The organism is Burkholderia ubonensis subsp. mesacidophila (assembly GCF_002097715.1).
Lineage (GTDB): Bacteria > Pseudomonadota > Gammaproteobacteria > Burkholderiales > Burkholderiaceae > Burkholderia > Burkholderia mesacidophila.
In genome coordinates this window covers 1581838-1697180 of sequence record NZ_CP020737.1, presented here as the reverse complement: position 1 = coordinate 1697180, position 115343 = coordinate 1581838, and the positions used below count along the sequence as shown (strand labels likewise).

Genomic DNA, 115343 nt, shown 5'->3' with positions numbered 1-115343 from the left:
GGCCGGCGGCGGCGCCCCGATGGCGCCGCGCGAGCGGCACGACCGATGCGCCGCTGTCGCGCTCGAGCATCACGGCGTCGCGGGCGTCACCGTCCGCGATGCGCGCCTGCGTGAATTCCGCCTCGAGGTCCGCGGCGGCGAGCGGCCCGAATCCGGCCGCCGAAGTCGTCGCATTCATGACTGTGCTCCGGGTTGATAAGCGGGGTGCCAGCGCAGCGTCGCGCGCTCGAGCCACTTCGCGAGCACGTCGGCCAGCTTGCCGAGCACCGCGTACAGCAGGATGCCGACCACCACCACATCGGTCTGCAGGAATTCGCGCGCGTTCATCGTCATGTAGCCGATGCCCGACTGCGCGGAAATCGTTTCCGCGACGATCAGCATCACCCACATCAGCCCGAGCGCGAAGCGCACGCCGACGAGGATCGACGGCAGCGCGCCGGGCAGGATCACGTCGCGATAGAGCGCGAAGCCGCGCACGCCGTAGCTTTTCGCCATCTCGATCAGGTTCGCGTCGACCGAGCGGATCCCGTGATACGTGTTGATGTAGACCGGGAAGAACACGCCGAGCGCAACGAGGAACAGCTTCGCCGTCTCGTCGATGCCGAACCACAGGATCACGAGCGGGATCATCGCGAGCGCGGGGATGTTGCGGATCATCTGGATCGTCGAATCGAGCGCGATCTCGGCGGCTTTCGACAGGCCGGTCGCGAGCCCCAGCGCGAGGCCGACGCCGCCGCCGAGCGCGAAGCCGAGCAGCGCGCGCCAGGTGCTGACCTTCACGTTCGCCCACAGCTCGCCGGACACGACGAGCGACCACGCAGCGCGCACGACGGCGACCGGCTCCGGCAGCACGCGGGTCGACAGCCAGCCGATGCGCGCGCCAGCTTCCCAGACGATCAGGAGCGCGAGCGGCACGAGCCACGGCGCCGCGCCGCGCCACGCACGGGTGGCAATGGTGCCGCCCGCGGTCGACGGTTTCGTTGTCATCGCTGCCCTCCCCTCGCTCAGCTCTGGCTCGCCTTCGGCAGATAGTTGTTGCCGACGATCTCGCCGAACGGGCCGGACAGCGGGCCGGTCGCCTTCGACGCGCGCGGCCCCTTGATCAGCGGGAACACGAGCTCGGCGAAGCGATACGACTCCTCGAGGTGCGGATAGCCGGACAGGATGAAGGTGTCGACGCCGAGCTCGGCGTATTCGCGCATGCGCTCCGCGACCTGTTCCGGATTGCCGACGAGCGCGGTGCCCGCGCCGCCGCGCACGAGGCCGACGCCGGCCCACAGGTTCGGGTACGCCTCGAGCGCCTCGCGGCCGCCACGCTTGCCGCCGTGCAGCGCGGCCATGCGGCGCTGCCCTTCCGAATCCATGTTCGCGAATGCCTGCTGCGCACGCGCGATAGTCTCGTCGTCGAGGCGGCTGATCAGCCGCTCGGCGTCGCGCCACGCTTCGTCCTCGGTCTCGCGCACGATCACGTGCAGGCGAATGCCGAACTTGATCTCGCGGCCGCGTTCCGCCGCCCGTGCGCGCACGTCGGCGATCTTCTTCGCGACCGCTTCGGGCGGCTCGCCCCACGTCAGGTAGGTGTCGATGTGATCGGCGGCGATCGCGTGCGCGGCCGGCGACGACCCGCCGAACCACAGCGGCGGGTGCGGACGCTGCACCGGCGGATAGAGCGCCTTGCCGCCCTTCGACTGCAGGTGCTTGCCGATATAGTCGAAGCCGCCGTTGTCGTGCGACGCGCTCAGCAGGCCGCGCCAGATATGCAGGAAATCGTCGGTGATCGCATAGCGCGTATCGTGATCGGCGAACAGGCCGTCGCCTTCGAGTTCGGCGGCATCGCCGCCCGTCACGACGTTGATCAGCAGACGCCCGCCGGACAGACGGTCGAACGTCGCGGCCATGCGCGCGGCCAGCCCCGGCGACGCAATGCCGGGCCGCACCGCGACGAGGAACTTCAGGCGCTGCGTCGCCGAAATCAGGCTCGATGCAACGACCCACGCGTCCTCGCAGGAGCGACCGGTCGGCAGCAGCACGCCCTCGTAGCCGAGCGTGTCGGCCGCGACGGCGACCTGCTTGAAGTAGTCGTAATCCGCGGCGCGCGCGCCTTCGGCCGTGCCGAGATAGCGGCTGTCGCCATGCGTGGGGATAAACCAGAACACATTCATCTGCTGCTCCTGCGTGACTGTCCTTGCCAGAATTGAGATAAAACACGGCCCTGCTCGCGCCGCGGGTGGGCAGCGCATGCATTGCGTGCGTTCGAATCGGGATGGCTCGCCGGCCAGCCGCGCGGCGGGCGAGTACGCGGTTGCGCGGCGGGTTATGGGAAATCAGTCTAGGGACGGGGGGTGGGCTTTGGAACGATTTTTTTGAGCTTAGGTTTTCCGCTTTCGTGATTAGCATGACGCTGGAGCGAATATCGGCCCGGGCACCCCCTATAATGACGGACCATTTCGAACAATTCCGCGGGGACGGCCCCGGCCGTACGCGCCCGCGGTGCACTTACGATGCAGAAAGTCATCCTGCCGTTCCTGTCGGGCTTCCTGGCCGCCCTGTTCTTCCGCGAAGCGACGCTCGCGCTGCTGCATACCGCGGACCTGATCGCCGCGGCAGGTTTCTCGACCGCGCCGTTCGCGCCGCTCGGCATTCCTGAATTTGTCGCAAACGCGCTGATCAGTGCGTGCTGTGCCATTCCGATGGCGTGGCTGCTGCGCGTGTCGCCGGAGCGCGAGGCGCCGTGGATCGGCGCGCTGGTGTTCGGCGGGATCGTGCTGACCGCCGCCCGCGTGTTCGCGATCGATCCGCTGCGCGGCATCTGGCCGTCCGGCAACATGCTGCCGGTGCTCGCGGTCGGCTTCGCGGCGAATGCGCTGTGGGGCTGGGGCGCGCTCGTGTTCATGCGCGCGTTCATGTCGGACGCCGCGGGAGAGGATTGACGAGCCAAAGCACTCGTCCGCTTCAAGCCTGAAAACGAATCGGCCGCCTGCATGTGCAGGCGGCCGATTCGTTTCATCCAGTGGCCATGCGGACGACGCGCGTCAGTCCCGCAGATTCCGCAGCGGATGCGTGTCGGGCGTCCACGGGCTGTCGAACATCGCCAGCACGTCCGCGCGGCCGACGTCCGCAATCGACTTGAAGCGCCAGGCCGGCTGCTGGTCCTTGTCGACGATCAGTGCGCGCACGCCTTCGATCACGTCGCCGCGCGCGAAAGTCGAGCGCGTCAGGTCGAGGTCGCGCCGCAGGCAATCGGCCATCGTCGCGCCGCGCGCGCGCTCGACTACTTCCAGCGACACCGCCATCGACAGCGGCGACAACTGGCTGCGCATCGCATGCGCGGCCTTTTCGACCCAGCCGTCCACCGCCGCGCAATCCTGTTCGGCGTCGAGCGACGCGAGCGTCGCAACGAGATCGGGCTGCGCGAAATGACGGTCGACCCCGGCGCACGCGTCGGCAAGCGCCGACGTGTCGGGCGTCGGCACGACCTTGTGCGCGGCGGCGGCCGCGGCCACGCATTCGACCGCCTGCGCGCCGCTGTCGAAGCGTTCGTGACGCAATGCGTCGAGCAGCGCCGGCAGCGCCGCGTCGGGCACGTACACGTCGGCGAGCTGCGCGTACAGCGCGCCAGCCGCATCGAGCGTCGCGCCGGTCACCGCGAGATAGCGGCCGATCGCGCCGGGCGTGCGCGCGAGGAACCAGCTCATCCCGACGTCGGGGAACAGGCCGATGCGCGTCTCCGGCATCGCCATCTTCGTCGAATCGGTGACGACGCGCAGCCCGCCCGTGTGCCGCGCCGCCTGCGAAATGCCCATGCCGCCGCCCATCACGACGCCGTGCATCAGCGCGATGTACGGCTTCGGATAGGTGAAGATCGCGTGGTTGAGCGTGTATTCCTCGATGAAGAACGTGTCGACCGCGTCACGGTCGCCGCGCTGCCATGCGTCATGGAAGAAGCGCACGTCGCCGCCCGCGCAGAACGCGCGTGCGTGCGGGCTGTATACGACGACCGCGACGACCTCGGGATCGTCGCGCCATGCGTCCAGCGCCGCGTGCAGCGTGCGGATCATCCCGACCGACAGCGCGTTGAGCGCCTTCGGCCGGTTCAGCTCGAGAAAGCCGATGCGGTTCGCCACATAGGCGCGCACGTCGGGCTGGTCGGAAGCGACGGGAATGGAATCGGTCATGGAAGCAATCCGGCTGGTCGCAGGCGCGCTCAGTGCGCCTGCATCTTCGAGAACAGGTTCAGCACGACGACGCCCGCGACGATCAGCGACAGGCCGATCACCGCCGGCACGTCCGGCACCTGACGATACAGCAGCATCGCGACGAGCGTGATCAGCACGATGCCGGCGCCCGACCACACCGCATAGATGATGCCGACCGGCATCGTCCTGAGCGTGAGCGACAGGCAGTAGAACGCGGTGGCGTAGCCTGCCACGACGAGCAGGGACGGCCACAAGCGGGTGAAGCCGTCCGCCGCGCGCAGCGCGGACGTGCCGATCACCTCCGCGACGATCGCGATCGCGAGCCAGGCGTAACCGGGGAGCTGCATCGCTCAGCTCCTCGCCAGCGCGAGCGCCGCATAGTCCAGCCCCAGTTCCGCGCAGAGCGCCTCGACGACCAGTTCGTGGTCCGCGCGCTGCGGCAGCCCCGACACGGTTACCGAGCCGATCACGCCGGCGCCGTCGACCGTCAGCGGAAACGCGCCGCCGTGCGGCGAGTACTCGGTCACCGGTAGCCCGTGCTTGTCCGCGAGCGTCGTGCCGGCTTGCTGCATGCGCAGGCCGATCGCATACGAGCTGCGGCGGAAATGCGCGACGACGTTGCGCTTGCGGCGCACCCAGTCGGCATTGTCGGGCGTCGCGCCGGCCAGCGCGGCAAAGAACAGCGTCTGGCCGAACGTCGTGATGTCGATCGCGACCGCATGGCCGCGCGACGTGGCAAGCGCATGGAGGCGGCTGCCGAGCGCCCACGCGCGGGCAGCGTCAAAACGGGGGAAGACGAGCGCCTGTTCCTGCGCGCCGATCGACTGCAGATCGAGAGGAATATCCATGAATCCGTCAAAGCGAAAAGGAGGCGCAGCCAGGACCGCTTCCATCGCGCGCGGCGCTGCTGCCGGGGTGTCGACACAAACCGTTCGATTCTAGCGCACGGCCCGCCGTACCGGCCCCAGAAGCCACTTTAAGCCGATTGTCAGAAAGTGCTTGCACTTCTGAAACCGATTCCCGTATAATTTATTTCTTCGACGGACGCGGGGTGGAGCAGTCTGGCAGCTCGTCGGGCTCATAACCCGAAGGTCGTAGGTTCAAATCCTACCCCCGCAACCAAGCGTCCCGATTCATGCAGGAAGCCCGGCCAAAGCGCCGGGCTTTTTGTTTTCCGCGCGCGCTTTGCACCATGCCCGCGCGCCTGCCTCCGGTCGACTCGACCGTTCGAGAATGCCTCTCCCCGGTGATACACTCGCATCACCTCGTCCCTTCCACACGACATGAAATTCTGCTCCGTCTGCGGTCACGAAGTCATCGCGCGCATTCCCCCGGGCGACAACCGCGAACGCTTCGTCTGCGATCAATGCGGCACGATCCACTACCAGAATCCGCGCAACGTCGTCGGCACGGTCCCCGTGTGGGGCGACCAGGTGCTGCTGTGCCGCCGCGCGATCGAGCCGCGCTACGGCTTCTGGACGCTGCCGGCGGGCTTCATGGAAATGGGCGAGACAACGGCCGAGGCCGCCGCGCGCGAAACGCTCGAGGAAGCCGGTGCGCGCGTCGAGGTGCAGAGCCTCTTCACGCTGCTCAACGTGCCGCACGTGCACCAGGTGCACCTCTTCTACCTGGCGCGTCTCGTCGATCCCGGGTTCGAGGCCGGCGAGGAAAGCCTCGAGGTGAGGCTGTTCGACGAGTCCGACATTCCGTGGGACGAAATCGCGTTCCCGACGGTCAGCCAGACCCTGCGGTTCTTCTTTGCCGACCGTGCCGCCGGCGACTACGGCGTCCACACCGGCGACATCTTTCGCTCGCTGCGCAACGGCTGAGCGCCGCCCATGGTCCCCTGGCTCGGCCCAGACGATCCGTTTCCGCCCGTCGAGCGGGCGCTCGGTCCGGCAACCGGCGCACCGGGGCTGCTCGCCGCGAGCGCCGACCTGCTGCCGTCGCGCCTCATCGACGCCTACCGGCACGGCATCTTCCCGTGGTATTCGGACGGTCAGCCGGTGCTGTGGTGGAGCCCCGACCCGCGCATGATCCTCGCGCCGGCCGAGTTCAAGGTGTCGCCGTCGCTGAAGAAGACGCTGCGGCGCGTGCTGCGCGAACCGGCGTGGGAGGTGCGGGTCGACCACGATTTCGCCGGCGTGATGCGCGCCTGCGCGCAGGCGCCGCGACGCGGCCAGCGCGGCACCTGGATCACCGCGGAGATCATCGACGCGTACACGTCGCTGTACCGTGCCGGCAACGCGCACAGCATCGAGACCTGGCATGACGGACGGCGCGTCGGCGGGCTCTACGGCGTCGCGTTCGGGCGGATGTTCTTCGGCGAATCGATGTTCGCGGACGCTACCGACGCGTCGAAGATCGCGCTGGCGACGCTCGTCGCGCACCTTCGCGAGCACGGGCTGGAAATGATAGACTGCCAGCAGAATACGTCGCATCTAGCGTCGCTCGGCGGCCGCGAGATCGCACGCAAGGCCTTCGTCGCTCACGTGCGCCGCGCAGTGGCCGAACCGCCGATACCGTGGCAGTTCGACAAGCGCGTGCTCGCCACGCTGGCGGGCCGCGGCGAACCGGCGGCCCCCGCCGGAAACGAGCGCTAGCGCGGCACTCCCTCCTCGCCACGAGAGCTGCCCATGACTCACCCGACTGAGCTGCCGCTTTCACCGCTTTCAGCGCTGCAATTCTATGCAACGGCGCCCTACCCGTGCAGTTATCTGGACGGCCGCATCGCGCGCTCGCAGGTCGCGACGCCGAGCCACCTGATCAATTCCGATATCTACACCGAGCTCGTCAAGGCCGGCTTCCGGCGCTCGGGCGTCTTCACCTACCGGCCGTACTGCGACGGCTGCCGCGCGTGCGTGCCGGTGCGCGTGCCGGTCGCGGCGTTCACGCCGAGCCGCACGCAGCGGCGGATGTGGAAACGGCACCGCGCGCTCGTCGCGACGGTGTCGCCGCTGCATTACGACGAAGAGCATTACGCGCTCTACATGCGCTACCAGTCCGCGCGCCACGCGGGCGGCGGGATGGACCGCGACAGCCGCGACCAGTACGAGCAGTTCCTGCTGCAAAGCCGGATCAATTCGCGCCTCGTCGAATTCCGCGACCTCGATGCGGCGGGCGGCGAGCGCGGCCAACTGCGCATGGTCAGCATGATCGACATCCTCGGCGACGGGCTCTCGTCGGTGTACACGTTCTTCGAGCCGGACGACCCGCACACGAGCTACGGCACCTACAACATCCTCTGGCAGATCGAGCAGGCGAAAAGCCTCGGCCTGCCCTACGTGTATCTCGGCTACTGGATCCGCGAAAGCCCGAAGATGGCGTACAAGGCGAATTTCCATCCGCTCGAAGGGCTGATCGACGGGCGCTGGAAAGTGCTCGATCCGGAACGGCTCGACCTGCCGCCCGTCGACGCGGCGCTCGCGCGCGCGCCGCTCCCCGGCGGGCATTCCGGCTCGGTCTGACACGCGCGTACAGCGCGGCGCCACGCGCCACGCAATCCGGCCGTCACGGCGCGCGCCAGCCGAAGACCGCCCCGGGCGCGCAACTCCCGGTAAAATAGCCGGTTGTCATATTTTCGGCTGTCGCTCATTCCCGTGTTCAGTTCCCTCTATCCGCTGGCCCGCGCATCCTTGTTCAAGATGGATGCGGAAGATGCTCACCACCTCACGCTGCGCGCGCTCGGCGCGGCCGGCCGCACCGGCCTCGCCTGCGCGCTGTCGGCTCGCGTGCCCGACGCGCCGCGCACCGTGATGGGACTCACGTTCCGCAACCCGGTCGGCCTCGCGGCCGGCCTCGACAAGGACGGCGCGGCAATCGACGGCCTCGCGGCGCTCGGCTTCGGCTTCATCGAAGTCGGCACGGTCACGCCGCGCCCGCAGCCCGGCAACCCGCGCCCGCGCATGTTCCGGCTGCCGGAGGCCGACGCGCTGATCAACCGGATGGGCTTCAACAACCACGGCGTCGACCAGTTCGTGAAGAACGTCCAGGCGGCCCGCTACCGCGGCATCCTCGGGCTGAACATCGGCAAGAACGCCGACACGCCGATCGAGCGCGCCGCCGACGACTACCTGTACTGCCTCGAGCGCGTCTATCCGTTCGCGAGCTACGTGACGATCAACATCTCGTCGCCGAACACGAAGAACCTGCGCCAGCTGCAGGGCGCGGGCGAGCTCGACGCGCTGCTCGCGGCGCTCAAGGACAAGCAGCAGCGCCTCGCCGACCTGCACGGCAAGCTCGTGCCGCTCGCGCTGAAGATCGCGCCGGACCTCGACGACGAGCAGGTCAAGGAAATTGCCGACACGCTGCTGCGCCACAAGATCGAGGCGGTGATCGCAACCAACACGACGCTGTCGCGCGCCGCGGTGCAGGGCCTGCCGCACGCGGACGAGGCCGGCGGCCTGTCCGGGCGGCCGGTGTTCGAGGCGTCGAACGAGGTGATCCGCAAGCTGCACGCCGAAGTCGGCAGCGCGGTGCCGATCATCGGGGTCGGCGGCATCTTCTCCGGTGCGGACGCACAGGCGAAGCTCGCGGCCGGCGCGTCGCTCGTCCAGCTGTACACCGGTTTCATCTACCGCGGCCCGTCGCTCGTCGCCGAATGCGTGAAGGCGGTGGCCGGCGCGCGAGCGTCGTAATATAGGCATAAGCAAACTATATTTCGCCATTGATAGCGTTTTCGCTATCATCGATCCGAATCATTGACCCGGACCGGGTAAGGAAATACACGATGAAAATTGCGCTGCTGAAGAAACTGCTGGTCGCCGGCCTGATCGGCGCGTCGTTCACCGCCGCGACCGCGCACGCGGCCGACCTCCTCGACGAAGTGAAACAGCGCGGCACGCTGCGGGTCGGCCTCGAAGGCACGTTCCCGCCGTTCAACTCGAAGAGCCCGCAGGGCGAGCTGGTCGGTTTCGACGTCGACATCGCGAAGGCCATCGCGGCCAAGCTCGGCGTGAAGGCGGAATTCGTCACGACCGAATGGAGCGGCATCATCGCCGGCCTGCAGGCGGGCAAGTTCGACGTGATCGCCAACCAGGTCGGCATTACCGACAAGCGCAAGGAAACGCTCGACTTCTCGCCGGCGTACACGTACTCGTCCGCGCAGCTGATCCAGCGCAAGGACGACACCCGCCAGTTCAAGTCGCTCGAGGACCTGAAGGGCAAGAAGCTCGGCGTCGCGCTCGGCACGAACTACATGGACATGGCGAAGTCGGTGCCGGGCATCGACGTGAAGACGTATCCGGGCGCGCCCGAATACCTGCGCGATCTCGCGGCCGGCCGTCTCGACGCGGCGCTCAACGACCGCCTGATGCTCGCGTACCTGACGAAGAACGCGCAGCTGCCGCTGCGCCCGGGCTCGAACGTCGGGTCGGCGAACCCGTCGGGCATTCCGTTCAAGAAGGGCAACCCGAAGTTCCAGAAGGCGATCGGCGACGCGATGGCGCAGCTCGAAGCCGACGGCACCTTCACGAAGATCTCGGACAAGTGGTTCGGCATCGACGTGACGAAGCCGATCAAGTAAGCATTCAGGCAAGCTCGCCAGCATTGCCCGCCGCAAGACGGGTCGAAAGGGCGGCATCCTCAACGATGCCGCCCTTTGTTTTTTCGCCCGGTTTATGATTGCGCTTTCGCGCCTGCACCCGCTTAGCACTCCATGTCGACCACATCCCTGCTCGTCCAATCGCTGCCGGTACTTGCCCAAGGGGCCGTGCTGACCGTCAAGTTCGCCATCCTGTCGATGGTGTTCGGCCTGCTGGGCGCCGTCGTGCTGGCGATGATGGGCATCCGGCAAAGCGACGGCATCACCTCCGGCTTCGAACGCATCGTCGTGAACACGCTCGCGGCGCTCGCACGCGCCTATGTCAGCGTGATGCGCGGCACGCCGCTGCTCGTGCAGATCTTCGTGATCTACTACGGGCTGCCGAGCCTCGGCATCTCGCTCGATCCGACGCCCGCGGGCGTCATCGCGCTGTCCGCCAACGTCGCCGCCTACATGTCCGAAAGCATGCGCGGCGCGATCAACGGCATCCACCGCGGCCAGTGGCTCGCCGCGTACAGCCTCGGGCTGTCGTGGGGGCAGACGCTGCGCTACGTGATCGGCCCGCAGGCGCTGCGCATCGCCGTGCCGAGCCTGTCGAACAGCCTGATCAGCCTGATCAAGGACACATCGCTCGTGTCGGTGATCACCGTCACCGAGCTGCTGCGCAGCGCGCAGGAAGTGATCGCCGCGACCTACCAGCCGCTGCCGCTGTATCTGGCCGCCGCCGCCGTGTACTGGGTGCTGTGCCAGATCCTCGAATGGGTGCAGCGCTGGTACGAGAAGCGGCTCTCGCTGCCGGCGCGGCACTGACGCAACACACACATCACGCGCCGGACGGCAGCCGCCTCACTCCCCCGGATATCGCACGCCGAGCGCGGCGCGCGCCGCATCGGTCATCGCGATCATCCGCCGCGAATGGTCGTGCGTCATCACCGGGCTTTCGGTTTGTCCCGCGCGCAGCAGGTCGCAGAAATGCGCGGTCTCGTAGTTGAGGCCGCCGCCGTCGAACGGCGCATCGAGCTCGACCACCCGGCCGTCCGCATAGCAAATCGTCGCGCGCGCCGGATTCCACCATTTCTCGTGGATCGTCACATGCCCGCCCGCCGCGGCCAGCAGCGCGTCGCCGCGCCCCATCACGTCGAGCCCGCAGAAGAGCTGCGCGATGCCGCCGTTAGCGTGGCGGCTGTTGAGGCTCGCGAACACGTCGACGCCCGTCGCGCCGACCCGCCCCAGCGTCTGCACATCGAGCGGCGCGCCGAGCCAGTCGACCGCGAGAAACGTCTCGTAGATGCCGATGTCGAGCAGCGCGCCACCCGCCTGCTCGAGGCGATACACCGGATGGTCGCCGGGCACGCTCGATGACGCGCAGCCGGCCCGCACGAGCCGGATCTCGCCGATCGGGTCGTCGCGCAGATGCGCGCGCAGCTTCCGGTACAGCGGGAAGAACGGCGGCTTCATCGCCTCCATGAACAGCCGGCCGGCGTCACGCGCCGCGCGCAGCACGGCTTCGAGCTGCGCCGCATTGAGCGTCGCGGGCTTTTCGCACAGCACGGCCTTGCCGGCCGCAAGCGACGCCAGCGTGTACTGTGCGTGACTGTCATGAAGCGTCGCGATGTAGATCGCATCGACGTCGCTCGCGAGGAGCGCGTCGAGGCTGGCGGCGGGGGCGCCGCCATGGGTCGCGCAGAAGGCCGCTGCGGCGTCGGCGCGGCGCGCCCAGGCGCCTGCCAGCGCGGCGCCCGGTACGTGCGCGAGGCTCTGCGCGAAGCGGCGCGCGATGCTGCCTGCGCCGACGATGCCGAAGCGCACCGGGCGTGATTCGAGGTCGTTCATCCGGATCATCCGTGTCGGTCGTGTGACGATGGCCGACACCATGCCGGCCGGGCGTCATGATAAACGGCAAGCCGCCGGCCGGATGAACGGATTGCGCCGGGTCAGGCTCGCACGGGCACGTCGACGGAAAAGTCCCGCGAGATTTCGTCGGCGCTGAAGTCGATCAGCGCGAGCGACGCCGCTTCGGCCTCGCGCGGATCGCGGCGTTCGATCGCGTCGACCACGCGTGCGTGCGCCTTGAGCGCCACGTCGTGCGCGCCCTCCTTCAGCACGACGCGCGGATTCACGAGCCGCACCGCGCCGCGGACGATCGCCGCCATCTGCTGGAAGAACTGATTGCCGCTCGCGTGCACGATCCGCGTATGCAGCAGTTCGTCGGCCGCATCGTAGCCGGGGTCGCCCGGCAGCAGCGCCTTGAATGCGTCGAACGCCTCGCGAATGCCCGCGACCTCGGCCGCGCTCGCGCGCACGGCCGCCTGCGCGGTCGCGCGCGGCTCGATCAGCATCCTGAATTCGATGACGTCGCGCATGAACTGCGGATCGGGTTTCGCCCGAAACCGCCAGCTCACGACGTCCTCGTCGATCATGCGCCAGTCGCGCATGGGCCGAACGCGCGTACCGACTTTCGGACGGACGTCGAGCATGTCGCGCGCCAGCAACATCGACAATGCCTCACGCATGACCGTGCGGCTCACGTCGAATTCCTTCGACAGCACATCCTGCGGCGGCAAAATGCCGCCGTACTTGTCCTCGACAATGCCCGCGACAAGTCCATCCATCACTTTGGCGACCAGTGACCGGTCTTTGCCCTGCTCCATGACACCTCCCCGTGCGTCGATTTGCGAATACCTGCTCCGCAGTTCCGCCGGCCCTGGTTACGACTGTTCTTATGATCTATAAGTTGATGAGTTTCGAGGCCGTTACGCTATCTGGTAAACACCTGACAGGGTTATCCCTCTTACTTTCCGGGGGGATTTATAAGGCTTCAAAAAAAGCCCGGGAAGCGCTCTGCGCTTGCCGGGCCACGATTTTCAATAAGATTTGAACATGCAGTGCATTACGCACTGCTTTTCATTTCTTACAAACGTCCGGATAAACGATAGTCTCGACGCCGCTCTCCGTGCCGAGCAGGCACAGGTTCGCGCCGCGCGTCGCGAACAGGCCGACCGTCACGACGCCCGGCCATGCGTTGACCTCCGCTTCGAAGCCGCGCGGATCGGCGATCTGCAGGCCCTTCACGTCGATGATCTCGTTGCCGTTGTCGGTAAAGTACGGCGCGCCGTCCTTCGTCACGCGCAGCACCGGCACGCCGCCGGCCGCCGTCACGCGCCGGCCGATCGCGGTGCGCGCCATCGGCACCACTTCGATCGGCAGCGGGAATGCGCCGAGCACCGGCACGCGCTTGCTCGCGTCGGCGATGCACACGAACGTATCGGCCACCGACGCGACGATCTTCTCGCGCGTCAGCGCGCCGCCGCCACCCTTGATCATCGCGCCGCTCGCGTCGATCTCGTCCGCGCCGTCGACGTACACCTGCAGCGATTCGACGTCGTTCAGGTCGAACACCGTGATGCCGTGCGCCTTCAGGCGCTCGGTCGTCGCGACCGAGCTGGACACCGCGCCGCGATAGCGCGACTTGACCGCGGCCAGCGCGTCGATGAAGCAGTTGGCGGTCGAGCCGGTACCGACGCCGATCACCGCGCCTTCCGGCACGTTCTGGATCACGTAATCGGCCGCTGCCTGGCCGACGAGGCGTTTGAGTTCGTCTTGAGTCATGGGAGGGTGATGCTGAGCGATTGCGGAAAAGCGCCAGTTTACCGGAGTCGGGCGAGAGTCCGCGCGTTTCCGGCACGCGGCGCGCTCAAGGTGCGCCGGAGGCCGTCCCGTCTTCCGCCGGCGCCTGGCCCGGGAAATACTTGTCGAGCAGCGCCTGCGCGATCGCGTCGCTCTCCGCGTCCGGGTTGCCCGCGCAGTCGGACGGCCGGAAATGCATCTGGAACGCGGCGAACACGCGGCGCGTACGCGCGTCGAGCACGCCGTCCGTCGGCACGTCGTAGCCGTAGCGCGCGAGCTTGAGCTGCAGCCCGCCCACGTCGACGGCCGCATGCGGATCGCGGCCGGCCAGGCGCGCGGCAATCGTCGCGTCATCCGGCCACGCGCCGACGCCGGCCTGCGCGAGCGCGCGCCACGGGAACGCCGGGCCCGGGTCGATCTTGCGCTGCGGCGCGATGTCGCTGTGCCCGACGACGCGCGTCGGCGGGATCTGGTAGCGCGCGACGATGTCTTGCGACAGGCGGACCAGCGCGTCGACCTGCTCCGGCGGATACGGCTGCCACGTGCGGCCCTGCGGCGTGTCGGTCGGCCCGCCGTTGACGTTCTCGATGCCGATCGACGCCGCGTTCAGCTCCGTCGCGCCCTGCCATGCGCTGACGCCCGCGTGCCACGCGCGCTGCGCTTCCGGAACGAGCTGATAGACGACCGGCTTGCCCCATTCGATGCGCGGCTGCGCCGGCACGACGTAGTGCGCGCTGACCGCGTCGCCCGTCAGCGTGCGCAGCGATTGCGCTTCGCCGCTCTCGGTGTAGTGCATCACGAGAAAGCGGATGCGCGCATCGGCGCCCTGCGCGTGATGGCTCGTATCGGCGAAGTACGTGCCGCGCCCGACGAGCGACGGGGACGTGCACGCGGCCAGCAGGCAGAGGCCGGCGCAGATCGCGCCGCGAATGAAAAGTCTCATGGATCGGCATCCGGGGGAGCGGCGTGCGCCGGCCCCCTTCGGCCGGCGCTGCCCGCCATTCTAGCGAGTCCGCCGCGCGCGGTCGCGGTCCCGACCAGGGAACCGGCACGGGTCATCGACTTGTCATAGGCAGGCGTTCCCGCGACAATCGGCGTCCGCGACGCGCAGCGACGCGCTCCCGACAACGACAAAGCGACACGCGCGAGCGTCGCGACACTGAGAGAACCACGATGGAAAGAATCTGGCTGAAGTCCTACCCCGAGGGCGTTCCCGCGACCGTCGATCCCGATCGCTACCCGTCGCTCGCGCACCTGCTCGACGAGTCGTTCGCCACGTTCGCGGCGCGCAACGCGTATGCGTGCATGGGGCGCACGATGACCTACGCGGAGCTCGACGCGTACTCGCGCAACCTCGGCGCATGGCTTCAACAGCGCGGGCTGCGCAAAGGCGCGCGCGTTGCGGTGATGATGCCGAACGTGCTGCTGTATCCGATCGCGGTCGCCGCGGCGCTGCGCGCGGGCTATACGGTCGTCAACGTCAATCCGCTCTATACGCCGCGCGAACTCGAGCACCAGCTCCACGATTCGGGCGCGGAAGCGATCGTCGTGCTCGAGAACTTCGCGACGACGCTGCAGCAGGTGATCGCGCGAACCGACGTCCGGCACGTCGTCGTCGCGTCGCTGGGCGACCTGCTCGGCCCGGTCCGCGGCACAGTCGTCAACTTTGTCGTGCGCCGCGTGAAGAAGATGGTGCCGCCGTATCGGCTGCCCGGCGCGACGCCGTTTCGCACGGCGCTGCGGGACGGCGCACGGCAGCCGTTCCAGCCCGCCGCGCTGAATCACGACGACGTCGCGTTCCTGCAGTACACGGGCGGCACGACCGGCGTGTCGAAAGGCGCGACGCTCACGCACCGCAACGTGATCGCGAACATCCTGCAGAACGACGCGTGGAGCCAGCCGGCACTGCGCAAGGCGCCGCAGATCGACGCGCTGGTGACCGTCTGCGCGCTGCCGCTTTATCACATCCTTGCGCTGAACGCGTGCATGCTGATGGGCGCGCGCTGGGGTGCGATGAACCTGCTGATTCCGAATCCGCGCGACGTCGACGGGTTCGTCAAGGAGCTGTCGCGGCATCGCGTGAATTTCTTCCCGGGCGTGAACACGCTGTTCAACGCGCTGCTCAACCACCCCGGGTTCGCCGCGCTCGATTTTTCGGGACTGCGGATCACGCTCGGCGGCGGGATGGCCGTGCAGGAGGTCGTCAGCGCGCGCTGGATGAAGACGACCGGCTGCCCGATCCTCGAAGGCTACGGCCTGTCGGAGACGTCGCCCACCGCAACGCTGAATCCCCCGACGCTCACCGCGTTCACCGGCACGATCGGCCTGCCGGTGCCGTCGACCGACATCGCGATCCTCGGCGAGAACGACGAGCCCGTTCCGCAAGGGCAGCCCGGCGAGATCGCGATCCGCGGCCCGCAGGTGATGGCCGGCTACTGGAACCGCCCCGACGAGACCGCGAAGGCGATGACGCCCGACGGCTTCTTCAAGTCGGGCGACGTCGGCGTGATGGACGAGCACGGCTACGTGCGCATCGTCGACCGCAAGAAGGACATGATCCTCGTGTCGGGCTTCAACGTGTACCCGAACGAGATCGAAAGCGTCGTAGCCGCGCATCCGGGCGTGGTCGAATGCGCGTGCGTCGGCGTGCCGGACCCGAATTCGGGCGAAGCGGTGAAGCTGTTCGTCGTGCGACGCGATCCGGCGCTCACGGCCGAGGAACTGATGGCCTATTGCAAGAAGGAGTTCACCGGCTACAAGAAGCCGAAAACCATCGAGTTCCGCGACAGCTTGCCGAAATCGAACATCGGCAAGATCCTGCGGCGCGAGCTGCGGGACGAGCACGGGCAGACTGCGTAGTTGCGCAGGGAACAGCCGTTCCGGACGACCATGAAAAAAAGCGGCATCGTTACCGATGCCGCCCGTTTCAGGCCTGCCGGCCGGCCTTCGCGTCGACCGGCGGTCGACGCGACGACGTCAGCACGTCACGCCTTCACGCGCCGCTGCCGCACCGCCTCGTACAAACACACGCCGCTCGCGACCGACACGTTCAGGCTCTCGACGCTGCCGGCCATCGGAATGCTCATCACTTCGTCGCAGGTGTCGCGCGTGAGCCGGCGCATGCCCTCGCCTTCCGCGCCCATCACAAGCGCGACCGGGCCGTCGAGCTTGATGTCGTAGAGCGTCGCCGACGCTTCGTCCGACGTGCCGATGATCCACACGCCGGCTTCCTTCAGCTCGCGCAGTGCGCGCGCGAGGTTCGTCACCGTGATGTACGGCACCGTGTCGGCCGCGCCGCTCGCGACCTTCGCCGCCGTCGCGTTCAGGCCGACCGCACGGTCGCGCGGCGCGATCACCGCATGCGCACCGGCCGCATCGGCCACGCGCAGGCACGCGCCGAGGTTGTGCGGATCGGTGACGCCGTCGAGCACGAGCAGCAGCGCCGGGCCCTGGATGCCGTCGAGCAGCTCGGACAGGTTCTGTGCGAGCGGAATGTCCTCGACGCGCGCGACGACGCCCTGATGGCGCTCGGTGTGCGCGAGCCCCCACAGGCGCGTCTCGTCGGCCGCGATCAGCCGCACGCCCGCTTCCTTCGCGGTGTGCAGGAAATCCTGCATGCGGCGGTCGCGGCGCGTCTGGTCGTACAGCACCTCCGCAACCGTCGACGCATCGTGCCGCAAGCGTGCGGTCACCGCATGAAAACCGTAAAGAACCTTCAGACGTGACATGACTGGAACAACCTTCGATCAAACGCGCGGCCACGCAACGTGCGCGGCCGCAATCCATGGAAACGGAAAGCGCCGCGCGCCCGGCCCATGACCGGTCACACGGCGTCTTTCGATGCCGCGGGCGCGGCGCTCTCGCGCCGCCCCGTCGTTCAGTACTTCTTGCGGGCGCGCGCCTTCTTCGCGGCCGGCTTCGCCGGTGCGCCCTTCTTCTTCGCGGCGGTGCGCGCCGCCCGCACTTCCTTGACGGCCACGCTCGGCGCGCTCGCGGCCTTCTTGCCGCCGCGCACCGGCTCGTCGGCCGACGGCAGCGCACGCACGCGCGGGCCGCCGCGATCCGCGCCGGCGGCCACGGGCGCCGCCGCCGGACGCGGCGCCTTCACCGGCGTGTCGCGCACCAGCCGGAAATCGATCTTGCGCGCGTCGAGGTCGACGCGGCTCACCTGCACGCGCACCCGGTCCGACAGGCGATAGCGGATGCCAGTGCGCTCGCCGCGCAGCTCGTTCTTGATCTCGTCGTACTGGAAGTAGTCCGAGCCGAGCTCCGTGACGTGCACGAGCCCTTCGATGAACAGCGTGTCGAGCTGCACGAAGATGCCGAACGACGTGACGCCGTTCACCATCCCGCCGTATTCCTCGCCGAGCTTGTCGCGCATGAAGTAGCACTTGAGCCACGCCTCGACGTCGCGCGACGCTTCGTCCGCGCGTCGCTCGTTCGCCGAGCAGTGCAGCCCGAGCTCTTCCCAGATCGCGGTGTTCGTCGTGCGCGAGCGGTTGCGCGCCTCGTCGTCGGCCTGCTGCATCGCGCGGGCGCGCGGCGACAGCGCGGTGTTCAGCGCGACGCCGTCCGGCGCCTTCGGCACGTACTTCTTGCCGGACAGGATCGCGTAGATCGCGCGGTGCGTGAGCAGGTCCGGATAGCGGCGGATCGGGCTCGTGAAGTGCGCATAGGCTTCGTACGCGAGACCGAAGTGGCCGATGTTGTCCGGGCTATAGACCGCCTGCTGCATCGAGCGCAGCAGCATCGGCTGCAGCATCTGCGCATCGGGCCGGTCGCGGATATGCGCCATCAGCGCCGCGTAGTCGCTCGCGTGCGGCGTGTCGCCGCCGCCGAGCGTCAGCCCCATGCCGCGCAGGAACGCGCGCAGGTTCTCGAGCTTCTCCGCGGTCGGCCCCGCGTGCACGCGGTACAGGCCCGGGTGCTTGTTGCGCTTCAGGAAGTCGGCCGCGCACACGTTCGCGGCCAGCATGCATTCCTCGATCAGCCGGTGCGCGTCGTTGCGCTGGCGCGGCAGGATCTGCTCGATCTTGCCCTGCGTGTTGCAGACGATGTACGTCTCGGTCGTATCGAAGTCGATCGCGCCGCGCTTCTGGCGCGCGGCGAACAGCGCCTTGTAGACGCCGTACAGGTTCTGCAGGTGCGGCAGCAGCTCGGCGCGGCGCGCAGCCTCCGGCCCCTTCGTGTTCGCGAGCACCGCCGCGACTTCCGTGTACGTGAGGCGCGCGGCCGAATGGATCACGGCCGGATAGAACTGGTAGGCCTTGATCTCGCCGCGCGCGGTGATCACGATGTCGCACGCGAGCACGCAGCGATCGACCTGCGGATTCAGCGAGCACAGCCCGTTCGACAGCTTCTCCGGCAGCATCGGGATCACGCGGCGCGGGAAATACACCGACGTGCTGCGCTCGACCGCGTCGCCGTCGAGCCCGCTGCCCGGCTGCACGTAATGCGACACGTCGGCGATCGCGACGATCAGGCGGAAGCCGTCGCCACGGCCGACCTTGACCGGCTCGCAATAGACCGCATCGTCGAAGTCACGCGCGTCCTCGCCGTCGATCGTGACGAGCGGCACGTCGCGCAGGTCGACGCGGAACCGCAGGTCGGCGGGCCGCACCTTGTCCGGCAGCGCGGCTGCGTCGTCGAGCGCGGGCTGGCTGAATTCGTGCGGCACGCCGTACTTGCGCACCGCGATCTCGATCTCCATGCCGGGATCGTCGATGTCGCCGAGCACCTCGACCACGCGGCCGAGCGGCTGCGAATGACGGCTCGGAAAATCGGTCAGCTCGACGACGACGACCTGCCCGACCTTTGCCTTCTTCACGTTCTGCGTGATCAGGATGTCGTGGCCGATGCGCTTGTCTTCGGGCGCGACGATCAGCGCGCCGTTCTCGTTGAGCAGGCGGCCGATCACGCGCTTGTTCGCTCGCTCGGTGACCTCGACCACATGGCCTTCCGGCCGGCCGCGGCGGTCGTAGCCGACGATCCGCGCAAGCACGCGGTCGTTGTGCATCACCTTCTGCATCTCGCCGTTCGGCAGGAACAAGTCGTCCTGGCCGTCGTCGCGGATCACGAACCCGTAGCCGTCGCGATGGCCCTGCACGCGCCCGGCGACGAAGTTCGACGGATGGGTCAACTGGTAATGGCCGCGTTTGTCGAGCCGGATCTGGCCGTCGCGCTCCATCGCGGCGACGCGCCGGAAGAACCCTTCGCGCTCCTGGCGCTTGATCGACAGGGCCTCGGCGATGTCGTTCGCGGCGAGAGGCGCGTCGCTCGTACGCAGCACGCCGAGAATCTCTTCACGGCTCGGGATGGGGTACGGATATTTGCTCAAGGGCTTGTCGATGGTTGTTCTCGTTGCGATGGCTGATGGTGCGCGGCATCAATACGACCATGCCGATTTAGACATGTGTATATTGTTGGCGGCCATTCTAACACCCGGCTGTGTCACAAACGATGCGGACGCGCTGCGTTCGCGCGCCGGCCGGCGCGGTTCGATGCAATGCAAAAAAGTGTTGACACGATTAAATGGGGCGCTATAATTGCGTTCTTTCGCGATGCAGCACCAAGCGAAACGTGCCCAGGTGGCGGAATTGGTAGACGCACTAGGTTCAGGTCCTAGCGGTGGCAACACCGTGGAGGTTCGAGTCCTCTCCTGGGCACCATCTGTTTTTTGAAAGGCCGGCTATATGCCGGCCTTTTTCATTTCTGCGCCCGGGAAGCAAAGCGCCTGCGCGCTTGTGTGACCGAGCCCTCGCCTCGGCGCCATCCGCATACAAAAAAGGCCGGATATACGCCGGCCTGTTTTATTTCCGGCGTCCATCGCAGGCCGCTGAGTATCGTCGTGAGTCCGCACCAAAGTGGCGCATGCTCGGCAGCTCGACATCCGCCCTCCTCTCCGCGCCCCATCACAACATGCGCTTCAGCACGTCGTTCTTCGACACGAAATGGTGCTTGAGCGCCGCGGCCGCGTGTGCCGCCACCAGGAATGCCAGCGTATAGCAGCCGAACTTGTGGAGTTCGAACCAATGCTCAGTAACCGGGCCCGCGCTATACGGCGTCTTCACGTACCACATCCCGAACAGCCAGTAGCCGTCCGGCACCATCACGAAACCGCTGAACAGGACGAAAGCGACGAGCGCGTAAATCAGCGAGTGCACCAGATGCGCGATCGAGCGCTGTTGCCGGGGAATCGACTCGACATCAGGCGGCGTGCGGCGGAAGAACGACCATACGTAGCGCAGCGGAAACAGCACGATCAGGCAGCTCGCGAGCGACATGTTGAGCGTCGACACGAAACGCCAGAGATCCGGCTGCGTGATGAAGTGCAGCGAAAATCCGGCCGCCATCGTGTACAGGATCACGCCCGCGAAGATCCAGTGCAGCGCGCGGGAAAAGCGGTCGTATCGGCCGCCGCCTAATGTTTTGTTCTGCGAATTTGTTTGGGAAGCCACGTGAATGATTCATCCTTTATCGGTTGCCAGTTCATTGTTGCCATGGACAAGTGGATGAAATTATCGAGGTTGAATCCCGTGTTGATAACCATTCTCAACGATTTCAAAATACCCGGCGCGGCGTCAGCGCATCTCGATCAGGAACGTCATCACGCCGTCACCCGAACCCGCCGTCACACGTTCGCCGTGCTGGTAGTACTGCGCGGTAAACGGCAACGTGGTCGCCCCGACCGTCGCATCGCCGAGGCTGTTCCAGGTATTCAATGTGACCGGCACGTCGTTCTTCAGCACGCGAATGCCGACGCCCTGCGCGGCGTCGTCGCCGAGCAGCTTCAGCACGTCCGTCGTGCCCGGCACCGTCTCGCCGAGCAACTGGATCGACAGCGGCGTCGGCCGCGCCTCGCCGTACGGGCTGCAGGTCAGGTCGATCGCGAAATCGCGCGACGCCTGGGTCGAGCCCGGACCGTCGAAGGCCGACGCCGGCACGGCGCCGAGCGGCACGACGAGATGCTTCGAGGCCGTATTGACGGTACACGCCACGCCCCGCACATAGCTGCTCGTCATGTGCTTGCGCACCACGTAGTGGCTGGGATCGCCGCTCACGGGCGACGCCTCGACGATCAGCGCCTGGCCTAGCAGAAAGCCGGGCGTCACCGGCCCGATCTTGACGAGCTCCATGTCGACCGCGAACTCGCGCGCCGTGCCGTCGCCCGGATGCGTTCCGAGCACGCCTTCCGTCTTGTTGCCGAGATCCTCGCCGTCGCGCACCATCCGCAGCGCGAGGCCGGGGAGATTGGTCGCCCACAGGTTCATGCCCGGCGCGGGGCCGAACTCGCTCGAATAGTGCAACGTCCGCGCCAGCGGCTCACCCTGGCCGTTCGGCGCGCAAGTGATGGTCAACGTGAACCGGAACGACCGGACGACTCCGTCGGGCGCGATCGAACCGAACTCGATCGGATTGAAATCTTCGGGCAGGCTCAGGCACGCGGCAAACGCGGGCGCCGCGCAGAACGTCAGCGCGACGAACGCCGCCCAGCAGCGCAGGCTGCACGACAAATCGGAATATCGAGGGTTTCATGATCGGGATGAAGTGGGTGAAGAAGCGTCGGCCCCCAGCGCAGGATGCATGCGCGAGCAGACGACCTCGAGTTCGGGGAAATTGCGATGCGCGGTCGACTCGCCCATGTCGTACGACAGCGCGCAGCGCTCGTCCGGACGCGCGCCCCAGCGCACGAGCAGGTCGCCGGCACGGTCGACACCCGTGACGAAGCCCTGACCGTTCGGGCCGACCATGCCGACCTCCTTGCCGTTCGTCGTCAGCACGGCGGCGCCGAACGGCACCGGCTTGCCCGCGTCGTCGGCCATGTCGAGCATCAGGCGCCCCGCCTCGACCTCGAACTGCGCCAGCACGACCGCACCGCGCGTCGGCACGACATGCACGATCGCGTTGCGAATCTCGAGCTGGCGATCGAGCTCCGCCGTCCGCAATGCGATGCGGTTCTGCCGGTATGGCGTGACATGCGGCACGACCGCGTAACCCGCGTGGTCGGTGCGCACGCCGGCGTGCGCCACCACGCCCACGCCGGCCGCGCGCTCGCTGCGCACGAGTGCGACGGTTTCGCCGAGCGGTTGCGACAACGTCACGCCGCTGCCGTGCACGAGCACGCCGCCCGCCGCGCTGACCGAGGTCTGCGAACCGCTGCGCGAATGCCGCCATCAGGGCGACCAACAGGAGAGGTTTTTGGTACTGTTTCATCGAATGTCCGGGGAGAAAAATAAGGATCTCCGCTGCCGATCCCGGCCAGCGGAACAACGAACCCGTCGAGTTCACAGGGATTATTCCGGCTCGGCCGCCGCGGCCAAACCAATGTGAAGAGATCCTCAACGCTCGCCCGGCAGACAGATGCGGCCCGACGCGGCACCGACCGTCTACGTGTCTCTGCCGGAGTTCCGGTCGGCGGGCCCGCCGACGCGACGCGCGACCGCACGATCGTCGACCCGCGCTTCATGCGCCATCAGCGCTACATGCACGAACGCGACCTCGCGCCGGCATGGCCGAACGCGCCACTCGAACCGGTGGCGGCAAACGACAGGCGGGAACAGGTGCATGAATGGATCGCGGCATGCGCCGCCGCGCGTCACGGCAGCCTCGCGAAAGCGCATCGTTTCGATGCTCAAGGACGGGTGAAGGTCAGCGAGCTGACGCGGCGCGTCGCAACCGCCTCGCTGGAACCGGGGATGGAAAGCGGCGACGTCGATCTCGTCTTCCGGAGATCGGCTCGCCGCGCGGGATCGCGCCGCGCCTGCAGCGCGTCGGCGCCGGCTGCAATCCGGAGGGCGACCGATCAGGTCCGCTCGAGTCGATACCCGTAGTTGTAGACCGTCGTGATCACGAGGCCGTTCTTCGGCCGCAGCCCGAGACTCGAACGCAACTTGCTCACATAGGTGGCGAGCGTCGCGTCGTATTTCCGATCGACCACGCCCCAGATGCGCTTGATCATCATGTCCTTCGACACGATCCGCCCGACGCTCTCGAACAGCATCAGCGCGAGATCGAACTCGCGCTGCGACAGTTCGACCGGCGCGCCGTCCACGGTCGCGGCATGCGCGCCCACGTCGAGCGCGAACTTGCCGACCTCGACGATCTTCACGCGCTGCGTCTCCGGGTAGTACTTGCGCGCCTGCGCATTCACGCGCGCGACCAGCTCGCGCTCCCGCAGCGGCTTGATCAGATAGTCGTCGGCGCCGCTGTTGAGACCGAACACGATGTCGTTCTCGCCGTCGTGCTGCGTCGTCATGATGATCGGCAGCGCGTCGGCGAACGCTTCGCGCGCCCAGCGCATCACGTCGATCCCCGACTTGCCGGGCACGTCCCAGTCGAGCAGCAGCACGTCGACGCGCTGCGTGCGCACCAGTTCGATGAAGCTGTCGCCGTCGTGCCGCACCTCCGTGTCGTAGCCCGCCTTGTTGAGCCAGCCGGCCACGACGCCCGCCTGGGTCACGATGTCTTCGAGTATTGCGACGATCATGTTCGTTCCGATCTCAGTATGCCGCCCCGTCTCCGGGCCCGTTCGCCGCTCCGTCGACCGGAGCGGGCGGCAGGTAAACAAAAGCCCATTCGCTGTACGCGCCGCTGTCGCCGAACGCGTCATACCGGGCAGGAAAGCCCTGGCGCTTCAGCGGCTGCCCCGGCGCCTCGCTGAACACGCCCATGATGCCGCCGTCCGGCGCCTTCACGAGCCCCCACTGCGTCGACCCGGTCAGCGGATCGGCGTACAGGCGCCGCAAGTGACGCAGCGTCGGCAGCCCGCGGCGATCGTCGAGCAGTGCCTCGAGCGACGCCGGATAGCGGCCGCCTCCCGCCGCATTGTAGTAGCCTGCGATCGCCGCGCGAAACTGGTCGCCGACGAACAGCAGTTGCGCCTCGCGGTCGCGCTGCTGGACCGTCGTCCAGATCCGCGCCGCCTGCGTCATGCCGAGCCCCAGCGCCGCGACGAGCATCAGCACGCCGAGATACGCGACGCCGCGCTGCCGGCGCGGGCCGCACCGCGGGTCGCCGCGCCGCCGATTACCACGTCGCATAGGTGCTCCCGTCGAGCGCGCGCCCTTTCGCGCCGCTCCTCACGTCCGCGATGCCACCCGTCTCGCCGGCCTGCGGCTGCCACGAGCCGCGCTTGCCCGTGACCGGGTCGAGCGGCAGCTCGCGCAGGTAGCGCTTCTCGACCAGCGCATCGAGCGTGCCGGGATCGCGGCCGTGATCCGCCCGGTAGTCGTCGATCGATTGGCGCAGCGTGTTCAGATTGTGACGCAGCACCGTTTCCTTCGCGCGATCGCTCTGCTTCAGGTAGCCGGGCGCGACGAACGCGGTGAGCGCCGCGATGATCGCCATCACGACGAGCAGCTCGATCAGCGTAAAGCCGGCGGCGCGGCGCGCGCGTCTACCACTGGTTGTACGGGACGCCATTGAGGCCCTCCTTGCGGTTGGTCGAGCGGACGTCGAACACGTCCTCGCCGGACGAGAACGAATCGGGATCGCTCGCGTAGCTGCGCGTTTCCCAGGTGTCTTCGGGTGCCTTGCCGTCGCATTCGCACATCGGATCGGCGGGAATCTTGCGCAAGAAGTACAGCCGCGCGCCGTCCGGCGACTTCTTGTCCTCGACGCCGTCGACGAGCGCGCGCAGGTCGGGCGGATAGCCGCTCGCGTCGACGCTGCGCTCGATCCGCCCGTCGCTCGCCGCCTCCTTGTACGCGTCGAGTGCCGAGCGGATCACCACGAGCGCGCGGCGCAGCTCGGTCTCGTCCGCGCGACGCTTGACGAGATCGGTCAACGGCAGCGCGACGGTCGCGAGCAACGCGAGCAGCGACATCGCCACCATCAGCTCGATCAGCGTGAAACCGCGCGCGCGGGCGCGTCGACGGACGCTCATGCGAAGCCCCGCGCGCGCGACAGCAGCACCGGCGCGTCGGCATACAACGGCGCCGGCTCGCGTTCGCCCGCGAAGCGATCGACGAACGCCTGAAGCGTGCCGATCAGCGAGCGCACCGCGGCGGCGACGCGGTGCTCGCCGCGTGCCTGCGCAGCGGCGGCCGGCGCGCGCGCCGCCGTCGCCTGCGCCGCCGTCACCGGCGCCTCGGCACGCGCGACCGCGGCCAGTTGCGCAATCCGCGGCGCCGTGCCGACGTCGCCCGCGCGATCCAGCTCGATTCGCGCGGCGGCGATTTCCGCCCGCAGGCCGGCAGCCATCGCCGGCGTGGCAAGCGCCCGCGTCACCTCCCCTCGCGGCGGCGCCGCACGACGATTCGCCACGACGGCGCCGGCCGGAACGACCTCGGCGACCTTGATTGCCGCAGCCGGCTGCCGCACTGCCTCCGCACGCGTACGCATCATCCCCGCGCCACGCACGCCGCGCTCGACTGCCGGGCTCGCCGCCTCACCCTGCCGGGCCTCCTCGGACGCTTGCGGTTCCGCTTCAGCCGGCTCGGCCGTTTCAGGCTCCGCGGCCGCGCGGTTGCCCGCGGGCGTCGACGGCTCGATCGGCGCGTCCAGATCCGGGCCGTCCGACGACGACGGGCGCGCCGGCACGGCCTGCGCGGACTCGAGCGTCAGCGCTTCGGTGGTCACGCGCGACTCGGTGCCCGACAGGAAGGTCGTCACCGCCGACATCGGCAGGTCGAGATTGCGCTCGATATGCGGCGTGATCAGCAGCACGATCTCCGAACGCTCGTTGCTGCGGCCGTTCGAGCCGAACAGCCGGCCGATCACCGGCAAGCCCGATACGCCCGGCAGCCCCGCAATGCTGTCGCTTTCATTACGCTTGACGAGGCCGGCGAGGATCTGCGTTTCGCCGTTCTTCGCGGTCATCAGCGTCTCCGCGTTGCGCGTGCCGAGCGAATAGGCGACCAGCCCGGTCTTCGTGGTTTCCTTCGACAGGATGCTGCTGACCTCCATGTTCACCTTGACGCTCACCTCCTCGTTCAGGCTGATGCGCGGTTCGACCTTCAGCATCAGGCCCACGTCCTGGTAGCTGACCGATTCGGTCACGACGCCGTTCGCGTTGGTGGTCGTGACGATCGGCACGCGCTCGCCGATCTTGATGTTCGCCTTCTCCATGTTGCGCACGCGGATCTTCGGATTCGCGAGCGTCTTGGTCTTGCCCTGCTTCTGCAGCAGATCGATCGCGAGCGCGAGGCCGCCCGATTCGCTCGACACGCCGACGCGGTCGCGATTCAGCCGCAGCAGGTCGCCGAGCGTCAGCGCACCGCCTTCCACGCCGCCGAGCGCGCTGAACTGGACCTTGCCCGGATACTGGACGCCGAGATCGAGGCTGTCGCTCATTTTGACCTCGAGCACCTGCACGTCGAGCGTCACTTCGGATTGCGGAATGTCGAGCCCCATCACGACGCGCTCCGCGACCTGGATCGTCTCCGGCGTGTCGCGCATGACGACCGCGTTCACGCGCTCGTCCACGTAGACGTCCTTCGGCTTGATCATCTGGCGCAGCGCGGCCATCACCGACTTCGCGTCCGCGTGCGACAGGAAGAACGTGCGGATCGCGAACTCCGTGTAGTTGCGTGCCTTTTCGGGCTGCGACGGGTAGACGAGCAGCGTGTGCTTGTCGAGCACCTTCTTCTCGAGCTGGTTGGTGCGCAGCAGCAGGTTGATCGCGTCTTCGGCGGTCGTGCGCTCCGCGAACAGCGTCGCGGCCTGGCTGGTGTCCACGTCGCGGTCGAACACGAAGTTCACGCCGGACACGCGCGAGATCACGTCGAAGATGCTGGCCAGCGGCTGCTGCTTGAAGTTGAGCGACACCGGCTTGCGCAGCGCGTCGGACAGCTGCGGGCGCACCGCGCGGCTGGCCTGCGATTGACGCAGCATCGTGTCGCGCACGCGCTTCGCTTCCGCGTGGTTCGGCTGCTCGGCGAGGATGCGCCGCGCGATCTCGAGCGCCTCCTGCGGTTTCTCGCCGCCGATGCGCTGCGCGCGCGCGAGATCGACCGCCATCTGCTGGCGGCGCTTGACCTGCTCGAGCGTCTGGCTGGCCTTCAGGTTGCCCGGATCCTCGGCCAGCGCGTTGTCCAGGTGATCGATCGCGGCCGCATGGTTGCCCTGTGCGACCTGGCGGTCGGCTTCCTTCAGCTCCGCACGCACATACTCCTGCCGGCTGAATTCGACGGCGGTCGTGAGCGCGATGTCGTCAGGCGCGGCCTCCTTCTGCTGCTGCAGCGTGCCGAGTCGTTCGGCGGGCGTCGCGGCGGCGTCGGGCGCGGCGTTGAACGGCGTACTCGCGCATCCTGTCAGCGCAAGCGCCGAGATCAGGAGCAAAAGACTGACTTTACGTTTCATGATGGTGTTCGGCACATGTTGAATTCGGGGTTCATCGGGTCGGGACGGGCGGCGACAGCTCGACATCGGTGCTGTCCCGGGTCACGATCACCGTGCCCTGTTCGCCCAGTTTTTTCAGCCGGTAGCCTTCGGCGATCTCGTCGCCCGGCAGCACGGCGTCACGTACGCCGCAGCGCGATCCGCACAGCAGGAACGTCCTGCCCATCCCTTCCAGCACGACGATGCGCTGGTTGCGCGGGTCACTCTGGCGCCATTCGCCGACGATGTCGAACGGCACCGCCGCAACCGGCGGCGCGTCGATCGGCGTGTCGAGCGACGGTGGTTCGGGTTCGGGCTCCGCGACCGGCGGCGCCGGGTTGTCGGGCGCCGGCTCCGCGCCGAGCGATGCCCAGCTCTGCGCCGGAAACACGTCGACGATCGGCGCCTGGCCGGCGCCCTCCTGCGCAACGCTGCCGCCCGCGACGCAGGCGGCGGCCAGCGCGAGCGCGGCCGCAAACGGGATCAAAGGCGCGCGCATCATGTGTCCGGCCCCAGCAGGCTGACCCGCAGATCGGCGCTCACGTTGGCGCTGTCGATCCGGTCGCGCTCGATCGACACGCCTTCGATGCGCACCATCGGCTGGTCCGCGATCTCGCGCATCGCTTCGCGCAGCCCGACATAGCTGCCGCTCAGCGCCATGCTGATCGTGAGCCGGCGCAGCTTGCCCTTCAACTCGACTTCACGCCGATAAGTCGCGTGCTTGCGATCCATGCCGCGCTGCGACAGGATTTGGAAAACCGAGTACGCCTGCTCGCTGCTGCGCAACTGCTGTACCTGCTGCAGCGTCATGCCGCCATCGCCGGCCTTCTTGTCCGGCTTCGGCAGCGCGGCCAGTTCCTGCGTGCGCGCGTCGCGCTCGGCCTCGAGATGCTCGCCGTCCGGCTGCAGGTAGAGCGCGTGCACGCCGATCAGCGCCACGACCAGTCCGCCCGCCAGCAGCCCCGGCACGCCGAGCTTGCGGGTCGCCGCATAGGCGCCCCAGCGCAGCCGCGCGGCAAGGGCCGTCAGGTCGATTGCTTTCAGGTTCGTCATGGGTGTTCGATACTCAGGCTGAAGTGAAAGATGTTCTTGCCGTCCTCCGCTTTCGTGCGGTGCTGCAGCAGGCCGATCTTGCGATCCGGGTGACGGTCGTTCAGGCGGTCGACGAAGATGTAGATGTGCGACAGGTCCGCCGCGCCGCCTTCGATGCGCGCCTCGCGGCCGGCCTTGTCGACCGTCAGCGACTTCAGCGCGATCTGCGGCGTCCACGCATGCTCGATCCAGTCGACCACCGACAGCCCCGAGCCTGTCGCACTCGTCTTCTGCTCGGCGAGCACGCGTTCGATGCGGCGCTGCTCCGGCGTCATGTTCTTCTGCCGGCGCTGCTCGCGCTCGATCGCGCGCTTGCGCTGGTCGATGCGGCTTTCGATGCCATCGACCTCGTCGCGCAGCTGGTCGACGCGCGACCACTCGCTCGCGGCGAACGCGCCGGTCAGCAACGCGCAGCACAATGCGACAGCCGCCCACGGCGTGACGCGCGCGCGCGGCGCCGCGAAATCCAGTTCGTTCAGACGTTTCATGCCGGTTCCCCCGGCTCGCGCACGGGCACGTCATCCAGGCCGCCGTCGAGCAGCGTGACGCCTTCCGCGGCCGGCAGCGCCCCATCGAGCGCACTCGCGAAGGCCGCGCCGGCAAGCGGCTGCCCGGCCATCAGCGCCGCCGCGGCGAACCAGTCGTCGAGCCGCCGGTCGCCAGCACGCGGCAGCGTGACCATGTCGGCCCACTCGCCGGCGCGGCGAAACACGCAGGTGACGACGCGCGGCTGCAGCAGCGCGTAGCGATAGTCGTCGCCGCTCAGGCGGCCCGCGTGCAGGTCGAGCGAGGCCGACAGCGCATCGCGCACGCTGACGAGCCGCCAGCCGGCCGCGCGGCTCACTGCCGCGAGCGACGCGAGCAACGTGTCGCAGGCCGCCACCGCCAGGCGCGCGCGGCCGCGCGGCCCGGCCTCGATACGGATCTGCAGCGCACCGCGCTGCGCGCGGGCGGCGAACAGCGCGCGCGCATAGCCGTCCCAGGCGGCGTCCGACACCAGCCCGTCCTGCCACGGCAGCACGACGCCATGCGTCCACGGATGCCCGGCGACAACATGCACGCGGTTGCACATCGGCAGGCGCGCCTTCGGCAGGCCGCCCAGCACCTGCGCCAGCGCTTCGCCGGGCAGGCCCGCGTGCGCGACGACGGCGTGCGGCGCCCCCGCGCGCCAGCCGTGGCCCGTCCACACGCGCAGCGTGTCGGCGTCGAGCACCGCGACGACGTTATTCCACGGCGATCGCACGTTGCACCTCCTGGAATGTCGTCAGCCGCGCGCGAATCGCCGCCAGCCCCGCTTCGCGCATCGACTGATAGTCGGCGTTGTCCGCGAGCGCCTGCGCACGCTTCTCGATCGAACGCTCGAGCAACGCGGCCTTCATCGCCGCGTCGAGCGTCAGCACTTCCGCGAGCCCGATCCGGCCGTGGTAGCCGGTGCCGCGGCACGTCTCGCAGCCCGCGCCGGGCATGACCACGCGCTTCAGTTCGTCGAGCGACGCGTCGCGCAGGTCGGCGCCGTCCGCCGCCGTGCCGCCGCAACGCGCGCAGATCCGCCGCACCAGGCGCTGCGATACGACGCCGTTCAGCGCTTCGAGAAACGTCGACGGCTCGACGCCCATGTAGATGAAGCGGTCGATCACGCTGAACCCGTCGTTCGCATGGACGGTCGACAGCACGCGGTGGCCGGTAAGCGCCGATTGCACGGCGATCGACGCGGTCTCCTCGTCGCGGATCTCGCCGACCATGACCGTGTCCGGGTCGTGTCGCAGGATCGAGCGCAGCCCGCGCGCGAACGTGAGCCCCTTGCGCTCGTTGACCGGAATCTGCAGCACGCCCTTCAGCTCGTATTCGACCGGGTCCTCGATCGTGATGATCTTGTCATCGCCCGTGTTGACTTCCGACAGCACCGCGTACAGCGTCGTCGACTTGCCGCTGCCGGTCGGCCCCGTCACGAGCATCAGCCCGTACGGGCGATGCGCGAGCGAACGCACGCGCCGCGCCGTCTGCGCATCGAAGCCGAGCACGTCGAGGCTCACGCTGTCGCCGCGCTGCGACTTGTCCAGCACGCGCATCACCACGTTTTCGCCGTAGGTGCCGGGAATGATCGACACTCGGAAATCGATCTCGCGGCCCTGCATCACGACCTTGAAACGGCCGTCCTGCGGCACGCGCTTCTCCGCGATGTCGAGCGCGGCGAGCACCTTGAGACGCGACATCGTCTGCGCGGCCGCCTCGAGCCCCGGAATGTGACGGATCGACTGCAGCACGCCGTCGATCCGGTAGCGGATCGACAGGCCGTCCGGCACCGCTTCGAGATGGATATCGCTGGCGCGGCTCTGCAGCGCGTCATAGAGCGTCGTGTTGACGAGCCGGATGATCGGGCTTTCGTCCTTCGCGATGCTCGCGAGCGAGATCGACTCGATTGCCTGCGCGAGCGAATCGCCCTGCGTATCGATCGTCACGTCGTCCATCAGCCGCTCGTTCGACTCGATGTCGCCGAGCAGCCGCTCGACTTCGCCCCGCACGCTCATGGCCAGTTCGACCGGCCGCGCGCCGAAGCGCGCGAGCAGCTCGTCGCGCACATGGCGGGCGAACGGATCGGCAACGACCACGCACGGTGCGCCGTCGAGCTCGACCGGCAGCACGCGCCAGGTCAGCGCGTCGTGCAGCGGCAGCAGGTCGAAGCGCGTCGGCGCCGCACGCAGCGCATCCGCGTCGACCGCGCCGATGCCGAGGCAGGCGGCCGCTTCCGCGAGCCGCGTCGCATCGGCGCCCAGCAGGCCGTCGACGTATTGCGCGAAGCCGACGCCCGATGCCTCGGATTCCGACTGCCAGCGTTGAACGATGTGTTCCGTATTCATTGAGTTTTCTCCAGTTGGACAGCCGGATCGCGAATGCCTGGATCGCTATCCGACGCTGCCGGCCAATTCGAAAATCGGCATGTAGAGCAGCAGGACCACCGCGCCGACTGTCGCGCCCACCGCAAGCATCAGCACCGGTTCGAACACCTTGCTCAGCATCTCGATGGCGCGATCGAGCGCGCCGTCGTGAAACTGCGCAATGTGCTCGCACATCCCGCCGAGGTCGCCGCTCTGTTCGCCCACGCGCAACAGCCGCTCGGCGACCGACGTCGTCAGCGCATGCGCGGCGAGCACGGCCGCAACCGGACGGCCCGCGCGCATTTCGGTCAGCGCCGCCGCGAGCCGCGCGCGAAAGTGCTCGGGAAGCACCTTGCCGGACAGCTCCAGCGCGACGATCGCCGGGGTGCCGCCCGCGATCAGCAGGCCGACGGTCCGGTAGAACCGCGTGAGCGCGAACAGCGCGCAGATGTCGCGCACTTTCGGCGCGCGCCACATCAGGCGCTGCGCGGCACGCTTGAAGGCCGCCGAGCGGATCGCCAGCGCCGCGCCGGCGAACGACGCCGCGACCGCGAGCCCGACCGCCATCCCGTTCTCGCGCAGCAGGGTCGCCCACCAGAGCATCGCCTGGGCCGTCGCCGGCAGCGTGGCGAGCGACTCGAACACCACCGCGAAACGCGGAATCACGAAGAACGCCATGAACAGCAGGATCGCGATGCCGACGCCGATCACGACGGCCGGATAGATCAGCGCCCCGGTGACGCGCTTGCGAACCTGTTCGATTCGCACTTCGTATTGCTGATAACGCTTGAGGACAACCGGCAACTGGCCGCTGCCCTCCGATGATTCGATCGTCGCGACGAGCAGCGGCGGAAAAATGGCCGGCTGCTGCGCGAGTGCCTTCGACAACGGCTGCCCCTCGACCATCACCGCGAGAATCCGGTCGATCACGTGTTTCGCGTCCTTGCCCGAATCCGCCTTGTCGCGCAGTGCTTCGAGCGCCTCGATCAGCACGAGGCCCGCGTCGAGCAGCGTCGACAGTTCCTGCAGGAACAGCGCCAGCGCGAACTTCGGCGCCGCCCGGCGGCGCCCGAAGCGGGCAGCGCGCCGGACCTCGAGCACGACACCGCCCTTCTGCGCGAACCGCGCGCGCACTTCCGTCTCGCTTGCTGCCTCGACCGCCTGCTGCGTGACCTTGCCGTCGGCGAGCACGCGTACCCGAAATGCCTCCATCGCTACCTCCGCCATTCATCGAGCATCGCGAGGCTCGCGTCGCGATCGCTCGTCAACGCGCGGTACTCGCGCCAGACCTTGGTCGCGTAAGCCTTGCGTGCGGGCTCGCGTTTCGTCGACGACCCGGCGTTATACGCGCCGACCGCGTTCCAGGTGTAGCCGTGCCGGTCGATGAATCCCGCGAGAATCGATGCGCCGGTGTCGATCGACGTGCAGGGTTCGTCGATCAGCCGCTTGTGCGTCACGCCGACCTTGACGAGACGCGGCAGATGCGAACTGTTGATCTGCATCAGCCCGATGTCGTAGGTGCCGTTCCGGTTCCGGTTTATCGCGCGCGGATTCAGCGCGGATTCCACCTTCGCGATCGCGACCAGCAGCAACGGATCGATGCCATGCCGATCGCCCGCCCGGGTCCAGCAATCCTTGGCCGCGGCGCCGGATGCGCAGGTGGCGAACAGCGCCACCGCCGCGATCCAGCGGCGCAGACCCTTACATGCCGTAGACGAGGTCCGCATCGATGCCGCTCCCGCCAACACGACCGTCCCGCCCGAGCGACACGATCTCCGCCTCGCCTTCGCGGCCCGGCACGTTCCACTGGTACGCGCGGCCCCAGCCGTCCTTCGGCACGGCCTTCGCGAGATACGGGCCGTTCCAGCCGTCGCTGCGTTGCGGCTGCGCGACCAGCGCATCGAGCCCTTCGTCGGCCGTCGGATAACGCCCCGTGTCGAGCCGGAATTGCGTGACCGCGTCGCCCAGCGTCTTCATCTGCGCTTCCGTCGACTTGACCTTTGCCTTGTCGACCTGCGAAAACAGCTTCGGACCGACATAGCCGGCCAGGAGCGCGATGATCAGCAGCACGACCAGCAGCTCGAGCAGCGTAAAACCCTGCTGGCCGCGGCGCTTCGTCCATTTCCGATAATTCTGTTTCACGTCGTTTTCCCTCTGTAGAGATCCCGGCGCGGCGTCGCGGCCGGGGGCCGTCGTGTTGCAGACGGCAGGTGAATGAGGCGCTTTCGGGGATGCTGGTTCGATTGAAGGAAAGCGCTGATCGATGACGTCATTTTCCGGGGGGGAGGAAAACGCCACCACTTTCATCAACGAAATATCAACGAAGGTTTCAATCGGTCGATTCGCGCTCGCGCCGCAAATAAAAGAGCCGCACGCATTGCTGCGTGCGGCTCGCCTCAGCGCCTATTCAGGTCCGTTTTCAGGTCCGCTTTCAGGTCGTTACTTGCTGCAAGCGCCGAGGTCCTTCCACACCTTGCCGGTATGGTCGGCGCCCGTCGATGCCGGATTGCCCGGGACCTCGTTCTGGGTCCACCAGCGCGCCTCGTACGTGCTGCCGCCGTGCTGCACCTTCGCGCCGCCCGTGTAGGCCGTGCCCTGCTTCCATGCGGTCTGGCACTGCGCGCCTTCGCCGCCGCCCGATTCGCCGGTCAGCTTGAACGTGGTGGTTTCCTGCTTCAGCGTGCCGCCGTCGATCTGCGAGGTCGCCACGGCCGTATGGTTGCCCGCCTTCGCGTTCGCGATATCGACGTTCACGTCGCCCTGCATGCGCATCGTCGACGACTTCGAGCCGACCAGCGAGTTCGACGCGTCGTAGACCTTCACGGTGACGTTCGTGTCCTTCGCATGGTTGAACTTCAGGAAGAACTTCGCGGTCGCCTTGCCGTTCTGGATCTTGAACTCGCCGTTGTTCGAGATGCTGAAGCCTTCGTCGATGCCGCCTTCCGGCTGGTGATCGATCGTCGTTTCGGTGCGCACGATGCCGCTGGTGCTCTTCGAGAACACATCGTTCTTGCCGAGCGCCGGCTCGATGCGGCCGTCGCGCTCGACGCCGGCGATCAGGTTCGCCGCCTGCGTGCGGTTGATTTCCTTCGCGAGCAGCATCGGCCACATGTTGCGTTCGCCCTGCTGCGCCGAACCGATCGTCACCGTGGTCTTCATCGACGGCACTTCGCCGCCCGACTTGAACACGCGGTTCGTGACCTTGTCGCCGGTCTTCAGGTCCATCGTCGGCGCGATGCTGCCGACCGTCGACCAGTTCGGCTTGCCCGGATCGACCGGGCCGCCGGCGTCGGTGATGTTCAGGTCGGCGACGTTGTAGAACATGCCGGCCGTATCGCCGACGTGCCACGTCGTCAGCATCACGTGATGGCCCTTCTTGTCCGACGGAATCGTGCAGCCGTGCGGGCCGATCTCGTCGGCTTTCTTCATCCCGCCGTCGACCGTGCAGAACGGCGTCAGGTCGAACTGCTCACGCGTGAGCTTCGCGTTCGGATTCCAGCCCTGCTTCGTCAGGTAGTACTTGAATTCCTTCGTCACGTGCGGCGCGGTGAACGTCCACTTGAACTTCTGCGCACCCGGCTTGATGTCGGTGATCTTCCAGCGATCGACGGACTGCTCGTTGAGTTCGCTGAACTGCGTCACGCCGCCGCTCGCGATCTCGCCATCCGGCGCGCCGGCTGCCGGGAAGCCCTGCTTGCCTTCGACGCTTTGCGGTTCATAGGCGACCGAACCGCAGTTGAAGTTTTCGATCTTGCCCGACTTCGCGCTGCACAGCAGGTTGCGCGACGGCGGCTCCGACAGGTAGCCATGGGCAAATGCGGCTTGCGCGAAGAACATCGACGCGCAGGCCACGAGCGGCGACAGGGTGAAGAGGGTCTTTTTCGCTGTTCGGGTTCTCATCTGATTCCGTTTGGTTGAGAGTTGAATGGTGGTTGCCTCGTTAGGCGAATCGCGAGCGACCGCCGGAATTTGCGTGACGCATGTTCTGCTGACGAAACGCTGAGTGCAGTATCGTCAGGCGCCGCGCATCGGCGTACCTTCCTAAACAATCTCTCAAAGATGCGTCGCGCTCCCCGTACGACGCCTGCTTTTACGCACACCGTGTTCACACGGCCCGCGTTTAGATTGCATTGAGATTCGTTGCCGCCATTCCGCCCAGGAAAAAGAATGTGCTCGCTTCCCCGGTACTCTTTTTCAACACAAGGATGGATGGCTATCAAATTGAAATCGCATAAACGCACTCCCAACATCGTGATCCGCCGCCGCTCGCTACGTCGTGCGCACGTTGCCTATGCCGCACTCGCGGCGGCCAGCGCACTGAGCTTCGCGAACGCCGCATTGGCCGCGCCGGGAAAACCCAGCCTGAAGCAGTACGAAATCACGTCGCAGCCGCACGGCTTCGTCGAGATCGACATGCAGAAGGCAGGCGTCGCGCCGTACAAGGACATCGTCAAGCTGAACAAGAAGGTCGACGTGCCGCTGCCGTTCGACATCTGGAGCAACGGCACCGCCGTGAAGGCGGTCGCGGTGGTCAACGGCGTCGTCGATCCCGCGTCCGAGGTCAGGATGACGCCCGGCGGCACGCAAAGCAGCCAGGTGATCGCGAACGTGAAGACGCCCGGCGTGAAGAAGATGCAGGTGCGCGTGATCGACGCCAACGGCGCGTGGACCGACAGCGCGCCGCTCGACGTGGTCGTGTTCGACACGATTCCCGAGCTCGCGGACGACCTGCCGAACAACGCAAGCAAGACCAACAAACCGTATGCGAACACGTCCGGTTCGGTGGTCGGCACGTACTTCGCGAGCTGGTCGATCTACGACCGCAAGTTCAACGTCGACAACGTGCCGGTCGAGAACCTCACGCACATGCTGTACGGCTTCATCCCGATCTGCGGCGGCGCGGACGTGAACGCATCGCTCGCGAAGGACCTGCCGGGCTCGTTCAACACGCTGGTGCAAAGCTGCAAGGGCCTGCCCGATTACAGCGTCGCGATCCACGACACCTATGGCGAGATGGCCAAGACGTTGCCGGGCCAGACCGCGAATTCGAAGCTCAAGGGCGTGCTCGGCCAGATGATGGCCGCGAAGAAGCGCAACCCGAACCTGAAGATCCTGCCGTCGATCGGCGGCTGGACGCTGTCCGACCCGTTCTTCCAGATGCACGATCAGGCGAAGCGCAAGGTGTTCGTCGATTCGACCGAGCAACTGCTGCGCACGTGGAAGTTCTTCGACGGCGTCGACATCGACTGGGAATTCCCGGGCGGCAAGGGCGTGAACCCGTCGCTCGGCGATCCGGTGAAGGACGGCCCGCTGTACGTGACGCTGATGAAGGAACTGCGTCAGATGCTCGACAAGCTGTCGCAGGAAACCGGCAGGACCTACGAGCTGACGTCGGCGATCGGCGCGGGCAAGGACAAGATCGACGTGGTGAACTACAAGGAAGCCACGAAGTACATGGACTACATCTTCGACATGACGTACGACTACTACGGTGCGTTCAGTCTGACGGAGCTGGGTCATCAAACCGCGCTGTACGCGCCGAACTGGAAGCCGGACACCGCGTACACGACGGACAACTCGATCGCTGCGCTTCTCGAGCAGGGCGTCGATCCGAAGAAGCTCGTCGTCGGCGCGGCGGCGTATGCCCGCGGCTGGAACGGCGTGCACGGCTATGCCGACGGCAATCCGTTCACCGGCACGGCGACGGGGCCGCACAAGGGCCAGTGGGAACCGGGCATCCTCGACTACAAGAAACTCAAGTCGGAGATGATCGGGCCGAACAACGCCGGCATCAACGGCTACGAATATCACTATGACCAGACGGCCGAAGCGCCATACGTCTTCAACAAGAGCACCGGCGAACTCCTCACGTTCGACGACGAGCGTTCGGTCCTCGCGAAGGGCGACTACGTGCGCGCGCATCAACTGGGCGGCCTGTTCTCGTGGGAAATCGACGCGGACAACGGCGACATCCTGAATGCGATGCACAAGGGCCTCGGCCACGGCGACGAAGGCGGCGGCGGTGCGGAGAACCATCCGCCGGTCGCGAACGCGGGCGCCGACATGACGGTCACCGGGCCGCAGACGGTGACGCTCGACGCGTCGAAGTCGCGCGATCCCGACGGCGAAAAGCTCAGCTTCAAGTGGGAACAGGTCGGCGGCGATCCGCTGAAGCTCGCCAATGCGACGAGCGCGAAGGCGAGCGTCGACGTTCCGTCGGTCAAGCAGGACACGAAGTACACGTTCCGCGTGACGGTCACCGACCCGGCCGGCCTGAAGGATACGGCGCAGGTCGTCGTAACCGCGCAGGCGGAGGCGACGGTCGAGCCGCCGCCTGCGGAAAACCGTCCGCCGGTCGCGCACCTCGGCGGCCCGGCAACGGTGGAAGCCGGCCAGGCCGTGACGCTGTCGGCCGAGAAATCGACCGACCCGGACGGCGACAAGCTGAGCTTCAAGTGGAACGTCCCGACCGGCATCAACGCGACGCCGAACGGCGCGACGCTGAGCTTCACCGCGCCCGAACTCGCGAAGGACCAGTCGTTCACGTTCTCGGTCACGGTCAGCGACGGCAAGCTGTCGAGCACCGCGAAGCACGCGGTCCTCGTGAAGGCCAAGGATGCGGGCGGCGGCGGCGGCGAAGGCGGCGGCGGCAACGGCGGCGGCGAAGGCGGCAAATACCCGGCGTACAAGGCCGGCACGCAGTACAACGCCGGCGACATCGTGTCGAACCTCGGCAAGCTGTACCAGTGCAAGCCGTTCCCGAACAGCGGCTGGTGCTCGGGCGCGCCGACGGCGTACGAACCCGGCAAGGGCTTCGCGTGGAACGACGCATGGACGCTCTACGGTGACGGCGAAGGCGGCAACGGTGGCGGCGAAGGCGGCGGCAACGGCGGTAACGGCGGTGGCGAAGGTGGCGGCAACGGCGGCGGCACTCACCCGCAGTACAAGGAAGGTACGAAGTACAACGCCGGCGACGTCGTCTCCAACAACGGCAAGCTGTACCGCTGCAAGCCGTTCCCGTACACCAACTGGTGCTCGATGGCGGCGTGGGCTTACGAGCCGGGCAAGGGCACCGCATGGGACCAGGCATGGGAGGAGCACAAGGAGTAAGCCGAACAACCTGCCAGGTCCGGCCGGCGGCGCTGTCGCGGCGCCCCGGCCGATGTGAAACCCGCGTCTCCTTATGCACAACGGCTGATGCCGGTATCGCCCTCGCCTCGTGCGAGGGCGTTTTCGTTTACGGCGCGGACGCCGACGATGTGTGTCCGTGCCGGCATCTACACGCCGCCGAGCCTGCATGCGAACGCGCCAAACGATGCGCTCGATCACCGGCAAGCCCGGGCCGGCGAGCCGTCGCCACATCGCCGCAGGCACGAATCCCGCGCGTCGTCACGTGCAACGCGCCAACGCCGCTATCGGCCTTGCATCAATTTCGCCCTGCCCCGCGTTCGAACGGCGCAAACGCCGCGCCCTTCGACGACCTGTCCGGCCCCGGCGTCCGCCGTGTCGTGACGAGCGCCGCGCCCGAACGCAAAAAGGCCGGACCCCGTGCCATACAGGCCCCGGCCTTCCATCAACCCGGTTTCGATCCCTGCCCGACTTCAACGAAACGCGCGCCCGCGCCGCCGTTCCGGCCCTCCTCCGGTCACGCGTCGTCGAGCAATTCCGCAGCGGTTCTCGGCAAACGCACGGTGAAGCGGCTGCCCTGCCCCGGCGTCGACGTCACGTCGACCGATCCGCCGTGGCGCTCGATCACCGCCTTCACGAACGGCAGCCCGAGGCCGACCCCGCGACTCGCGTCGCGATACATGCCGTCGACCTGAAAGAACGGCTCGAACAGCCGCGGCATCGCGTCGGCCGGGATGCCGATCCCCTGGTCCTGCACCGCCACCGCAACCTGCCGGTCGTCGGCGTCGATCCACACGTCGACGGCCGTCTCCTCGGCCGAGTACTTGATCGCGTTGTCGAGCAGGTTCGTCAACGCGCGCAACAGCATGTCGCGATTGCCGAGCACGAACACGTCGTCGCCGTCGTAATGCGGGCCCTCGACGCGGATTCGCTTCCCGTTCGCACTGTGCCAGATCTGATCGACCGCTTCCGTCGCCAGATCGTTCGCCGACACCGGCACGTAAGCGCGCGTGTCCAGATGCTCGGCGCGCGACAACTGCGTGAAATCCTGCGCGACGCGCAAGCTGTAGTCGACGAGCTTGTGCAGGTCGGCCAGGAAATCCTCGTCGGTCGTGCCGTCGGCCTGGTTGCGCTCCTCGAGCAGCGACAGCACCGTCGACAGCGGGTTGCGCAGGTCGTGCGCCATGTGCCGCAGCGTCAGCCGGTCGCTTTCGACCGCGGCCTTGATGTTGTGGATATCGACGAGGCAGATCATGCTCGCGGTCGAACTGTGCCGGTCGCCATCGCCGAACGGCGTCACCATCATCATCTGCGTGCGCCCGTTCAGCGCCAGCTCGGCCGAGTGAATCTTGCCGGTCGCCTTCGCGGTCAGCACTTCGTCGCGCACGATCGACAGCACGCGCCGCACCGCCGCGTCGCCGTCGGCGTCGGCGTCGAGCGTCTCCAGCATCGCCCGGCCGCGCGCATTGCACATCAGCATCTTGCCGTGCTGTTCGACGAAGATCGGATAAGGCAGCGTCTCGATCATGTCGACATAGGCCGTCTGCCACGCGCGAATCCGCTGCATCGCGATCTCGACTTCGTCCGCGGCATCGGCGTCCGCCGCGTGCGGCAAGCCGACGAACGCATGCTTGCCGGCAAGCCCGCGCAGCATTCCGTATTCGTTCAGCAGGAACGTCCGCAAGCTGGCGGCGCGCCGCCAGCCGCAAACCGCGAAAATCAATACGCATACGGCGAGCAACGGCCCGAGCGGCGCCCAGTATGACCAATGCACGAGCAGCACGCATTCGGCGGCGACGAACGCGGCCAGCCACCCGATCGCGAATGCGTACATGCGCCAGCCCGGCACCAGCATGCAGATCAGCAGCATCCCCGTCGCGACCGCGATGCTGACGACGGCCTGGACCGCCGTCGACTCGCGCCACAGGATGTGACCGTGGAGCAGCGCCTGCGTCACCAGCGCATCGACCTCGACGCGCCGCAGCCGTCCGCCCTCCGACGTCGACAGGTCGTACACACCGGACAGATCCGACATCGTGTCGCCGATGAAGACGATGCGGTCGCGCCACGCCGACTCGGGAATGCGCCCCTTCAGCACGTCGACGTACGAATAGCGATCGAGGTCGAAGCGTGCCGGCAAGAACAGCGCGAGCGAGCGCGCTTCGACGTGCCCCAGCCTGGACACGTGATCCTGCACGTGAAGGCGCACGTCGCCGGCCGGCAGCGGCGCGCCCGCGACGCGAATCGCCTGCAGCGCGACATGCGGCAGCTCGTCGTCCGAATTGTCCGCCCGGACGTACGGCACGATGCCCTGCACCAGATGGTCGCTGCCGAGCACGATGCTGCGCTGGCCGACGGCCGCCGCCGCGTCGCGCAACTGCGGCGCGGGCAGCAGCACGGCGTCGGCGCGCGTGCCCTCCGGTGACACGTGGGCGGGCAGCACGACGCGCCCTTGCCGCGCGATCGCGGCCGCGAGCGCATCGTCGCCGCGCGCCGAGCTGAACATCGTCATGTCGAGCACGACGCCCGATGCGCCGCCGAGACGATCGAGCACCTGCGCATGGGACGTACGTGCATAGCTCGCGCCGCCGCCCAGTTCGGCGATCGTCTTCTTGTCGATCGAGATGACGACGACATCGTCGCGCTCGCCATAATCGACGCCGGTTGCAACCAGATTCCAGTACAGACGGTCGAGCGGCGACAGCAGCGTCTCAGCGGAAGGCGTACAGCTGAGCACCGCCAGCAACGCAACGCCGGCCGTGAGCGGCCATGCGGCAGGCCCCACGGATGTGGCCATTCTCCAGACTCGATTGAGCCAGTCAGGCATGGGGTGGCATTCCTCACTATTGTTTTATTCACCCGAGTTCGATGCGTCCGCATACTTCCTGAATTGTTGCGGCGATGGGCCGCTTTCTGCGTCGCACACGCGATTCTGCCACGCTACTGCCGCTCAGGCGGGCTCGGGTCCTTCAACACACAACCGCGCCGCATTCGGCCGTCGGTTACCAGACCGACATGTTGCTCGAACAACTTTGATTTTTTTCGGGTGACGGATTCAATTACCCCTTGTCCCATACAAATTCAAAGCACTTTAGTACTTGTCTTAGTACCTCACCATTCAGCGCGCTGTCGATGATGACGCGCCGACGCGGACGGCCGAGTCTGGCGACAAGGGATTCTGCCGTCAGGCGCCGTCGTGAAATCCCGACGACCGGCTGGTCTGTCGATGCTCGGCAGCAGCCACACTCGCCTCAACCACGACGCACGGCGGGCAACCTGCGACGCACCCACCGCCCCTCCCCTCAACGTCACGACGATGTCAAGCCGCCTCACCCGCGATGCATTCGACCAACCCCTCTAATTCAACAACCCCCTTTCATTTGCATACCAAATCAATTTCAACCGGACGCGCCGGCGCTTACACCTCTCCGGCACTGCCACGTCGCACCGTCGCACGGGCTTACAGCACCAAGTGAGCGTACAGCGCGACCCGCGCACGGCACGCCTTTCCGCCGACGAATCCGCTACATCGGTCTGTCACAAATGCTGCCGATACTCCGGCCCGATCGCGCGCCAACCCCGCTTTCATCGACCCACTGGCCGCCCGGAGAATAAACGTGTCCCGCTTCAATCGCCCATTCAGCCCACATCGTCGCCGCCTGCTGCAAGGCGGCGTCGCGCTCACCGCCACCGCCACGCTCGGCGCGTGCGGCGGCACGAGCGACGGCAGCAGCACCGCCGCCGCGAGCGCCCTCGCCGCGCAGAGCGCCGCACGGCCGACCCTGCCATTGCCGTCCACGACCGGCATCGACCACGTCGTACTCGTCGTGATGGAAAACCGCTCGTTCGACCACTACCTCGGCTGGGTGCCGGGCGCGAACGGCCGTCAGGCCGGACTGCAGTTCAAGGATGCGTTCGGCCAGACCCAAAGCTCGTTCCCGCTCGCGACGACCCCGGGCTATGGCTACCAGGCATGCAGCAAGGCCGACCCGGACCACAGCTACGACGGCGGACGCATCCAGCTCGACGGCGGCAAGATGGACGGCTGGCTGATGACGCCGGACACCAGCAAGACGCAAGGCGACCTGTTCCCGATCGGCTATTACACGGCGGCCGACCTGCCGTTCTTCGCCGGTTGCGCGCAGAACTGGACGATCTGCGACAGCTATCACTGCGGGATTCTCGCGGAGACCTATCCGAACCGCCTCTACCTGATGTCCGGCGAAACGGACCGGCTCGTCAACGATTCCACGATCTGCCAGCTCCCGACGATCTTCGACCGCTTCAACGCGAAAGGCATTCCGTCGACGTACTACTACAGCGACGTGCCGTTCACCGCGCTCTACGGCGCGCGCAACCTCGGCAATTCCCAGCCGTTCGCCGCATTTCTGGCGGAAGCGGCCGCAGGCGCGCTGCCCGCGTTCTCGATGATCGATCCGCGCTTCGCCGGCGAATCGCAGGGCCTGTCCGGCGACGACCACCCGGTGTCCGACATCCGCAACGGCCAGGCCTTCCTCGACACGATCTACACGGCGGTTCGCACGAGCCCCGCATGGAGCCGCACGCTGCTGATCGTGACCTACGACGAGTGGGGCGGCTTCTTCGATCACGTGCCGCCGTTCAAGCGGCCGGTCTCGTACGCCGAATCCGAGCTCGGCAACGACGGCTTGCTCGGCTTTCGCGTGCCGCTCGTGCTGATCGGGCCGCGTGCGAAACGCGGCGCGATCAGCAGTTGGGCATTCGATCCGAGCTCGATCCACCAATTCCTGATGTGGCGCTTCGGGCTCGACCCGCTCGGCGTGCGCAGCACCGCGAGCGATACGAACAACCTCGCGTACGCGCTCGACTTCACGTCGCCACTCGATACGAGCGGGCCGCTGTTCGACGTGCCGCCCGGGCCGTTCGGCGGCGCCTGCCTGGGCGCCGTCACGAGCGGCATTCCCGGCATCGACCAGCTCGCGACGCTGGCCGCGTCGCTCGGCTTTCCCAAACCTTGACGGCCTGCCGCCTCACTCGCACCGAGCGTTCCATCATGAATCTCCGCATCTTCATCACGCGCGCGCTGTTCGTGTTCGCCGCGCTGCTGCTCGCCGCATGCTCCGGCAACGGCCCGGACGCGTCCCCTTCGGCGAGCGCACTCGCCGGCGACCGCGCGGGCGCGCCGAAACCGCCGAAGCACATCTTCATCGTCGCGCTCGAAAACGAAGGCTACGACACGACCTTCGGGCCGACTTCCGCCGCGCCCTACCTCGCCCGCACGCTGCCCGCGCAGGGCGCGCTGCTCACGCAGTACTACGGGATCGGCCACAACAGCCTCGACAACTACATTGCGATGGTGAGCGGGCAAGCGCCGAATCCGCAAACGCAAGCCGACTGCCAGTTCTATACGGACTGGCTCGGCAGCACCGCGCTCGACGGCAACGGGCAAGTCGCCGGCCTCGGCTGCGTGCTGCCGCCCAACGTGTTCACGATCGGCAACCAGCTGCAGGCCGCGGGACTCGCGTGGAAGGGCTACATGGAAGACATGGGCAACGACCCGGCACGCGACGGCGGCACGGTCTGCGCGCATCCGGCGCTGAACGCGCAGGACACGACGCAGAAGGCGACGGCCACGGACAACTACGCCGTGCGCCACGATCCGTTCATGTACTTCCACGCCGTGATCGACGATCCGGCCGGCTGCGGCAGTCACGTCGTCAACCTGTCGCAGCTCGACGCGGACCTGCAGAGCGTGTCGACGACACCGAGCTACGCGTTCATCACGCCGAACCTGTGCCATGACGGCCACGACAGCCCGTGCGCGGACGGCAGCGCGGGCGGCCTCGCGTCGGTCGACCAGTTCCTGCAGACGCTGATTCCGAAGATCATGAACTCGCCCGCGTACCAGCAGGACGGCCTGATCGTCATCACGTTCGACGAGGCCGGCACCAGCGACACCAGCGCGTGCTGCGGCGAGACGCCCGGACCGAATGCGCTGCTGCCGGGCATTCTCGGCCCGGGCGGCGGCCGGACCGGCGCGGTGCTGCTGTCGCCGTCGATCAGGCCCGGTACGGTCAGCAACACGCCGTACAACCACTATGCGCTGCTGCGCAGCGTCGAGGATCTGCTGGGGGTGCCGCATCTGGGCTTCGCGAATGCGAACGGGTTGCAGACGTTCGGCGGTGACGTGTTCAATGCGACGTCGGATTGATACGGCGCCCGGTGCCTGAACGCCGCCGACCATCGACAGCAAAAAACTGTTGACATGCCTTCCGGACACGCTATAATTGCCTTCTTTCGCGATGCAGCACCAAGCGAAACGTGCCCAGGTGGCGGAATTGGTAGACGCACTAGGTTCAGGTCCTAGCGGTGGCAACACCGTGGAGGTTCGAGTCCTCTCCTGGGCACCATTTGATTTCAAAAAAGGTCAGCGCAAGCTGACCTTTTTTCATTTCTGCGCCCAGGAAGCAAAGCGCCTGCGCGCTTTGCGCGAGGACTCGAAGGGCTGCGCTTGCAAGCGCGGCCGGGGTCGCGCCCGTGTGACCGAGTCCTCTCCTGGGCACCATCTGTTTTTTTGAAAGGCCGGCTATATGCCGGCCTTTCTCATTTCTGCGCCCAGGAAGCAAAGCGCCCGCACAAGCGGGCGCTTTCGTTTCTCATCGACGCGCTGCGCTACGCCCCCTCCACGTCCCGACAAACACCCCCGCCAGCACCACCCCGATCGCCGCGAACGGCGCGGCCGGATGCAGTTCGTAGAGCCCGTTGCCGACGAGCGGCGCCACCACCATGCTGAGCCCCTGCGCGACCGACATCGCGCCCGCGCACGCGCCCTGCTCGTGCGGCTCGACCCGCGTGCTCGCGAGCGCCGCGACCGCCGGGAACGCCGCGCCCATTCCGCAGGCCGCCACCAGATAGCTCGCGCACATCAGCAACGGCTGCGCAGGCTCCACCGCCAGCACCGACACGAAGCCGACGCCGCCGACGAGCGCGCCCCATCGCAGCCACTGTCGCGGCGCGACCCGCCGCAGCCGCCCGACGAGCGACTGCATCGCGATCAGGCCGACGCCCGCGCTGCCGAGCGCATAGCCGACCACCGCCGACGCGTCGCGCGCGCCGACCTGCAGCCGGTCGATCACGTAGAAGCCGAGCGCGCTGTTCGCGATCATCACGACGCTGTACAGCGCGAACGCGCTCCACCACGGCAGGCGCAGCCGCGGATCGGTCGGCTTCAGCCGCGCCGGCGCGTGTCGCGCGAGCCGCGGTGCGTCGTCGCGCAAGCGGCGCAGCCCCGGCAGGCCCGCGAGCGGCAGCAGCGCGAACAGCGCAAGCGCGAGCGTCATGTCGTAACCGGCCAGCCAGCCGGCGAGCGGCGGCGCGATCACCATCCCGACCGCCCCCGCCGCGCCGAACCGCGCGAGCGCCGCCGCGCGCCCCGTGGTCGCGGTCCGGTCCGCGATCCACGCGGTCGCCGCGACCGGCAGGCCGGCATAGCAGCCGCCCATCGCCGCGCGCGTCGCCAGCAGCGCGACGAAGCTCGCCCAGACCGGCGGCATGATCGCCCCGTCGCGATGCAGCGCCCAGCCGACATAGCCGGCCAGCAGCAGAAAGCTGGCGACGAAGCCGACGATCGACGCGCGCATCGCGGGCAGCCGGCCGCGTGCGTCCGCCGCGCGCCCCCAGCGCGGCGCGGCGGCGATCCAGACGAGCCCGACGCTCGCGATGACCGCGCCGATATGCAGGGGTTCAAGGTTCATCCTGCGCGCCAGCGGGCCGGCGATCGCGACGAATGCGTAGGTGCCGGCCACCATCGCGAGATTCGCGAGCAGCAGCGGCAGGTAACGGGGGCCGGCGTCGGCCGGCGCTTGCAGGGGTTCGGCGGAAGTCGTGGACATATCCATTCCGTAGTGGGTTGAAGAAGGCGCGCGCCGACGCCGGCGTCAGCCGGCACGGCCGTCCCGCGCGAGCCAGCGGCTGCGCGCGCGCAGCAGCGCGTCCTCGGTCGCGTCCCAGCCGAGGCACGGGTCGGTGATCGAGCAGCCGTAGCGCAGCGGGCCGCCGAGCGGCTGTGCGCCCGCTTCGAGAAAGCTCTCGAGCATCACGCCGCGAATCGCGTCGCTGCCGGCGCACATTTGCTCGACGACGTCGTCGAGCACCGCGAGCTGCCGGTCGGCCTGCTTGCCGCAGTTCGCGTGCGAGCAGTCGATCAGCACGTTCGGCGGCAGGCGCTGCGCGCGCAGCGCCTCGACGGCAACCGCCACCGATGCCGCGTCGTAGTTCGGCCCGTGCCGGCCGCCGCGCAGCACGAGGTGCGCATGCGGATTGCCGCCGCTGTGCAGCAGCGCCGGACCGCCGGCGCCGTCGATGCCGATGAAGGTATGCGGCCGCATGCTGGCCAGCATCGCGTGCGCCGCCACGTCGACCTGGCCGTCGGTGCCGTTCTTGAAGCCGACCGGCATCGCGAGGCCCGACGCCAGCTCGCGATGCACCTGCGACTCGGTCGTGCGGGCGCCGATCGCGGCCCAGCTCACGAGATCGCACAGGTAATGCGGCGTGACGACGTCGAGCGCCTCGATCGCCGCGGGCAGTCCGAGCGCGTTGATGTCGACGAGCAGCCGGCGCGCGGCATGCAGCCCGTCCAGCACGCGATGGCTGCCGTCGAGGCCCGGGTCGTTGATCAGGCCTTTCCAGCCGATCGTCGTGCGCGGCTTCTCGAAGTACACGCGCATCACGACGCAGAACGCGTCTCGCACCGCATGCGCGAGCCGCGCGAGCCGCCGCGCATAGTCGAGCGCCGCCTGCGGATCGTGGATCGAGCACGGACCGACGACGACGATGCGGCGCGCATCGCGGCGCTCGAGGATCGCGCGCAGTTGCCGGCGGCCGGCTGCCACGGTCGCGCGCGCGGCGACCGATGCCGGCAGGTCGCGGCGCAGCGCGTCCGGCGCCGGCAGCCGCATGCCGACGCACAGCCGTTCGTCGCGGGGCGGCTCGGCAAAGGTGCCGGCCGCGCCCTGTTCGATTTCGACGGAGATCTGTTTCATCGTTGAAGCTCCGGAAAATGGAAGCGGAACACCGTCAGACGCCGAGCGTCGCGCCGCCGTCGACGCACAGGCTGTGCAGCGTGACGTGACGCGACGCGTCGGACAGCAGGAACAGCACCGTTTCGGCGACATCGTCAGGCGCCGCGATGCGGCCGAGCGGAATGCCCGTGCGATACGTGTCGAGCGCACCGGCGATCACGCCCGCCGGGCCGGCCGGACCGTCCCAGAGCTGGCGCTGCATCGGCGTGTCGGTCGAGCCCGGCGCGACGATGTTGCAGCGGATGCCGTGCCCGGCCAGCTCGAGCCCGAGACAGCGGGTGAACTGGTGCGCGGCGGCCTTCGACGCCGCATAAGCGGCCATCTGCATGCGCGGCACCAGCGCCGCGTTCGAGCCGACCGTCACGATGCTGCCGGCGCGGCGCGCGACCATCCGCTGCGCGACCGCGCGCGACAGGTGAAACACCCCGTGCGTATTCACCGCGAAACAGTGCGCCCAGTCGGCGTCGCTCAGCGACGTCGCCGCCGCGAGCCGCAACACGCCCGCGACATTCGCGAGCATCCCGATCGGACCGACCGTCTCCTCCACGCGTGCGACCGCATCATGGACAGCCGCCGCGTCCGCGACGTCGACCGTGAACGGATGGATCCGCGCGCTGAATGGCGCACTATCGGCCGCGCCGTCGGCCGCGTGGCGCGCCAGCGCGTCGCCGTCGACGTCGAACGCGGCGACCTCGATCCCGCGCGCGGCGAGCGCGCGCGCGACGGCTGCGCCGATGCCCTGGGCCGCGCCGCTCACGACGGCGACCGTACCCGGAAAAGTCATTCCTGCCTGTGCATTCATCGATTCGAATTCCTCAAAAAGAGCCAGCGGCGGTCGCTGAGGCGAGCCATTCCGCCAGCGCGGCGCCGATCGCCGCCATCGGTTCGGGATCGGACATCCCGTCGTGCGAACAGTCGAGCGCGACGCACGTCAGCGCGTCGGCCGCCAGATGGGCGCGCCAGCTGTCGGGCACTGGCAGGCCCGGCCGCTTGCGCGCCGCGTTGAACAGCAGCAGCGCGCCGTCGTAGCGCGGCGTGCTTGCCGCGCGGAACAGGCGCATCTGCCGCAGCGTCGCGTCCACGAACGCTTCGAGCCCCACCGCGCCAAGCGCCGCGAACGGGCTGTTCGCCCGCAACAGCCGCTGGCGCAGCGCGTCGTCGGGCAGATCGGCCGTGTCGAAATCGCCGTTCACCGTGAGCAGGATGCGCAGCGCATCGCCCGGCGTCGGCTGCGGCTGCGTCTCCCATGCGGACGCCGGATAGCTGTCCATCAGCGCGAGCAGGCCGACCGCGTGGCCGTCGCGTGCAAGCGTCGCGGCGACCGCATGCGCGAGCGCGCCGCCGAGCGACCAGCCGAGCAGGTGGTACGGCCCGTCCGGCTGGAGCGCGCGCACGCGCTGCACGTAGGTGGCGACGAGCGCATCGAAATCCGCGGCGCGCCGGGTGTCCTCGACCGACAGTTGCAGGCCGTCGAGCGCGACGTCCGGGAGATGCGCGGCGAGCCGCAGATAGCTCCATGCGAGGCCGTCGGCCGGATGGAGGCAGATGAGCCGCGGGCCGCCGTCGCGCCCTGCGTGGATCGCCAGATGCGGCGCGAACGCGTCGTGCGCGGTGCGCGGCCGGTACGCGAGCGGCGTCTGCAGCGCGGCCGCCAGCGCGCCGACCGTCGCATGCCGGAACAGCATCGACACCGGCACGTCGCGCTCCAGCTCGGCCGCGAGCCGCGCGCTCGCCTGGATCGCCTGCAGCGACTTCCCGCCGACGTCGAAGAAATTGGATGCGGGCGTGAGCGCGATCTCGCCCAGCACCTCGCGCCAGATGCGCATCACGCGCCGCTCCAGTTCGCCGGCCTGCGGCTCGTCGTCCGGCGCCGCATCGCGCTGCGCCGCGAGCCGCAGCAGCGCGTTGCGGTCGGTCTTGCCGTTCGCGTTGCGCGGCAGGCCGTCGAGCACGCGCCATACATCCGGAATCGCGGCGGCCGGCAGCGCATCGGCCAGCCGCGCGCGCAGCGCGGCGATGTCGTCGGTCCCGGCGACGAACGCCGCGAGCGTCGTCGCGCCCGCGTCGCTGCGCAATGCGACGACCGCCGCCTCGCGCACGTCCGGCGAGCGCAGCAGCCAGTCCTCGATCTCGCGCGGGTCGATGCGCACGCCGCTGATCTTCACCTGATGGTCGATGCGGCCGTCGAAGCAGAGCCGGCCGTCGCGCAGCGTCGCGAGATCGCCGGTCCGGTACGCGCGGACGCCGCTGCCGGGCAGCATTACGAAGCGCTCCTCCGTCAGCGCCGGATTGTCGAGATACGCGAGCGCGAGCGCGTCGCCGCTCAGCACGAGTTCGCCCGAACAGCCCGCTGCGACCGGATACCCGCGGGCGTCGACGATCCGCGCGTCGACGCCCGCGCGCGGCGTGCCGATCGGCACCGGCTCGCCGTCCTGCCAGACCGCGCCCGGGCCGCCGACGCACGCAGCGGTCGCGATGATCGTCGCTTCGGTCGGCCCGTAGGTGTTCAGCAGCGTCTGGTCCGGCAACCGCGCGCGCCAGCGCCGGATCCGCTCGGGCAGCGCGGCCTCGCCGCCGATGATGGTCAGGCGCACCTTTCGAAGCTGCTGCGCATGGCGCGCGTCGAGCGCATGCGCAAGCACGTGCCAGTACGCGGTGGGCAGGTCGAGCACCGTGATGCCGCGCCGCTCGACCTCGGCCGCGAACGCGTCGACCGAATCGAGCATCGCGTCGTCGCGCAGCACGAGCGTCGCGCCGCTGCACAGCGTGACGAAGATCTCCTCGAAGCTTGCGTCGAAGTGCAGCGGCGCGAACTGCAGCACCTTGTCGCCGGGCCCGACGCGATAGCGCTCGCGCGTGCTCGCGACGAACTGCGCAAGCGCGCCGCGCCCGACCAGCACGCCGTTCGGGCGGCCGGTCGAACCGGACGTGTAGAGCAGGTACGCGGGCTGATGGGCGTCGGCGCACGGTGCCACGTCGCAAGCGCTGCGTGACACGGGCGCGCGATGCGCGTCGAGATCCAGCGTCGGCAGGCTGCCCGCGCACGCGCGATACGCGCCGCGCGTGATCACGAGCGCGGGCGCGGCGTCGGCGAGCATCGCCGCGGTCCGCTGCGGCGGGCCGTCCGGGTCGACCGGCACGAGCACCGCGCCGGCCTGCAGCACCGCGAGCATCGCCGCGATCACGTCCGGCGCGCGCGGCGCGGCGAGCGCCACGCGGCAGCCGCGCGTCACGCCATGCGCGGCGAGCGCCGCCGCGAGCGCATCGACGTCGGCGAGCAGCGTGCGGTAGTCGATGCGCTGCGCGCCCGCCTCGATCGCGGTGCGCGTCGGCGCTTCCTGCTCGATGCGGGCGACGAGCGCGAGCACATCGGGGAACGGGCCGGCAAGCGGCGCGCCGCGCAGGATCGACGGCGGCGGCAGGTCGCCGAGCAGCGGCGCGACCGGTGCGTCCGGCGCGTGTCCGGCAAACGCATCCAGCCAGTCCGCGAGGCTGCGCGCATACGCTGTGAGCCGCGTCGCGTCGTAGGCGTTCGGATTGCCCTCGAGCGTGACGTGCCACGCGCCGGCGCGCACCGCGACCGTCACGTTCAAATCCTTCACGGGGCCGCCGCTGACCGCGCACGTATCGCTCGCGAGCCCGTCGAACGCAACCTGCCGCTCGAACGGCATCACGTTCACCGCCTGGTTGAACAGGAACGCGTTGCGCTCCAGCAGGCCAAGGTCGCCGCGAATCCAGCCGTACCGGTAGTACAGGTGCGGACGGATCGCGCGCAGCCGCCCGGCCGTCTCGGCCGCGAGCGCTCGCGGCGACCGGTCGGCGTCGACGTGCACGCAAAACGGCACGATGTTCATCGCCATGCACGGCACGCCGAGCGCCGGCGTGCCGAGACGGTTCATCACCGGTAGGCCGAGCGTCAGGTCGCGCTGGCCGCCCTGCTTCGCGAGCCAGACGCCGATCGCGCACAGCAGCCACGCGTTCCAGTCGACGTCGAGCCGCTCGGCCGCTTCGCGCAACGCATGCACTCGAGTGCCGTCGAGCGTGAGCGTCTCGCGCAACGCGTCCGCGCCGACCGCCTGCTGCGGCGCGAGGACGAGCGGCGCCGGCACGTCGCGCAGGTGCGCGCGCCAGAACGCGCGATCGGCGTCGAAACCGCCGGTCGCGCGGTAGCGCGCCTCCGCGTCGACGACGCGATCGACGCGCCAGTCCGGCAGCGCGGGCGGCGCCGCGAGCGCGCCGCGAGCGTTGTAGCGGGCGGCGACCGCCTGCTGGAGCAGGCTGTAGCCGAAACCGTCGAGCGCGATGTGGTGAACCTGCAGATACCACCAGTGCCGCGTCGGCGACAGCCGCAGCAGCGCGGTGCGGTACAGCGGATCGGCCGTCACGTCGCAGCAGATCGACAGCGACGCGCGCATCCACGCGCGCGCGGCCTGTGCGGGATCGGGTTCCGAGGAGAAATCGACGAGCGGCAGCCGCGCGCACGGCGGCAGGCGCCGCTGCCACAGCGCGTCGTCGCGCCACGCGAAGCGCATGTGCAACGCGTCAGCATGATCGAGCACCGTCTCGACGCTGTCGGTCAGCGCGGCGACATCGAGCGGGCCGTCGAGCTCGATCGTCTCGGCGGTCAGGTAGCCCGGATCGTCAGGATCGACCTGCTGCGCGACCCAGATTCCGTATTGCGCGGACGTTGCGCGCATCGGTCGGTCTTCGAGTTCCATCAAGGGGTTTGCCACGAGAAATCGTTGATCGGGAAACGAGCCGCGCGCGTCACGCGCGGCGCCACGCGACGACGAGCTGCGGATTGCGCGACATCAGCGCCAGGTGCTCGTCCATCACGTACTGGATCTGTTCGAGCTTGTCCGCGGCGTCGGCCTCGCAGCGCAGGCTCAGCACGTCGTCGGCCCGCGCCATCCGGCAGACGCCGTACGGGAAATCGACCGTCGCGCGGTGCTCGTCGAACACCACCGGCACCTTGATCGCGTAGTGCTTGCAGAGCTTGAACAGCACGCGGTCGGCCTGCGGCAGCGAGAGCTCGGCCGTGCTGACGAACGGCGCCGGTTGCGCGTCCGGGATCGGGCGCGCCGTCATGCGGCCACCTGCGCCGTGCGCTGCAGCAGACGCGTCCACGCGTCGAGCGTCGGCTGCTCCGCGAGCTGCACGAACGTGACGTCGTGTCCGGCGGACCGCCAGGTTTCCACGAGCATCATCATGCGCACCGAATCGAGCCCGCAGTCGAGCAGGTTGTCGCCCGCGCGCAGATCGGCGGCCGGCACCCGCAGGCTGCGCGCGACCTGGTCGGCGATGTCCGCGAGCGTCGGCGATGCGCCGTCGCCCGCGGCCGCGCCGACCAGCTCACCGGTGGTCGCGACCTTGCCGCAGCGCCCCGCCACGTAGTCGAGCGCCATCCGATGCTCGCGCTCGGAGAAGTCCGCGAGCGCATCCGCGACGAAGAATGGCCGGACGTCCCGCATGAACGCATCGCACGCGGTCATCAGGCAGCCGATATGCGCGTAGATCCCGCAGATCACGAGCTGGTCGCGCCCCTGCTCTTTCAGCAGGATGTCGAGATTCGAGCGCTGGAACGCGCTGTAGCGCCACTTGTCGAGCACCGTGTCGCCCGGCGCCGGCGCGAGCGCGTCGCAGATCGCTTCGCGCGACGGGTGCGCGGTGAGCCCGGGGCCCCACATGTCGGTCAGCAGCGCGCGCTGCTCGGGCGTCTGCGCCGCCGATTGCGCGGTGTAGCAGACCGGCATCCCGGTCGCATGCGCGAAGTCGATCAGGCGCCGCACGTTCGCCAGCAGCGCCGGCACGGGCGCCGCGTCGCGATCGTAGAAATCGAGGAAGTAGTCCTGCATGTCGTGCACGAGCAACGCGGCGCGTTGCGGCTCGAAGCCCCAGGTCACGCGGTTCGCCGGCAGCTCGGCCGGCATCGGGTAGGAAGGAATCTTTGGAATGGCCATGATGGAGTGCTGTTGAATGATTCGATGCGCGGGCGATGCGTGCCGCCCGCGCGTATGTGTCATGCCGACGCGCTCAACTGCGCGGCGACGCGCTCGCGGAGCGCGCGCTTGTCGATCTTGCCGACGGGCGTCTTCGGGAACGCGTCGACGAATTCGATCCGGTCCGGCACCTTGAAGGCGGCGACGCCCTGCTCGCGCACGAACCGGATCAGCTCCGCCGCGCGCGGCGCCGGCGTGCCGCGGATCACGTACGCGCAACTGCGCTCGCCGAGATACGGATCGGGCATCGGCACGAGCGCCGCATCGACGACGCCCGGGTGCGCGAGCAGCAGGTGCTCGATCTCCTCGGCGGGAATCTTCTCGCCGCCGCGGTTGACCTGGTCCTTCGCGCGCCCTTCGACGACCAGATGGCCGGTGGCCGTCAGCCGCACGCGATCGCCGGTGCGATAGAAGCCATCCGCGGTAAATGCGCGCGCGTTGTGCGCGTCCGCTTCGTAATAGCCACGAATCGTGTACGGGCCGCGCGTCAGCAGGTGGCCGACCTCGCCCGGCGCAACCGGACAATCGTCGTCGTCGACGATGCGGATCTCGTCGTCCGGCGAAATCGGCCGCCCCTGCGTGCCGGTCACCTGTTCGCGCGGATCGTCGAGCCGCGTGTAGTTGACGAGCCCTTCGGCCATCCCGAACACCTGCTGGAGCTGCGCGCCGAAACCGTCCGCCGCGCGCGCCGCGAGCACCGGGTCGAAGCGCGCGCCGCCGACCTGCACGAGCTCGAGACTTGCAAGCGCCTCCCGCCGCCGCGCCACGGCCGCCAGCCACACCGGCACCAGCGGCGGCACGAGCGCGACGACCGTCACGCGCTCACGCTCGATCAGCGGGAACGCGACGTCCGGGTTCGCGCCGTCGCACAGCACGACCGTGCCGCCCGCCTGCAGTACGCCGAACGAGCCCGGCGAGCTGAGCGCGTAGTTGTGCGCGGCCGGCAGCGCGGCGAGATACACGCTGCGCTCGCTCAGCCCGCAGATGCGCGCGCTTTCGCGCACGCTGTACAGGTAGTCGTCGTGGGTGCGCGGGATCAGCTTCGGCGTGCCGGTGCTGCCGCCCGACAGTTGCAGGAACGCGACCTCGCCCGCGGCCGGTTCGGGCGGCAACGCGACGTTCGCCGGCGCATCGGCCAGCGCGAGGTTCGCGTTGCCGGGCGCCGTGAACAGCACGTGCCGCAGCGTCGGCGCGTCGGTCTGCACGTCGCGCGCGAGCGCCCGGTAATCGAAACCGTCGTGTCGCTCGGCCGCGACGTACGCGACCGCCTGCGCGTGCCGGCAGAAGAACCCGATCTCACGCCGCCGATGCGCGGGCAGCGCGAACACCGGCAGCGCGCCGAGCCGGAACAGCGCGAACGTGACCGCGAAGAACGCGACGCAGTTCGGCAACTGCACGACCACGCGGTCGCCCGGCGCGATGCCCCGCGCGGTCAGCGCGCGGGCGACGCGCGCCGCCTCGTCGCCGAGCGTGCGATACGACCAGCGGATGTCGTCCTGCACGAGCGCGATGCGCTCGCCATGCCGCTCGACGCGCTCGTCGAGCCATTGCGCGAACGATTGCCCGCGCCAGTAGCCTTTCTCTCGGTACGCGTTGGCGAACGCGTCCGGCCACGGCGTGCCGTACGCGCGCATCATGCGGCCTCCGGCGCGACGTCGTGGCTCACGCCGAGCGCGTCGAGCATCGTCCGGAATTTCGCGGCGGTCTCCGCGCACTCGCCGCCGGGCGTCGACTCGCCGACAACGCCCGCGCCCGCGTAGAGCCGCAGCGTACGGTCGTGCGCTTCCGCGCAGCGGATCGTCACCACCCATTCGCCGTCGCCTTGCGTATCGACCCAGCCGAGCATCCCCGCGTAGAAGCCGCGGTCGAACGGCTCCGCGTCGCGGATGCACGCACGGGCGGCCGCGCGCGGCGCGCCGCAGACGGCCGGCGTCGGATGCAGCGCGAGCGCGAGCGTCAGCGCGTCGGCGTCGGTTTCGCCGCGCACTTCGGTGGACAGGTGCCACATCGTCTCGGTGTGGATCAGCGACGGACGCACGGGCACGTCGAGACGCCGGCACAACGGCGCGAGCGCGTCGCGCACCGCGTCGACGACCATCCGGTGCTCGTCGAGATCCTTCCTGGAGGCGAGCAGCGCGTCTGCGCGGCGGCGATCCTCGACCGGGTCGGGGCTGCGCGGCGCCGAGCCCGCGAGCGGATTCGCGCGCACGATGCCGCCGAAGCGGTTCACGAGCAGTTCCGGGCTCGCGCCGAGCAGCGTGCGGCCGGCGCCCAGATCGACGGAGAACGTATAGCCCTGCGGATTGCGGGCCGCGAGCCGCGCGACCAGCGGCGCGACGTCGACCGGCCGTTCGCCGGTGATCTCGAGCGTACGGGCCAGCACGACCTTGCCGAGCTCGCCCGCGCGGATGCGGGCGACGGCCTGCTCGACCGCGTTCCCATAGACCTCCGCCGACGGCACCGCGCGCGTCGCATGACGCGTCGCCGCGAGTTCCGGGCCGCGCAGCGAGCCAAGCGGGCCGGCGCGCAACAGCGTGCGCGCGACCCTCAGCGCGGCGGGCGCATCGACGTCGAACGGCACCGCGCCGACGACCGCCGCGCCGGTGTGCCCGTTCTCTCGAGCATCGCGCAGCGCATCCGCGACGCGCGACGCGAGCGGCGCATCGGCGTGCGGGACGACGTCCGCCGCGTCGGTCGCGAGCAGCGCATGGGCCGGCGTCGCGAGAAACAGCGGCGTGTCGGGGCGATAGAGCTCCCAGATGTTTCGGGGTGCAAATAGTGTCGCGGGACGGGAAACCATGTTCATGAGATTGACCTCCAGATTGAATGGGCCGGCGCAATGGGCCTGCACACGGCGCGCCGGCCACGCCGTCACATTTCGGCCGTGAGGCTCACCGCGATGCGGCGGCCCTGGTCGACGAGCCAGTTGCCGCTCAGGCCGTTCGCGCGCGTGCGGTCGTCGACCGGAACCATCTTGTTGGTCACGTTCAGCACCGCGAAATTGACGGAGAAGCGCTTGTCGATCCGGTAACGGCCGCCGAGGTCGAAGGTCGTCGTCGACGGCCGCTCGCGCACGCCCTGCGCGCCGTTGCGGAACGCCGCCCAGTATTCGTTGCCGATGTAGTTGGCGGTCGCATACAGGTCGAGCTTCGGCGTCGGCGTCCAGTCGACCTGCACGTTGAATTTGTGCTTCGGCGTCTTGTCGAGCGGCTGGCCGTCGAGCGAGCCGCCGTTGAACGCCTTCTCGCCGCTGCCTTCGCGGCGCGACTGCGTGAGCGTGTACGCGCCCGACACCCGCACCGTGCGCGTCACGCGCGTGCCCGCGCCGAGCTCGAGCCCGTACAGCTTGACCCGGTCGATGTTGTCGTACTTGTAGATGTTGCGGCCCGGCGAGCGCGGATCGGCGACGCCCGTGTCGTAGCTCGCGACCTTGTTCCTGAACAGGTTGTTGAACAGCGTCAGGCCCGCGTATGTGTCGCCCATGTCATAGCGCACGCCGAGTTCCTCGGTCACGCTGGTCTCGGGCTTCAGGTCCGGATTGCCGCACAGCGTGCCGGGCACCGCGCCCGCCGCGCCGCCCGAGGTCATGCAGTAGCCGCCCGTGCTCTGGCGCAGCGACGGCGGCCGGAAGCCGGTCGACACGCCGCCGCGCACCGTCCACGCCTGGGTGAGCTTGTACACGCCGTAGACGCGCGGGCTCACGTGGCTGCCATAGCGCTCGTCGTGATCGAGCCGCACGCCGGTCGTCAGCGTGAAGCGGTCGTTGAAGAAGTACTCGTTCTCGCCGAACAGCGCCCACGCGTTGCGCGAGATGCGGTCGGAATTGATCGCGTGCCCCTTCGGCACCGCGTCCTGGCTGCCGACGCCCGACAGCCGCGACCAGATGTGCTGGCCGCCGACGGTCAGGATGTTGCGCTCGCCCCACCACGGCACTTCGACCTTGCCCTCGAGGATCGTGTCCGTCAGCGCAGGCTTCACCGACGAGCGCCCCGCCGGCGTCCACTGATCCTGCACGCCGCGCTCGCCGTACAGCGACAGCGTCGTGTTGCCGAAGCCCCAGCGGCCGTCGTGCGTGATGCCCCAGTAGTCGCGGACGTGGCGCGTCTCGGTGACCGCGGAAGTCGCGGTGCGCGGCGTGAGCGGCGCCTCGCTCTTGCCCGGCGTGCTGAGATAGGTGAGCTGTTCGCGCCCGACGTTGACGCTGATGTCCTGGTCGCGGGTCGGCTTCGCGGACAGCTTCACGTCGAAGCTGCCGATGCGCTGCCCGTTCGCGCCGCTCGCCCCGCTCGCCGGGTAGAAGATGTTGTCCTCGCCCCGGTGCAGCAGGCGCCCGGACGCCTGCAGCCCGAGCACGTCGGACTTCAGCGGGCCGCCGAGCCAGAAATCGACGCTCTGCGTATCGCCCTGGTTCGACTCGAGCTGCCACACGCTGCTCGCGGTGAGCGTGCCGCCCCAGCGCTTCGGCACCTTGCGCGTGATCACGTTGACCACGCCGCCCATCGCGTCGGCGCCGTACAGCGACGACATCGGCCCGCGCACGACCTCGATCCGCTCGATCGCGGAGAGCGGCGGCAGCAGGTTGGACTGCACGCCCGCGGTGCCGCGGTTCATCGTTTCGCGGGTGTTCTGCCGGCGGCCGTCGACGAGGATCAGCGTGTATTCGCCGGGCATCCCGCGAATCGAGATGTCCTGGTCGTTCGGCGATCCGCCGACGACGCTCACGCCCTCGACCTTGCTGACGATCTCGGCAACCGACGTATAGGGCTTCGCCTCGATCTCGTCGCGGGTGATCACCGAGATGCTCGCGGGCGCCTCCTTGATCTCCTGCTCGCGGCGGCTCGCCGTCACGACGATTTCCTTCATCGCCGCCGGCTCGCCGGACGCGGCCGACGCAGCGGCATCGCCCTGCTTGTCAGGCGTCTGCGCCCACGCGCAGGAGGCCCCCATCAGATACAGGCCGGCGACGACGGCCGGCTTCAACGCAAACTTCGCAACGTGACTCGACATGATGACGCTTTCGCTGCTCCACAATGTGATTGATTCTCATTTGCATTATGAAACCGGTCATGCTTTGAAATCTTTGCGAAAGCTTCGATCTTGTTTGAGCGGCGCCGCGACGCGGGTCGGCAGCGGTCAGCGTCGATCGCTGCGCCGCGCGAGCGTCGGCGTCACGCCGAAACGGCGCTTGTACGCGGTCGCGAAATTCGCGGCGCTCGTGTAGCCGGCGAGCGCCGCGGCCTGCTTGACGCTCACCGCGTCGCGCTCGAGCGCGAGCCGCGCGCGCTGCAGGTGATGTTCGCGAATGAAATCGAACACGGTCGTGCCGTATGCGGCGCGGAACTGGCGCTGCATCGCGTTCGCGCTCATCCCGACGTGGCGCGCGATGTCGTCGAGCGACAGGTCCTGCGCGGCGTCGCTCGCGAGAAACGCGCGCAGCTCCGCCATCCGCCGGTAGTCGCGCGAGCCGAGCGTCGCGTCCGACGCCTGCGCCGCCTCCGCCTCGAGCGGCGCGAACGCCTCGGCGAGCAGTTCGAGCACACGGCTTTCCAGGTAGATCGCCTGCAGCATCGGCTGGTAGGACGGCGGCCGCACGATCTGCTCGGCGAGCGCGGTCGCGCGCGGCGTCGGCTGCCAGAAGCGGATCGCGAGATGCGCGGACAGCATCGAATCGAGCCGCTCGGGCAAGGCCGCGCGGCTCGCGGCCTGCAGATGCGCGAGCCATTCGTCGGACATCGCGAGACTCAATCGCCGCGCGTAGCCGCCCTTGCTCAGCCGGCGGCGGAACGTGTCGGGCTGCAGCGCGTTGAGCAGGAACGACTGCATCCGCACATGCGGGCGCCCTGCGTTCGGCCGCGCCGCGCTCGACCGGGCCGCGGCATCGCGGCACGCGCTGCGGCCGTCCGTCGTCAGCAGCACGCGCCGGTCGCCGTAGGACACGTCGAGCGCCCCTTCCAGCAGCAGCACGAGATGCAGGCCCGGCGTGCACTGGCCCGACATCACCGCGTCGAATTCGTCGGTCGCGTCGTCCGCGTGCACGCGCAGGCCAGGCCGCACTTCGCGGATTCGCGCAACGTGCGCGTCATGTCGATGGCAATCGGAAGGGAAAGCGCCTGGCGCCCATGCAGTCATCTCGGATACCCCCGTGCGCGGTCGGTGCTCGCGCAAACTATTTAGTCGTTCGGTCAAACGGACAGCGTCCGCTCCGGCCCCGTCTCTCGGTTACAATTAAATGAGAATTGTTCTCATTTATATCGTATCGGGAGTAGCGTGAGAAAGACAAGCGGAATATGGGCCACGCTCGGCATCTGGCTGTGCGGCTGGCTCTTGATGCACGCCGCGCATGCGGACACGACGACCGTCACCGACCTCGCCGGGCGGCAGGTCCGGATTCCCGCGCGCGTCGAGCGCGTGCTGCTCGGCGAAGGACGGCTGCTGCCGGCGCTCGCGATCGTCGACGCCGGCGATCCGGCGCGCCGCCTCGTCGGCATGATGGGCGACTTCGAACAGCTCGATCCGGCGAGCTATGCGCAGTGGCTCGCGCGCTTTCCGCGGCTGAAGGACGTGCCGCGCATCGGGCGCTCGCAGGCCGGCAGCTTCAGCGACGAACGCGCGCTCGCGTTGCGGCCGCAGGTCGCGATCTTCGGGCTCGGCGGCGGCCACGGGCCCGGCGAGCGCGATCGCGAGACGCTGGCGCGGCTCGAAGCCGCGGGCGTCGCGATCGTGTTCGTCGATTTTCGCCACGACCCGCTCGTCAACACGCCGCGCAGCATCGCGGTGCTCGGCCAGGTGTTCGGCGCGCCGCAGCGCGCGGCCGACTTCAACGCGCTCTGGCAGGAACAGCTCGACCTCGTCCGCAGCCGGCTGAAGACGGCCCGCCCCGCCGCGCCGACGGTGTTCCTCGAAAGCCGCGTCGGCCTGTCGAGCGACTGCTGCGAAACGATGACGGGCATGCTCGGCAAGCTGCTCGACGCGGCCGGCGGCGACAACGTCGCGAAGGGCCGCGTACCGGGCGAGCACGGCACGCTGAACCCGGAATACCTGTTGAGCCGCCAGCCCGATTTCTACATCGGCACCGGGATCGGCTCGGCCCGCACGCTGCAGAGCGCGCCGCAGCGCATCGCGCTCGGCGCCGGCGTGACGCGGGACGCGGCCGTCCGCTCGTTCGACCGCGCGCTGGAGCGCCCGACGATCGCGCCGCTGCGCGCGGTGCGCGAACGTCGCGCGTATGCGATCTGGCATCACTTCTACAACTCGCCGTTCAATGTCGTCGCGGTGCAGGCGATGGCGAAGTGGCTGCATCCGGACCTGTTCGCGGATCTCGACCCGCGCCGCACGTTCGACACGATGGTGCGCCGCTTCCAGCCGGTCGCGCTGAACGGCGAATACTGGATTCAGGAAGGATCGTGACATGACCGGGCATCCTTCTCCCGTGCTTCCGATGCGTCGCGGCCTGCTGTTCGCCGGCCTCGCGGGTGCGCTCGCGCCTAGCGTCGCGTGCGCCGGCGCCGCGTCGACTGCGTCGCCATGGCCGGCCGCCGCCGACGCGCCGCCAGTCCGGCTCCCCGCCAGCCACCAGTTCGACGTGACGGTCGCCGGCCGGACCCGGCGCCTGTTCGTCGCGCTGCCGGCCGAGCGTTCGGTGAGCGGGCCGCATCCGGTGCTGGTCGTGCTCGACGGCAACGCGCTGTTCCCGCTCGCCGCGCCGCTCGCGCGCAATCGCGCGGCGCGGCCCGACGCCGCGCGCGAACCGGCGCCGATCGTGATCGGCATCGGCTATCCGACCGACGCGCCGTACGACATGCAGGCGCGCGCCGACGACTACACGCTCGCGCCGCTGCCGAACGGACAGGGTCTCGCCGCGGACCGCTTCCTCGACTTCATCGAACACGACCTGCAGCCGTGGCTCGCGCGCCAGTGGCCGATCGACACCGGCCGGCAGACGCTGTTCGGCCACTCGTACGGCGGCCTGCTGACGCTGTATGCGCTGCTGACACGCCCGCACCTGTTCCGGCGCTACGTCGCCGCGAGCCCGTCGATCTGGTGGAGCGAGCGCGCGCTGCTGCCGTATGCCGACCGCTTCGCCGCGGCCACGACGCCGCTCGACCCGGCGCTGCGCGTCGTCGTGACCGCGGGCAGCCTCGAGGAAGGCGCGCCGAACCCGGACCCCGAACGCATGCGCCGGCAACAGGCGCGCAAGCAGGTCAGCTCGGCCCGCGACTTCGTGCAGCGCGTGGGCCGCCGTCCGGGTCTCGCCGCCACGTTCCGGCTGATCGACGGCGAGGATCACGGCGGCGTCGTGATGCCGAGCGCCGCGCTCGCGGTGCGCGTCGCATGCGCGCCGGGCCTGGGCGAGGACGCCGCATGAGCACGACCGCTCCCGTCCCGCCCGCATCGCTGCGGGTCCGCTACCGCGCGATCGCCGCGCGGCGCGTCGGCGCGCTCGCGATGCTGGCCTGCGTGCTCGTCGCGCTGCTGGTCGTCGACATCGCGACCGGCCCGTCGTCGTTTCCGGTCGCGGACATCGTGACCGGGCTGTTCCGTCCGGACGCGCTGCCGCTCGAGCAGCGCGTGATCCTGTGGGACGTGCGACTGCCCTACGCGCTGATGGCGGTGCTGGTCGGCGCGGCGCTCGGGCTCGCCGGCGCCGAGATGCAGACCGTGCTGAACAACCCGCTCGCGAGCCCGTTCACGCTCGGCATCGCCGCGGCGGGCAGCGTCGGCGCCTCGCTGGTCGTGATCTCCGGCTGGCACCTCGTGCTGTGGAACGAAAACCTCGCGCTGTCGCTCGGCGCGTTCGGCTGCGCGCTGTCGGCGACGCTCCTGATCGTCTGGCTCGCGTGGCGGCACGGCGCGACGACCGAAACCGTCGTGCTGTTCGGCATCGGCCTGATGTTCAGCTTCGAGGCGCTGCTGTGGCTGCTGCAGTTCATCGCCGATGCGAACGCGCTCCAGCAGATCGTGTTCTGGAGCATGGGCAGCCTCGCGCGGGCGACCTGGAGCAAGATCGCGATCCTCGCGTGCGTGCTCGCCGCCAGCGTGCTGTGGAGCGCGCCGGGCGTCGCGTCGATGACCGCGCTGCGCGCCGGCGAGGAACAGGCGCGCAGCATGGGCATCGCGGTCGAGCGGCTGCGGCTCGTCACGCTCGTGCGCATCAGCCTGCTGTCGGCGACCGCGCTGTCGTTCGTCGGCACGATCGGCTTCGTCGGCCTGGTCGGCCCGCACGTCGCGCGGCTGCTCGTCGGCGACGACCATCGCCACTACCTGCCCGGCGCGGCGCTCGCCGGCGCGATCATGCTGTCGGCCGCGTCGGTGCTCAGCAAAACCCTCGTCGAGGGCGTCGTGCTCCCGATCGGCATCATCACCGCGCTCGTCGGCGTGCCGCTCTTCATCACGCTGATCAGCCGTCGCAGGAGGCTCGATGGATAACCCGCAACACGCGCTGCGCATCGACGGGCTCGACGTCGCCTACGGCGCGCGCACGATCCTCGCGCGGCTGTCGCTGCGGCCGGTGCCGCCCGGCAGCGCCGTCGCGCTGCTCGGCCCGAACGGCGTCGGCAAATCGACGCTGCTGCGCGCGCTCGCCCGCCTCGTCGCCGCGCGCGGCGACGCGACGCTCGACCGGCACGACCTGCTGCGCGGCGCGCGCCGCGACCACATGCGCCGGGTCGGGTACCTGCCGCAGACGCTGCCGCAGCCGACGTCGCTGCTCGTCTACGAGGCGGTGCGCGGCGCGCTGCGCGCGACCTGCGGCGGCTTGTCGGCCGACGCGCAGGATGCCCGCCTCGAACGCGTGTTCGCGCAGCTGAACCTGCATGCGCTCGCGACGACGCCGCTCGACCGGCTGTCGGGCGGACAGCGCCAGATGGTCGGGCTCGCGCAGGTGCTGGTGCGCGACACGCCGCTGCTGCTGCTGGACGAGCCGACGAGCGCGCTCGACCTGCGCTGGCAGCTGCTCGCGCTGGAGGCGATGCGGGATGCGGTCACGCGGCGCGGCGCGATTGCGCTCGTCGCGATTCACGACCTGAATCTCGCGGCCCGCTTCTGCGATCGCCTCGTGCTGCTCGGCCACGACGGCGTGGTGGCCGACGGCGGCGTCGCCGACGTGCTGACGCCGGCGAACCTGCGACGCGCGTACCGCGTCGACGCGCGCGTCGAGCGCACGGTGTCGGGCGACTACGTGACGCTCGCCGAACGCGCGACGTCGTCCGACGCGCACGCCGAGGTTTTTTGAGCGGGCGCAAAAAACCTGTTGACAGCCTTCGCAACTGCTCTATAATCGCGGTCTTTCGCGAATGCAGCACCAAGCGAAACGTGCCCAGGTGGCGGAATTGGTAGACGCACTAGGTTCAGGTCCTAGCGGTGGCAACACCGTGGAGGTTCGAGTCCTCTCCTGGGCACCACTTGATTTCAAAAAAGGTCAGCGCAGGCTGGCCTTTTTTCATTTGCACGCCCAGGAAGCAAAGCGCCTGCGCGCTTTGCGCGAGGACTCGAAAGGCTGCGCTTGCAAGCGCAGCCGGGGTCGCGCCCGTGTGACCGAGTCCTCTCCTGGGCACCATCTGTTTTTTGAAAGGCCGGCTATATGCCGGCCTTTTTCATTTCCGGCTCAGGGAGGCCCCTCTTCCCTGAAAGACCGGCTCCGGCCGGGCCGGCCTCCTTCATCTCGCACACTCGCAACGCTAAGCAACGCAGCGAGGCAGCCATGCCCGCCTCGCCCCGCGACCACACACCGTCTCGCGCCATCTTCGCGTACGGGCCGATCTTCTCCGGGCAGTTTCCTGTTGGGCGGCGCCGGGATGTCGCCGGCGCTCCCGCCCCCTGCCCGGGATTTCCCTAGGCTGACACGCCGCTCGCGTCACGGTTAAATAAATCAACGTGATTTATTTAATGCGCCGAACACCGGCGCCATGGAAGGAGACGCCATGCGAAGCCCGCACATCGGCCAGGGCAGCAACTCAGCCAACGTGCGCCGTTACAACGAGCGCCTGCTGCTGAAGACCCTGCGTCGCGCGGGCAGCGCGTCGAAGGCCGATCTCGCGCGTCTCGCGAACATGACCGGCACGGCGGTCGGCAGCATCATCGCGTCGCTCGCCGACGCGAAGCTGATCGAATTCACCGGCCGCCGCGTCGAAGGCCAGCGCGGCCAGCCCGCGTCGCTGATCCGGCTCGATCCGCGCGGCGCGTTCGGCATCGGCGTCCACCTCGACCGGATGCGCATCGAGACGGCGCTCGTCAACTTCGCCGGCGACGTGCTCGGCCGCGTCACGCACGACACCCTGCTGCCGCCGCCCGCGGAGGTCCTCGAGATCGTCCGGCGCGACATCGCCGCGATGCAGGCCCTCCTCCCCGCGCACGAGCGCGAGCGCCTCAGCGGCATCGGTGTCGCGCAGCCGTACAACCTCGGCAGCTGGATGCGAGAGCTCGGCCTCGCGCCCGACACGTTCCGCCCGTGGGAAGACGTCGATTTCGCGAGCGAACTCGGGCGCGCGCTGGCGCTGCCGGTGTTCGGCGAGAACGACGGCAATGCGGCCGCGATCGCCGAACTGTTCTACGGCTTCGGCCGCCAGCAGGACGACTTCATCTACCTGTTCATCGGCCCGGCGATCGGCGGCGGGATCGCGATCGACGGCGACTGCCTGCGCGGCGTCACCGGCAACGCGGGCGACATCGGCGTGATGCCGGTGCCGCCGAGCCGCCTGCCGTCGGCGCCGCCGCCGCGCGGCCCGTGGGACATCCTGCTCGCGCGTGCGTCGCTGCACGCGCTCGTGCGCCACCTGCGCTACAGCGGCGAGCGCGTCGACAACCGCGCCGACCTCGAGGCGTGCATCGCACGCGGCCTGCCCGCCGTCGACGAATGGATCGACGACTGCGTCGACGCGCTCGCGCCGGCGCTGCGCGCGGTGCTGTGCGTGGTCGACGCGCCGGTCGTCGTGCTCGACGCCGACACCGACGCCGGCCTGATCGACGCGGTGACGACCCGCCTGCGCGCCGCCCTCGTCGCGACCGCGCCGGAGGCGCGCGGCACGCCGACGCTGGTGCGCGGCACGTTCGGCGCGGACGCCGGCGCGATCGGCGCGGCGACGCTGCCGATGTTCTTCAACTTCTCCCCGCGGGCCGGCATCCTCAAGGGCGCGGGCGCGGAATCGCAGGAGGTCAACCATGTCGCGATCTGAGTCGCCCCGTCCGCTGCTCGAGATGCGCGGGATCAGCAAGACGTTCCCGGCCGTGCGCGCGCTCGACAACGTGAGCCTGACCGTCTATCCGGGCGAGATCCATTCGTTGATGGGCGAGAACGGCGCGGGCAAGTCGACGCTGATGAAGATCCTGTCGGGCGCTTACCAGGCCGACGCGGGCGGCGAGATCCTGATCGACGGCGCGCGCATCGACGTCGACGGCCCGCTCGCCGCGCGCGACGCGGGCGTCGCGGTGATCTACCAGGAGCTGTGCCTCGCGCCGAACCTGACGGTCGCGGAGAACATCTACGTCGGCCGCGAGCTGCGGCGCGGCAACCGCCGCTGGGGCACGATCGACCGCGCGGCGATGTCGCGCGGCTGCCGGGACGTGCTCACGCGGCTCGGCGCGACATTCGGGCCCGACACGCTGGTCGGCACGCTGTCGATCGCCGAGCAGCAGCTGGTCGAGATCGCGCGCGCCGTCCACACCCGCGCGCGGATCCTCGTGATGGACGAGCCGACGACGCCGCTGTCGTCGCGCGAGACCGAGCGCCTGTTCCGGCTGATCCGCCAGCTGCGCGAGGAAGGCCTCGCGATCATCTACATCAGCCACCGGATGGCGGAAATCTACGAGCTGTCCGACCGAGTGTCGGTGCTGCGCGACGGCACCTACGTCGGCACGCTCGACAGCGCATCGCTGTCGGCCGAGCGACTGGTCGGCATGATGGTCGGCCGCGACATCTCGGGCTTCTACAAGAAGGAACATGCGCCGTACGACCGCGGCCACCTGCTGCTGTCGGTGCGTGACGTCGCGGACGGCGGCCGCGTGCGCGGCTGCAGCCTCGACCTGCACGCGGGCGAGGTGCTCGGCATCGCGGGGCTCGTCGGCGCGGGCCGCACCGAGCTCGCGCGGCTGATCTTCGGCGCCGAGCCGCGCACGCGCGGCGACGTGACGATCGGCGAGCGGACCTTCGGCGCGCACTCGCCGCGCGACGCGATCGACGCCGGCCTCGTCTACCTGACCGAAGACCGCAAGCGCCAGGGCCTGTTCCTCGACATGAGCGTGCGCGACAACATCAACATCTCGGTGTGCAGCCGCGACGCCCGGCTCGGCAAGCTCGACCTCGCACGCGGCGCAACGCGCGCGCGCGACGCGATCGCGTCACTGTCGATCCGCGTGCCGAATGCGAACGTCAATGTCGGCGCGCTGTCGGGCGGCAACCAGCAGAAGGTGCTGCTGTCGCGCCTGCTCGAAACGAGGCCGCGCGTGCTGATCCTCGACGAGCCGACCCGCGGCGTCGACATCGGCGCGAAATCCGAGATCTACCGGATCATCAACGACCTCGCCCGCGCGGGCGTCGGCGTGATCGTGATCTCGAGCGAGTTGCCGGAGATCATCGGCGTCGCCGACCGCGTGCTGGTGATGCGCGAAGGCGAGATCGCCGGCGAGCTCGGCGGCTACACCGGCGCGCCGATCACGCAGGAAGCGATCATCGCGCTCGCCACCGGCTCGCAAACGGAACCGGCGGTCGTGCACTGAGCGCACTGAGCTCCGCCGCAAATTTTCCACCTTACGTTTAGGCTACCGAAATGATCAACCCGACCAAGCAGCGGAACCTCGCTTCCGCGCCGGCCCATCCGGTACAAGAGCGCGCGCCGCAGGTGCGGCTCGGCGAGCACCGCGCGCGCATGCAGGCGCTGATGCGCACCGCCGGCATGCTGCCGGTCCTGCTGATCCTGTGCGTCGGCTTCGGCTTCCTGACCGACGGCTTCTTCACGCTGCAGAACCTGTCGATCGTCACGCAGCAGGCGTCGATCAACATCGTGCTCGCCGCGGGGATGACGTTCGTGATCCTGACGGGCGGCATCGACCTGTCGGTCGGCTCGGTGCTCGCCGCCGCGGCCGTGGCGGCGCTGCTCGCGTCGAACATCCCGAACTGGGGCTGGCTCGGCGTGCCGGCCGCGCTCGCGGTCGGCCTCGTGTTCGGCGTGATCAACGGCGGGCTGATCGCGCTGCTGCGCCTGCCGCCGTTCATCGTCACGCTCGGCGCGCTGACCGCCGTGCGCGGCGTCGCCCGGCTGATGGGCAACGACACGACGATCTTCAACCCGCAGCTGCCGTTCGCGTTCATCGGCAACGGCTCGATCCTCGGCGTGCCGTGGCTCGTCGTGATCGCCGGCGCGGTGATCGTCGCATCGTGGTTCATCCTGCGCCGCACCGTGCTCGGCATGCGGATCTACTCGGTCGGCGGCAACCCGGAAGCCGCGCGCCTGTCGGGCATCAACGTGCGCGCGATCCAGCTGTTCGTCTACGCGGCGTCGGGCCTGCTCGCCGGCCTCGGCGCGGTGATGTCGGCCGCGCGGCTCTATGCGGCCAACGGCCTGCAGCTCGGCCAGTCGTACGAGCTCGACGCAATTGCCGCGGTGATCCTCGGCGGCACCAGCTTCGTCGGCGGCGTCGGCTCGATCGTCGGCACGCTGATCGGCGCGCTGATCATCGCGGTGCTGACCAACGGCCTCGTGCTGCTCGGCGTGTCCGACATCTGGCAATACATCATCAAGGGGCTCGTGATCATCGGCGCGGTCGCGCTCGACCGCTACCGCCAGCGCGATTCGGCCCGCACCTGACCTTCCCCTTTCACCCATCGGGGCGCAGGCAGGTCCTCCTGCGCCCTCCGTCCAACGGACCTCACGGAGACAACGACATGTTCAAGCCCCAAGCTGTCCTGACCGGCATCGCCTGCGCGCTCGCCTTTGCGACGGCCGCCGCGCACGCGGCCGACAAGCCGCTGAAGTCGATCGGCATCACGGTCGGCTCGCTCGGCAACCCGTACTTCGTCACGATCGCGAGAGGCGCCGAGGCGCGCGCGAAGCAGATCAACCCGGGCGCGAAGGTCACGGCCGTGTCGGCCGACTACGACCTGAACAAGCAGTTCACGCAGATCGACAACTTCATCGCCGCGCACGTCGACATGATCCTGCTCAACGCGGCCGATCCGAAGGCGATCGAACCCGCGGTGAAGAAGGCGCAGGCGGCCGGCATCACGGTGATCGCGGTCGACGTCGCCGCGGCCGGCGCGAACGCGACCGTGCAGACCAACAACGTGAAGGCCGGCGAGCTCGCGTGCGACTTCCTCGCGAAAAAGCTGGGCGGCAAGGGCAACGTGATCATCGAGAACGGCCCGCAGGTGTCGGCGGTGGTCGACCGCGTGAACGGCTGCAAGACCGTGCTCGCGAAGAATCCGGGCATCAAGCTGCTGTCCGCCGACCAGGACGGCAAAGGCTCGCGCGAAGGCGGGATGAACGCGATGCAGGGCTACCTGACGCGCTTTCCGAAGCTCGACGGCGTGTTCACGATCAACGATCCGCAGGCCGTCGGCAGCGATCTCGCCGCGAAGCAGCTGAACCGCACCGGCATCGTGATCACGTCGGTCGACGGCGCGCCCGACATCGAGACCGCGCTCAAGAGCAACACGCTCGTGCAGGCGTCGTCCAGCCAGGACCCGTGGGCGATGGCGCAGCAGGCCGTCAACGTCGGCTACGGGATCATGAACGGCCAGAAGCCGGCCAATCCGATGATCCTGATCGAGCCGACGCTGATCACGCGCGACAACGTGAAGGGCTACAAGGGCTGGAGCGCGCCGCACTGAACCGTCGGGCGCGGGCGCACGGCGCCCGCCCGACGGCTCCCCCGACCGATCAACCGCAACAAGGCACGGCGCGAGCTCGCGGCGTGACGCCCAGACATGACGACGAACCTTCCCCGCCTGGTCGTATTCGGCGAAGCGCTGACCGATTTCATCCGCGACGACGCGCAGCACTGGCACAGCGTCGCCGGCGGCTCGTGCTGGAACGTGGCGCGCGTCGGCGCCCGGCTCGGCGTGCCGACCGGCTTCGCCGGCACGGTCAGCCGCGACATCTTCGGCGACGAGCTGATGCGCAAGAGCGCCGAGGCCGGGCTCGACATGCGCTTCATCCGGCAGGTCGACCGCGCGCCGTTGCTCGCGATGGTCGTGTCGAAGCGGCCGCCGAACTATTTCTTCATCGGCGAGAACAGCGCCGATCTCGCGTTCGACCCGGCCGCCCTGCCCGCCGGCGCGCTGGAGGCGGCGGAGATCGTGCACGTCGGCTCGCTCGGCGTCGTGCGCGAGCCGCTCGCGTCGCGCCTCGTCGATATCGCGCAGGCCGCACGCGCGGCCGGCAAGCGGATCTCGTTCGACCCGAACTTCCGCGCGCCGATGGCCGATCCGTCGTATCGCGCGACGCTGCGCCGGCTGGCCGGCCTCGCCGACACCATCAAGGTGTCCGACGAAGACCTGCTCGGCCTGTTTCCCGAGCTCGACGAGGCCGCCGCCATCGCGCAACTGCGCGCGTGGGCGCCCGGCGCGGCCGTGCTCGTCACGCGCGGCGCGGCCGGCATGCAGCTGTTCCACGGCGGCGACACGCTGTTCCAGCCGGCGTTCCCGACCGAGGTCGCCGATACCGTCGGCTGCGGCGACGCGACCGTCGGCGGCTGGATGGCGAGCCTCCTCACGCGCCCCGACGCGCCGGCCGCCGAACATCTGCGCTACGCAGCCGCCTGCGCGGCGGTCGCGTGCGCGCATCCGGGCGCCTATGCGCCGACGGCCGCCGAAGTGGCCGAACGGCTCGACGCGTCGAGCGCCGCCGCGGGTCTGCCGCGATGAACGCCGCCCCCGCCACCGCGTCGCGCGACCCGGCCGCGTTCGCCTTCGTGCTGTTCGGCGGCACCGGCGACCTCGCGATGCGCAAGATCCTGCCGGCGCTGTACGCCGCGCATCGCGACGGCCTGCTCGCGAGCGCCGGACGCATCGTCGCGATCGCGCAGAATCCGTTCGACCATGCCGGCTACCTGCGCTGGATCGAGGCGTCCGTGCGCCCGCACGTCGATGTCGCGTCGTTCGACGCGGAGTCATGGCGCGGCTTCGTCGAACGGCTCGCCTACGTCGAACTCGACGCGAGCCGTCCGGACGCGTTCGCGCGCCTGCGCGACGCGCTCGAGCCGATCCCGGGCCGCCGCATCTTCTACCTCGCGACCGGGCCGTCGCTGTTCGTGCCGATCTGCCGCTCGCTCGCGGCGGCGGGCCTCGCGCCACGCGAATCGCGCATCGTGCTCGAGAAGCCGCTCGGCTACGACCTGGCATCGTCGGCCGCGATCAACGATGCGGTCGGCACCATCTTCAGCGAGGAGCAGATCTACCGGATCGACCACTACCTCGGCAAGGAGGCGGTGCAGAACCTGTTCGCGCTGCGCTTCGGCAACGTGATGTTCGAGCCGCTGTGGCGGCGCGAATGGATCGAGAACATCCAGATCACCGTTGCGGAAGAACTCGGCGTCGGCGGGCGCGGCCCGTTCTACGACCAGACCGGCGCGCTGCGCGACATGGTGCAGAACCACCTGCTGCAACTGCTCGCGATCATCGCGATGGAGCCGCCGCAATCGATGGACGCGGATGCGGTGCGCGACGAGAAGCTGCGCGTGCTGCGCGCGCTGAAGCCGCTCGCCGGCGACGACATTGCACGCAGCGTCGTGCGCGGCCAGTATCGCGCGGGCGCGGTGCGCGGCGCGGCCGTGCCGGCCTACCGCGACGAGCCGGGCATCGCACCCGACAGCGCCACCGAGACCTTCATCGCGCTGAAGGCCGAGGTCGACAACTGGCGCTGGGCCGGCGTGCCGTTTTTCCTGCGCACCGGCAAGCGGCTCGCCGATCGCGTGGCCGAGATCGTCGTCAACTTCCGGCCGGTGCCGCATTCAGCGCTCGGCGCCGCGGCGCTGCGGCCCGGCTCAAACCGGCTCACGATCCGCCTGCAGCCCGACGAATCGATCCGGCTCAGCACGCTCGCGAAGCAGCCGGGGCTCGGCATGTCGCTGCAGGGCGTGCACCTCGATCTCGCGTTCGACCGCTTCTTCGAGCAGAACCGGATGGACGCGTATCAGCGCCTGCTGCTCGACGTGATCGCGGGACGCCTCGCGCTGTTCGTGCGCCGCGACGAACAGGAAGCCGCCTGGCGCTGGGTCGCGCCGATCCTCGCCGACGGCGCGCAGCGCGCGAGCGCGCCGAAGCCGTACTCGGCCGGCAGCTGGGGCCCCGCGCCGGCGAGCGCGCTGCTCGCGCGGCACGGCACGTGCTGGCGCGAGGAAGAAAACTGACCGGCCGCGCCTCCTTCAACGCACTGTGCATTCACGCATCGACCTCATGGAATCTGTCTGGCATCTCGAATGGGCGCACGGCGCGTTCGACCTGCATGCGCAAGGCGGCATGCTCGGCGGCGTCGCGTTCGTCGTCGGCGATCGCATCGTCCGGCCGTTTTACGAGCCGCCGTGGCTCGGCGAATCCGCGCCTCGACCCGAAGGCCTGCTCGGCGCGATGCGCAGCGAATTCGCGTGCGTGCCGTTCGGCGTGCCGTATGCGACGGACGGTCTCGCCGACGGCTGGCGCGACGCGGTCGCTACGCCCGTCGCCGCGCACGACGCGCCGCCCGACCCGAGCGACGACCTGCAGCACGGCTACGGCTGCATCGGCCAATGGACCTGCGTGCGGCGCGGCGCGCTCGACATCGAGATCGCGCTCGACTATCCGGCCGGCTCGCCGATCGCGCGGCTCACGCGCACGATCCGCGCGGACCCGCAGCGCCCCGCGCTCGACGTCGTGCTGCGGATCGACGCGCGCGCCCACGCGCGCCGCCCTGTCGGCCTGCATCCGAATCTCGCGCTGCCGGCGCTTGCGGGCGCGTTTCGCATCGAGCCGGGCGCGTTCCGCTTCGGCGTCGTGCATCCGGGCGGACCGGAGCCCGGCGTGTCGCGCGGCCGCCCCGGCGCGACGTTCGAGACGCTCGACCGGGTGCCGCTCGCCGGCGGCGGCTATCGGGCATTCGACCGGCTGCCGTTCGCGGACGCGACCGAGGAAATCGTGCAGCTGTGCGGGATCGACGGCGGCGTGACGCTGCACGACGAGGTGGCCGGCACGGCCTGCCGCCTGACCTGGGATGCCGCCGTGCTGCCGTCGCTGCTGCTGTGGATCAGCAATCGCGGCAGGACCCATGCGCCGTGGAACGGGCGCAATCTCTGCGTCGGCGTCGAGCCGGTCGCGAGCGCGTTCGAACTGGGTTGCGCGGCATCGCTCGCGCCGAACCCGATCAACGCGCGCGGCGTGGCGACCGCGGTGACGCTCGATCCGGCGCAGCCGCTCGAGATCGCGTATCGCTTCGACGTGCTCGACGTGCTTTAAGCGCGCTGATCCCGTCAGGCGTCAGCCGTCGCCGCGCGGCCCGACGCCTGCAGTTGCTGCAGGCTCTCGTCGACGCTCAACTCGGACATCGCGTCGGCGCGCAGCGTGTCGTCGGCCGCGCGATGCAGCGCGTGCAACGCATGCAGCTTGAGGCGCACCATCGCGAAACGCTGGCCGCGCGCCGCGCATTCCGCGGCGAACGTGCGCAGCGACTCGATCGTCGTGCCGTCGACGTCGGGCGTCTCCTCGAGGCTCAGCATCACCGTATGCGTGTCCGGCGCCGCCTTCATGAGCGCGCGCACACGGTTCAGCATCCGGTCCGCATTCGCGAAGAACAGCTGCGCCTCCGGCCGCGCGATCAGCACGCCAGGCACCGCCTTCGCGTCCTCGTGGATCGACACGTCGACGAAGTCGTGGCTGTCGCGCAGCCGTCCGAGCACGCTCACGTTCGGCTCCGACAGCTTGCGCAGCGTCAGCAGCAGGCTCACGCCGATCGCGGCGAGCAGCCCGTGCAGCACGCCGAGCACCAGCACCGCGAGCAGCGCGGCGATCACGACGAGCCGGTCGCGATGCCAGACCCAGTACGGCTTGAACACGGACGGATGCAGCGAATGGCTGACCGCGAAGATCACGATCGCCGCGAGCACCGGCTCGGGCGTGCGCGACAGCTGCGGCAGCAGCAGCCACACGATCAGCGCGATCACGCCGGCCGCCCACAGCCCGGCGAAGCGCGACTGCGCGCCCGCCGCCTCGTTCGCGGAGGTCGCCGAATAACCGGCGCCGACCGGCATCCCGTGCAGCAGCCCCGACACGAGATTCGCGCAGCCGAGCGCGACGAGGTCGCGGTTCGGCGACACGCCGTCGCCGTGCTTCAACGCGAAATTGCGGATCGAGCCGTACGATTCCGCGTAGAGGATCAGCATCAGCGCGAACGCGAGTTCGGTGGTCTGCATCCACGCGTTGCGGTCGAGGGTCGGCAGCCCGAACGCGACGTGCTGGAAGTCGATGTGGCCGACGATCGCGATCCCGTAGCGCTGCCAGTCGACCACATAGCCGGCCGCGATCGACAGCACGATCACGACCAGCGTCGCGGGCACGCGCGAGCGGCGCCCGAGCAGGAACAGCAGCGCGAGCGCCCCGCCGCCGAGCGCGACGCTCGCGAGATTCGCGTGCACGGCGCCTTCGATCAGGTCGAGCGCGACGCGCGGCGCGTCGCTGTGCTGCACCTTGATCGCGAGGATCTTCGGCAGTTGCTTGACGACGATCGTGACCGCGAGCCCGAACGTGAACCCGCGCAACACGGGCCGCGCGACGAAATCCGACATGCCGCCGAGCCGGAACGCGCCCGCGAGGATGAACAGCACGCCCGTCATCGCGACGAGCGCGGCCGCGAGCGCGAGCTGCGCGGCGAGCCCCATCCCCGCCTCGGCGAACACCGTCGCCGCGAGCACGGCGGCCGACGACGACGTCGACGACACGATCGCGAAGCGGCTGCTGCCCGTCAGCGCGTAGACGACGAGCCCCGACAGCAGCGCGATCAGGCCGGCCTGCGGCGGCAGGTTCGCGAGCCCCGCGTAGGCGACCGCCTCGGGAATCAGCAGGCCCGCGATCGACACGCCGGCCAGCGCATCGCGGCCGATGCGCTGCGTGCGCGGCGGCGGCGCCTCGCCGAGCGCGGCGAAATGGTCGGCGTGCTGCGGGCCGGCGTCGGGATGGAGTTGCGGCGTGCGGGCGGTCGGCATCGCTTGGCGGTCAGGTTTTCGTGACGATGACGCCCGACCAGCCGGGCAGGTAGCGCGCGTCCTGCTCGTGCGCGCGCTGCAGCGCTGCGTCGAGCGCCTTGTCGAAGTTCTTGCGGATCTGGTCAGGCGTCACGTGCAGCCGCAGGTAGTCGGCCCACAGGAATTCGCTGAACGGCGTCGCGTCCTTCGCATAGCCGCCCGCGGTGCGCAGCTCGCCCGCGAGGCTGCGGTACGGGTCGTCCTCGAGCCCCGTGAGCACCTTCGGCAGATGCGCATAGTCGTGACGCGTGCCGTCCGGGCCGAACGGGTGCACCCACTGGTTGTGCTCCATCATCCGCCAGAAGATCGTCTCGTCGAGCCACGACAGGTCCTTCAGCAGCATCGCCTTCACGGTTGTCTCGCCTTCCTCGATCAGCGCGAGGCCGAGATGATGATGATCGGTGATGAAATGCCGGCCGTCGGGGCCGACGACCGCGGGAAACCAGTGCGAATCGATCGCCGCTTTGCGTTCGCGCTTGCCGAGCGTCTTCCAGTGCTTGCGCTTCGCTTTCACCTCGCGATAGCCGACCGTCATCTGGGTCGGGCGCAGCGCTTCGAGCTTGACGGGAATGAGATGAACATCGCGGCCGAGTGACATGATCGTGACCTCTGTAGACAAATTCCGGCAACGATACTCCTGATCCTGCACGGCGTTAATACCACGCATCCCTCGCCTGCCCGGGCTTGACGATCATTGACAACCCCACGCGCATGCGCGGCCGCTACGCGCTCAGGTCGTCGCGCTCGAGCCGGTAGCGCATGTACGGGATGCCGTCCTGCACGACGCCGACGCGGCGCATGCCGAGCTTGCGCGCGACGTTCAGTGAGCCGGCGTTGGCCGCCGCGATGTCGGCGATCACGCGCGGCAGGCGCACCGCGTCGAACGCGTGGCGCACGAGGGCCGCCGCGGCTTCGCTCGCGATGCCGCGCCCCCATGCGTTGCGCACGAGCCGCCAGCCGATCTCCACGTCGCGCGCGCCGCCCACGTAGTCAGGAATCAGCAGCACCCAGCCGACGAACGCGTCCGGCGCGGCCTTCTCGAAGATCGACCAGTAGCCGAGCCCCGGCGGATAGTCGCGGGTGATCCGGTGCTCGACGAAGCGGCGGTGCTCGACCGGGTCGTGCCACGGCCCGGCGATGTAGCGCGTGACCTCGGGATCGCGGTCCATCGCGAGGCACGCGTCGAGATCGGCCAGCACGCGCGGACGCAGCCACAGGCGGGCGGTTTCGAGCGCGGGCAGCGCGGCGGGACATGCGGTCATCGGGACTCCTGAGCCGGCGCAGGCGCGCGCCGTCGAATTACAAAAACACTACAGCGGCCATTCCGGAACAGCGCGCGCAGCCATTGCGCAGCCGGAAACAGACCATTTCGTAGGGATTATTCCCGATTCGGCCGCGTCGCGCGATGCGGCGACCTACACTCGATCAATGCCCCCGCGCAGCGCGCCGGCCGGGCGGCGCAGGCACGCGAACCCGCACGGCGCACGCCAACCAGGAGACGTCCGCCATGAGCTGGACCCGTGAGCAACGCAACGTCACGATCGCCGCCTATCTCGGCTGGACGCTCGATGCATTCGATTTCTTCCTGATGGTCTTCGTGCTGAAGGACATCGCGGCCGAGTTCAATTCGACCATCCCGGCCGTTGCGTTCGCACTGACGCTGACGCTCGCGATGCGCCCGCTCGGCGCGCTGATCTTCGGCCGGCTCGCCGACCGCTACGGCCGCCGCCCGACGCTGATGATCAACATCGCGTGCTACTCGCTGCTCGAGCTCGCGTCCGGTTTCGCGCCGAGCCTCGCGGCGCTGCTCGTGTTGCGCGCGCTGTTCGGCGTCGCGATGGGCGGCGAATGGGGCGTCGGGTCCGCGCTGACGATGGAGACCGTGCCGACCCATGCGCGCGGCGTGGTGTCGGGCCTGCTGCAGGCCGGCTACCCGAGCGGCTACCTGCTCGCGTCCGTTGTGTTCGGCGTTCTCTACCAGTACATCGGCTGGCGCGGGATGTTCATGGTCGGCGTGCTGCCCGCGCTGCTCGTGCTGTACGTGCGCACGAGCGTGCCCGAATCGCCGGCCTGGAAGCAGATGGAGAAGCGCCCTCGCCCGCGTCTTTCGGCCACGCTGCAGCAGAACTAGAAGCTCGCGATCTACGCCGTCGTGCTGATGACCGCGTTCAACTTCTTCTCGCACGGCACGCAGGACCTGTATCCGACCTTCCTGCGCGAGCAGCACCACTTCGATCCGCACACCGTGTCGTGGATCACGATCGTGCTGAACATCGGCGCGATCGTCGGCGGGCTGACCTTCGGCGCGGTCTCCGAGAAATTCGGCCGGCGCCGCTCGATCCTCGTCGCCGCGCTGATCGCGCTGCCGGTGCTGCCGCTGTGGGCCTACTCGAGCGGCCCGCTCGCGCTCGCCGCCGGCGCGTTCCTGATGCAGATCTCGGTCCAGGGCGCATGGGGCATCATTCCGGTCCACCTGAACGAGATTTCTCCCGGTGAAATCCGCGCAACGTTCCCCGGCTTCGTTTACCAGCTCGGCAACCTGCTCGCGTCCGGCAACGCGACGATGCAGGCGTCGGTCGCGGTCTCGCACGGCAACAACTACAGCTTCGCGCTCGCGCTCGTGTGCGGCACCGTCGCGATCGTGATCGCAGTCCTGATCATGTTCAGCCCCGAGCGACGCGGCGTCGACATGACGCAATCCGTCAATACGCGTAGCGCCGTCGGGTGAACCGGCGGGATGACGCGACGCACCATGCCGTGCGGCCCGACCAGCGGAGGCCACGCGGCAATCTTTCCGCACCTGCACATCGATCTAGAGGTTTCTGTCCAGAATCAGCGCTTGCCCGCGCAGCCCACGCCTTTTTATCTTAAGAAAAACGCTTGTTTGAATTACAAATTCGAATCGCCGGTTCGCGTCCGCGCGATCGGCATGGGAGGCGGAACATGGCAGGTGGTCAGGTAGGACGGCCGTCCGTGGGGCGGCCGTCCGGCAACCGGCAAACCGGTGGGACGAAGGCGCGCATCCTCGATGCGGCCGAGGATCTGTTCGTCGAGCACGGCTTCGAGGCAATGTCGATGCGGCAGATCACGTCGCGCGCGGCGGTCAATCTCGCGGCGGTCAACTATCACTTCGGCAGCAAGGAAGCGCTGATTCACGCGATGCTCTCGCGCCGGCTCGATCAGCTCAACCAGGAGCGGCTGCGCATCCTCGATCACTTCGACGCGCAGCTCGGCACGCACGTCACGTGCGAGCACGTGCTCGGCGCGATGTTCATCCCCGCGCTGAAGGCGTCGCGCGATCCGGAGCGCGGCGGCCGCGCGTTCCTGCGGCTGATCGGCCGCGCATACACCGACCCGTCGCCGTTCGTGCGCAACTTCCTGACCGCGCACTATGCGAGCGTCGCGGTCCGCTTCTTCGACGCGTTCCAGCGCGCGCTGCCGAACCTGCCGCGCGCGGAGCTCGGCTGGCGGCTGCACTTCGCGATCGGCGCGCTGTCCGGCGCGCTCGCGGGCGCCGAGACCGAAGGCCTGATCGACGAGTTCACGCAGGGCCGCACGATGAACGACGTGCAGATGATCGCGCGGCTGTCGTCGCTGATCGTCGCCGCGCTGAAGGCGCCGATGCCCGACAGCGCGCAGCTCGCGATCTTCGCGGCGGTGCTCGACGACGCGGGCGCGAACGACCTCGCGTCCGCGGCGCCGCTCGCGCCGGCCGACACGCAGCCCGACACGCAGGCCGACGACACGACGCTGCATCACGCAACCTGACGGCAGCCGCGCGGCTGCGGTTCGCAGCCGTGCCGCATGCCGTCATGCTTTACTTTCGAGATCAAGATCCAGGAGACACCCATGCCCTCTCCCGCAGCGCCGGCCGCCACGCAGACGCCGCCGAACACCGACGGCATCTGGTACGCGTCGTATCCGCCCGGCGTGCCGCACGAGATCGACGTCGCGCGGTACGCGTCGCTCGTGCAGTTCTTCGACGAATGCACGACGCAGTTCGCCGACCGCGTCGCGTACGTGAGCGCCGGCGCGTCGATGACCTATCGCGCGCTCGCGCGGAAGGTCGCGGCATTCGCGTCGTACCTGCAGGGCCTCGGCGTGAAGCCCGGCGACCGCGTCGCGATCATGCTGCCGAACACGTTCCAGTACCCGGTCGCGCTGTTCGGCGCGCTGAAGGCCGGCGCGATCGTCGTCAACGTCAATCCGCTGTACACGGTGCGCGAGCTCGCGCATCAGTTGAAGGACAGCGGCGCGCAAACGATCGTCGTGTTCGAGAACTTCGCGCGCACGCTGCAGGATGCGCTGCCGCAAACGCAGGTGAAGCACGTGGTCGTCACCGCGCTCGGCGACCTGCTCGGCGACGGCCTCAACCTGAAGGGCCGGCTCATCAACTTCGTGCTGAAGCGCGTGAAGAAGCTCGTCCCGGCCTATCACCTGCCGCAGGCCGTGCGGCTGCGCGCGGCGCTCGCGCTCGGCGCGCGCGGCAAGCCGCAGCCCGTGCCGCTGACGCGCGACGATCTCGCGTTCCTGCAGTACACGGGCGGCACGACGGGCGTCGCGAAAGGCGCGATGCTCACGCACGGCAACCTGATCGCGAACCTGCTGCAGGCGAAGGCGTGGATCGCCGACCAGGTGACGGGCGACGTCGAGACGGTGCTCACGCCGCTGCCGCTCTATCACATCTATTCGCTGACCGTGAACGCGTTCATCTTCATGGGCCTCGGCGGGCGCAACATCCTGATCGCGAACCCGCGCGACACCAGGATGGTGATGAAGATCATCCGCCACGAGACCTTCACGGGGATCACAGGCATCAACACGCTGTACAACGCGTTCCTCGACAACGAGGAATTCCGCAACCGCGACTTCTCGAAGCTCAAGCTCGCGATGGCGGGCGGCATGGCGATGCAGCGCGCGGTCGCGGAACGCTTCCAGCAAGTGACGGGCCGGCCGGTGATCGAGGGCTACGGGCTCACCGAATGCTCGCCGATCGTCACGATGAACCCGGTGAACCTGCAGGACATGGCCGCGTTCAGCGGCTCGATCGGCCTGCCCGCGCCGTCGACCGTCGTGCGCCTGCGGCGCGAGGACGGCACCTGGGCCGGCATCGGCGAGCCGGGCGAGCTGTGTGTGCACGGCCCGCAGGTGATGCGCGGCTACTGGCAGCGCCCCGAGGAAACCGCGAAGGTGATCGACGCCGACGGCTGGCTCGGCACCGGCGACGTCGGCGTGATGGACGAGCGCGGCTTCGTGCGCCTGATCGACCGCAAGAAGGACATGATCCTCGTGTCGGGCTTCAACGTGTATCCGAACGAGATCGAGGAAGTGCTGGTGATGCACCCGGGCATCAGCGAGGCCGCCGCAATCGGCATTCCTGACGAAGTGCACGGCGAGCGGATCAAGGTGTTCGTCGTGCGGCGCGACCCGGCGCTGACCGCCGACGACGTGCTCGCGCACTGCCGCAAGAACCTGACCGGCTACAAGATGCCGAAGCTCGTCGAGTTCCGCGATGCGCTGCCGCAGACCAACGTCGGCAAGATCCTGCGCCGCGCGCTGCGCGACGAGGAGCTCGCGAAGCTCAAGGCCGGCAAGCAAGGCTGAATCCACCTCGCCCCGGGAGGCCCAGTCGATGAACGAAGCAATCCACCGGCGCGCGAGGCGGCTCGGCCGGCACGCGGCCGCCGCCGCGCTCGCCGGCGCGCTGGCGCTCGCGCAGCCCGGCGTGCGCGCGCAGCAAGCCGCCGGCGCGGAAGGCGCGGCGCGCGAGACGGCCGCGCTGCCCGCCGACCTCGCGAAAGTGACGCGCGAGCCCGCCGCCCGGCAGGCGCGCTGGCTGCGCACCGCCGCTCAGCAGGGCACGCTCGCGAAGCTCGACGACGCGACGCTCGTCGCGTTGTTCGCCGCGCTCGATCCGCTCGCGGTGCCCGAATACATCCGCAATGGTCCGAACGGCTATCCGTCGTATCAGTTCACGATGGTTCGCCAGGAGCGCATCCGCGGGACATGGCCGGACACGCCCGATCGCATGATCGTCAAGACGACGCGCGACCCGCTGAAGGTCTATGCGAAATGGCAGCCCGACGGCGCGCATGCCGGCCAGGAGATCATCTACGACACGACACAGCGCAGGGACGAGATGTACGGGCACCTCGGCGGCCTGCTCGGCAAGGTGCCGATGTGGACGGCGCTCGACGGCACGCTCGCGCGTGCGCAATCGAATCATCAGGTGAAGGATCTCGGCACCGAGTTCATCGCGAACCTGTACCTGAGCGAGGGGAAGAAGTACCTGGAAGCCGGCGTGGAGCGCCCGACCCATGTGGAAGCGAAGACGGTCGGCGGCGTGCGCGTCGTCGCGCTGACCTACGAGACGCTGACCGGCCGGCCGCAGTTCTATGCGAAGAAGGAGGTGCTGGGGCTCGATCTGCACGAACCCTGGTTCCGGACCGTCGAATCCTATGACAACGACGGGCGGATCTTCGAGCGGATCGTCATCGAGAAGATCGCGCCGGCGTCGTTCGATGAAGCTGCGTTCGACCCGAAGAATCCGGCTTACGCGTTCTGACGCGCGCCGGCGCGGGGGCGCCGGCGCATGCGGCGCTCAATCGTCATCGTCGTCGTGGTGCTTGTGCCAGTGCTTGTAGTAGTGCTTGCGCCACTTGCGGTAGCGGTCGTCATCATCATCGCCGTCGTAGCCGTACCCGTAGCCCGGATACGCGACCACCGCCGGCTGCGGCGCGACATAGACCGGCGCCGGCTCGACATAGACCGGCGCGACCGGCACGCCGATGCCGATCCCGATATCGACGTGACCCGCCATCGCGCTGCCGGACGCCAGCAGCGCGATGCCCCCGACCCACCCTGCCATTCGCCTCTTGTTCATGTTCTGGACCTCTGAGATGCCGGCTCGCCCGGCGTGCGCGAAGAATGTAGCGGAGTGGCGCGCGCTCAGGTGCAACGGCGCTGCGAGAGTCGTAACGCGACGTAACAAAGCGGCGATGGCCGTTTGGCCGAATCGCGGAAACGCCCGGAACCGTCTATAGTGGGTTACGGTTCGACACAATCGTGAGCGCGCGCATCGGGATCGAACAGGGTAGAATCCCGCCAAACACCTTGTGGATTCCACGCCACACACACACGCACAACATACTTCTGACGCAGGCTCCTGCCGCATCTCAATGGCCAATCCCGCAGAATCCCATCCGCAAAACGACTTCATCAATTCCGCGCGCAAGGAACGCAAGCGCGTTGAAATCTATCTCGTCAACGGCATTCGTCTGACGGGATGCATCGAGTCGTTCGACCAGTACCTGGTGATGCTGCGCACCCCCGTGGGTTTGCAAGGCATCTACAAGCGTGCGATTTCCACCATCCAGCTCGACACCGGCGGTTCGCGCCCGGGCGGCGGCGGTCCGCGCGGCCCGCGCCCTGGCGGCGGCGGTGGGCGTCCCGGCGGCCGTGAAGGCGGCGGCCACAGCCCGTACGGCTCGCACGGCGGCTCCCGCGAATCGCGCGGCGAAGGCTACGGTTCGCGTGAGCGCAGCGACTATGGGTCACGCGAACCGCGCGAAAGCTACGGCGCGCCGCGCGAGCCGCGTGAAAGCTACGGCGCCCCGCGCGACACGGGCGACTCGCCCGCCTCCTCCGCGCCGTCGGAATCGCGCGGCAACAACAACGGGCCGGTGATCGTCACCCGCCGCCGCCGGATCGTGCCGGACGGCCAGTAACGGCCAGTAACGGCCAACAAGGCAAAAGGGCAAACCCGCGGGTTTGCCCTTTTTTCTTCATCGCGCCGCCGCGGCACGTCGTCGCATGCCGCGCGCCACTCCGCTCAGCGCACGCGCGGCAAGCCGGCGTCGGCCTCACGCTGCAACGATCGCACCTGCTGCTGCAACGCGCGCAATTGCGCCTGCAGTTCCGCCTGTTGCGCCTGCAGCGCCGCGGTCTCGCTGCGCACCGTCTTCTGGCGATCCGTGACGGCCGCCTGCTGCTCGCGCGCAATCGACAGGTCCGCCTGCAGACGCCGCGCCCGCTCCTGCGCGACTGCGATCTGGCGATCCGTCTGCGCCTTCTGCGATTCGAGCTTCGCCGCGTGCAGTTCGTTGACGGCCAGATGCTCGGCCTGGCGCGAGAAATCGCGGTAGACCGCCTCCGCCCGCACCTCGTTGTAAGTCTTGATCACGCGCCAGAACGCCTTCTGCTGGAACAGCGCGATGAAATACGCACCGTCCTTCACGTTGAACAGCAGGCTCGCGCCGTAGCTGCCGTTGTAGTTCGTGCGCATCTCCGTGAGCGTGTGCGCCTGGATCTGGCGCTGCAGATCGTCCACCGTGCTCGGACCGGTCGTGTCGCCGGCCTGGAGCGGCGTTTGCGCCGGCGCGTCGAGCGCCGGAATCGCCGCGACCGGCGCCGACGCCTCCTGCACCGGCTGCGCGGCCGGGCTCGCGGTGCCGGCCAACCCTTGCGCGTACGCGCCCTGCATGCCTCCGAGCAGCGCGAGCAGCGCGCACGCCCTTCCCAACCCCAACCCCGTCATCTGGCTCATGAAATATTATTCCCGCTCCGAGTCGTTGTAATTCTGCGGCGCATTATCTCATTAATTACTCGCTGTCGCGGGTCTCGGGCTCCTCGTCGAAGATCTGGTATTTGCGCATTTTTTCCCACAGCACCTTGCGGCTGATGCCGAGCTGCTGCGCGGTGTCTTGGCGGCGCCAGCCGTTCGCGTCGAGCGCGACGATCACGCGGCTGCGCTCGCTCATGTCCCACTTGCTGCGATCGACGAACACCTCGGCCACGCTCTCCGCCGGCACCGGCTGCGCGGCGCTGCGCGCATGCGCGACGAGGCGCTGCAGCCGCGCGGCGTCCCAGCCGCCGGTCTGCCGCACCGTCACGCCGACGCGCTCGGCGAGATTGCGCAGCTCGCGCACGTTGCCGGGGAAATAGCTGTCGGCGACGGCGTCCGCGAGCCAGTACGGCAGGTCGGACAGCTGCGCGAGCCGCTCGCCGCCGACCACCTGCGCGACGAACGACTTGAACAGCGCGATCTTGTCGACCGCGCCCCGCTCCTCGAGCGACGGAATGCTCAACTCGATCACCGCGAGCCGGTAATACAGGTCGGCACGGAACAGCCCGTCCTTGACGAGCTGCGGCAGCTTCTTGTTGCTCGCGGCGACGAGGCGGAAATCGACCTTGATCGGCGACGTCGCACCGACGCGCAGCACCGCGCCGTCCTCGAGCACGCGCAGCAGCTTGACCTGCTGGTAGAGCGGCAGGTCGCCGACCTCGTCGAGGAACAGCGTGCCGCCCGCGGCCTGCTCGAAATACCCTTTATGCGCAACAACCGCGCCGGTGAACGAACCCTTCGCGTGCCCGAAGAACAGCGACTCGAACAGGCCGTCCGGAATCGCGCCGCAGTTGACGGGCACGAATTCGCCGAGCCGGTAGCGCGAGTGCTTCTCGTGCAGCAGTTGCGCGATGCGTTCCTTGCCGACGCCGGTTTCGCCGTGCAGCAGCACGTTGGTGTCGCAGTCGGCGAACGTGTCGACTTCGCGCAGCAGCGCCTGCATCGATTCCGAGTGAGCGACGAGCTCGGACGGCTGCAGCGTCTCCGCGGCGTGCGCGCGCAGCTGCGTGACGAGCTTGCCGACCATCCCGCGCAGTTCCGCGCAGGTGAAGTCGAGCGGCAGGATATGCGAATAGTCGGGCGGATACTGCGACGCGTCGTGGTCGCGCGCCGCGCCGACCCAGACGACCGGCATGCCGATGTTGGCCTGCCAGTCGCGCAGGAACGCGGCGCCGGTTTCGATCATCGTCACGCTGATGATCGCCAGCGACGGGCGCATCGCGGCGCGCTCGGGCGACAGTTCCGCGTTGTCGGCGCGGATCACTTCGACGTCGAAGCTCGCCATGCACCGGGCGACGCGGTCGACGATGTCCGCCTTGCCTTCCCAGACGTACAGGTCGAGCTCTTCGATTGCGGGCGTGGTTCTCATTCTTCGGAGGCTTCTTCAGTTGACGAGTTGCGCTGCATTGCAGGTCAGCGAGATCTGATGCACGGTCGCCTGGCCGACCTGGACGCCGAGCAGGCCCAGGATCGGCACGAGCACGGTGTCGAGCGCCGACAGCACGGGCTGCAGCACGAGGCTGCCGATCGCGTTGAGCAGCGGGCCGAGCGGGATCGGGATGCCGAGGATCGTGATCGCGTTCAGGTTGATGTTGCTGAGCGCCGTGCCGAGCGACGCGCCGAGGTTGTTCACGTAGGTGGTCCAGTAGCTGTTCGGGCTCGATGCGGTGGACGGGGGCACCCAGCCGCTGCCGCACGACACCGGATTCGCGAGGCCGGTCGGCGCGTTGCAGAAGTGGTAAGGCGTGGCCGACGGGTAGCCCGCGTACGGCGCGCTCGACGACGTGGTGCCGACGATCTGGAGCACCGGATTCGAGATCGACGCGGTGACCGGCAGGGACTGCGATGTGCTGATGCCCAGCAACGTCGCCGATGCCGTCAGGTTCAGCAGCTGCAACGTGCCCGCGGCCGGACAGCTGCTCACATTGGACAGGTTCAGCGTGCCGGACGGGGGCGCACTGATGCACAGCTTCGCAATGCCCGGCGTCGCGAGGATCGTCGTCGTGCTTGGCGTGGTGGCGGAACCGCACTTCGTCGCCGCGAGGCTCGCCACGGCCGGCCCGCCGACGAGCAGATAGATCGGCAGGTTGATCCCGCTCAGCGACGCGGAAATATTCAGCAATCCGCTCAGGCCCAGCGGACCCAGCAAGGTGCCCGTATCAAGCGAAATGCTCGGCGTCTGCACGTTCAGATACACGCCGATCTGCGCCGACGACGCCTGCGTGCGCCATGTCCCGTTCGGCAGCAGCCCCGCCTCGCCGACCGCGATCGACGGCGGATTCAGCACCTGCAGCTGCAGCGACACGACGTTGAAGCCGGTCGCGCCCAGCGGCAGCGTGACGCCGGTGTTCAGCGACACCGCGTGCCCCTTGTTGTACGCGGCCACCTGCGCCGCCGTCGTCAGCAGGTCGAGCAGGTTGACCTGTGCGTCGGCGCCCGACTGCGGATTGCCGAGACTGATGTTCAACAGCGCGTTGGGCGCGTTGGCGACGACGACGCTCGTGTTGCCGACCCGGGCGCCCGCCAGCTTGCCGAGCGCCGTCGACGCGGCCTGCAGCTGCGCGACGTAGCCCGGGCCGTTGCCGCCGCCGGCCTGCAATGCGCCGACATACGCGCTCAGGTTGCCGATCAGCGTCGGCACCGTCACCGACAGGTCCACGAGCCCGTTCACCGTCCCGGCGCCGAGTGCGGTCGAGATGCCGAGCAGCTTGATGTTCGCGCCCGCGAGCGCCTGATAGTCGGCGAGCGTGAGACTGACGCTCGTCCCGAGCAACGCCGACAGGATGCCGTTGAGCCAGACCGGATCGACGCTCGCGAGCGTCGCGCTGATCGAGAACGTGTCGATCGCGCTTGCGCGCGCGGTCGCGGTGGCCGACATCGTGCCCGGCCCCGCGCCGAGCATCGACAGGACGCCGAGGAACGAATAGCGCATCGTGCGCGTGACCGTCACCTGCGTGGCGTTGAGCTGCGTCATCCCGCTCGCGGCGGGCGCGTAGTACGCCGGCTGGCCCGCGTAGACCTGCGGATCCCAGCGGCCGCAGGTCGCCGCGACCTGGTCTTGCCCGCGCGCGGGCGCGCTCGTCGCCGCCGTGTTCGACGTTTCGTTCGCCCGCGCATTGTTCAGCGCGGCCGTGTTCGCCGCACCGCACGACGTATCGGACGGATCGAGCGACTGCACGGCGGCCAGCGCGGACAGGTCCGCGATCCGCTGCAGGTCGCGCCGCTGGAAGAACAGGCTGCCGATGTCGATCGCGCCCAGCGTCACGAGCGCGACGAGCACCCAGACGGTCGCCAGCACCGACACGGCGCCGCGCTGGCCGCGCATCCGCAGCCGCTCGCGCCCGGCCGGGCGGCATCCGAGGAATCGAACCACGCTCATCGCCGCCTCAATACGATTGCGCCGAGCCCTGTCCGCCGGACGACGCGCCGCCGCCCGAACCCAGCGGCGAGCCCATCGAATCCGGAATCTTGTTCTTGAACGAGTCGAGATAGCGCTGGTACGCGAGCGACGCCGCGTCGCCGAGCATCGGCAGGTCCGGACCGGCCGCCCGGTTGTCGCGCTGCAGCGCGAGCCACGTTTCGGTCGAGCGGCCGATCTCGGCCGCATTAGCGGTGGCATTCCCGGCCGGCTGCTGGCCGTGCGCGCTCGCTGCCGCGCCGAGCAGCGCGACCAGCGCGGCGGCGCGGCGCGCGCGCCTCCGCCGGTCGAGGTTCTTGTCGTTGTCGCTCATGTCGGTCCCCCGAACGTCTTGTCATTGCGCGAACCGCTGCAGCAGCGGCGCGGTCGAATCGAATCCCTGGATGCTCGCGACCGGCGCGCCGCCCTTCGCGGCGCCGCTGCCGGGCATGTCGCCGACGCTGCCCGAGCCGGCGACCGTCGCGGCCGGCGCGGCCACGGGGCGCCGCCACGTGCGCGCGGCCGCGGCAATTCGCGCCGCGTCGTTGCGAATGTCGTTGCGGATCTCCGCGGGCAGCTTCTGCTGGCCCATCAGCTTCTGCGCGTCGCGCGCGTGGCCGGACGCCAGCAGATACAGCGTCACGTTGCTGATGATCTTCGGATTGTTCTGGTCGAGCTCGGCGGCCTTCATCAGCGGCACGCGCGCACCCTGCACGTCGCCGCAGCGCAGCTTCGCGTACGCGAGATCGGACAGCATCGACGCGTCGGTCGGCGTGAGCACCGATGCCTGCGACAACGCCTGCGCGGCGCGCTCGAAATCCCCCGCGGCGCCGGCGATCAGCCCGAGCCCGCGATACCCGCGCGCGGCGAACGGCGTGTTCAGCAATTGCGTGTAGACGGCCGCGCTCGCGGCCGGCTGGTCGGTCATGCGCAGCGCGTCGGCGCGCAGCAGCGTCGACTCAGGCGACGCGCCGTACTGCTTCTCGTACGCGTCGATGTGCGCGAGCGACGCGTAATACAGCCCCTGCGCCTGCATCCGCTCGATCAGGCCGAGATACATGGCGGGCGTATCGGGCGCGGCTTGCTTGCGGCCGGCCGCATCCATCAGCGCGGCGCGCTCCGCCTGCACGCCGACGCCATACCCGCTTTCCTTGAACGACGAACAGGCGGCGAGCAGCCCCGCCAGTGCCGCCACGCCCGCCAGTTTCACGATTCCACCGGTCCGCTTCATCTTCGTTCCTTGCATTCGCCGCATCATCACCGCGTCAGTGCTGCGCCAACGACAGCGCATGCATCACCGAGATCATCCCGGGGCCTGCCGTCACGATCAGCAGCGCCGGCAGCAGCGTGACGATCATGACCCCCGTCATCTTCACCGTCAGGCGGCCGATGCGCTCGCGCAGCATCGCGCGGCGCGCTTCTCGCAGCCGGTCGCCGAACTGCTTGAGCGGCTCCTGCACCGCGCCACCGTGCTTGTCGACCTGGATCATCAGGCGCACGACCGCGCGCAGGTCCTCGTTGTCGAAGCCCGACGCCAGCCGCTGCAGCGATTGCTCGCGCGTGCGTCCGGCCGCGAACTGCCGCTGCGCGATGCCCATCTCCGACGACAGCACCGGCATCATCCCCCTGAAATCGTTCGTCACGACCTGCAGGCTCTGGTCGAGCGACAGGCCGACGCCCTGCAGCAGGCGCAGCATGTCGACCAGGAGCGGCAGCTCGTCGACGACCGCCTGCCGGCGCGCGGCCGCGCGCCGCCGGATGACGATCTTCGGCAGCATGAAGCCCGTGACGAACGCCAGCACGAGACCGAGCACCCAGCGGCCGCCATGCAGGCGCGGCCCGACGAACGCGAGGAACAGCACCGGCGCGACGAGCGCGCCGGCGATCCGCGCGCTCAGGAACAGCCCGCGCGTGCGCGCGTCGACGTAACCGCACTGTTCGAGCAGCCGCCGATCCTCGTCGGCGACGATGTGCCGGCCGAACCCCGTATCGAGCCAGCGGGCGCCGGCCGTCGACATCCGCTCGAGCAGCTGCGCGACGCGCGCGCGCCGCCCGGCGGCGGCCAACGTCTCGCGCTTCGGCGTCGGCGCGGCGCCGTCCGGCGCGGGGCGCGCGCCTGCCGCCGTGAGGGTGGCCGCGCGGCGGTCCAGCGCATCGGCCAGCGCGCGGCGGCTGCGCGACTCCGCACCCGCGCGCCGCAGCGCCAGCCCCGCCAGCAGCAGCACGCCGAGCGCGCCGAGCGCGAGCGCAATCGATCCGAGTTGATTGGGCGTCATCGCATCACCTGAGCCGGGACATCCGGTACAGCCAGGCGCCGCCCGCGATCTGCATGATGAAGGCCAGATACAGGTACGAACGCCCGCTCTCGTCGTTCCACATCGCACTGAGGTAGGAGGGATTCGTCGCGATCACGAAGCCGCCGATCGCGATCGGCAACATCACCAGCACCCAGGCCGACAGCCGCGTCTCCGACGACATCGCCACCAATTCGCGCTCCGCCTGCTCGAGATCGCGCATGAACACCGCCATGCGTTCGAGCATCACGTCGGCGCGGCCGCCGTAGCGCACCGACAGCCGCAGCACCGACCCGACCAGTTCGAACTCACGCGTGTGATACACCTTCGCGATATGCACCATCGCGCGATCGATCTCGACGCCCGTGCGCAGCATCCGCGACACGACGTCGAGACAGCCGCGCAACGGCGCCTCGGTCGTCAGCAGCGCGGCCTGGAACGCGGCCGGCACGCTGTTGCCGAGCGTCACGAGGCGCACGATCCCGTCGAGGAACGACGGCAGTTGCCGGACGATCTGCAGGCGGCGGCGATGAATCCGCGACACGAGCCAGAACGCGAGCAGCGCGAGGCCGGCCGCGAGCGCCGCGACGCCGCCGAGCAGCCCGCCGGTCCGGCCCGCGACCATTGCGACGGCGGCCAGCGCCGCCAGCGCGAGCAGCCCCTTGCCGCGCGCATCCTCGATCCCGGCGCGGCTCGCGAGGTGGTCGAGGTATTCGGCGAGCCGGTCGTGCCAGTGCGCCCAGCGCGACGCGGACGCCGACGCCGGAGCCGTTGCAGCGGCGGCGCGCGCGCCGGTCCCGCCGGACGCGTGCGCCGCCCGTGCGCCCGGCGCGGGCGTCCCCGGCGCCGCGCCCCCCGCGCGCGCGGCCGGCTCGATCCGGCTGTCGATGAAGCGCTGCGCACCCGCGCGAGCGCGCCTGAGCTCGCCGTGCCGCCACAGCAGCAGCGCGGCCGCGACGCAGACGAGCGCCAGCGCGGCGACCATCAGGCTAGACATTGAAGCCTCCGCCGCGGCCGAAGCCGTCGCCGCCGAATCCACCACCGAAGCCGCCGCCCCCGAACCCGCCTCCCGACAGCGTCTGGCGGAAGCGCGCGAGCTTCGGCGAATGCGGATGGATGCCGAGCGATTCCCAGTGGTCGACTTCCTCGCCTTCCGGCGTCACGCGCGCTTCGTAGCGGTACAGCTCCTGCGTCGCGATGATGTTGTCCGACAGCCCCGTGACCTCGGTGATCGACAGGATCCGCCGCCGCCCGTTCGACAGCCGGCCGATCTGCACGATGAAGTCGATCGCGTTCGCGATCTGCCGGCGCAGGCTCGATTCGGTGCCCTGGAACCCGGCGAAGCCGGCCAGCATCTCGAGACGATAAAGGCACTCGCGCGGCGAGCTCGCGTGCACGGTGCCCATCGAGCCGTCGTGCCCGGTGTTCATTGCCTGCAGCATTTCGAGCACTTCGCCGCCGCGCACTTCGCCGACGATGATGCGGTCCGGCCGCATCCGCAGCGTGTTGCGCAGCAGGTCGCGGATCGTCACGACGCCGGTGCCGTCGAAGCCGCCCGGCCGGCTCTCGAGCCGCACCACGTGCGGGTGGTTCAGCGACAGCTCGGCCGTGTCCTCGATCGTGACGACGCGCTCGGGCTCGGGAATGTGGAACGCGAGCGCGTTGAGCAACGACGTCTTGCCGGAGCTCGTGCCGCCCGACACGAGGATGTTGCAGCGCGCCTCCACCGCGGCCTCGAGCAGCGCGCCGAGCTCCTCGTTGAAGGTGCTGTTGGCGAGCAGGTCGGACGGCTTCAGCGGGTCCTTGCGGAACTTGCGGATCGACACCACCGGCCCGTCGATCGACAGCGGCTCGATCACGACGTTCACGCGCCCGCCGTCCGGCAGCCGCGCGTCGACCATCGGATTCGATTCGTCGAGGCGGCGGCCGATCGGCGCGAGGATGCGCCGCACGATCCGCAGCAGGTGCGCGTTGTCGGTGAAGCGCACAGGCAGCTTCGCCAGCACGCCGTGGCGCGACACGTAGATGTCGTTGTAGCCGTTGATGAGGATGTCCTCGACGTGCGGATCGGCGAGCAGGTCCTCGATCGGCCCGAAGCCGGCGAGCTCCTTCGTCAGCGCCTCCGCGATCGTGCGCACCTCGTTCTCGTTGAGCGGGATGCGGCGCAGGCGCACGAAGCTGTCGATCTCCAGGTCGACGAACTGGTTGATCGCCTGCCGCGACCAGCGGCCGAATTCGGCGCCCAGCTCCTCGATCCGCGTGAGCAGATGCTCGTGCGCGGCATTCTTGATGTCGTGGAATTGCTGCGTCTGGGAGAACGGCGCGGCGCCGTCGGCGAATTGAATGTCGTGTGCCATCGCTTACGATCGCCTGGACGAAGGGTGAATGAAGCGCTTGAGCGCGGAAAGTCCCGCCGCGGCGCGCGGTGCGGCGGCGGCGCCCGCCAGCCGCTCGGCGAGCGGCTCGAGCGCGCGCACGTACGGGTCGCGCTCCGCCGTGTCGACGATGAGCCGGCCCTGGTTCGCCGCCTGGCCGATCGGCACGCGGCGCGCGGGTAGCGTCGCCAGCAGCGCGATCCCGAGCCGGTCGGCGATCTGGGTCGGCGTCAGGCTGAGCGCCGGGTCGTACTGGTTGACGACGAGCCGCAGCTTGCCGCTGTCGACGCCCGCATCACGCAGCCCCTCGAGCAGGTCGACCGACGACACGATCGACGCGACGCCCTGGTCGCAGACGAGCCACGCCTCGTCGGACGCCGCCGCGATCTGCGCGACGAAATCCCGGTTCGAGAACCCGCCGAGATCGACGATCTGCTGGTCGAAGAACGCGCGCAGCCGGTTCAGCAGGCCGACGCACGACGCGTACGACACCTCGCGCAGGTCGGCGAGGTTCGGCGGCAGCGTCGTCAGCGCGACGCCGCTCGCATGGCGGGTCAGCGCGGTGTTGACGAACGTGCGGTCGATGCGGCGCAGGTTGCGCACGGCCTCGACGAAGTGGAACTCGCAGCGCGTGTTGAGGAACAGCGCGCTGTCGCCCGCGGGCAGCCCGAGGTCGGCGAGCGCCGTCTGCCGGCCGTGCGACGCGCAGTCGGCCGGGCCCGCTGCCCCGCGCTTGTGCAGCCAGACCGACAGGTTCGCGGCCAGCGTGCTCACGCCCATCCCGGCGCGCGCGCCGAGCAGCGCGACCAGCTTGCCGTGACGGTTCGCCGGCTCGCTGCCGTCCGCGTGCTCGAGCAGCCCGCGCGTGATGCGCAGCGCGTCTTCCGCGGCGCCGGACACGTCGATGAAGTCGCGCACGCCCGCGCGCAACGCGGCGAGCGCGCTTTCCGGTTCGGCGAGCGTGCCGAGCGCGACGACCGGCAGCCCCGGATGCGCGACGCGCACCGCGGCGGCCGCCGCGCTCGCCGCCGCCTGCGCGCCGGAGAAGTCGATGAAGACGATCGCGGGATTGAGCCCCGCGATGCGCTGCGCGAGCGCGCCCGGGTCGAGCGGCGCGGCTTCCACCGCGCCGGCCGGCACCAGCGTCTCGCCGAGCCAGCCGATATGCCGGTCGTGCTGCGACGCGCATACGAAGTAGTCGGTCACGGCGGGCTCAGCCAACGAATGGGTTCTCGCGTTCATGTGGGACATCCCCCGTCAGATAGCGCGCGACGACACGCCCCGCGTTCATTTCGAAAACCCCGGCGCCGCGTCGGGCGATGCGATGCCGCCGAGGTACGACCGCCACACCGGGCCGTCGCGCTGCTCGGACAGCTCGCCCGGCGTGGCCGGCAGCGAGGCGCCCTTCGCGATCGGCGCGACGAGGTGCGGCGTCACGATGATGACCAGCTCCTTGTCGTTCTGCTGATAGTTGAGCGTCTTGAAGAACGCGCCGATGATCGGCAAGTCGCCGAGGACCGGCACCTTGTTGACGTTCGACATCGTCTCGCGATCGATCAGGCCGCCGATCACGAAGCTCTCGCCGTCGCCGAGCTCGACCGTCGTGTCGGCGCGGCGCGTCGTGATCGCGGGCACCGCGACGCTGTTGATCGTCACCCCGTGCAGGAAATCGAGCTGGCTCGATTCCGGCGCGACCTTCAGCGCGATGCGGCGCGGGCTCAACACGGTCGGCGTGAGCGTGAGGCCGACGCCGTACTGCTTCCACTGGATCGCCGTCGAGCCGAGTGCCTGCGGCACCGGCACCGGGATCTCGCCGCCCGCGAGGAAGCTCGCGCTCTGGCCGGACAGCGCGACGAGCGTCGGCTGCGCGAGCACCCGCGCAAGATTGTTCGCTTCGAGAATCGACAGGTTCGCGAAGATGCCGCGGCCGGCCGAGTTCGCGACGAGGTTGAACGCGGATGCGACCGGAATGCCGGCCGTCGCCTGGAAGGCGGATGTCGCGGCGCCGGTGATCGACTGCAGGCCGCCCGCGGCAAACGAACCGAACGCAAAGCCGTTGCTCTGCTTGAAGAAGTTCAGCCCGGCCTCCTTCAGCACCGAGCGGCTGAATTCGACGACGCGCACGTCGACCTGCACGGTGTTCCGGCCGCCGACCGTCGACGTGTCGATCACCGCGCCGCCCTTGCCGCCCGTTCCGTTCGCGCCGCCGCCGCGCTTGCCGGTCGCGCCCCCGCTCCCCACGCCCCAGTTTGCGCCGGCTGCCGCGCCGCTCCTGTCGGCCATGTGCTGGCCGATCGCGGCGGCGCGCTCGTGCACATCGAGCGACGCCGCCGAACCGGACAGCACCGCGACGTCGCCATACGCCTTCACGTCGGGCGTCGAGCTGTCGAGCACCGCATGCGCGGCCGCGTCGACGACGTTGACGTTCCACACCGTCGGCTCGTCGCGGCCGCGCTCCCACAGCATCACGTTCGTCGAACCGGGCGCCTTCGCGACCAGCAGCACGGCGCCGGCGCGGCTGCCCTTCATGATCAGCACGTCGGCCACCGACGGATCGCCGACCGCCACCCGCTGCAGCGCGCGCCCGGCGGCGATCTGCCGTTGCGAGCCGACGGCGAGATCGATCGATGCGCCGGCGCCGGCCGCCGCGGCCAGCGTCGCGCATGTCAGGGTCCAGATGGCAATCGCGAATGCAATCAGTGTGTTCTTCATTGTGTCGCTGCTTTCGATGACCGTGCGGGTTGTCGTTCAGGAGTTGTTCAATAGGCGACCGTCTCGGCCCGCCCGCCGCGAATCACTTCGATGCCGCCGCCCGGGCGCGCCACGACCGGGGCGCGCGGCGCGGCCGGCTCGCGTGACGCGCCGCGCGCGCGCGACGCGGACAGCTCGTCGAGCGCGACGCCCGTGGCCGCCACCGCCGACGGCCCGAGCTCGCCCATCGTCCGTATCGCGACGGTCTGCGCGGCGATATCGTCATCGTGCGGATTGCGCAGCGCGAGCGTCAGGCGGCCGTTCGCGTCGGCCAGCGTCAGCGAGTCGACCTGCGCGGTCGGCACCGCGAGCACCGCCGTGCGCGCCATGCTCGTCGCTCCCGCCGCGCCGTCGCGATCGGGCGTCGCGTCGCCGAACGCCAGCACGCGCACCTTCGACAGCAGCAGGCGCGCCTGCGTACGCGGAATTTCCGAGCCGGTCTGGCCGCCTGCGCCGCCCTCGCGCTTCAGGTTCAGGAACACGTCGACGAAGTTGCCGGGCCGCAGCCGGTTGCCGACCGCACTCGTTTCATCCACCCTGACCGCGACCGCCCGCTCGCCGGGCGCCACCTGGTCCGCGAGCCCCGACGTCAGCCCGGCCGCGAGCACGGGCGACGCGTCGAGGATGTCGTTCGCCGGCACGCGGCCGACGAGCGCCTCCGGATCGCTGAATGCGCCCGCCGGCAACACCGGCGCCTGCACGATCTTCAGCCCGTCTGCGGTGATCGCCTGCCCGGCCGGCAGCAGGCGCGCGGCGACGACGAGCGGCACCGTCCTCGCCACCGCGGCCGGCGCCACGACCGGCGCCGGCGGATGGGCCGGACCGCGCCCGAGCATCCACGCATAGATGCCCAGCAATACTGCGATCGCAATCAGCAGGCCGGCGATGATTTTGGTCAGGTTGTTCGCCATGGTGAGTGTCGGGTGCCGTCAGTGATGTTGTCGTGTCGGTTGGGTCGAAGTGCCGATCAGGGTTCACGCATCGGGATCGCGTCGCGCATGCTGCGTCACAGGATGGTCGCCGGATTGATCTGCACGGTCGCCGTGCTCGTCAGCGCGCTCGGCAACACGAGGCCGAGCAGCGGCAGCGACGGCACCAGCGGATATTGCGCATACGGGTAGGTCACCATGACCGTCACGCAGTACATCGACGCGTCGTAGCTGCACGACGCCGACGACGGCGCCGGCACCACGACGTTCGGCAGCCAGCGGGTCAGGTTCTGCGCGGCCCTGCGGGCTGCACTCGCGCGGTCCTGCAGCGCCTGCGCCCCCTGGCCGTTCGCCTCGGGCACGTAGTTCAGCGCCGCCCGCGCACCTTCGGTCGCGGCCAGCGTCAGGTTCTGCTGGATCGCGAAGATCAGCCCGTACGACACGAGCGCGTAAAAGATCACGAAGAACAGCGGGAACACGAGCGCGAACTCGACCGCCGTCGCGCCCCGCTGGCGCCGCCATGCGCGCGGCTGCCGCTGCGTCGTCATTGCACGCTCCCCGATACGACGAGCTGCGCGAGCCACCCTGCCGCCGGCGCCACGAGGCAAGCGGCATACGGCGTCGCGCGCCGGCCGCCCAATGTCATCGCGGGCGCGCCGCGCCGCCGCAACGCGCCGATCGACGTGTTCGACATCGCCATCAGCGCAAGCGCATGCACGCCGGCCGTGATGCTCGCGACCGCCCACAACCAGAACAGCGCATGCACGCCGCACCATGCGCCGAGCACCGCGAATACCTTCACGTCCGCTGCGCCCATGACGCGAAAGGCGAAAAAGGGGAAAAGGCTGACTGCCCCGACCAGCATGCCGATCAATGCCTGCCTCGGGAAAATGCCGAATGGATTTGCGTGCGCGAATGTGCTTGCGAATCCCGCAATCAATCCCGCGACGACCAGCGTATTCGGTACGCGTCGAAAGCGGATATCGCCGAGTGCGACGAGCATCGCCCAGGCGAAAAAAATACCGATGCTGAACAGGAGTGCCATGTCGAAACCGGACGCGCGTGCGACAACGAGCGAGTCGCAATCGCGACTCGCTTGCCACGACTACCGAACGCAGCGATCAGCCCGCGGCGGTTGCCAGCTGGTTGTAGATGTTGGTGAACACCAGACCCAGTCGAGTGCCGATATCCGTGACGCTCGTCATGATGGCAACAGCAATCAGACCCGCGATCAGACCATATTCGATCGCGGTCACCCCGTCTTCCTCCTTGAGGAAGCGAATCATCATTGCTTTCATTTTATTTCCTCGTGCCTGTATGTTTGTTTCTCTGGCCGCTTATGCGAAGGTTGGGTCCCCGCATATTCGGCCTCGCTCCGCGTCGTTTGCCACACCTGCTGCGACAAAGACCGGATGCCCATTCTTTATAGCGCGTCTTGCATGACGCGGATCATCATTTGATGCAAGTTAACATTCGCGCCATTGATCCTCCTCGAACGTCTGTACCGAATCGTACAAAACTTACACCCGCCACGGATCTTATCTCCGATCCCTTTTAATTTCCAACCTCTTTTAACAATCCTGATCGAAAAATCGACGCGTAGCACACCCTATTTGTACGGTGTTTCGGTACGTCTTACACATAGGATTTACGATAGGTTAGATGTGCACATCTAATCCACCTATAAAACAGCACGACCGTTCCCGCCCTCCTGTCCCCGCACGTTACGTCGTTCGCGTAACGCCAATGATGTGACGTTACGTTACGAACCGGATGAAATCGTTCCCAGTTCCGGCCGCTCAAACAATTTCAACAATCTTTCAGTTCACGCAAGTCCTTTTCCGATAAGGAAATACCCCGTTTAAAACCCATCGTCTAACCGGCAATCGCCGAAATGGCACGCCAGTTGCAGAGTAGTCCGCGCACCACTCAACACAACATCAGTTTTAATGCGAGGACGAAATGGACATTCAGGTAATCCCTCATGGCACGCTCCGGACGACTCTGATCACGGCCACCGTGGCAGCCATGCTTTCCCTCTCCGCCTGCGGCGGCTCCGGTTCGATCAGCAAGGGCCTCGGCGGCTCGAATTCGAGCGGCGGCAGCGATTCGATTTCCACGTCCGGCGGCGGCACGTCGGGCTCGACGAGCGGCACGTCGGGCAGCACGAGCGGCAGCACCAGCGGTTCGACGAGTGGTAGCACCAGCGGCAGCACCAGTGGCACGACCAGCGGAACGAGCGGCACGTCGGGCGTGTCGTCGAATGCGGTTGGCAACGTGCTCGCCAGCAGCAGCAACATCGTGACCGGCGTCGGTTCGACCGTGTCGGGTCTCGGCACCGTGGTCGGCAGCCAGACGCTGCCGGGCGTCAACCCGCAGACGACGCAGTCGGCCGGCGGCATCGTGCAAAGCGTCGGCGGCGCGGTGACTGCGCTCGGCAATGGCATCGGCAACGGTCTCGGCCAGCTCGGCGCAACCAGCAATCCGGTCGGCGTCACGGTGGCCAGCACCGGCGGCGTGGTCAATCAGCTCGGCAACGCGGTCACGCAGACCGGCAACCTCGTCACGAGCCTCGGCAGCGGCCCGCTGTCGCCGCTCGCCCCCGTGACCGGCGCGGTCGGCGGCCTCGTATCGACGGTCGGCAACACCGTCGCGAACGGCGGCAACACGCTCACCAACGCCCTGTCGACCGGCCCGATCCAGCAAGTCACGCAGACCGTCAGCTCCGTGATCACGCCGATCACGACGATGGTCGGCAACACGACCCAGACGATCGGCACTGCGACCGGCCTCGGCGCGCCGGTCAACACGCTGCTCGGCACGCTCGGCAACGGCCTGAACCAGGCCGGCGCAATGATCGCGTCGACGGGCGGCAACCCGGTCACGACCGGCCTGGGCAACACCACCTCCACGACGGGCAATACCGTGAAGGCGGTCGGCGGGCTGCTGACCGGCGGCAGCGGCGGCGTCACCAACCCGCTCGCGCCGATCACGGGCATCGTGTCGACCGTCACCGGCGCGCTCGGTGGCGCAGCGGGCGGCGCCGGCAGCCCGCTCGCACCGGTCACGGGTCTCGTCTCGACCGTCACCGGCGCGCTCGGCGGCGCCGCGGGCAGTGCCGGCGGCGCCAGCCCGCTCGCACCGGTCACCGGCCTCGTCTCGACCGTCACCGGCGCGCTCGGCGGCGCAGCGGGCAGTGCCGGCGGCGCGAGCCCGCTCGCACCGGTCACCGGCCTCGTCTCGACCGTCACCGGCGCGCTCGGCGGCGCAGCGGGCAGTGCCGGCGGCGCGAGCCCGCTCGCACCGGTCACCGGCCTCGTCTCGACCGTCACCGGCGCGCTCGGCGGCGCAACGAGCGGTGCCAGCGGCGCCAGCCCGCTCGCACCGGTCACGGGGGCGCTGAACACGGTCACCGGCGCGGTCGGCGGCGCGACGTCGGGTGCACCGGCGCTGGCCGGCGGCACCGGCGCAGTGACGGGCTCGGGCACGTCGTCGAATCCGCTCGCCCCCGTCACGTCGCTGATCGGCGGCCTGCTCGGCGGCATCCACAAGTAAATCCGCTCGTTCCATTCATCGACAAGACTGCGAGGAGTCAACCATGTCCCAGCAACGTACTCTCACGTCGGCCGCGCTGCGCCAATGGCGCGTTCCCCTCACCGCGTTCGCCGCGGCCTGCCTGCTCGCCGCCTGTGGCGGCAACGGCGTGAGCGCGCCGCCGGCCAGCGCCAACGGCGCCACCACGAGCGGCGCGAACAACCCCAGCACGAGCGGCACCAGCAGCGGATCGACGGGCACCAAGGGCGTCGTCAGCACCCTCGGCCAGACGACCTCGGATCTCGGCAGCACGATCGGCAACGTGAGCGTGCCGGGCCTCGGCAACGGCGTGACGCAAGGCCTCGGCAGCACGGTGGCGAGCACGGGCACGATCCTCGGCGCAGCGGAAAACGCCGTCAGCAACGGGCTCGGCCAGATCGGCTCCACGCAGAATCCGGTGGGCACGACGGTGGCCGGCCTCGGCAACGTCGTCGGTGCGACGAGCAACACCGTGTCCGGGCTGAGCGCGACGGTCAAGGCGCTCGGCACCGGCCCGCTGGCGCCGCTCGCGCCGGTCACGACCCCGGTCGGCACGGTGCTCGACACGGTCGCCAACGGCCTCGGCGCCGCCGGCAACACGATCGGCTCGACGCTGTCGTCGGGCCCCGTGCAGCAGGTGACGCAGCCGCTCAGCTCGGCGATCACGCCGCTCGTCATCACGGCCGGCCAGCTCACGCAGCAGGTCGGCACGACGACGGGCCTCGGCCAGCCGGTTTCCGGCCTGCTCGGCCAGGTCGGCGGCGCGATCAGCTCGGCCGGCCAGCAGGTCGCGGGCTCGTCGAGCCAGCCGCTCGTCGGCGACGTCGGTCAGCTCGTCACCTCGGTCGGCAACACCGTGACCAACGCCGGCGGCCTCGTCAATCCGAACGGTCCGAACGGCGCCGCGCCGATCCCCGGCCTGATCACGAGCCTCGTCGGCGGTTCGACGGCCACCGTTCAGGGCGGCTCGCCGGGCGGCACGGCATCGGGTTCGACCAACCCGCTCGGCGGAGTGTTGTCGGGTCTTGGCTCGACGCCCCTCGGCCCGCTCACGGGCGCGCTCGGCGGTGCAACGTCGGGGGGCGCGAGCAATCCGCTCGCACCGGTCACGGGTCTCGTGTCGACCGTCACCGGCGCGCTCGGCGGCGCGGCGGGCGGCACGGGCAGTACAAACCCTCTCGCGCCTGTTACGGGTTTGCTGAATACTGTCACGGGCGCGGCAGGCAGCGCGGCGAGCACCGGGGGACTGTCGAGCCCGCTCGCACCGATCACGTCGCTGGCCGGTGGCGCGACGGGATCGACGTCGGGCGGATCGACCGGCCTGCTTGCGCCGGTCACGGGGTTGCTGGGCACGCTGGGCGGCGTCGGCAAATAAGGACACCTGCGCGTTCGCGGCCGGAGCGCACGCGCAGTCGTTCCGATCGAAACCGGCAAGGCGGCATACCACGCGCGGCGCCATCGGCGCCGCGTGCGGACATTAAAAGACGACAAGCAAGGCCTACGAGGTACAACAATGAAATCCAGACGCGATAAATGGATGATGCTGCTCGCCATCACGGCGGCGGCAGGCGCGGCACATGCGCAGACGCGCATCGCCGGCAACCCGGTCGACTCGCTCCCCCAGATCAATGCGCCGAAGAAAGGGCCGAACGTGACCGTGCAGGTCGCGCCCCAGGCGCCGCAATTGCAGGAACTCCTCTCGCGCCACCTGACGCCGACCACGTTCCAGGTCGAAGGCGTCAAGTCGGTGCCGTTCGAGGAAATCTCGCGCCGGTTCACGCCGCTCGTCGGCAAGGACATCACGATCGGCGAGCTGATCGAGACCGCCAACGGCGTGACGAAGCTTTACCAGGATCGCGGCTACGCGCTGTCGTTCGCGTTCATCCCCGCGCAGACCTTCGAGAACGGCGTCGTGCACGTGACCGTCGTCGAGGGCTATGTCGCGGACGTGAAGGTCACCGGCAAGCCCGGCGCGATGGAATCGAAGATCCGCGCGATCGCCGCGCACATCACGGCCGATCGTCCGCTGCGCCGCGCGACGTTCGAGCGCTACGTGAACACGTTCGGCCTGCTGCCCGGCGTGTCGGTGAAGGCCAACGTGCCGCCGCCGCAGAGCACCGACGGCGCGACGACGCTCGAACTGAACGTCGACCGCAAGCCGTTCAACATCGGCACCGGGATCGACTTCAACCATCCCGGCGTGCAAGGCCTCATCACCGCGACCGAAAACGGCCTCACGTCGTTCGGCGAGCAGCTGAGCATCTCCGCGCTGGCGCCGCCGGGGCGAGACAAGCAGACCTACTTCGCGTTCAGCGGCGCGGTGCCTGTCGGCAGCAGCGGCCTCGTCACGCGCCTCGACGCCAGCACGTACCGCGGCAAGCCGGCCGACAACCCTGGCCTGCCGTCGTACGTGCAACGCACGGTGAAAAACGAAAAGCTGGGTCTTTCGGCATCCTATCCGTTACTGCTGAACAACCAGCGCAGCCTGCTCGGTACCGTGTCCGGCTATGCGTCGCACAACGAGGATCGCTATCAGAACCAGATCACCGGGGCGACGCTCGACAACCGGACGCAGGTCCGGGTGCTGCAGATGCAGCTCGACTACACGAGCGTGAGCCCTGCGCAGGTGCGAAAGCTGAGTGTGAACGTCGCGAAGGGCTTCGACATTCTCGGCGCGTCGAAATCGCAGGACATCAGCGTCGGCAATACCACGACCTCGGTGCCGAGCCCGATTTCGCTGACCTTCGTGCGCACCGGCGCGACGTTCACGCAGACCAACGAATGGCCGTTCCGGATCGGCACGTCGGTCTCGCTGACGGGCCAGTACAGCCCCGAATCGCTGCCGACGTCCGAGCAGATCTCGTTCGGCGCGCAGCGCTACGCGCTCGGCTATCAACCGGGCGAGACGTCGGGCGATTCCGGATGGAGCATGTCGCTCGAGGTCAATCGCGCGTTCTCGCCCGGCTGGACGTACCTGAAGACGATCACGCCTTACATCGCGTACGACATGGCGCGCGTCTACCTGCATGCCGGCACGCCGTCGCCGAACCGGCTGTCGTCGTTCGGCATCGGCGTGCGGCTGACCGACAGCCGCTACTACAGCATCGACCTGTCCGTCGCGAAACCGGTCGGCGACGCGCCGCTCGAGAGCGCATCACGCAGCCCGCGCGTGAACGCATCCTTCTCGTACCAGCTCAATTGATTGCGCCCCGCACGGCCCGCCGCGCGGGGCGTTTCGATTAGAGCCCCCTCTATCAAACGCAGCGCCTGGTTTCACGTATTCTGCCGGAAGCTCGCAACATGCACCGCCCCATGCAGACGGTCGTGCGAGCGGTTCGAAAACGACATGCAAAACAAGGAGGACGACGATGACTCACCTGACCCGCCCGTTGCGTACGATGGCTCTGGCCGGCGCGCTACTCGCCTGTGCCGCACACGCGTTTGCACAAGGCGACAGCCCGATCGGCACGTGGCAAACGATCGACGACAGTACCGGCAAGCCGAAGGCGCTCGTGCAGATCGCCGAGGATTCGGATGGCTCGCTGTCGGGCAAGGTCGTCAAGGGCCTCGGCGCAAACGACACGCCTGATCGCCGCTGCAGCGCATGCACGGACGAACGCAAGGATCAGCTGATCAAGGGTATGACGATCATCAAGGCGATGAAGAAGGATGGCGACCACTGGGATGGCGGCAACATCCTCGACCCCGAGAACGGCAAGGTCTACAAGTGCAAGATGACGCTGGACGACGGCGGTCAGAAGCTGGTCGTGCGCGGCTATATCGGCGTGTCGCTGCTCGGCCGGTCACAGACCTGGGTTCGCCAGCAGTAACGGCCTGCGCGCGACGACGCGCCGCATCACGCCAATCGGCCTGCGACAGTGTCGCAGGCCGATTTCATTTCGGGACGAGACAGGCGTGCAATACAGGCGATCATGCTGCGCGCTTCAGTGCTTCCGACTGATACGCGCGCGGCGCCGGCCTCGCCACGCTGCGCGCTTGCGCTGCCTTCGACTGCGCGTGCTTGCGCATCCGCGTGGCCAGCGTGTTGCACAGCTTCATGCCCGCCTCGCCATAGAGCGCACGCATCACGTGCATCAGCGTGCCGGTTTCATGCCAGACCTTGAAGCGGCGATGGCACGTCTGGTACGACGGGTAGCGGCGCGGCATCGCCGACCAGGTCGCGCCGCTGTAGATCACCCAGAGCACGCCGTTCAGCACGGCGCGCGTGTTGGCGAGCGGCCGGCCACGCAACTCGGTGCGCGGCTGCATTTCCGGTAGTAGCGACGTGACGCGCTGCCACTCGTCGTCGGTAAGGTCACGATACGGTGTCATGGACATCTCCAGCCTTAGGAACCATGACACAACGATATCGGCTCAACCCGAGGTTGAATATAAGACTAATCCGAAATTACGACGAGATAACACCGATTTAACCGGAATTAACCATTGAATGCCGAGACTTCGCGCGTCGCACCAATCGCTTGCGCTCAGGTCAACGAAGTATCGACGATGCGGCGCGGCGTCTCGAGATACTCCTTCGACTGCATCTCGACGATCCGCGAGACCGTCCGCGTGAATTCGTTGGCCATCGGCCCTTCGACGTACAGTTGCTCGGCCGGCACCGCCGCGGACATCAGCAGCTTGACCTTGTGGTCGTACAGCACGTCGATCAGCCACGTGAAGCGACGCGCCTCCGACGCCATCCGCGGCGACATCTGCGGCACCTCGGACAGCACGATCGCATGGAAGCGGCTCGCCAGCTCGAGGTAGTCGTTCTGCGAGCGCGGTCCGCCGCACAGCGTCGCGAAATCGAACCACACGACCCCGTCGGCCTTGCGCAGCGCCTTCAGCTCGCGCTTCTCGATGTGCAGGATCGGACTCTCGTCGGGCACCGCGGCGAGCTGCGCGAACGCATGGCGCAGCGCGCGATCCGCGTCCGCGCCGAGCGGCGTATGGTACATCTGCACCTGCGAGAGCGTGCGCTGGCGATAGTCGACGCCCGCATCGACGTTGAGCACGTCGAGCTTGTTCTTGATGAGCGCGATCGCCGGCAGCATCCGGTCGCGATGCAGGCCGTCCGGATACAGGTCGTCCGGATCGTAGTTGGACGTCATCACGAACTGCACGCCGTTCATGAACAGCCGGTCGAGCAGCCGGTACAGGATCATCGCGTCGGCGATGTCCGACACGTGGAACTCGTCGAAGCAGATCAGCCGGTAGCGCTTCGCGATGCGTCGCGCGAGCTCGTCGAGCGGATCGGCCTGCCCCTTCAGTTCCTCGAGCTCGCGGTGCACTTCGCGCATGAACTCGTGGAAATGCAGGCGCGTCTTGCGCTGCACCGGCACGACCGCATAGAAGCTGTCCATCAGGAAGCTCTTGCCGCGCCCGACGCCGCCCCACATGTAGACGCCGCGCGGCAGGTCCGGATGAATGATGAGCTTCTTGAACGCGTTCGAGCGACGCGCCTTGTAGGCTACCCACTCGTCGTAGCAACGCTGCAGGCGGTCGATGGCCGCGCGCTGCGCGGGGTCGGACTGGTAACCGCGCGTGGTCAGCTCCCGCGCGTAGTATTCGGTGACGTTCATCATGCAAACCGGAAAAGACGAAGGCGAGCAGGAAACCCCGCCCGCCTTCGTCGTGGGACCGCAGCGCCGGCCGCAGAACGGGCCGGCGCGTCAATGCGCGCTTAGCTGTTCAGCGAGCGCTTGTCGACGGCGAGCGCCGCTTCGCGCATCACTTCCGACATCGACGGGTGCGGATGGCAGATGCGGGCGATGTCTTCCGACGCCGCCTTGAACTCCATCGCCACCACCGCCTCCGCGATCAGGTCCGACGCGTTCGCCGCGATCACGTGCACGCCGAGCAGTTCGTCGGTCTTCGCGTCCGCGATCATCTTCACGAAGCCGTCCGGCGCGTTCATGCCGAGCGCGCGGCCGTTGATCGAGAACGGGAACTTGCCGCTCTTGATCTCGCGGCCTTCCGCCTTCAGCTGCTGCTCCGTCTTGCCGACCCACGCGATTTCCGGGTACGTGTAGATCACCCACGGAATGCAGTTGTAGTCGATGTGCGGCTTCTGGCCGTCGATCACTTCCGCGACCAGCACGCCTTCGTCTTCCGCCTTGTGCGCGAGCATCGGGCCGCGCACCACGTCGCCGATCGCATAGACGTTCGGCACCGCCGTGCGGCAGTGGTCGTCGACGTCGATGAAGCCGCGCTCGTTCGCCTTCAGGCCGATCGCCTCGAGGCCGAGGTTGTCGGTGTTCGGCACGCGGCCGACCGACACGATCAGGCGGTCGGCGTCGAGCGTCTGCGCGTTGCCGTCCTTGTCCGTGTAAGCGATCGACACGCCGTTCGCGGTCGTCTTCACTTCGCCGATCTTCACGCCGAGGTGAATGTCGAGGCCCTGCTTCTTGAACAGCTTCGCCGCTTCCTTCGCGAGCGCTTCGTCGGCCGCGCCGAGGAACGCCGGCAGCGCTTCGAGCACCGTCACTTCGGCGCCCAGGCGGCGCCACACCGAGCCGAGCTCGAGGCCGATCACGCCCGCGCCGATCACGGCGAGCTTCTTCGGCACCGCGTCGAACGTCAGCGCGCCTTCGTTGTCGGAGACGATCTTGTTGTCGACCGGGATGCCCGGCAGGTGACGCGCCTTCGAGCCCGTCGCGATGATCACGTTCTTCGCGGTGACGACTTCGGTTTCACCCTCGCCGCTCACTTCGATCTGCACGCCGGCGTCGGTCTTGCCCGTGAACTTGCCGTGGCCCTTCAGCCACGTGATCTTGTTCTTCTTGAACAGGAACTCGATACCGGACGTCATCTTCTCGACGATCGCGTCCTTGCGGCCGATCATCTTCGCGACGTCGATCTTCACGCCGTCGACGCTGATGCCGTGGTCGGCGAGGTGGTGCGACGCGTTCTCGAACTCTTCCGACGACGCGAGCAGCGCCTTCGACGGGATGCAGCCGACGTTCAGGCAGGTGCCGCCGAGCTTCAGCGCGCCGGCCGGGTTCTTCCACTTTTCGATACAGGCAACGGTCTTGCCCAGTTGAGCGGCGCGGATCGCGGCGATGTAGCCGCCGGGGCCGGCGCCGATCACGACGACGTCAAATTCCTTGGACATGGCAATCCTTTCTTCTTGTGCGTCCGCACGGGCGCGCGATGTCGCGCGCCCGTGCGGAGCGGGTCAATGCAGGTGGCGTGGCTTACAGGTCGAGCAGCAGACGTGCCGGATCCTCGAGCGCATCCTTCATCGCGACGAGCGACAGCACCGCTTCGCGGCCGTCGATGATCCGGTGGTCGTACGACAGCGCCAGGTAGTTGATCGGACGGATCACGATCTGGCCGTTCTCGACGACCGGGCGCTCCTTCGTTGCGTGCACGCCGAGGATTGCCGACTGCGGCGGGTTGATGATCGGGGTCGACAGCATCGAGCCGAACACGCCGCCGTTCGAGATCGAGAACGTACCGCCCGTCATTTCCTCGATCGACAGCTTGCCGTCCTTCGCCTTCTGGCCGAATTCGGCGATCTTCTTCTCGATCTCGGCGAGGCTCAGCTGGTCCGCATTGCGCAGGATCGGCACCACGAGGCCGCGCGGCGAGCCGACGGCGATACCGATGTCGAAGTAGCCGTGGTAGACGATGTCGTTACCGTCGATCGACGCGTTCACGAGCGGGAACTTCTTCAGCGCGTGCACGGCGGCCTTCACGAAGAACGACATGAAGCCGAGCTTTACGCCGTGTTCCTTCTCGAACTTGTCCTTGTACTTGTTGCGCAGCTCCATGACCGGAGCCATGTTCACTTCGTTGAACGTCGTCAGGATCGCGTTGGTCTGCTGCGACTCGAGCAGGCGCTCGGCGATACGCGCACGCAGGCGCGACATCGGCACGCGCTGCTCCGGACGGTCGTTCAGCCACGTCGCTGCCGACGCCGGCACCTTCACGTCCGGCAGCGACGGCTTCGCAGCGGCGGTCTTCGCCGGTGCGGCAGCCGGAGCAGCCTTCGGTGCGCTGCCTGCTGCCAGCGCGTCGCCCTTCGTGACGCGGCCGTCGCGGCCCGAGCCTGCGACGTCGCCTGCGGACAGGCCCTTCTCGGCCAGCAGCTTCGACGCCGCCGGCGATGCAGCCGCCGTGCTCGACGCCGTTGCGGCGGCCGGCTGTGCGGCCGGTGCGGCAGCAGCGGGAGCGGCTGCCGGCTTGACTTCGGTAGCGCCTGCCGCTGCTTCGGCCGCGCCGGCCTTTGCTTCGGTGTCGATGGTCGCGATCAGCTGGTCGGCGACCACCGTGTCACCGTCGTTCTGCAGCACTTGCGCGAGCACGCCGGCGGCCGGCGCCGGCACTTCGAGCACGACCTTGTCGGTCTCGAGTTCGATCAGGATTTCGTCCTGCGCGACAGCTTCGCCGGGCTTCTTCTTCCACTGCAGCATGGTGGCTTCCGACACCGACTCCGACAGCTGGGGGACTTTGACTTCTACGATAGCCATGTGATTTTCCTGGATGCTTAATCTGGGTAATGACGAGCTGGCGATTCTTCCGGCCGATGCGGCGCGATGCGCGTCCTGCGGGCCAAAAGATTCGGGAAAGCGCTATGCGCTTTCCCGTTTCGCTTGACGTCGGTTATTTCGCGATCGATGCGCTCTTCAAGCGGCCGAAAGCACCTTCGATGAGGGCCTTCTGCTGCTCGTAGTGCTTCGCGTAGTAGCCGACCGCCGGCGAGGCCGAAGCCGGACGGCCGCTGTATGCCAGCTTCTGCCCTTCCTTCATGCCTTCCTTCAGGTGGTGTTCGACGTAGAACCACGGGCCCTGGTTTTGCGGCTCGTCCTGCACCCAGACCACTTCGGTCGCGTTCTCGTACTTCTTCATTTCGGTTTCGAACTGCTTGTGCGCGAACGGATACAGTTGCTCGATACGAATGATCGCAACGTCGTTCGCCTTCGCTTCGCGGCGATGTGCGACGAGGTCGTAATACACGCGGCCCGAGCATGCCAGCACGCGCTTGACCTTCTTCGCGTCGATGCCGCCGTCGGTTTCGCCCAGCACCGGCTGGAACGAGCCCTTCGCCAGTTCCGACAGGTCCGACACCGCTTCCTTGTGACGCAGCAGCGACTTCGGCGTCGCGACGATCAGCGGCTTGCGGAACAGGCGGATCATCTGGCGGCGCAGCAGATGGAAGATCTGCGCCGGCGTCGTCGGCTGGACGACCTGCATGTTGTGATCCGCGCACAGTTGCAGGAAACGCTCGATACGGGTCGACGAGTGTTCCGGGCCCTGGCCTTCATAGCCGTGCGGCAGCAGCATCGTGAGACCCGACACGCGGCCCCACTTCACTTCGCCCGACGAGATGAACTGGTCGATCACGACCTGCGCGCCGTTGACGAAGTCGCCGAACTGCGCTTCCCACAGCACGAGTGTGTTCGGCTCGGCGGTCGAGTAACCGTATTCGAAGCCCAGCACGGCTTCTTCCGACAGCACCGAGTCGATCACCGTGAACTTCGCCTGGTTGTCGGCGATGTTCTGCAGCGGCACGTACGTGCCGTCATTCCAGCGCTCGCGGTTCTGGTCGTGCAGCACCGCGTGACGGTGCGTGAACGTGCCGCGGCCCGAGTCCTGGCCCGTCAAGCGCACCGAGTAGCCCGATGCGACCAGCGACGCGAACGCGAGGTGTTCGCCCATGCCCCAGTCGAGCGGCTGGTCACCGCGCGCCATGTTGCGGCGGTCGTTGATCACACGCTCGACGAGCGGGTGGACCTTGAAGTTTTCCGGGACCGTCGTGATGCGTTCGCCGAGGCGCTTCAGTTCGGCGAGCGGCACGGCCGTATCAGCTGCGTCCGTCCACTTGCGATTCAGGAACGGCACCCAGTCAACCGCGTACTTGCTCTTGTAGTTCGACAGGACCGGATCAATCGTGTGGTGACCGTCGTCCATCGCCTTGCGGTACGCCTTCACGTAGTTGTCGGCGTCTTCCGCGGTGATCACGCCCTGCTGCACGAGCTTCTCGGCGTACAGCGCACGGGTGCCCGGGTGCTGCGCGATCTTCTTGTACATCAGCGGCTGCGTGACAGCCGGCGTGTCCTGCTCGTTGTGACCCAGCTTGCGGAAGCAGACGATGTCGATCACGACATCCTTGTGGAACTGCATCCGGTAATCGATCGCGATCTGCGTCGCGAGGATCACGGCTTCCGGATCGTCGCCGTTCACGTGCAGCACCGGTGCTTCGATCATCTTGACCACATCGGTACAGTACAGCGTCGAACGCGCATCGCGCGGGTCGGACGTCGTGAAGCCGATCTGGTTGTTGATGACGATGTGCAGCGTGCCGTGCGTGCCGTAGCCGCGCGTCTGCGCGAGGTTCAGCGTTTCCATCACGACGCCCTGGCCGGCGAAGGCCGCGTCGCCGTGAATCTGCACCGGCAGCACCTGCAGGCCGTCTTCGTCGCCGCGACGGTCCATCCGCGCCTTCGCCGAACCTTCGACCACCGGGTTCACGATTTCGAGGTGCGACGGGTTGAACGCGAGCGACAGGTGCACCGGGCCGCCTTCCGTCGACACGTCCGACGAGAAGCCCTTGTGGTACTTCACGTCGCCGGCCGGCAGATCGTCGACGTGCTTGCCTTCGAATTCGGCGAACAGGTCGGCCGGCATCTTGCCGAGCGTGTTGACGAGCACGTTCAGGCGGCCGCGGTGGGCCATGCCGATGATGATTTCCTGCACGCCGCGCTTGCCCGCGTGCTGGACGACTTCGTCCATCGCCGCGATGAAGCTTTCGCCGCCTTCGAGCGAGAAGCGCTTCTGGCCGACGTACTTGGTATGCAGGTAACGCTCGAGGCCTTCTGCGGCCGTCAGGCGATTCAGGATGTGCTTCTTCTCGTCTGCCGAGAAGTTCGGCGTCGCGCGGGTCGACTCCAGGCGCTCCTGCCACCAGCGCTTCTGCTCCGGATCGCTGATGTACATGTACTCGGCGCCGATCGTGCCGCAGTACGTGTCGCGCAGACCCTTGACGATGTCGCGCAGCGAAGCCTGATCGAAACCGAAATACAGGTTGCTCGCGCTGTACGTCTGGTCCAGGTCACCTTCGGAGAAGTCGTAGAACGCGGGTTCGAGTTCGGGAATGGCGGGACGTTCGCGACGCTTCAGGGGATCCAGATTGGCCCATTGCGAACCAAGGAAGCGATATGCGCTGATGAGGGATTGGACGTGAACCTGCTTGCGCGCCGCAGCCAGATTGGTGCCGCTTTCGCGCGGGATGAAGGCATTGGCCTTCGCACGCTCGGCAAACGATTCGACGATCGGGAAATGCGCGACGTCATTGGCATTCGAACCGTCCGTTGCAGGCACATTCTGCAGCGCGTCGAAATACTCTCGCCAGTTCTCCGGCACCGACGCCGGATTGTTGAGGTATGCATCGTACAGTTCTTCAACGTACGAAGCATTGCCGCCGAACAGATAGGAGTTCAGCTGAAACTGCTTCATTACATCTGACATTTTACGCTCACCTTTCTTCGAGCTTCTCGAGAAATAGCGGGTTGCTCAACCTTCCGCGACACGGCCTGACCGTTTAGCGGATTGCGAATCAAGTCTTGCTTGGAAGGACCTAAACTTGCGTGCGCGCAGCATATCACAGAACCGATACCAAAGTTCACGCCGAAATGTGCCTGAAAGCACCGTGTGGCGGGGTTTTGCCGGATTGTCGCGACCGGCAGGAACAGTGTTTTGCAGGCAACCCGGTTGCGCGTCGCACGGATGCGAAAAAGGCTGCCACGAGGCAGCCTTTTTCGTCATGCACGGGAACGGTCGAAACGCTTAGTCGACCGCGCCTTCGCGGCTCGCGCGACGACGCTCGTGCTCCTTCAGGAAGCGCTTGCGCAGGCGGATCGACTGCGGCGTCACTTCGACGAGTTCGTCGTCGTCGATGAACTCGACCGCGTATTCCAGCGACATCTGGACCGGCGGCACGAGACGCACGGCTTCGTCGGTGCCCGACGCGCGCACGTTGGTCAGCTGCTTGCCCTTGATCGGGTTCACGACGAGGTCGTTGTCGCGGCTGTGGATGCCGATGATCATGCCCTCATAGAGCGCGTCGCCCGGCTTCACGAACATGCGGCCGCGATCCTGCAGCTTCCACAGTGCGTATGCCACGGCTGCGCCGTCGTCCTGCGAGATCAGCACGCCGTTGCGGCGCTCGCCGACCGAGCCGTCCTTGACCGGTGCGTACGAGTCGAAGATGTGGCTCATCAGGCCCGTGCCGCGCGTGAGCGTCAGGAATTCGCTCTGGAAGCCGATCAGGCCGCGCGCCGAGATCTTGTATTCCAGACGCGTGCGGCCGCGGCCGTCCGACGCCATGTCGAGCATTTCGCCCTTGCGGCGGCCCAGCTCTTCCATCACGCCGCCCTGGTGCTCGTCCTCGAGGTCGACCGTCAGCAGTTCGTACGGCTCGTGCTTCACGCCGTCAACTTCCTGCATCACGACGCGCGGACGCGACACCGCCATCTCGTAGCCTTCGCGGCGCATGTTCTCGACCAGGATCGTCAGGTGCAGTTCGCCGCGGCCCGACACTTCGAACACCGTCTCGTCGCCGGTATCGCGCACGCGCAGCGCGACGTTGTGGTTCAGTTCCTTCATCAGGCGGTCGCGGATCTGGCGGCTCGTCACGAACTTGCCCTCACGGCCCGCGAGCGGCGACGAGTTGACGAGGAAGTTCATCGTCAGCGTCGGCTCGTCGACGGTGATCATCGGCAGCGCTTCCGGCGTGTCCACCGCGCAGATCGTGGCGCCGATGCCGACGTCCTCGATGCCGTTGATCAGCACGATGTCGCCCGCTTCGGCCGACTCGACCTGCACGCGCTCCAGGCCCTTGAACGACAGCACCTGGTTGATCTTGCGGTTCAGCACGTCGCCTTCCGGGCCGAAGCGCATCACGACCGGCTGGCCCGGCTTGATGCGGCCGCGCGTGATGCGGCCGACGCCGATCCGGCCGACGTACGTCGAATAGTCGAGCGACGTGATCTGCAGTTGCAGCGGCGCTTCCGGGTCAGCCGGACGGACCGGCACGTGCTCGAGAATCGCCTCGAACAGCGGGCGCATGTCGCCTTCGCGCGTGGCCGGGTCGAGCGACGCATAACCGTTCAGGCCCGACGCGTAAACGATCGGGAAGTCGAGCTGCTCCTCGGTCGCGCCGAGCTTGTCGAACAGGTCGAAGGTCTGGTTGATGACCCAGTCGATGCGCGCACCCGGGCGGTCGACCTTGTTGATCACGACGATCGGCTTCAGGCCGAGCGCGAGCGCCTTCTTCGTCACGAAGCGCGTCTGCGGCATCGGGCCTTCGACCGCGTCGACGAGCAGCAGCACCGAGTCGACCATCGACAGCACGCGCTCGACTTCACCGCCGAAGTCCGCGTGCCCCGGGGTGTCGACGATGTTGATGTGCGTGCCTTCGTATTCGACCGCGCAGTTCTTCGCGAGAATCGTGATCCCGCGCTCCTTTTCGATGTCGTTCGAGTCCATCACCCGCTCGGCGACTTGCTGGTTCTCGCGGAAGGTGCCGGACTGGCGAAGCAGTTGGTCGACGAGCGTCGTCTTGCCGTGGTCGACGTGGGCGATGATGGCGATGTTGCGAAGGGCGCGGGTCATAGAAACCTGAAAATCGATTGGGTGCGCAAATACGCACGCCCGTTGGTCACGTGCGTGCGCGATGCACAGCTTGGAAACCATAAAGTATAGCACGCGCGAATGACGCGAATGGTCCGGACGCTGCGCCACAACAAGCCGAACCCGCACCCCGCGCCCGAAAATGCGCCGGGCGCCCGCCCCGGCCGCCTCCCGCCCGCCGGCAAAGCCCCTAATCAATGTAGGGCATTGGGCGGCGCCCAGCACGCCCCGGGCCCTTCGATTAACATTTGTCGCAGCAAGCATTTGCGCCTACACTACTGCCTAGTCAACTATTGCAGATTCACGGTTTTATGTCGGATCCCTCCTCTTCCCAACCGCAGTCCGTATCGCTTTCCACCTATCAGGTGAACGATAGCGTCGGCTATCTGATGTCGCGCGTGAAATCGCTAATGACCAACCTCGTCACGCAGCGCACGCAAGGAGAACTCGGCATCACGGGCACGCAGGCCAGCATGCTGTTCATGATCGCGGTCGGCAAATGCTCGACGGCCGCCGAGCTCGCCCGCGAATACGGGATCGACGCAAGCGCGGTGACGCGCCTGCTCGACCGCGTCGAGAAGCGGGGTCTGCTGTCGCGCGTGCGCAGCATCGAGGACCGGCGCGTCGTGCGGCTCGAACTGACCGACGAAGGGCGCGCGCTCGCCGAACGGCTGCCGGCCATCTTCCGCAGTGTGCTCGACCAGCTGCTGGACGGCTTCACGCCGGAGGAAGTCGGCTTCCTGAAAAGCATGCTGCGCCGCATTCTCGGCAATGCGTGCGAGACGACCGGCGGCAGCACCCCGCAATAATTGCAATAACAATCATCTTTGACAGATTAATGTAAGGAAATCCTTGCAGTGTCCATTATTCATTCCGAGTCAGGGATCAGCGCGATGAAATCCTCTCCGCTGTCCGTGCGTGCCGGATCGTACCGGTCCGCCATCGCCGCCGCGGTCGCCGCGCTGGCGCTGGCGGGCTGTGCGAACTATTTCGGCATCAAGAGCGACAAGCAGATCGCCCCGGCGTCGCAATTCGAAACCGCGCAGAGCCTGCCCGCCCAGGGCGGCAAGTGGCCGTCGCTCGACTGGGCCACCCAGTTCGGCGACGCGCAGCTACCGAAGCTGATCGACGAAGCGCTCGCCGACAACCCGTCGATCGCGCAGGCGCAGGCGCGGATCGCCAAGGCATCGTCGTACATCGAGTCGTCGCGCTCGACGCTGCTGCCGAAGGTCGACGGCAGCTATTCGTGGACCCGCCAGCTGTATTCGGGCAACGCGCTCTTCCCGCCGCCGCTGGGTGGCCAGTGGGTCAGCGAGAACAACGTGCTCGCGAGCGCGTCGTGGGACCTCGACCTGTGGGGCAAGAACCGCGAGCGCCTGCATACCGCCGTGTCGCAGGAAAAGGCCGCCGAGGCGGACATGCAGCAGGCGCGCATCACGCTCGCGTCGTCGATCGCCCGCACCTACAACTCGCTCGCGCAGCTCTATGCGCTGCGCGACATCGCGCAGCGCGAGATCGTCAACCGCCAGACGGTCGGCAAGATCACCGACGGCCGCGTGACGGCCGGCCTCGACACCAACGTCGAACGGCAGACCGCGCGCGGCAACATCGCGACGACCCAGGCATCGCTGTCCGACCTCGACGGCCAGATCACGATCGTGCGCTACCAGCTTGCCGCCCTGCTCGGCAAGGGGCCGGACCGCGGCCTGCAGATCGCCGCGCCCGTCCTGAATCCGGGCGGCGCCGTCGTGCTGCCCGACAACCTGCCCGCCGACCTCGTGTCGCGCCGCCCCGACATCGTCGCCGCGCGCTGGCAGGTCGAAGCCGCGATGCACGACGTGAAGGAAGCGAAAGCCGAGTTCTACCCTGACGTGAACCTCGCGGCCGGCTTCGGCTTCGATGCGTTCGGCTGGGGCAAATTCCTGAACTTCGCGAGCCGCCAGGCGCAGTTCAGCCCGGCAGTCCACTTGCCGATCTTCGACGGCGGCGCATTGCGCGCGCAGCTCAAGGGCCGCTATGCGGACTTCGACCTGTCGGTCGCGAACTACAACCAGACGCTGATCGGCGCGCTGAACGACGTCGCGACGCAGGTCGCGTCGATCCGCGCGGTCGACCGGCAGATGGACGACGCGCAGCGCGCGCTCGACGCGTCGACGAAGGCATACGACCTCGCGGTGATCCGCTACAAGGCCGGCCTGTCGCCGCAGCTGCAGGTGCTGAACGCGGACAGCAACCGCCTCGCGTCGGAGCAGACCGTGATCAACCTGAAGATGCGGCGGCGCGACATGCAGCTCGCGCTGATCAAGGCGCTCGGCGGCGGCTTCGACGCCACCGGCACCCGCCTCGCCGCACCCGATGCCGAACAGCGGACCGCGCAGGCCAAGGCCGCGCAACAGGCCGCGAACTGAATCGGCACGACCACTACGCAGACACTCGAAATAACGGACGGAGAAAATCGCCATGAGCGACCCTCAACTGAACGCCGCCAGCGCCCAGGCGCAGAATAACGGCAAGCGCAAGCGGATGATGACGCTGCTCGTCGCGGTCATCGTGATCGCGGCCGTTGCCTACGGGCTGTACTACTTCCTCGTCGCGCGCTTCCACGAGTCGACCGACGACGCCTACGTGAACGGCAACGTCGTGCAGATCACGCCGCAGGTCACGGGCACCGTGATCGCGGTGAAGGCCGACGATACGCAGACCGTCAAGGCCGGCGATTCGCTCGTG

Annotated in this window: 97 protein-coding genes, 4 tRNA genes and 2 pseudogenes (2 of these 103 only partly in view); 39 read left to right on the top strand and 64 right to left on the bottom strand. The window is 68.4% G+C overall.

Annotated elements, in window-relative coordinates; genetic code table 11:
- The 3 genes in view from B7P44_RS08085 to ssuD are tightly spaced (at most 17 nt apart) and all read right to left on the bottom strand, a layout consistent with a single transcriptional unit that may run on beyond the window.
- Positions 1 to 178: the beginning of an ATP-binding cassette domain-containing protein gene (locus B7P44_RS08085; protein ID WP_084902643.1), read on the bottom strand. It extends 779 nt beyond the left edge of the window; 178 of the gene's 957 nt are visible here — the first part of the coding sequence; its start codon is at positions 176 to 178; the stop codon falls past the left edge of the window.
- Complete coding sequence (gene ssuC, locus B7P44_RS08080) at positions 175 to 987, bottom strand: aliphatic sulfonate ABC transporter permease SsuC (protein WP_084902640.1); 813 nt, start codon at positions 985 to 987, stop codon at positions 175 to 177. Before ssuC ends, B7P44_RS08085 begins: the two co-directional genes overlap by 4 nt.
- Before the next feature lie 17 nt (positions 988 to 1004).
- On the bottom strand, positions 1005 to 2162 hold the full coding sequence (gene ssuD / locus B7P44_RS08075) for an FMNH2-dependent alkanesulfonate monooxygenase (RefSeq protein WP_084902637.1): 1158 nt from the start codon (positions 2160 to 2162) through the stop codon (positions 1005 to 1007).
- Positions 2163 to 2501: 339 nt separating this feature from the next.
- On the opposite strand from ssuD, the gene B7P44_RS08070 reads away from it, so the two are divergent.
- Entirely contained in the window at positions 2502 to 2930 is a 429-nt protein-coding gene (locus B7P44_RS08070) for a hypothetical protein (RefSeq protein WP_084902635.1), read from the top strand.
- A 102-nt stretch (positions 2931 to 3032) separates the two neighbouring features.
- Here B7P44_RS08070 and B7P44_RS08065 read toward each other — a convergent pair whose 3' ends face one another.
- Genes B7P44_RS08065 through B7P44_RS08055 form a run of 3 tightly spaced genes read right to left on the bottom strand, consistent with a single transcriptional unit; the run spans position 3033 to position 5044 of the window.
- Positions 3033 to 4175 carry an enoyl-CoA hydratase/isomerase family protein gene (locus B7P44_RS08065; RefSeq protein WP_084902633.1) on the bottom strand — a complete coding sequence of 381 codons (1143 nt, stop codon included), beginning with the start codon at positions 4173 to 4175 and terminating at the stop codon, positions 3033 to 3035.
- A gap of 29 nt (positions 4176 to 4204) precedes the next feature.
- Positions 4205 to 4543, bottom strand: a complete 339-nt coding sequence (locus tag B7P44_RS08060) for a DMT family transporter (RefSeq protein WP_059560391.1) — start codon at positions 4541 to 4543, stop codon at positions 4205 to 4207.
- A gap of 3 nt (positions 4544 to 4546) precedes the next feature.
- Positions 4547 to 5044: a heme-degrading domain-containing protein gene (locus B7P44_RS08055; RefSeq protein ID WP_084902630.1), complete on the bottom strand. Its 498-nt coding sequence runs from the start codon at positions 5042 to 5044 to the stop codon at positions 4547 to 4549.
- Positions 5045 to 5241: 197 nt separating this feature from the next.
- Here B7P44_RS08055 and B7P44_RS08050 point away from each other — a divergent pair.
- From B7P44_RS08050 to B7P44_RS08020, 7 genes are all read left to right on the top strand, one after another.
- Positions 5242 to 5318 (top strand) — tRNA-Met (locus B7P44_RS08050).
- 161 nt (positions 5319 to 5479) lie between these two features.
- Positions 5480 to 6025 carry an NUDIX hydrolase gene (locus B7P44_RS08045; RefSeq protein WP_084902628.1) on the top strand — a complete coding sequence of 182 codons (546 nt, stop codon included), beginning with the start codon at positions 5480 to 5482 and terminating at the stop codon, positions 6023 to 6025.
- Positions 6026 to 6034: 9 nt separating this feature from the next.
- Entirely contained in the window at positions 6035 to 6799 is a 765-nt protein-coding gene (gene aat / locus B7P44_RS08040; RefSeq protein WP_084902625.1) for a leucyl/phenylalanyl-tRNA--protein transferase, read from the top strand.
- A gap of 33 nt (positions 6800 to 6832) precedes the next feature.
- Positions 6833 to 7663: an arginyltransferase gene (locus B7P44_RS08035; protein ID WP_084902623.1), complete on the top strand. Its 831-nt coding sequence runs from the start codon at positions 6833 to 6835 to the stop codon at positions 7661 to 7663.
- A gap of 132 nt (positions 7664 to 7795) precedes the next feature.
- Positions 7796 to 8833 carry a quinone-dependent dihydroorotate dehydrogenase gene (locus B7P44_RS08030; protein WP_084902620.1) on the top strand — a complete coding sequence of 346 codons (1038 nt, stop codon included), beginning with the start codon at positions 7796 to 7798 and terminating at the stop codon, positions 8831 to 8833.
- Between the two features lie 92 nt (positions 8834 to 8925).
- On the top strand, positions 8926 to 9720 hold the full coding sequence (locus B7P44_RS08025; protein WP_084902617.1) for a cystine ABC transporter substrate-binding protein: 795 nt from the start codon (positions 8926 to 8928) through the stop codon (positions 9718 to 9720).
- A gap of 132 nt (positions 9721 to 9852) precedes the next feature.
- Complete coding sequence (locus tag B7P44_RS08020) at positions 9853 to 10548, top strand: amino acid ABC transporter permease (RefSeq protein ID WP_084902614.1); 696 nt, start codon at positions 9853 to 9855, stop codon at positions 10546 to 10548.
- A gap of 36 nt (positions 10549 to 10584) precedes the next feature.
- Here the strand turns inward: B7P44_RS08020 and B7P44_RS08015 are convergent, their stop codons facing one another.
- The 4 genes from B7P44_RS08015 to B7P44_RS08000 form a co-directional block, all read right to left on the bottom strand.
- Positions 10585 to 11571, bottom strand: coding sequence for a Gfo/Idh/MocA family protein (locus B7P44_RS08015; protein WP_084906519.1), 987 nt, complete (start codon positions 11569 to 11571; stop codon positions 10585 to 10587).
- A 101-nt stretch (positions 11572 to 11672) separates the two neighbouring features.
- Positions 11673 to 12389 (bottom strand): FadR/GntR family transcriptional regulator, encoded by a 717-nt coding sequence (locus B7P44_RS08010; RefSeq protein WP_084902612.1) that lies wholly within the window; start codon positions 12387 to 12389, stop codon positions 11673 to 11675.
- A gap of 253 nt (positions 12390 to 12642) precedes the next feature.
- The gene (rpiA, locus tag B7P44_RS08005; protein WP_084902610.1) at positions 12643 to 13347 is read right to left on the bottom strand and encodes a ribose-5-phosphate isomerase RpiA; all 705 of its coding nucleotides are present in this window, start codon (positions 13345 to 13347) and stop codon (positions 12643 to 12645) included.
- Positions 13348 to 13432: 85 nt separating this feature from the next.
- A complete protein-coding gene (locus B7P44_RS08000) occupies positions 13433 to 14308 on the bottom strand; it encodes an N-acetylmuramoyl-L-alanine amidase (RefSeq protein WP_084902608.1) in 876 nt (291 codons plus the stop codon).
- Positions 14309 to 14538: 230 nt separating this feature from the next.
- Between B7P44_RS08000 and B7P44_RS07995 the strand changes: the two genes are divergently transcribed.
- Positions 14539 to 16224 (top strand): long-chain-fatty-acid--CoA ligase, encoded by a 1686-nt coding sequence (locus tag B7P44_RS07995; protein ID WP_084902604.1) that lies wholly within the window; start codon positions 14539 to 14541, stop codon positions 16222 to 16224.
- A gap of 125 nt (positions 16225 to 16349) precedes the next feature.
- Here the strand turns inward: B7P44_RS07995 and rlmB are convergent, their stop codons facing one another.
- Both rlmB and rnr read right to left on the bottom strand, forming a co-directional pair.
- Complete coding sequence (gene rlmB, locus B7P44_RS07990; RefSeq protein WP_084902601.1) at positions 16350 to 17093, bottom strand: 23S rRNA (guanosine(2251)-2'-O)-methyltransferase RlmB; 744 nt, start codon at positions 17091 to 17093, stop codon at positions 16350 to 16352.
- A 149-nt stretch (positions 17094 to 17242) separates the two neighbouring features.
- Positions 17243 to 19702, bottom strand: a complete 2460-nt coding sequence (gene rnr, locus B7P44_RS07985; protein ID WP_084902594.1) for a ribonuclease R — start codon at positions 19700 to 19702, stop codon at positions 17243 to 17245.
- A 244-nt stretch (positions 19703 to 19946) separates the two neighbouring features.
- Here rnr and B7P44_RS07980 point away from each other — a divergent pair.
- Positions 19947 to 20033, top strand: a tRNA-Leu gene (locus tag B7P44_RS07980).
- A 243-nt stretch (positions 20034 to 20276) separates the two neighbouring features.
- Here the strand turns inward: B7P44_RS07980 and B7P44_RS07975 are convergent.
- The 3 genes from B7P44_RS07975 to B7P44_RS07965 form a co-directional block, all read right to left on the bottom strand.
- Positions 20277 to 20822 carry a cytochrome b gene (locus B7P44_RS07975; protein WP_231716671.1) on the bottom strand — a complete coding sequence of 182 codons (546 nt, stop codon included), beginning with the start codon at positions 20820 to 20822 and terminating at the stop codon, positions 20277 to 20279.
- 123 nt (positions 20823 to 20945) lie between these two features.
- Positions 20946 to 21878 (bottom strand): fimbrial protein, encoded by a 933-nt coding sequence (locus tag B7P44_RS07970; RefSeq protein WP_084902589.1) that lies wholly within the window; start codon positions 21876 to 21878, stop codon positions 20946 to 20948.
- A gap of 18 nt (positions 21879 to 21896) precedes the next feature.
- Positions 21897 to 22487: a fimbria/pilus outer membrane usher protein gene (locus B7P44_RS07965; protein WP_084902586.1), complete on the bottom strand. Its 591-nt coding sequence runs from the start codon at positions 22485 to 22487 to the stop codon at positions 21897 to 21899.
- Positions 22488 to 22775: 288 nt separating this feature from the next.
- Here B7P44_RS07965 and B7P44_RS37455 point away from each other — a divergent pair.
- Positions 22776 to 23140 (top strand): annotated as a pseudogene (locus tag B7P44_RS37455) (hypothetical protein); the annotation flags it as partial.
- Between the two features lie 27 nt (positions 23141 to 23167).
- Here the strand turns inward: B7P44_RS37455 and B7P44_RS07955 are convergent.
- The 14 genes from B7P44_RS07955 to gbpA all read right to left on the bottom strand — a co-directional run bounded on the left by B7P44_RS07955 (position 23168) and on the right by gbpA (position 35552).
- Entirely contained in the window at positions 23168 to 23851 is a 684-nt protein-coding gene (locus B7P44_RS07955) for a response regulator transcription factor (protein ID WP_084902581.1), read from the bottom strand.
- A 13-nt stretch (positions 23852 to 23864) separates the two neighbouring features.
- Positions 23865 to 24404: a type II secretion system protein gene (locus tag B7P44_RS07950; RefSeq protein ID WP_084902579.1), complete on the bottom strand. Its 540-nt coding sequence runs from the start codon at positions 24402 to 24404 to the stop codon at positions 23865 to 23867.
- On the bottom strand, positions 24391 to 24786 hold the full coding sequence (locus B7P44_RS07945; protein WP_084902576.1) for a type II secretion system protein: 396 nt from the start codon (positions 24784 to 24786) through the stop codon (positions 24391 to 24393). The genes B7P44_RS07950 and B7P44_RS07945 overlap by 14 nt, the downstream gene beginning before the upstream one ends.
- A complete protein-coding gene (locus B7P44_RS07940) occupies positions 24761 to 25249 on the bottom strand; it encodes a type II secretion system protein (protein ID WP_084902573.1) in 489 nt (162 codons plus the stop codon). Before B7P44_RS07940 ends, B7P44_RS07945 begins: the two co-directional genes overlap by 26 nt.
- Positions 25246 to 27666 carry a secretin GspD/PilQ domain-containing protein gene (locus B7P44_RS07935; protein ID WP_084906517.1) on the bottom strand — a complete coding sequence of 807 codons (2421 nt, stop codon included), beginning with the start codon at positions 27664 to 27666 and terminating at the stop codon, positions 25246 to 25248. The genes B7P44_RS07940 and B7P44_RS07935 overlap by 4 nt, the downstream gene beginning before the upstream one ends.
- A gap of 31 nt (positions 27667 to 27697) precedes the next feature.
- Entirely contained in the window at positions 27698 to 28186 is a 489-nt protein-coding gene (locus B7P44_RS07930) for a hypothetical protein (protein WP_084902569.1), read from the bottom strand.
- Positions 28183 to 28737 carry a sulfite exporter TauE/SafE family protein gene (locus B7P44_RS07925; RefSeq protein ID WP_084902566.1) on the bottom strand — a complete coding sequence of 185 codons (555 nt, stop codon included), beginning with the start codon at positions 28735 to 28737 and terminating at the stop codon, positions 28183 to 28185. The genes B7P44_RS07930 and B7P44_RS07925 overlap by 4 nt, the downstream gene beginning before the upstream one ends.
- Positions 28734 to 29264, bottom strand: coding sequence for a hypothetical protein (locus B7P44_RS07920; RefSeq protein ID WP_084902564.1), 531 nt, complete (start codon positions 29262 to 29264; stop codon positions 28734 to 28736). The genes B7P44_RS07925 and B7P44_RS07920 overlap by 4 nt, the downstream gene beginning before the upstream one ends.
- Positions 29261 to 30019, bottom strand: a complete 759-nt coding sequence (locus B7P44_RS07915; protein ID WP_231716670.1) for a hypothetical protein — start codon at positions 30017 to 30019, stop codon at positions 29261 to 29263. The genes B7P44_RS07920 and B7P44_RS07915 overlap by 4 nt, the downstream gene beginning before the upstream one ends.
- Positions 30000 to 31634 (bottom strand): GspE/PulE family protein, encoded by a 1635-nt coding sequence (locus tag B7P44_RS07910; RefSeq protein ID WP_084902561.1) that lies wholly within the window; start codon positions 31632 to 31634, stop codon positions 30000 to 30002. The genes B7P44_RS07915 and B7P44_RS07910 overlap by 20 nt, the downstream gene beginning before the upstream one ends.
- Before the next feature lie 45 nt (positions 31635 to 31679).
- Positions 31680 to 32864, bottom strand: a complete 1185-nt coding sequence (locus B7P44_RS07905; protein WP_084906513.1) for a type II secretion system F family protein — start codon at positions 32862 to 32864, stop codon at positions 31680 to 31682.
- A 2-nt stretch (positions 32865 to 32866) separates the two neighbouring features.
- Positions 32867 to 33379: a lytic transglycosylase domain-containing protein gene (locus tag B7P44_RS07900; protein WP_084902558.1), complete on the bottom strand. Its 513-nt coding sequence runs from the start codon at positions 33377 to 33379 to the stop codon at positions 32867 to 32869.
- Positions 33354 to 33794 (bottom strand): type II secretion system major pseudopilin GspG, encoded by a 441-nt coding sequence (gspG, locus tag B7P44_RS07895; protein ID WP_084902556.1) that lies wholly within the window; start codon positions 33792 to 33794, stop codon positions 33354 to 33356. The genes B7P44_RS07900 and gspG overlap by 26 nt, the downstream gene beginning before the upstream one ends.
- A 297-nt stretch (positions 33795 to 34091) precedes the next feature.
- Positions 34092 to 35552, bottom strand: a complete 1461-nt coding sequence (gene gbpA, locus B7P44_RS07890; protein WP_084902553.1) for an N-acetylglucosamine-binding protein GbpA — start codon at positions 35550 to 35552, stop codon at positions 34092 to 34094.
- Between the two features lie 321 nt (positions 35553 to 35873).
- Between gbpA and B7P44_RS07885 the strand changes: the two genes are divergently transcribed.
- The gene (locus B7P44_RS07885) at positions 35874 to 38762 is read left to right on the top strand and encodes a glycosyl hydrolase family 18 protein (protein ID WP_269148814.1); all 2889 of its coding nucleotides are present in this window, start codon (positions 35874 to 35876) and stop codon (positions 38760 to 38762) included.
- A 535-nt stretch (positions 38763 to 39297) separates the two neighbouring features.
- On the opposite strand, the gene B7P44_RS07880 is transcribed toward B7P44_RS07885, so the two are convergent.
- Complete coding sequence (locus B7P44_RS07880; RefSeq protein ID WP_231716669.1) at positions 39298 to 41577, bottom strand: ATP-binding protein; 2280 nt, start codon at positions 41575 to 41577, stop codon at positions 39298 to 39300.
- A gap of 820 nt (positions 41578 to 42397) precedes the next feature.
- On the opposite strand from B7P44_RS07880, the gene B7P44_RS07875 reads away from it, so the two are divergent.
- From B7P44_RS07875 to B7P44_RS07865, 3 genes are all read left to right on the top strand, one after another.
- A complete protein-coding gene (locus B7P44_RS07875; protein WP_088511424.1) occupies positions 42398 to 43777 on the top strand; it encodes an alkaline phosphatase family protein in 1380 nt (459 codons plus the stop codon).
- 35 nt (positions 43778 to 43812) lie between these two features.
- A complete protein-coding gene (locus B7P44_RS07870; RefSeq protein WP_084902543.1) occupies positions 43813 to 44970 on the top strand; it encodes an alkaline phosphatase family protein in 1158 nt (385 codons plus the stop codon).
- A gap of 112 nt (positions 44971 to 45082) precedes the next feature.
- Positions 45083 to 45169, top strand: a tRNA-Leu gene (locus tag B7P44_RS07865).
- Positions 45170 to 45415: 246 nt separating this feature from the next.
- Here the strand turns inward: B7P44_RS07865 and B7P44_RS07860 are convergent.
- The 10 genes from B7P44_RS07860 to B7P44_RS07815 all read right to left on the bottom strand — a co-directional run bounded on the left by B7P44_RS07860 (position 45416) and on the right by B7P44_RS07815 (position 59892).
- Positions 45416 to 46651: an MFS transporter gene (locus B7P44_RS07860; protein ID WP_167389799.1), complete on the bottom strand. Its 1236-nt coding sequence runs from the start codon at positions 46649 to 46651 to the stop codon at positions 45416 to 45418.
- Positions 46652 to 46696: 45 nt separating this feature from the next.
- Positions 46697 to 47800 carry a 3-deoxy-7-phosphoheptulonate synthase gene (locus B7P44_RS07855; protein WP_084902538.1) on the bottom strand — a complete coding sequence of 368 codons (1104 nt, stop codon included), beginning with the start codon at positions 47798 to 47800 and terminating at the stop codon, positions 46697 to 46699.
- A 34-nt stretch (positions 47801 to 47834) separates the two neighbouring features.
- Complete coding sequence (locus B7P44_RS07850; protein ID WP_084902535.1) at positions 47835 to 48623, bottom strand: 2,3-dihydro-2,3-dihydroxybenzoate dehydrogenase; 789 nt, start codon at positions 48621 to 48623, stop codon at positions 47835 to 47837.
- A 31-nt stretch (positions 48624 to 48654) separates the two neighbouring features.
- Positions 48655 to 52572 carry a non-ribosomal peptide synthetase gene (locus B7P44_RS07845; RefSeq protein WP_231716668.1) on the bottom strand — a complete coding sequence of 1306 codons (3918 nt, stop codon included), beginning with the start codon at positions 52570 to 52572 and terminating at the stop codon, positions 48655 to 48657.
- A 34-nt stretch (positions 52573 to 52606) separates the two neighbouring features.
- Positions 52607 to 52927 carry a DUF2218 domain-containing protein gene (locus B7P44_RS07840; RefSeq protein ID WP_010099300.1) on the bottom strand — a complete coding sequence of 107 codons (321 nt, stop codon included), beginning with the start codon at positions 52925 to 52927 and terminating at the stop codon, positions 52607 to 52609.
- On the bottom strand, positions 52924 to 53799 hold the full coding sequence (locus B7P44_RS07835; protein ID WP_084902529.1) for an isochorismatase: 876 nt from the start codon (positions 53797 to 53799) through the stop codon (positions 52924 to 52926). Before B7P44_RS07835 ends, B7P44_RS07840 begins: the two co-directional genes overlap by 4 nt.
- Positions 53800 to 53858: 59 nt before the next feature.
- Positions 53859 to 55472: a (2,3-dihydroxybenzoyl)adenylate synthase gene (locus B7P44_RS07830; protein ID WP_084906512.1), complete on the bottom strand. Its 1614-nt coding sequence runs from the start codon at positions 55470 to 55472 to the stop codon at positions 53859 to 53861.
- On the bottom strand, positions 55472 to 56644 hold the full coding sequence (locus B7P44_RS07825) for an isochorismate synthase (RefSeq protein ID WP_084902526.1): 1173 nt from the start codon (positions 56642 to 56644) through the stop codon (positions 55472 to 55474). Before B7P44_RS07825 ends, B7P44_RS07830 begins: the two co-directional genes overlap by 1 nt.
- A 65-nt stretch (positions 56645 to 56709) precedes the next feature.
- A complete protein-coding gene (locus B7P44_RS07820) occupies positions 56710 to 58845 on the bottom strand; it encodes a TonB-dependent receptor domain-containing protein (RefSeq protein ID WP_084906510.1) in 2136 nt (711 codons plus the stop codon).
- Between the two features lie 126 nt (positions 58846 to 58971).
- Positions 58972 to 59892 carry a helix-turn-helix transcriptional regulator gene (locus tag B7P44_RS07815; RefSeq protein ID WP_084902523.1) on the bottom strand — a complete coding sequence of 307 codons (921 nt, stop codon included), beginning with the start codon at positions 59890 to 59892 and terminating at the stop codon, positions 58972 to 58974.
- 231 nt (positions 59893 to 60123) lie between these two features.
- Here B7P44_RS07815 and B7P44_RS07810 point away from each other — a divergent pair, with 231 nt between their 5' ends.
- From B7P44_RS07810 to B7P44_RS07755, 12 genes are all read left to right on the top strand, one after another.
- The gene (locus B7P44_RS07810; protein WP_084906508.1) at positions 60124 to 61245 is read left to right on the top strand and encodes an ABC transporter substrate-binding protein; all 1122 of its coding nucleotides are present in this window, start codon (positions 60124 to 60126) and stop codon (positions 61243 to 61245) included.
- A 1-nt stretch (position 61246) separates the two neighbouring features.
- Positions 61247 to 62203, top strand: coding sequence for an alpha/beta hydrolase (locus B7P44_RS07805; protein ID WP_231716667.1), 957 nt, complete (start codon positions 61247 to 61249; stop codon positions 62201 to 62203).
- Positions 62200 to 63264, top strand: coding sequence for a FecCD family ABC transporter permease (locus tag B7P44_RS07800; RefSeq protein ID WP_084902520.1), 1065 nt, complete (start codon positions 62200 to 62202; stop codon positions 63262 to 63264). Before B7P44_RS07805 ends, B7P44_RS07800 begins: the two co-directional genes overlap by 4 nt.
- Complete coding sequence (locus B7P44_RS07795; protein WP_084902517.1) at positions 63257 to 64069, top strand: ABC transporter ATP-binding protein; 813 nt, start codon at positions 63257 to 63259, stop codon at positions 64067 to 64069. The genes B7P44_RS07800 and B7P44_RS07795 overlap by 8 nt, the downstream gene beginning before the upstream one ends.
- A gap of 82 nt (positions 64070 to 64151) precedes the next feature.
- A tRNA-Leu gene (locus B7P44_RS07790) sits at positions 64152 to 64238 on the top strand.
- A 519-nt stretch (positions 64239 to 64757) separates the two neighbouring features.
- Positions 64758 to 66008, top strand: coding sequence for an ROK family protein (locus tag B7P44_RS07785; RefSeq protein WP_084902515.1), 1251 nt, complete (start codon positions 64758 to 64760; stop codon positions 66006 to 66008).
- The gene (locus B7P44_RS07780; RefSeq protein ID WP_084902512.1) at positions 65995 to 67548 is read left to right on the top strand and encodes a sugar ABC transporter ATP-binding protein; all 1554 of its coding nucleotides are present in this window, start codon (positions 65995 to 65997) and stop codon (positions 67546 to 67548) included. The genes B7P44_RS07785 and B7P44_RS07780 overlap by 14 nt, the downstream gene beginning before the upstream one ends.
- Positions 67549 to 67598: 50 nt before the next feature.
- Positions 67599 to 68636, top strand: a complete 1038-nt coding sequence (locus B7P44_RS07775) for an ABC transporter permease subunit (RefSeq protein ID WP_060305553.1) — start codon at positions 67599 to 67601, stop codon at positions 68634 to 68636.
- A 77-nt stretch (positions 68637 to 68713) separates the two neighbouring features.
- Positions 68714 to 69658: an ABC transporter substrate-binding protein gene (locus tag B7P44_RS07770; RefSeq protein ID WP_084902510.1), complete on the top strand. Its 945-nt coding sequence runs from the start codon at positions 68714 to 68716 to the stop codon at positions 69656 to 69658.
- A gap of 96 nt (positions 69659 to 69754) precedes the next feature.
- Positions 69755 to 70693, top strand: coding sequence for a carbohydrate kinase family protein (locus B7P44_RS07765; RefSeq protein WP_084902507.1), 939 nt, complete (start codon positions 69755 to 69757; stop codon positions 70691 to 70693).
- Positions 70690 to 72177, top strand: coding sequence for a glucose-6-phosphate dehydrogenase (gene zwf, locus B7P44_RS07760; protein ID WP_084902506.1), 1488 nt, complete (start codon positions 70690 to 70692; stop codon positions 72175 to 72177). The genes B7P44_RS07765 and zwf overlap by 4 nt, the downstream gene beginning before the upstream one ends.
- Before the next feature lie 46 nt (positions 72178 to 72223).
- The gene (locus B7P44_RS07755; RefSeq protein WP_084902502.1) at positions 72224 to 73255 is read left to right on the top strand and encodes an aldose epimerase family protein; all 1032 of its coding nucleotides are present in this window, start codon (positions 72224 to 72226) and stop codon (positions 73253 to 73255) included.
- Positions 73256 to 73269: 14 nt separating this feature from the next.
- Here B7P44_RS07755 and B7P44_RS07750 read toward each other — a convergent pair whose 3' ends face one another.
- The 3 genes from B7P44_RS07750 to B7P44_RS07740 all read right to left on the bottom strand — a co-directional run bounded on the left by B7P44_RS07750 (position 73270) and on the right by B7P44_RS07740 (position 76298).
- The gene (locus tag B7P44_RS07750; RefSeq protein ID WP_084902501.1) at positions 73270 to 74997 is read right to left on the bottom strand and encodes a SulP family inorganic anion transporter; all 1728 of its coding nucleotides are present in this window, start codon (positions 74995 to 74997) and stop codon (positions 73270 to 73272) included.
- Positions 74998 to 75007: 10 nt separating this feature from the next.
- A complete protein-coding gene (locus B7P44_RS07745; RefSeq protein ID WP_084902499.1) occupies positions 75008 to 75634 on the bottom strand; it encodes a ParB-like protein in 627 nt (208 codons plus the stop codon).
- 124 nt (positions 75635 to 75758) lie between these two features.
- Positions 75759 to 76298 carry a GNAT family N-acetyltransferase gene (locus B7P44_RS07740; protein ID WP_084902496.1) on the bottom strand — a complete coding sequence of 180 codons (540 nt, stop codon included), beginning with the start codon at positions 76296 to 76298 and terminating at the stop codon, positions 75759 to 75761.
- Between the two features lie 245 nt (positions 76299 to 76543).
- Between B7P44_RS07740 and B7P44_RS07735 the strand changes: the two are divergent.
- The 4 genes and pseudogenes from B7P44_RS07735 (at position 76544) to B7P44_RS07715 (ending at position 81601) form a co-directional block, all read left to right on the top strand.
- Positions 76544 to 77764: pseudogene (locus B7P44_RS07735) on the top strand (MFS transporter).
- A 215-nt stretch (positions 77765 to 77979) separates the two neighbouring features.
- Positions 77980 to 78804, top strand: a complete 825-nt coding sequence (locus B7P44_RS07725) for a TetR/AcrR family transcriptional regulator (RefSeq protein ID WP_084902493.1) — start codon at positions 77980 to 77982, stop codon at positions 78802 to 78804.
- Positions 78805 to 78885: 81 nt separating this feature from the next.
- The gene (locus B7P44_RS07720) at positions 78886 to 80640 is read left to right on the top strand and encodes an AMP-binding protein (protein WP_084902490.1); all 1755 of its coding nucleotides are present in this window, start codon (positions 78886 to 78888) and stop codon (positions 80638 to 80640) included.
- Between the two features lie 28 nt (positions 80641 to 80668).
- Positions 80669 to 81601 carry a DUF1571 domain-containing protein gene (locus B7P44_RS07715; RefSeq protein ID WP_084902488.1) on the top strand — a complete coding sequence of 311 codons (933 nt, stop codon included), beginning with the start codon at positions 80669 to 80671 and terminating at the stop codon, positions 81599 to 81601.
- Positions 81602 to 81637: 36 nt separating this feature from the next.
- On the opposite strand, the gene B7P44_RS07710 is transcribed toward B7P44_RS07715, so the two are convergent.
- Entirely contained in the window at positions 81638 to 81919 is a 282-nt protein-coding gene (locus B7P44_RS07710) for a hypothetical protein (protein WP_084902485.1), read from the bottom strand.
- Between the two features lie 295 nt (positions 81920 to 82214).
- Between B7P44_RS07710 and hfq the strand changes: the two genes are divergently transcribed.
- Positions 82215 to 82763 (top strand): RNA chaperone Hfq, encoded by a 549-nt coding sequence (hfq, locus tag B7P44_RS07705; protein ID WP_084902482.1) that lies wholly within the window; start codon positions 82215 to 82217, stop codon positions 82761 to 82763.
- Between the two features lie 104 nt (positions 82764 to 82867).
- Here the strand turns inward: hfq and B7P44_RS07700 are convergent, their stop codons facing one another.
- The 14 genes from B7P44_RS07700 to B7P44_RS07635 all read right to left on the bottom strand — a co-directional run bounded on the left by B7P44_RS07700 (position 82868) and on the right by B7P44_RS07635 (position 96724).
- Positions 82868 to 83581 (bottom strand): DUF2968 domain-containing protein, encoded by a 714-nt coding sequence (locus B7P44_RS07700; RefSeq protein WP_084902480.1) that lies wholly within the window; start codon positions 83579 to 83581, stop codon positions 82868 to 82870.
- Between the two features lie 55 nt (positions 83582 to 83636).
- A complete protein-coding gene (locus B7P44_RS07695) occupies positions 83637 to 85028 on the bottom strand; it encodes a sigma 54-interacting transcriptional regulator (protein ID WP_084902477.1) in 1392 nt (463 codons plus the stop codon).
- 15 nt (positions 85029 to 85043) lie between these two features.
- The gene (locus B7P44_RS07690; RefSeq protein WP_084902475.1) at positions 85044 to 87038 is read right to left on the bottom strand and encodes a TadG family pilus assembly protein; all 1995 of its coding nucleotides are present in this window, start codon (positions 87036 to 87038) and stop codon (positions 85044 to 85046) included.
- 7 nt (positions 87039 to 87045) lie between these two features.
- On the bottom strand, positions 87046 to 87390 hold the full coding sequence (locus B7P44_RS07685; protein WP_084902472.1) for a DUF3613 domain-containing protein: 345 nt from the start codon (positions 87388 to 87390) through the stop codon (positions 87046 to 87048).
- 21 nt (positions 87391 to 87411) lie between these two features.
- A complete protein-coding gene (locus B7P44_RS07680; RefSeq protein WP_084906504.1) occupies positions 87412 to 88287 on the bottom strand; it encodes a tetratricopeptide repeat protein in 876 nt (291 codons plus the stop codon).
- Between the two features lie 34 nt (positions 88288 to 88321).
- Positions 88322 to 89332 carry a type II secretion system F family protein gene (locus B7P44_RS07675; RefSeq protein ID WP_084902471.1) on the bottom strand — a complete coding sequence of 337 codons (1011 nt, stop codon included), beginning with the start codon at positions 89330 to 89332 and terminating at the stop codon, positions 88322 to 88324.
- Between the two features lie 4 nt (positions 89333 to 89336).
- On the bottom strand, positions 89337 to 90347 hold the full coding sequence (locus B7P44_RS07670; RefSeq protein WP_084902468.1) for a type II secretion system F family protein: 1011 nt from the start codon (positions 90345 to 90347) through the stop codon (positions 89337 to 89339).
- Positions 90340 to 91707, bottom strand: coding sequence for a TadA family conjugal transfer-associated ATPase (locus B7P44_RS07665; protein ID WP_084902464.1), 1368 nt, complete (start codon positions 91705 to 91707; stop codon positions 90340 to 90342). The genes B7P44_RS07670 and B7P44_RS07665 overlap by 8 nt, the downstream gene beginning before the upstream one ends.
- Positions 91708 to 91710: 3 nt before the next feature.
- Entirely contained in the window at positions 91711 to 92967 is a 1257-nt protein-coding gene (locus B7P44_RS07660) for a fimbrial protein (protein WP_084902461.1), read from the bottom strand.
- Between the two features lie 45 nt (positions 92968 to 93012).
- On the bottom strand, positions 93013 to 94437 hold the full coding sequence (locus B7P44_RS07655; protein WP_084902459.1) for a type II and III secretion system protein family protein: 1425 nt from the start codon (positions 94435 to 94437) through the stop codon (positions 93013 to 93015).
- Between the two features lie 47 nt (positions 94438 to 94484).
- Positions 94485 to 95387 carry a Flp pilus assembly protein CpaB gene (gene cpaB, locus B7P44_RS07650; RefSeq protein ID WP_084902456.1) on the bottom strand — a complete coding sequence of 301 codons (903 nt, stop codon included), beginning with the start codon at positions 95385 to 95387 and terminating at the stop codon, positions 94485 to 94487.
- Between the two features lie 95 nt (positions 95388 to 95482).
- Complete coding sequence (locus B7P44_RS07645) at positions 95483 to 95953, bottom strand: TadE/TadG family type IV pilus assembly protein (RefSeq protein ID WP_084902453.1); 471 nt, start codon at positions 95951 to 95953, stop codon at positions 95483 to 95485.
- Complete coding sequence (locus B7P44_RS07640) at positions 95950 to 96450, bottom strand: A24 family peptidase (RefSeq protein WP_084902450.1); 501 nt, start codon at positions 96448 to 96450, stop codon at positions 95950 to 95952. The genes B7P44_RS07645 and B7P44_RS07640 overlap by 4 nt, the downstream gene beginning before the upstream one ends.
- Before the next feature lie 76 nt (positions 96451 to 96526).
- Positions 96527 to 96724, bottom strand: a complete 198-nt coding sequence (locus tag B7P44_RS07635) for a Flp family type IVb pilin (RefSeq protein ID WP_306170140.1) — start codon at positions 96722 to 96724, stop codon at positions 96527 to 96529.
- A gap of 643 nt (positions 96725 to 97367) precedes the next feature.
- Between B7P44_RS07635 and B7P44_RS07630 the strand changes: the two genes are divergently transcribed.
- The 4 genes from B7P44_RS07630 to B7P44_RS07615 all read left to right on the top strand — a co-directional run bounded on the left by B7P44_RS07630 (position 97368) and on the right by B7P44_RS07615 (position 102808).
- Complete coding sequence (locus B7P44_RS07630; RefSeq protein ID WP_084902448.1) at positions 97368 to 98960, top strand: collagen-like triple helix repeat-containing protein; 1593 nt, start codon at positions 97368 to 97370, stop codon at positions 98958 to 98960.
- Positions 98961 to 99003: 43 nt separating this feature from the next.
- Positions 99004 to 100353: a collagen-like triple helix repeat-containing protein gene (locus B7P44_RS07625; RefSeq protein WP_084902445.1), complete on the top strand. Its 1350-nt coding sequence runs from the start codon at positions 99004 to 99006 to the stop codon at positions 100351 to 100353.
- Positions 100354 to 100491: 138 nt separating this feature from the next.
- Positions 100492 to 102180: a ShlB/FhaC/HecB family hemolysin secretion/activation protein gene (locus B7P44_RS07620; protein ID WP_084902443.1), complete on the top strand. Its 1689-nt coding sequence runs from the start codon at positions 100492 to 100494 to the stop codon at positions 102178 to 102180.
- Between the two features lie 166 nt (positions 102181 to 102346).
- Positions 102347 to 102808, top strand: a complete 462-nt coding sequence (locus tag B7P44_RS07615; RefSeq protein ID WP_084902440.1) for a DUF2147 domain-containing protein — start codon at positions 102347 to 102349, stop codon at positions 102806 to 102808.
- Between the two features lie 100 nt (positions 102809 to 102908).
- Here the strand turns inward: B7P44_RS07615 and B7P44_RS07610 are convergent, their stop codons facing one another.
- The 6 genes from B7P44_RS07610 to typA form a co-directional block, all read right to left on the bottom strand.
- On the bottom strand, positions 102909 to 103310 hold the full coding sequence (locus B7P44_RS07610) for a transposase (RefSeq protein WP_084902439.1): 402 nt from the start codon (positions 103308 to 103310) through the stop codon (positions 102909 to 102911).
- Between the two features lie 155 nt (positions 103311 to 103465).
- Positions 103466 to 104563, bottom strand: a complete 1098-nt coding sequence (gene zapE, locus B7P44_RS07605; protein WP_084906502.1) for a cell division protein ZapE — start codon at positions 104561 to 104563, stop codon at positions 103466 to 103468.
- 101 nt (positions 104564 to 104664) lie between these two features.
- On the bottom strand, positions 104665 to 106095 hold the full coding sequence (lpdA, locus tag B7P44_RS07600; RefSeq protein WP_084902435.1) for a dihydrolipoyl dehydrogenase: 1431 nt from the start codon (positions 106093 to 106095) through the stop codon (positions 104665 to 104667).
- An 82-nt stretch (positions 106096 to 106177) separates the two neighbouring features.
- The gene (gene odhB / locus B7P44_RS07595; protein WP_084902432.1) at positions 106178 to 107455 is read right to left on the bottom strand and encodes a 2-oxoglutarate dehydrogenase complex dihydrolipoyllysine-residue succinyltransferase; all 1278 of its coding nucleotides are present in this window, start codon (positions 107453 to 107455) and stop codon (positions 106178 to 106180) included.
- Between the two features lie 133 nt (positions 107456 to 107588).
- Positions 107589 to 110453: a 2-oxoglutarate dehydrogenase E1 component gene (locus B7P44_RS07590; RefSeq protein ID WP_084902430.1), complete on the bottom strand. Its 2865-nt coding sequence runs from the start codon at positions 110451 to 110453 to the stop codon at positions 107589 to 107591.
- Between the two features lie 318 nt (positions 110454 to 110771).
- A complete protein-coding gene (typA, locus tag B7P44_RS07580) occupies positions 110772 to 112598 on the bottom strand; it encodes a translational GTPase TypA (RefSeq protein ID WP_084902427.1) in 1827 nt (608 codons plus the stop codon).
- Between the two features lie 329 nt (positions 112599 to 112927).
- Between typA and B7P44_RS07570 the strand changes: the two genes are divergently transcribed.
- From B7P44_RS07570 to B7P44_RS07560, 3 genes are all read left to right on the top strand, one after another.
- Entirely contained in the window at positions 112928 to 113425 is a 498-nt protein-coding gene (locus tag B7P44_RS07570) for a MarR family winged helix-turn-helix transcriptional regulator (RefSeq protein WP_059478601.1), read from the top strand.
- A gap of 84 nt (positions 113426 to 113509) precedes the next feature.
- Positions 113510 to 115024: an efflux transporter outer membrane subunit gene (locus B7P44_RS07565; protein WP_084902425.1), complete on the top strand. Its 1515-nt coding sequence runs from the start codon at positions 113510 to 113512 to the stop codon at positions 115022 to 115024.
- A gap of 52 nt (positions 115025 to 115076) precedes the next feature.
- Positions 115077 to 115343 carry the 5' end (the start) of an HlyD family secretion protein gene (locus B7P44_RS07560; protein ID WP_084902422.1) on the top strand. The gene runs 957 nt beyond the window's last position, so only the first 267 of its 1224 coding nucleotides appear in the window; the start codon lies at positions 115077 to 115079; its stop codon lies beyond the right edge, outside the window.

Coding starts and splice junctions, on each gene's coding strand:
- ssuC (WP_084902640.1), bottom strand. CDS start 987: ATGACAACGAAACCGTCGACCGCGGGCGGCACCATTGCCACCCGTGCG.
- ssuD (WP_084902637.1), bottom strand. CDS start 2,162: ATGAATGTGTTCTGGTTTATCCCCACGCATGGCGACAGCCGCTATCTC.
- B7P44_RS08070 (WP_084902635.1), top strand. CDS start 2,502: ATGCAGAAAGTCATCCTGCCGTTCCTGTCGGGCTTCCTGGCCGCCCTG.
- B7P44_RS08065 (WP_084902633.1), bottom strand. CDS start 4,175: ATGACCGATTCCATTCCCGTCGCTTCCGACCAGCCCGACGTGCGCGCC.
- B7P44_RS08060 (WP_059560391.1), bottom strand. CDS start 4,543: ATGCAGCTCCCCGGTTACGCCTGGCTCGCGATCGCGATCGTCGCGGAG.
- B7P44_RS08055 (WP_084902630.1), bottom strand. CDS start 5,044: ATGGATATTCCTCTCGATCTGCAGTCGATCGGCGCGCAGGAACAGGCG.
- B7P44_RS08045 (WP_084902628.1), top strand. CDS start 5,480: ATGAAATTCTGCTCCGTCTGCGGTCACGAAGTCATCGCGCGCATTCCC.
- aat (WP_084902625.1), top strand. CDS start 6,035: ATGGTCCCCTGGCTCGGCCCAGACGATCCGTTTCCGCCCGTCGAGCGG.
- B7P44_RS08035 (WP_084902623.1), top strand. CDS start 6,833: ATGACTCACCCGACTGAGCTGCCGCTTTCACCGCTTTCAGCGCTGCAA.
- B7P44_RS08025 (WP_084902617.1), top strand. CDS start 8,926: ATGAAAATTGCGCTGCTGAAGAAACTGCTGGTCGCCGGCCTGATCGGC.
- B7P44_RS08020 (WP_084902614.1), top strand. CDS start 9,853: ATGTCGACCACATCCCTGCTCGTCCAATCGCTGCCGGTACTTGCCCAA.
- B7P44_RS08015 (WP_084906519.1), bottom strand. CDS start 11,571: ATGAACGACCTCGAATCACGCCCGGTGCGCTTCGGCATCGTCGGCGCA.
- B7P44_RS08010 (WP_084902612.1), bottom strand. CDS start 12,389: ATGGAGCAGGGCAAAGACCGGTCACTGGTCGCCAAAGTGATGGATGGA.
- rpiA (WP_084902610.1), bottom strand. CDS start 13,347: ATGACTCAAGACGAACTCAAACGCCTCGTCGGCCAGGCAGCGGCCGAT.
- B7P44_RS08000 (WP_084902608.1), bottom strand. CDS start 14,308: ATGAGACTTTTCATTCGCGGCGCGATCTGCGCCGGCCTCTGCCTGCTG.
- B7P44_RS07995 (WP_084902604.1), top strand. CDS start 14,539: ATGGAAAGAATCTGGCTGAAGTCCTACCCCGAGGGCGTTCCCGCGACC.
- rlmB (WP_084902601.1), bottom strand. CDS start 17,093: ATGTCACGTCTGAAGGTTCTTTACGGTTTTCATGCGGTGACCGCACGC.
- B7P44_RS07955 (WP_084902581.1), bottom strand. CDS start 23,851: ATGATCGTCGCAATACTCGAAGACATCGTGACCCAGGCGGGCGTCGTG.
- B7P44_RS07950 (WP_084902579.1), bottom strand. CDS start 24,404: ATGCGACGTGGTAATCGGCGGCGCGGCGACCCGCGGTGCGGCCCGCGC.
- B7P44_RS07945 (WP_084902576.1), bottom strand. CDS start 24,786: ATGGCGTCCCGTACAACCAGTGGTAGACGCGCGCGCCGCGCCGCCGGC.
- B7P44_RS07940 (WP_084902573.1), bottom strand. CDS start 25,249: ATGAGCGTCCGTCGACGCGCCCGCGCGCGCGGTTTCACGCTGATCGAG.
- B7P44_RS07935 (WP_084906517.1), bottom strand. CDS start 27,666: ATGAAACGTAAAGTCAGTCTTTTGCTCCTGATCTCGGCGCTTGCGCTG.
- B7P44_RS07930 (WP_084902569.1), bottom strand. CDS start 28,186: ATGATGCGCGCGCCTTTGATCCCGTTTGCGGCCGCGCTCGCGCTGGCC.
- B7P44_RS07925 (WP_084902566.1), bottom strand. CDS start 28,737: ATGACGAACCTGAAAGCAATCGACCTGACGGCCCTTGCCGCGCGGCTG.
- B7P44_RS07920 (WP_084902564.1), bottom strand. CDS start 29,264: ATGAAACGTCTGAACGAACTGGATTTCGCGGCGCCGCGCGCGCGCGTC.
- B7P44_RS07910 (WP_084902561.1), bottom strand. CDS start 31,634: ATGAATACGGAACACATCGTTCAACGCTGGCAGTCGGAATCCGAGGCA.
- B7P44_RS07905 (WP_084906513.1), bottom strand. CDS start 32,864: ATGGAGGCATTTCGGGTACGCGTGCTCGCCGACGGCAAGGTCACGCAG.
- B7P44_RS07900 (WP_084902558.1), bottom strand. CDS start 33,379: ATGCGGACCTCGTCTACGGCATGTAAGGGTCTGCGCCGCTGGATCGCG.
- gbpA (WP_084902553.1), bottom strand. CDS start 35,552: ATGAGAACCCGAACAGCGAAAAAGACCCTCTTCACCCTGTCGCCGCTC.
- B7P44_RS07880 (WP_231716669.1), bottom strand. CDS start 41,577: ATGGCCACATCCGTGGGGCCTGCCGCATGGCCGCTCACGGCCGGCGTT.
- B7P44_RS07870 (WP_084902543.1), top strand. CDS start 43,813: ATGAATCTCCGCATCTTCATCACGCGCGCGCTGTTCGTGTTCGCCGCG.
- B7P44_RS07860 (WP_167389799.1), bottom strand. CDS start 46,651: ATGTCCACGACTTCCGCCGAACCCCTGCAAGCGCCGGCCGACGCCGGC.
- B7P44_RS07855 (WP_084902538.1), bottom strand. CDS start 47,800: ATGAAACAGATCTCCGTCGAAATCGAACAGGGCGCGGCCGGCACCTTT.
- B7P44_RS07850 (WP_084902535.1), bottom strand. CDS start 48,623: ATGACTTTTCCGGGTACGGTCGCCGTCGTGAGCGGCGCGGCCCAGGGC.
- B7P44_RS07840 (WP_010099300.1), bottom strand. CDS start 52,927: ATGACGGCGCGCCCGATCCCGGACGCGCAACCGGCGCCGTTCGTCAGC.
- B7P44_RS07835 (WP_084902529.1), bottom strand. CDS start 53,799: ATGGCCATTCCAAAGATTCCTTCCTACCCGATGCCGGCCGAGCTGCCG.
- B7P44_RS07830 (WP_084906512.1), bottom strand. CDS start 55,472: ATGCGCGCGTACGGCACGCCGTGGCCGGACGCGTTCGCCAACGCGTAC.
- B7P44_RS07825 (WP_084902526.1), bottom strand. CDS start 56,644: ATGAACATGGTTTCCCGTCCCGCGACACTATTTGCACCCCGAAACATC.
- B7P44_RS07820 (WP_084906510.1), bottom strand. CDS start 58,845: ATGTCGAGTCACGTTGCGAAGTTTGCGTTGAAGCCGGCCGTCGTCGCC.
- B7P44_RS07805 (WP_231716667.1), top strand. CDS start 61,247: ATGACCGGGCATCCTTCTCCCGTGCTTCCGATGCGTCGCGGCCTGCTG.
- B7P44_RS07800 (WP_084902520.1), top strand. CDS start 62,200: ATGAGCACGACCGCTCCCGTCCCGCCCGCATCGCTGCGGGTCCGCTAC.
- B7P44_RS07795 (WP_084902517.1), top strand. CDS start 63,257: ATGGATAACCCGCAACACGCGCTGCGCATCGACGGGCTCGACGTCGCC.
- B7P44_RS07785 (WP_084902515.1), top strand. CDS start 64,758: ATGCGAAGCCCGCACATCGGCCAGGGCAGCAACTCAGCCAACGTGCGC.
- B7P44_RS07780 (WP_084902512.1), top strand. CDS start 65,995: ATGTCGCGATCTGAGTCGCCCCGTCCGCTGCTCGAGATGCGCGGGATC.
- B7P44_RS07775 (WP_060305553.1), top strand. CDS start 67,599: ATGATCAACCCGACCAAGCAGCGGAACCTCGCTTCCGCGCCGGCCCAT.
- B7P44_RS07770 (WP_084902510.1), top strand. CDS start 68,714: ATGTTCAAGCCCCAAGCTGTCCTGACCGGCATCGCCTGCGCGCTCGCC.
- B7P44_RS07765 (WP_084902507.1), top strand. CDS start 69,755: ATGACGACGAACCTTCCCCGCCTGGTCGTATTCGGCGAAGCGCTGACC.
- zwf (WP_084902506.1), top strand. CDS start 70,690: ATGAACGCCGCCCCCGCCACCGCGTCGCGCGACCCGGCCGCGTTCGCC.
- B7P44_RS07755 (WP_084902502.1), top strand. CDS start 72,224: ATGGAATCTGTCTGGCATCTCGAATGGGCGCACGGCGCGTTCGACCTG.
- B7P44_RS07750 (WP_084902501.1), bottom strand. CDS start 74,997: ATGCCGACCGCCCGCACGCCGCAACTCCATCCCGACGCCGGCCCGCAG.
- B7P44_RS07745 (WP_084902499.1), bottom strand. CDS start 75,634: ATGTCACTCGGCCGCGATGTTCATCTCATTCCCGTCAAGCTCGAAGCG.
- B7P44_RS07740 (WP_084902496.1), bottom strand. CDS start 76,298: ATGACCGCATGTCCCGCCGCGCTGCCCGCGCTCGAAACCGCCCGCCTG.
- B7P44_RS07725 (WP_084902493.1), top strand. CDS start 77,980: ATGGCAGGTGGTCAGGTAGGACGGCCGTCCGTGGGGCGGCCGTCCGGC.
- B7P44_RS07720 (WP_084902490.1), top strand. CDS start 78,886: ATGCCCTCTCCCGCAGCGCCGGCCGCCACGCAGACGCCGCCGAACACC.
- B7P44_RS07715 (WP_084902488.1), top strand. CDS start 80,669: ATGAACGAAGCAATCCACCGGCGCGCGAGGCGGCTCGGCCGGCACGCG.
- B7P44_RS07710 (WP_084902485.1), bottom strand. CDS start 81,919: ATGAACAAGAGGCGAATGGCAGGGTGGGTCGGGGGCATCGCGCTGCTG.
- hfq (WP_084902482.1), top strand. CDS start 82,215: ATGGCCAATCCCGCAGAATCCCATCCGCAAAACGACTTCATCAATTCC.
- B7P44_RS07700 (WP_084902480.1), bottom strand. CDS start 83,581: ATGAGCCAGATGACGGGGTTGGGGTTGGGAAGGGCGTGCGCGCTGCTC.
- B7P44_RS07695 (WP_084902477.1), bottom strand. CDS start 85,028: ATGAGAACCACGCCCGCAATCGAAGAGCTCGACCTGTACGTCTGGGAA.
- B7P44_RS07690 (WP_084902475.1), bottom strand. CDS start 87,038: ATGAGCGTGGTTCGATTCCTCGGATGCCGCCCGGCCGGGCGCGAGCGG.
- B7P44_RS07685 (WP_084902472.1), bottom strand. CDS start 87,390: ATGAGCGACAACGACAAGAACCTCGACCGGCGGAGGCGCGCGCGCCGC.
- B7P44_RS07680 (WP_084906504.1), bottom strand. CDS start 88,287: ATGAAGCGGACCGGTGGAATCGTGAAACTGGCGGGCGTGGCGGCACTG.
- B7P44_RS07675 (WP_084902471.1), bottom strand. CDS start 89,332: ATGACGCCCAATCAACTCGGATCGATTGCGCTCGCGCTCGGCGCGCTC.
- B7P44_RS07670 (WP_084902468.1), bottom strand. CDS start 90,347: ATGTCTAGCCTGATGGTCGCCGCGCTGGCGCTCGTCTGCGTCGCGGCC.
- B7P44_RS07665 (WP_084902464.1), bottom strand. CDS start 91,707: ATGGCACACGACATTCAATTCGCCGACGGCGCCGCGCCGTTCTCCCAG.
- B7P44_RS07660 (WP_084902461.1), bottom strand. CDS start 92,967: ATGAACGCGAGAACCCATTCGTTGGCTGAGCCCGCCGTGACCGACTAC.
- B7P44_RS07655 (WP_084902459.1), bottom strand. CDS start 94,437: ATGAAGAACACACTGATTGCATTCGCGATTGCCATCTGGACCCTGACA.
- cpaB (WP_084902456.1), bottom strand. CDS start 95,387: ATGGCGAACAACCTGACCAAAATCATCGCCGGCCTGCTGATTGCGATC.
- B7P44_RS07645 (WP_084902453.1), bottom strand. CDS start 95,953: ATGACGACGCAGCGGCAGCCGCGCGCATGGCGGCGCCAGCGGGGCGCG.
- B7P44_RS07640 (WP_084902450.1), bottom strand. CDS start 96,450: ATGGCACTCCTGTTCAGCATCGGTATTTTTTTCGCCTGGGCGATGCTC.
- B7P44_RS07630 (WP_084902448.1), top strand. CDS start 97,368: ATGGACATTCAGGTAATCCCTCATGGCACGCTCCGGACGACTCTGATC.
- B7P44_RS07625 (WP_084902445.1), top strand. CDS start 99,004: ATGTCCCAGCAACGTACTCTCACGTCGGCCGCGCTGCGCCAATGGCGC.
- B7P44_RS07620 (WP_084902443.1), top strand. CDS start 100,492: ATGAAATCCAGACGCGATAAATGGATGATGCTGCTCGCCATCACGGCG.
- B7P44_RS07615 (WP_084902440.1), top strand. CDS start 102,347: ATGACTCACCTGACCCGCCCGTTGCGTACGATGGCTCTGGCCGGCGCG.
- B7P44_RS07610 (WP_084902439.1), bottom strand. CDS start 103,310: ATGACACCGTATCGTGACCTTACCGACGACGAGTGGCAGCGCGTCACG.
- zapE (WP_084906502.1), bottom strand. CDS start 104,563: ATGAACGTCACCGAATACTACGCGCGGGAGCTGACCACGCGCGGTTAC.
- lpdA (WP_084902435.1), bottom strand. CDS start 106,095: ATGTCCAAGGAATTTGACGTCGTCGTGATCGGCGCCGGCCCCGGCGGC.
- odhB (WP_084902432.1), bottom strand. CDS start 107,455: ATGGCTATCGTAGAAGTCAAAGTCCCCCAGCTGTCGGAGTCGGTGTCG.
- B7P44_RS07590 (WP_084902430.1), bottom strand. CDS start 110,453: ATGTCAGATGTAATGAAGCAGTTTCAGCTGAACTCCTATCTGTTCGGC.
- typA (WP_084902427.1), bottom strand. CDS start 112,598: ATGACCCGCGCCCTTCGCAACATCGCCATCATCGCCCACGTCGACCAC.
- B7P44_RS07570 (WP_059478601.1), top strand. CDS start 112,928: ATGTCGGATCCCTCCTCTTCCCAACCGCAGTCCGTATCGCTTTCCACC.
- B7P44_RS07565 (WP_084902425.1), top strand. CDS start 113,510: ATGAAATCCTCTCCGCTGTCCGTGCGTGCCGGATCGTACCGGTCCGCC.